At 37.1% G+C, this 115,343-nt stretch carries 98 protein-coding genes, 1 tRNA gene, 2 rRNA genes and 1 riboswitch (2 of these 102 running past the window's edge); of the genes, 17 read left to right on the top strand and 84 right to left on the bottom strand.

The features are described from left to right. Positions 1 to 337, top strand: a protein-coding gene (locus ACA100_RS05995; protein WP_481076906.1) for an IS3 family transposase; it begins 1,024 nt to the left of the window's first position. Within the gene, positions 1 to 337 belong to an annotated coding region that runs on past the window's edge; the region does not span the whole gene. 74 nt (positions 338 to 411) lie between these two features. On the opposite strand, the gene ACA100_RS05990 is transcribed toward ACA100_RS05995, so the two are convergent. Continuing rightward, entirely contained in the window at positions 412 to 1,209 is a 798-nt protein-coding gene (locus ACA100_RS05990; protein ID WP_481079058.1) for an endonuclease, read from the bottom strand. A 125-nt stretch (positions 1,210 to 1,334) separates the two neighbouring features. Between ACA100_RS05990 and rnz the strand changes: the two genes are divergently transcribed. Continuing rightward, entirely contained in the window at positions 1,335 to 2,309 is a 975-nt protein-coding gene (gene rnz, locus ACA100_RS05985; protein ID WP_481079057.1) for a ribonuclease Z, read from the top strand. Here the strand turns inward: rnz and trmD are convergent, their stop codons facing one another. The 15 genes from trmD to ACA100_RS05910 all read right to left on the bottom strand — a co-directional run bounded on the left by trmD (position 2,310) and on the right by ACA100_RS05910 (position 16,108). Beyond that, positions 2,310 to 3,005 carry a tRNA (guanosine(37)-N1)-methyltransferase TrmD gene (trmD, locus tag ACA100_RS05980; RefSeq protein ID WP_481079056.1) on the bottom strand — a complete coding sequence of 232 codons (696 nt, stop codon included), beginning with the start codon at positions 3,003 to 3,005 and terminating at the stop codon, positions 2,310 to 2,312. After that, positions 2,989 to 3,501, bottom strand: a complete 513-nt coding sequence (rimM, locus tag ACA100_RS05975; protein ID WP_481079055.1) for a ribosome maturation factor RimM — start codon at positions 3,499 to 3,501, stop codon at positions 2,989 to 2,991. The genes trmD and rimM overlap by 17 nt, the downstream gene beginning before the upstream one ends. A gap of 66 nt (positions 3,502 to 3,567) precedes the next feature. Continuing rightward, entirely contained in the window at positions 3,568 to 3,819 is a 252-nt protein-coding gene (gene rpsP, locus ACA100_RS05970; RefSeq protein WP_481079054.1) for a 30S ribosomal protein S16, read from the bottom strand. Between the two features lie 128 nt (positions 3,820 to 3,947). Beyond that, positions 3,948 to 4,874, bottom strand: coding sequence for a UDP-3-O-acyl-N-acetylglucosamine deacetylase (gene lpxC / locus ACA100_RS05965; protein ID WP_481079053.1), 927 nt, complete (start codon positions 4,872 to 4,874; stop codon positions 3,948 to 3,950). Then, entirely contained in the window at positions 4,875 to 5,999 is a 1,125-nt protein-coding gene (gene ftsZ, locus ACA100_RS05960; protein WP_481079052.1) for a cell division protein FtsZ, read from the bottom strand. A gap of 57 nt (positions 6,000 to 6,056) precedes the next feature. Next, positions 6,057 to 7,316: a cell division protein FtsA gene (ftsA, locus tag ACA100_RS05955; protein WP_481079051.1), complete on the bottom strand. Its 1,260-nt coding sequence runs from the start codon at positions 7,314 to 7,316 to the stop codon at positions 6,057 to 6,059. Between the two features lie 7 nt (positions 7,317 to 7,323). Then, positions 7,324 to 8,166, bottom strand: a complete 843-nt coding sequence (locus tag ACA100_RS05950; protein ID WP_481079050.1) for a cell division protein FtsQ/DivIB — start codon at positions 8,164 to 8,166, stop codon at positions 7,324 to 7,326. A gap of 7 nt (positions 8,167 to 8,173) precedes the next feature. After that, positions 8,174 to 9,100 (bottom strand): D-alanine--D-alanine ligase, encoded by a 927-nt coding sequence (locus tag ACA100_RS05945; RefSeq protein WP_481079049.1) that lies wholly within the window; start codon positions 9,098 to 9,100, stop codon positions 8,174 to 8,176. Continuing rightward, positions 9,100 to 10,515, bottom strand: a complete 1,416-nt coding sequence (gene murC, locus ACA100_RS05940; protein ID WP_481079108.1) for a UDP-N-acetylmuramate--L-alanine ligase — start codon at positions 10,513 to 10,515, stop codon at positions 9,100 to 9,102. Before murC ends, ACA100_RS05945 begins: the two co-directional genes overlap by 1 nt. 36 nt (positions 10,516 to 10,551) lie before the next feature. Then, positions 10,552 to 11,628: an undecaprenyldiphospho-muramoylpentapeptide beta-N-acetylglucosaminyltransferase gene (gene murG / locus ACA100_RS05935; RefSeq protein ID WP_481079048.1), complete on the bottom strand. Its 1,077-nt coding sequence runs from the start codon at positions 11,626 to 11,628 to the stop codon at positions 10,552 to 10,554. Further along, positions 11,603 to 12,787, bottom strand: a complete 1,185-nt coding sequence (gene ftsW / locus ACA100_RS05930) for a putative lipid II flippase FtsW (protein ID WP_481079047.1) — start codon at positions 12,785 to 12,787, stop codon at positions 11,603 to 11,605. Before ftsW ends, murG begins: the two co-directional genes overlap by 26 nt. Beyond that, positions 12,780 to 14,165 carry a UDP-N-acetylmuramoyl-L-alanine--D-glutamate ligase gene (gene murD, locus ACA100_RS05925; RefSeq protein ID WP_481079046.1) on the bottom strand — a complete coding sequence of 462 codons (1,386 nt, stop codon included), beginning with the start codon at positions 14,163 to 14,165 and terminating at the stop codon, positions 12,780 to 12,782. The genes ftsW and murD overlap by 8 nt, the downstream gene beginning before the upstream one ends. Next, positions 14,152 to 14,643 (bottom strand): hypothetical protein, encoded by a 492-nt coding sequence (locus ACA100_RS05920; RefSeq protein ID WP_481079045.1) that lies wholly within the window; start codon positions 14,641 to 14,643, stop codon positions 14,152 to 14,154. The genes murD and ACA100_RS05920 overlap by 14 nt, the downstream gene beginning before the upstream one ends. A 65-nt stretch (positions 14,644 to 14,708) precedes the next feature. Continuing rightward, positions 14,709 to 15,047: a ribosome hibernation-promoting factor, HPF/YfiA family gene (gene hpf / locus ACA100_RS05915; RefSeq protein ID WP_481079044.1), complete on the bottom strand. Its 339-nt coding sequence runs from the start codon at positions 15,045 to 15,047 to the stop codon at positions 14,709 to 14,711. Between the two features lie 149 nt (positions 15,048 to 15,196). After that, complete coding sequence (locus ACA100_RS05910; protein ID WP_481079043.1) at positions 15,197 to 16,108, bottom strand: Dyp-type peroxidase; 912 nt, start codon at positions 16,106 to 16,108, stop codon at positions 15,197 to 15,199. 338 nt (positions 16,109 to 16,446) lie between these two features. On the opposite strand from ACA100_RS05910, the gene ACA100_RS05905 reads away from it, so the two are divergent. Then, positions 16,447 to 17,232 carry a fatty acid desaturase gene (locus ACA100_RS05905; protein ID WP_481079042.1) on the top strand — a complete coding sequence of 262 codons (786 nt, stop codon included), beginning with the start codon at positions 16,447 to 16,449 and terminating at the stop codon, positions 17,230 to 17,232. A gap of 59 nt (positions 17,233 to 17,291) precedes the next feature. Here ACA100_RS05905 and ACA100_RS05900 read toward each other — a convergent pair whose 3' ends face one another. The 4 genes from ACA100_RS05900 to ACA100_RS05885 form a co-directional block, all read right to left on the bottom strand. Further along, complete coding sequence (locus ACA100_RS05900; RefSeq protein ID WP_481079041.1) at positions 17,292 to 17,834, bottom strand: isochorismatase family protein; 543 nt, start codon at positions 17,832 to 17,834, stop codon at positions 17,292 to 17,294. Between the two features lie 48 nt (positions 17,835 to 17,882). After that, the gene (locus ACA100_RS05895; protein WP_481079040.1) at positions 17,883 to 19,043 is read right to left on the bottom strand and encodes an iron-containing alcohol dehydrogenase; all 1,161 of its coding nucleotides are present in this window, start codon (positions 19,041 to 19,043) and stop codon (positions 17,883 to 17,885) included. Positions 19,044 to 19,050: 7 nt separating this feature from the next. Then, entirely contained in the window at positions 19,051 to 20,889 is a 1,839-nt protein-coding gene (locus ACA100_RS05890; RefSeq protein ID WP_481079039.1) for an SLC13 family permease, read from the bottom strand. A gap of 73 nt (positions 20,890 to 20,962) precedes the next feature. Beyond that, on the bottom strand, positions 20,963 to 21,511 hold the full coding sequence (locus ACA100_RS05885; protein ID WP_481079038.1) for a chorismate--pyruvate lyase family protein: 549 nt from the start codon (positions 21,509 to 21,511) through the stop codon (positions 20,963 to 20,965). A 157-nt stretch (positions 21,512 to 21,668) separates the two neighbouring features. On the opposite strand from ACA100_RS05885, the gene ACA100_RS05880 reads away from it, so the two are divergent. Genes ACA100_RS05880 through gltS form a run of 3 tightly spaced genes read left to right on the top strand, consistent with a single transcriptional unit; the run spans position 21,669 to position 24,577 of the window. Further along, entirely contained in the window at positions 21,669 to 22,394 is a 726-nt protein-coding gene (locus ACA100_RS05880; protein ID WP_481079037.1) for an IclR family transcriptional regulator, read from the top strand. 30 nt (positions 22,395 to 22,424) lie between these two features. Beyond that, positions 22,425 to 23,372: a formimidoylglutamase gene (hutG, locus tag ACA100_RS05875; protein WP_481079036.1), complete on the top strand. Its 948-nt coding sequence runs from the start codon at positions 22,425 to 22,427 to the stop codon at positions 23,370 to 23,372. After that, positions 23,369 to 24,577 carry a sodium/glutamate symporter gene (gene gltS / locus ACA100_RS05870; RefSeq protein ID WP_481079035.1) on the top strand — a complete coding sequence of 403 codons (1,209 nt, stop codon included), beginning with the start codon at positions 23,369 to 23,371 and terminating at the stop codon, positions 24,575 to 24,577. The genes hutG and gltS overlap by 4 nt, the downstream gene beginning before the upstream one ends. On the opposite strand, the gene ACA100_RS05865 is transcribed toward gltS, so the two are convergent. From ACA100_RS05865 to hfq, 7 genes are all read right to left on the bottom strand, one after another. Continuing rightward, entirely contained in the window at positions 24,565 to 25,161 is a 597-nt protein-coding gene (locus ACA100_RS05865; RefSeq protein ID WP_481079034.1) for a Smr/MutS family protein, read from the bottom strand. The two genes, gltS and ACA100_RS05865, sit on opposite strands and share 13 nt — an antisense overlap. Before the next feature lie 24 nt (positions 25,162 to 25,185). Then, entirely contained in the window at positions 25,186 to 26,547 is a 1,362-nt protein-coding gene (locus ACA100_RS05860; protein ID WP_481079033.1) for a phosphohexomutase domain-containing protein, read from the bottom strand. 185 nt (positions 26,548 to 26,732) lie between these two features. Beyond that, positions 26,733 to 28,025, bottom strand: coding sequence for an adenylosuccinate synthase (locus ACA100_RS05855; RefSeq protein ID WP_481079032.1), 1,293 nt, complete (start codon positions 28,023 to 28,025; stop codon positions 26,733 to 26,735). Positions 28,026 to 28,100: 75 nt separating this feature from the next. Beyond that, positions 28,101 to 28,985, bottom strand: a complete 885-nt coding sequence (hflC, locus tag ACA100_RS05850) for a protease modulator HflC (protein ID WP_481079031.1) — start codon at positions 28,983 to 28,985, stop codon at positions 28,101 to 28,103. Positions 28,986 to 29,005: 20 nt separating this feature from the next. After that, complete coding sequence (gene hflK / locus ACA100_RS05845; RefSeq protein ID WP_481079030.1) at positions 29,006 to 30,295, bottom strand: FtsH protease activity modulator HflK; 1,290 nt, start codon at positions 30,293 to 30,295, stop codon at positions 29,006 to 29,008. A gap of 80 nt (positions 30,296 to 30,375) precedes the next feature. Continuing rightward, positions 30,376 to 31,665, bottom strand: coding sequence for a ribosome rescue GTPase HflX (gene hflX / locus ACA100_RS05840; RefSeq protein WP_481079029.1), 1,290 nt, complete (start codon positions 31,663 to 31,665; stop codon positions 30,376 to 30,378). Positions 31,666 to 31,721: 56 nt separating this feature from the next. Further along, positions 31,722 to 31,988 (bottom strand): RNA chaperone Hfq, encoded by a 267-nt coding sequence (gene hfq / locus ACA100_RS05835; protein ID WP_481079028.1) that lies wholly within the window; start codon positions 31,986 to 31,988, stop codon positions 31,722 to 31,724. Between the two features lie 602 nt (positions 31,989 to 32,590). Between hfq and radA the strand changes: the two genes are divergently transcribed. Beyond that, positions 32,591 to 33,970 (top strand): DNA repair protein RadA, encoded by a 1,380-nt coding sequence (gene radA, locus ACA100_RS05830; RefSeq protein WP_481079027.1) that lies wholly within the window; start codon positions 32,591 to 32,593, stop codon positions 33,968 to 33,970. A 63-nt stretch (positions 33,971 to 34,033) separates the two neighbouring features. Here radA and ACA100_RS05825 read toward each other — a convergent pair whose 3' ends face one another. The 10 genes from ACA100_RS05825 to leuA form a co-directional block, all read right to left on the bottom strand. After that, a complete protein-coding gene (locus ACA100_RS05825; protein WP_481079026.1) occupies positions 34,034 to 37,582 on the bottom strand; it encodes a pilus assembly protein in 3,549 nt (1,182 codons plus the stop codon). Positions 37,583 to 37,757: 175 nt separating this feature from the next. After that, a complete protein-coding gene (locus ACA100_RS05820; protein ID WP_481079025.1) occupies positions 37,758 to 41,282 on the bottom strand; it encodes a pilus assembly protein in 3,525 nt (1,174 codons plus the stop codon). Between the two features lie 327 nt (positions 41,283 to 41,609). Further along, on the bottom strand, positions 41,610 to 43,010 hold the full coding sequence (locus ACA100_RS05815) for an FAD-dependent oxidoreductase (RefSeq protein WP_481079024.1): 1,401 nt from the start codon (positions 43,008 to 43,010) through the stop codon (positions 41,610 to 41,612). 125 nt (positions 43,011 to 43,135) lie between these two features. Further along, complete coding sequence (gene mnmE / locus ACA100_RS05810; protein WP_481079107.1) at positions 43,136 to 44,464, bottom strand: tRNA uridine-5-carboxymethylaminomethyl(34) synthesis GTPase MnmE; 1,329 nt, start codon at positions 44,462 to 44,464, stop codon at positions 43,136 to 43,138. Positions 44,465 to 44,596: 132 nt separating this feature from the next. Further along, positions 44,597 to 46,315, bottom strand: a complete 1,719-nt coding sequence (gene yidC / locus ACA100_RS05805; protein WP_481079023.1) for a membrane protein insertase YidC — start codon at positions 46,313 to 46,315, stop codon at positions 44,597 to 44,599. Between the two features lie 38 nt (positions 46,316 to 46,353). Beyond that, on the bottom strand, positions 46,354 to 46,563 hold the full coding sequence (yidD, locus tag ACA100_RS05800) for a membrane protein insertion efficiency factor YidD (protein WP_481079022.1): 210 nt from the start codon (positions 46,561 to 46,563) through the stop codon (positions 46,354 to 46,356). Next, complete coding sequence (rnpA, locus tag ACA100_RS05795; RefSeq protein WP_481079021.1) at positions 46,560 to 46,910, bottom strand: ribonuclease P protein component; 351 nt, start codon at positions 46,908 to 46,910, stop codon at positions 46,560 to 46,562. Before rnpA ends, yidD begins: the two co-directional genes overlap by 4 nt. A 62-nt stretch (positions 46,911 to 46,972) precedes the next feature. After that, positions 46,973 to 47,107, bottom strand: a complete 135-nt coding sequence (rpmH, locus tag ACA100_RS05790; RefSeq protein ID WP_481079020.1) for a 50S ribosomal protein L34 — start codon at positions 47,105 to 47,107, stop codon at positions 46,973 to 46,975. Between the two features lie 73 nt (positions 47,108 to 47,180). After that, on the bottom strand, positions 47,181 to 48,383 hold the full coding sequence (gene metK / locus ACA100_RS05785; protein ID WP_481079019.1) for a methionine adenosyltransferase: 1,203 nt from the start codon (positions 48,381 to 48,383) through the stop codon (positions 47,181 to 47,183). Between the two features lie 175 nt (positions 48,384 to 48,558). Next, positions 48,559 to 50,241, bottom strand: coding sequence for a 2-isopropylmalate synthase (leuA, locus tag ACA100_RS05780; protein WP_481079018.1), 1,683 nt, complete (start codon positions 50,239 to 50,241; stop codon positions 48,559 to 48,561). Between the two features lie 493 nt (positions 50,242 to 50,734). Between leuA and allD the strand changes: the two genes are divergently transcribed. After that, positions 50,735 to 51,805, top strand: coding sequence for an ureidoglycolate dehydrogenase (gene allD, locus ACA100_RS05775; RefSeq protein ID WP_481079017.1), 1,071 nt, complete (start codon positions 50,735 to 50,737; stop codon positions 51,803 to 51,805). A 60-nt stretch (positions 51,806 to 51,865) separates the two neighbouring features. Here allD and ACA100_RS05770 read toward each other — a convergent pair whose 3' ends face one another. From ACA100_RS05770 to ACA100_RS05670, 21 genes are all read right to left on the bottom strand, one after another. Beyond that, positions 51,866 to 52,447 (bottom strand): DJ-1/PfpI family protein, encoded by a 582-nt coding sequence (locus tag ACA100_RS05770; protein WP_481079016.1) that lies wholly within the window; start codon positions 52,445 to 52,447, stop codon positions 51,866 to 51,868. A 71-nt stretch (positions 52,448 to 52,518) separates the two neighbouring features. After that, positions 52,519 to 54,552 (bottom strand): capsular polysaccharide biosynthesis protein, encoded by a 2,034-nt coding sequence (locus tag ACA100_RS05765; RefSeq protein ID WP_481079015.1) that lies wholly within the window; start codon positions 54,550 to 54,552, stop codon positions 52,519 to 52,521. Further along, entirely contained in the window at positions 54,552 to 55,538 is a 987-nt protein-coding gene (locus ACA100_RS05760; protein ID WP_481079014.1) for a CgeB family protein, read from the bottom strand. The genes ACA100_RS05765 and ACA100_RS05760 overlap by 1 nt, the downstream gene beginning before the upstream one ends. A gap of 11 nt (positions 55,539 to 55,549) precedes the next feature. After that, complete coding sequence (locus tag ACA100_RS05755) at positions 55,550 to 56,740, bottom strand: glycosyltransferase (protein ID WP_481079013.1); 1,191 nt, start codon at positions 56,738 to 56,740, stop codon at positions 55,550 to 55,552. Then, a complete protein-coding gene (locus tag ACA100_RS05750; RefSeq protein ID WP_481079012.1) occupies positions 56,733 to 58,886 on the bottom strand; it encodes a glycosyltransferase family protein in 2,154 nt (717 codons plus the stop codon). Before ACA100_RS05750 ends, ACA100_RS05755 begins: the two co-directional genes overlap by 8 nt. Beyond that, positions 58,879 to 61,752 carry a CgeB family protein gene (locus ACA100_RS05745; RefSeq protein WP_481079011.1) on the bottom strand — a complete coding sequence of 958 codons (2,874 nt, stop codon included), beginning with the start codon at positions 61,750 to 61,752 and terminating at the stop codon, positions 58,879 to 58,881. Before ACA100_RS05745 ends, ACA100_RS05750 begins: the two co-directional genes overlap by 8 nt. Positions 61,753 to 61,847: 95 nt before the next feature. Then, on the bottom strand, positions 61,848 to 63,104 hold the full coding sequence (gene wecC / locus ACA100_RS05740) for a UDP-N-acetyl-D-mannosamine dehydrogenase (RefSeq protein ID WP_481079010.1): 1,257 nt from the start codon (positions 63,102 to 63,104) through the stop codon (positions 61,848 to 61,850). Then, complete coding sequence (gene wecB / locus ACA100_RS05735) at positions 63,104 to 64,243, bottom strand: non-hydrolyzing UDP-N-acetylglucosamine 2-epimerase (RefSeq protein WP_481079009.1); 1,140 nt, start codon at positions 64,241 to 64,243, stop codon at positions 63,104 to 63,106. The genes wecC and wecB overlap by 1 nt, the downstream gene beginning before the upstream one ends. 41 nt (positions 64,244 to 64,284) lie before the next feature. Then, complete coding sequence (locus ACA100_RS05730; protein ID WP_481079008.1) at positions 64,285 to 64,944, bottom strand: ABC transporter ATP-binding protein; 660 nt, start codon at positions 64,942 to 64,944, stop codon at positions 64,285 to 64,287. Then, the gene (locus tag ACA100_RS05725; RefSeq protein WP_481079007.1) at positions 64,941 to 65,729 is read right to left on the bottom strand and encodes an ABC transporter permease; all 789 of its coding nucleotides are present in this window, start codon (positions 65,727 to 65,729) and stop codon (positions 64,941 to 64,943) included. Before ACA100_RS05725 ends, ACA100_RS05730 begins: the two co-directional genes overlap by 4 nt. A 1-nt stretch (position 65,730) precedes the next feature. Continuing rightward, positions 65,731 to 66,828, bottom strand: coding sequence for a polysaccharide biosynthesis/export family protein (locus tag ACA100_RS05720; RefSeq protein WP_481079006.1), 1,098 nt, complete (start codon positions 66,826 to 66,828; stop codon positions 65,731 to 65,733). After that, a complete protein-coding gene (locus ACA100_RS05715; RefSeq protein WP_481079005.1) occupies positions 66,821 to 67,951 on the bottom strand; it encodes a KpsE/RkpR family capsule polysaccharide export protein in 1,131 nt (376 codons plus the stop codon). Before ACA100_RS05715 ends, ACA100_RS05720 begins: the two co-directional genes overlap by 8 nt. A gap of 7 nt (positions 67,952 to 67,958) precedes the next feature. Next, positions 67,959 to 69,221 (bottom strand): capsule biosynthesis protein, encoded by a 1,263-nt coding sequence (locus ACA100_RS05710; protein WP_481079004.1) that lies wholly within the window; start codon positions 69,219 to 69,221, stop codon positions 67,959 to 67,961. 114 nt (positions 69,222 to 69,335) lie between these two features. After that, positions 69,336 to 70,235 carry a methylenetetrahydrofolate reductase gene (gene metF / locus ACA100_RS05705; protein ID WP_481079003.1) on the bottom strand — a complete coding sequence of 300 codons (900 nt, stop codon included), beginning with the start codon at positions 70,233 to 70,235 and terminating at the stop codon, positions 69,336 to 69,338. Between the two features lie 59 nt (positions 70,236 to 70,294). Continuing rightward, positions 70,295 to 70,392, bottom strand: a riboswitch (SAM riboswitch). Positions 70,393 to 70,517: 125 nt separating this feature from the next. Then, on the bottom strand, positions 70,518 to 71,819 hold the full coding sequence (tig, locus tag ACA100_RS05700) for a trigger factor (protein WP_481079002.1): 1,302 nt from the start codon (positions 71,817 to 71,819) through the stop codon (positions 70,518 to 70,520). 65 nt (positions 71,820 to 71,884) lie between these two features. After that, positions 71,885 to 71,967: transfer RNA gene (locus tag ACA100_RS05695), tRNA-Leu, on the bottom strand. A 69-nt stretch (positions 71,968 to 72,036) separates the two neighbouring features. Then, the gene (gene folD / locus ACA100_RS05690; RefSeq protein WP_481079001.1) at positions 72,037 to 72,915 is read right to left on the bottom strand and encodes a bifunctional methylenetetrahydrofolate dehydrogenase/methenyltetrahydrofolate cyclohydrolase FolD; all 879 of its coding nucleotides are present in this window, start codon (positions 72,913 to 72,915) and stop codon (positions 72,037 to 72,039) included. Then, positions 72,912 to 73,799 carry an RNase adapter RapZ gene (gene rapZ / locus ACA100_RS05685; protein WP_481079000.1) on the bottom strand — a complete coding sequence of 296 codons (888 nt, stop codon included), beginning with the start codon at positions 73,797 to 73,799 and terminating at the stop codon, positions 72,912 to 72,914. Before rapZ ends, folD begins: the two co-directional genes overlap by 4 nt. 38 nt (positions 73,800 to 73,837) lie before the next feature. Beyond that, positions 73,838 to 74,353, bottom strand: a complete 516-nt coding sequence (locus ACA100_RS05680; RefSeq protein ID WP_481078999.1) for a hypothetical protein — start codon at positions 74,351 to 74,353, stop codon at positions 73,838 to 73,840. A 3-nt stretch (positions 74,354 to 74,356) separates the two neighbouring features. Continuing rightward, the gene (gene tilS / locus ACA100_RS05675; protein WP_481078998.1) at positions 74,357 to 75,670 is read right to left on the bottom strand and encodes a tRNA lysidine(34) synthetase TilS; all 1,314 of its coding nucleotides are present in this window, start codon (positions 75,668 to 75,670) and stop codon (positions 74,357 to 74,359) included. Next, positions 75,667 to 77,409: an autotransporter assembly complex protein TamA gene (locus ACA100_RS05670; RefSeq protein ID WP_481078997.1), complete on the bottom strand. Its 1,743-nt coding sequence runs from the start codon at positions 77,407 to 77,409 to the stop codon at positions 75,667 to 75,669. Before ACA100_RS05670 ends, tilS begins: the two co-directional genes overlap by 4 nt. Positions 77,410 to 77,512: 103 nt before the next feature. Between ACA100_RS05670 and ACA100_RS05665 the strand changes: the two genes are divergently transcribed. The 3 genes from ACA100_RS05665 (at position 77,513) to dnaA (ending at position 80,245) form a co-directional block, all read left to right on the top strand. Then, positions 77,513 to 78,289 (top strand): ABC transporter ATP-binding protein, encoded by a 777-nt coding sequence (locus ACA100_RS05665; protein ID WP_481078996.1) that lies wholly within the window; start codon positions 77,513 to 77,515, stop codon positions 78,287 to 78,289. Between the two features lie 35 nt (positions 78,290 to 78,324). After that, positions 78,325 to 78,798 (top strand): type IV pilin protein, encoded by a 474-nt coding sequence (locus ACA100_RS05660; protein WP_481078995.1) that lies wholly within the window; start codon positions 78,325 to 78,327, stop codon positions 78,796 to 78,798. Between the two features lie 82 nt (positions 78,799 to 78,880). Continuing rightward, the gene (dnaA, locus tag ACA100_RS05655) at positions 78,881 to 80,245 is read left to right on the top strand and encodes a chromosomal replication initiator protein DnaA (RefSeq protein WP_481078994.1); all 1,365 of its coding nucleotides are present in this window, start codon (positions 78,881 to 78,883) and stop codon (positions 80,243 to 80,245) included. 36 nt (positions 80,246 to 80,281) lie between these two features. Here the strand turns inward: dnaA and ACA100_RS05650 are convergent, their stop codons facing one another. After that, positions 80,282 to 82,252 (bottom strand): UvrD-helicase domain-containing protein, encoded by a 1,971-nt coding sequence (locus ACA100_RS05650; protein ID WP_481078993.1) that lies wholly within the window; start codon positions 82,250 to 82,252, stop codon positions 80,282 to 80,284. Between the two features lie 2 nt (positions 82,253 to 82,254). Beyond that, positions 82,255 to 83,229, bottom strand: a complete 975-nt coding sequence (locus ACA100_RS05645) for a KpsF/GutQ family sugar-phosphate isomerase (RefSeq protein ID WP_481078992.1) — start codon at positions 83,227 to 83,229, stop codon at positions 82,255 to 82,257. A 171-nt stretch (positions 83,230 to 83,400) separates the two neighbouring features. Between ACA100_RS05645 and ACA100_RS05640 the strand changes: the two genes are divergently transcribed. After that, entirely contained in the window at positions 83,401 to 83,847 is a 447-nt protein-coding gene (locus ACA100_RS05640) for a PAS domain-containing protein (RefSeq protein WP_481078991.1), read from the top strand. Between the two features lie 81 nt (positions 83,848 to 83,928). On the opposite strand, the gene ACA100_RS05635 is transcribed toward ACA100_RS05640, so the two are convergent. From ACA100_RS05635 to ACA100_RS05555, 17 genes are all read right to left on the bottom strand, one after another. After that, entirely contained in the window at positions 83,929 to 85,461 is a 1,533-nt protein-coding gene (locus tag ACA100_RS05635; protein ID WP_481078990.1) for a succinate CoA transferase, read from the bottom strand. A gap of 83 nt (positions 85,462 to 85,544) precedes the next feature. After that, positions 85,545 to 87,470 carry an ATP-binding cassette domain-containing protein gene (locus tag ACA100_RS05630; protein WP_481078989.1) on the bottom strand — a complete coding sequence of 642 codons (1,926 nt, stop codon included), beginning with the start codon at positions 87,468 to 87,470 and terminating at the stop codon, positions 85,545 to 85,547. Positions 87,471 to 87,472: 2 nt separating this feature from the next. After that, positions 87,473 to 88,090, bottom strand: a complete 618-nt coding sequence (locus ACA100_RS05625) for a TetR/AcrR family transcriptional regulator (RefSeq protein WP_481078988.1) — start codon at positions 88,088 to 88,090, stop codon at positions 87,473 to 87,475. A 1-nt stretch (position 88,091) separates the two neighbouring features. Beyond that, positions 88,092 to 89,366, bottom strand: coding sequence for a hypothetical protein (locus ACA100_RS05620; RefSeq protein ID WP_481078987.1), 1,275 nt, complete (start codon positions 89,364 to 89,366; stop codon positions 88,092 to 88,094). 5 nt (positions 89,367 to 89,371) lie between these two features. Then, positions 89,372 to 90,457, bottom strand: a complete 1,086-nt coding sequence (gene aroB / locus ACA100_RS05615) for a 3-dehydroquinate synthase (RefSeq protein ID WP_481078986.1) — start codon at positions 90,455 to 90,457, stop codon at positions 89,372 to 89,374. Between the two features lie 3 nt (positions 90,458 to 90,460). Then, positions 90,461 to 91,012, bottom strand: coding sequence for a shikimate kinase (locus tag ACA100_RS05610; protein WP_481078985.1), 552 nt, complete (start codon positions 91,010 to 91,012; stop codon positions 90,461 to 90,463). A gap of 45 nt (positions 91,013 to 91,057) precedes the next feature. Continuing rightward, entirely contained in the window at positions 91,058 to 93,127 is a 2,070-nt protein-coding gene (locus tag ACA100_RS05605) for a type IV pilus secretin PilQ (RefSeq protein ID WP_481078984.1), read from the bottom strand. Between the two features lie 13 nt (positions 93,128 to 93,140). Continuing rightward, entirely contained in the window at positions 93,141 to 93,737 is a 597-nt protein-coding gene (locus ACA100_RS05600) for a pilus assembly protein PilP (protein ID WP_481078983.1), read from the bottom strand. An 11-nt stretch (positions 93,738 to 93,748) separates the two neighbouring features. Further along, positions 93,749 to 94,414 carry a type IV pilus inner membrane component PilO gene (locus ACA100_RS05595; protein ID WP_481078982.1) on the bottom strand — a complete coding sequence of 222 codons (666 nt, stop codon included), beginning with the start codon at positions 94,412 to 94,414 and terminating at the stop codon, positions 93,749 to 93,751. Next, a complete protein-coding gene (locus tag ACA100_RS05590) occupies positions 94,414 to 94,968 on the bottom strand; it encodes a PilN domain-containing protein (protein ID WP_481078981.1) in 555 nt (184 codons plus the stop codon). Before ACA100_RS05590 ends, ACA100_RS05595 begins: the two co-directional genes overlap by 1 nt. Next, positions 94,968 to 96,005 (bottom strand): type IV pilus assembly protein PilM, encoded by a 1,038-nt coding sequence (gene pilM / locus ACA100_RS05585; protein WP_481078980.1) that lies wholly within the window; start codon positions 96,003 to 96,005, stop codon positions 94,968 to 94,970. Before pilM ends, ACA100_RS05590 begins: the two co-directional genes overlap by 1 nt. Positions 96,006 to 96,084: 79 nt before the next feature. Next, a complete protein-coding gene (gene parE / locus ACA100_RS05580) occupies positions 96,085 to 97,983 on the bottom strand; it encodes a DNA topoisomerase IV subunit B (protein WP_481078979.1) in 1,899 nt (632 codons plus the stop codon). A 21-nt stretch (positions 97,984 to 98,004) separates the two neighbouring features. After that, the gene (locus ACA100_RS05575; RefSeq protein ID WP_481078978.1) at positions 98,005 to 98,889 is read right to left on the bottom strand and encodes a recombination-associated protein RdgC; all 885 of its coding nucleotides are present in this window, start codon (positions 98,887 to 98,889) and stop codon (positions 98,005 to 98,007) included. A 1-nt stretch (position 98,890) separates the two neighbouring features. Next, on the bottom strand, positions 98,891 to 99,562 hold the full coding sequence (locus ACA100_RS05570) for a phosphoglycolate phosphatase (protein ID WP_481078977.1): 672 nt from the start codon (positions 99,560 to 99,562) through the stop codon (positions 98,891 to 98,893). A gap of 2 nt (positions 99,563 to 99,564) precedes the next feature. Further along, positions 99,565 to 100,902, bottom strand: coding sequence for a 23S rRNA (uracil(1939)-C(5))-methyltransferase RlmD (gene rlmD, locus ACA100_RS05565; protein WP_481078976.1), 1,338 nt, complete (start codon positions 100,900 to 100,902; stop codon positions 99,565 to 99,567). 56 nt (positions 100,903 to 100,958) lie between these two features. Further along, positions 100,959 to 101,465, bottom strand: coding sequence for a Cys-tRNA(Pro) deacylase (ybaK, locus tag ACA100_RS05560; RefSeq protein WP_481078975.1), 507 nt, complete (start codon positions 101,463 to 101,465; stop codon positions 100,959 to 100,961). 76 nt (positions 101,466 to 101,541) lie between these two features. After that, complete coding sequence (locus ACA100_RS05555; protein ID WP_481078973.1) at positions 101,542 to 102,927, bottom strand: DegQ family serine endoprotease; 1,386 nt, start codon at positions 102,925 to 102,927, stop codon at positions 101,542 to 101,544. Positions 102,928 to 103,161: 234 nt separating this feature from the next. Here ACA100_RS05555 and rpsU point away from each other — a divergent pair, with 234 nt between their 5' ends. Together rpsU and typA are read left to right on the top strand one after the other, a co-directional pair. Beyond that, complete coding sequence (gene rpsU / locus ACA100_RS05550) at positions 103,162 to 103,377, top strand: 30S ribosomal protein S21 (RefSeq protein ID WP_481078972.1); 216 nt, start codon at positions 103,162 to 103,164, stop codon at positions 103,375 to 103,377. 323 nt (positions 103,378 to 103,700) lie between these two features. Beyond that, positions 103,701 to 105,524 carry a translational GTPase TypA gene (typA, locus tag ACA100_RS05545; RefSeq protein WP_481078971.1) on the top strand — a complete coding sequence of 608 codons (1,824 nt, stop codon included), beginning with the start codon at positions 103,701 to 103,703 and terminating at the stop codon, positions 105,522 to 105,524. 114 nt (positions 105,525 to 105,638) lie between these two features. Here typA and ACA100_RS05540 read toward each other — a convergent pair whose 3' ends face one another. From ACA100_RS05540 to ACA100_RS05520, 5 genes are all read right to left on the bottom strand, one after another. Next, complete coding sequence (locus tag ACA100_RS05540; RefSeq protein ID WP_481078970.1) at positions 105,639 to 106,769, bottom strand: sodium-potassium/proton antiporter ChaA; 1,131 nt, start codon at positions 106,767 to 106,769, stop codon at positions 105,639 to 105,641. Between the two features lie 179 nt (positions 106,770 to 106,948). After that, a complete protein-coding gene (gene ssb, locus ACA100_RS05535) occupies positions 106,949 to 107,491 on the bottom strand; it encodes a single-stranded DNA-binding protein (protein WP_481078969.1) in 543 nt (180 codons plus the stop codon). Positions 107,492 to 107,559: 68 nt separating this feature from the next. Beyond that, complete coding sequence (locus tag ACA100_RS05530; protein WP_481078968.1) at positions 107,560 to 108,285, bottom strand: SPOR domain-containing protein; 726 nt, start codon at positions 108,283 to 108,285, stop codon at positions 107,560 to 107,562. A 12-nt stretch (positions 108,286 to 108,297) separates the two neighbouring features. Then, positions 108,298 to 110,004, bottom strand: coding sequence for an arginine--tRNA ligase (gene argS / locus ACA100_RS05525; protein ID WP_481078967.1), 1,707 nt, complete (start codon positions 110,002 to 110,004; stop codon positions 108,298 to 108,300). 12 nt (positions 110,005 to 110,016) lie between these two features. After that, positions 110,017 to 110,676: a ProQ/FINO family protein gene (locus ACA100_RS05520; protein ID WP_481078966.1), complete on the bottom strand. Its 660-nt coding sequence runs from the start codon at positions 110,674 to 110,676 to the stop codon at positions 110,017 to 110,019. A 170-nt stretch (positions 110,677 to 110,846) separates the two neighbouring features. Here ACA100_RS05520 and ACA100_RS05515 point away from each other — a divergent pair, with 170 nt between their 5' ends. From ACA100_RS05515 to ACA100_RS05505, 3 genes are read left to right on the top strand one after another with little or no spacing between them, the layout of a single operon-like run. Next, positions 110,847 to 111,824: a peptidylprolyl isomerase gene (locus ACA100_RS05515; protein WP_481078965.1), complete on the top strand. Its 978-nt coding sequence runs from the start codon at positions 110,847 to 110,849 to the stop codon at positions 111,822 to 111,824. 5 nt (positions 111,825 to 111,829) lie between these two features. Then, positions 111,830 to 112,633, top strand: a complete 804-nt coding sequence (gene rsmA / locus ACA100_RS05510) for a 16S rRNA (adenine(1518)-N(6)/adenine(1519)-N(6))-dimethyltransferase RsmA (RefSeq protein ID WP_481079106.1) — start codon at positions 111,830 to 111,832, stop codon at positions 112,631 to 112,633. Between the two features lie 13 nt (positions 112,634 to 112,646). Beyond that, the gene (locus ACA100_RS05505) at positions 112,647 to 114,116 is read left to right on the top strand and encodes a Ppx/GppA phosphatase family protein (RefSeq protein ID WP_481078964.1); all 1,470 of its coding nucleotides are present in this window, start codon (positions 112,647 to 112,649) and stop codon (positions 114,114 to 114,116) included. A 271-nt stretch (positions 114,117 to 114,387) separates the two neighbouring features. On the opposite strand, the gene rrf is transcribed toward ACA100_RS05505, so the two are convergent. Then, positions 114,388 to 114,503 (bottom strand): 5S ribosomal RNA (gene rrf, locus ACA100_RS05500). Positions 114,504 to 114,620: 117 nt separating this feature from the next. Further along, a 23S ribosomal RNA gene (locus tag ACA100_RS05495) occupies positions 114,621 to 115,343 on the bottom strand (it continues 2,186 nt past the right edge of the window).

Genomic DNA, 115,343 nt, shown 5'->3' with positions numbered 1-115,343 from the left:
GAAGCATTTAAAGTTACATAAGAAAGGACGCAAGAAACTGATTTTACATTCTGATCAAGGTTGGCAATATCAAATGAAACAGTACCAACAATCTTTAAAAGATCACAAAGTTAGACAAAGCATGTCACGCAAAGGCAATTGCTATGATAATGCTGTGATTGAGAACTTCTTTGGTGTTTTGAAATCAGAGCTATTTCATGTGAAAAAATTTGAATCTATCGATCAATTAGAGAAAGAGATTCATGAGTACATCGATTATTACAATAATGATCGAATTAAGCTCAAACTAAAAGGACTGAGTCCGATAGAATATCGAAATCAGTCCTTGTCTTTATAATTTATAAACTGTCCAAGTTTATGGGGTCAGTTCAATTCATCTATGACTTTAATTCTAATCATATTTTTAAAAAATTATGATCGAATGCATTGCGATGTAATGAATGGATTATCATTGCCTTGTTTTTTAGCAATGATCTGATTTCTTTCACACTCCCAACGTTTTGGTGGATAAACTCGATTCCATTCTTGCATTAGATTTTTCTCTTGAGACGCTAATGCAATCCCATATCTCTGCTCCATATAAAGATATGTTCGCGCAATCATACCTTTAACTTCTTTACGTGGCTGAACTTGACGTTTTTTGAAATCTACTGCAAATTCACAACGACCATATTGGTTAAATTTCTTCGTAAATTCACTGAAACGGAAATTGGAACGATCTGCATTCACTTCACCAATCGCGGGTTGCAAATTATGCATATCGCCTTCCATGATGTCGAATTGAGCAATACCGCCACAATTCTTACGACCACCTTCTTTCCAGCAACGCAACTGCTTACCAAAATTATGAGCTGGCATAACATGCTCCCACTCAATACGATTAGCGCGCACATCATCCCGACGAATTTGGTACCCACAACTTGCAAGATTTAACTCACTTTTACGATCGTTATAAGTAAAATCACAACCACAATAAAATTCTTTTTGTCGTGGATTGTTTTGATAAATTTTAATCAACTCTGTTTTTGCTTTTGCAAATGTTTGTACATCTCGAGAACTGCCTTTATCACTCTGTTCAATAATGGTTTTGCCACCAAAAAAAGAGCCAATCAATGTAATCAAAACAATGACAGCTGTTTGTAATGGCTTACGTTTAAACTGTTTGATCAGACGATTAATATCTTGAGGAGAAATTTGCTTCTTAGCCATGTTTTTATGTCTTCGTTTACCGATGAAAACGCTACACTATATAGATAAAATCGTGCTTCCTCAATCTGCAGGTCAAATTTAAATCTGCTATACTTCATGAATAAATTTCTTGGGGAAAATAATCAATGAATATCACGTTCTTAGGCACAGGCGCAGGCAAACCTTCACTACAACGTAATGTGACAAGCAATGTCCTCGACTTAACTAAAGAACGACAAGAAATGTGGCTTTTTGATTGCGGTGAAGCAACCAGCCATCAAATTCAACGATTACAACGTAAAGAATCTAAAGAACAATGCGAGTTACCCAACATCACATTACAAAAAATCTCCAAAATCTTTATCACTCATCTTCATGGCGACCATATTTTTGGCTTATTCGGCTTATTAACGAGCCGATCCATGAGTGGATGTAAAAAACCTCTGACATTATATGGCCCTAAAGGCATTGAAAAGATTCTCACAACCGTCATTGAAATCACGGAATCTTTCATGATGTTTCCTCTTGAAATTATCGAACTAGAAGCCAACAGCGATCCAAGTATTCCATTTTTAGTTTTTGAAGATGAAACCTTTAAAGTCACAGCAATAGAATTGCAACATCGCGTACAATCCTTCGCTTATCGTATAGAAGAAAAAGAGAGTATTGGCAAATTAGATGTGCAAGCACTACTTCAAATCGGTGTACAAGATCATACAATTTATCAACAATTAAAAGATCAACAAACTGTCACATTAGAGAATGGACAAATTCTAAAACCACAAGATTATTTAAAAGCGCCACAAAAAGGAAAAACCGTCGTGATATTTGGCGACACTTATCCATGCACAAATGCTGTGACAATCGCACAAAATGCGGACTTCATATTGCATGAAGCCACATATTCTCAAGAGTTTGAAGTATTAGCCTTAGAACGAGCTCATTCAACAACAGCACAAACAGCAACCACGGCTAAAAATGCTAATGCTAAAAAACTCTACTTCACACACATCAGTGCGCGCTATCACCACCCTGAAGATCAGAAACAATTGGTTAACGAATGTCGCGCTATTTTTCCTGAAAGCTATATTACTCAAGATTTGCTGCGCGTTGAAATTTAATTAAAATTCCAATTTTTTCAATAAATCTGGGCGGCGCTCTAATGTATCCGCCATGGATTTTTCCTTGCGCCACTCCGCAATTTTCTTATGATTACCTGATAATAAAACATCAGGCACTCGCATGCCATTGATCTCTTCGGGGCGAGTATAATGCGGACAATCCAATAAACCATCACTGAAAGAATCTTGCTCAAATGACTCATGATTAGATAATACATCTGGTAATAAACGTGATACAGAATCAATCACAATATTGGCAGCCAACTCGCCACCTGATAAAACATAATCACCCACGGAAAGCTCTAAATCTATCTCGCTCTCAATAATTCGCTCATCTACACCTTCATAGCGACCACATAATAAAACAATGTGAGATTGCTCCTTCAACTCTTGAACCAATGCTTGATCCAATAGCTTGCCGCGCGGTGATAAATAGATGCGATAACCTCTATTTTCACGCACTTTAGAAATTTCATCCAAAGCATCTTTGAGTGGCTGATATTTCATAACCATTCCTGGGCCGCCACCATAAGGTCGATCATCCACAGTATGATGGATATCTGTTGTATATTTCCTAGGATTCCAGCATTGAGTTTCAATACTTCCCTTTTGATGAGCTCGGCCAACCACGCCAAGCTCACAATAATTCTCAATCAATTCAGGGAAAAGTGTTATGACATCAAATATCATCTTCATCCCAATCCACTAAAATTTCTTTAGCTTCTAAATCTACTTTAATCACTGTATGACCAACTGTGAAAGGAATTAAACATTCTTGACCATTTTTTTTAGCAACCAATACATCATTTGCACCTGTTTCTAAAAACTCAGTCACTTCGCCAAAAATAAAACCAGCTTCATTTTTAACTGTTAAGCCCATTAAATCCGCCAAATAAAACTCACCTTCTTCCAATGCTTCTAATTGTGAGTTTTCAATGAACAATTCTAAACCATAATATGGCTCTATCGCAGTGCGATCAATGAATCCTTTAAACTTGATCACTAAACTTTTGCCTGCATAAGCTGTATCTTCGACTTCTAATTTCTGCCATGCATTGTTTTTAAATACAAATAAATGATCATAACCAAAGATTGCATCTCTTGGTCGCGTTTCAGAGAAAATTTTCACATAGCCTTTGAGACCTTGAAAACCATTGATTTTACCTACAGCGATTTTGCCAGTATTGTCCATATACAAATTACCTTCAAAAAAAAACCTCACTCGACAGAATGAGGTATTTTTATATTAAAAACTAAATTATTGAGCTTTCTTGTTCAACTCATTAATAATTTGTTTAACACGGTCAGTAGGTTGTGCACCAACGCCTACCCAGTAGTTAAAACGATCCATATCAAGACGCACGCGCTCTTCTTGACCTGAAGCGATAGGGTTAAAGAAACCCAAACGTTCAATGTAACGACCTGTTGCTACGTTTCTGCTATCTGCAGCTACTACTTGATAGAAAGGGCGCTTCTTAGATCCACCACGTGCTAAACGAATTGTAACCATAAAATAAAAATCCTAAAAATATAAATAATTAAATAACACAGCACTTCTTTTACAATATAGAGACACGATACATTAGAAGCACAAAAATAACATCTTATTCTACTATAAAAGTTAGAAAAAGAAAATATTTAAGCGTGTACAAAAGTTGGCAAAGTAAATTGAGTGAAAATTGAGAACTCTTCTTCTTCACAAGTTACCCACTCATAAGCATCAGGAGAATTCATTAATTCACGAATTAACAAGTTATTCAATCTATGCCCTGCTTTATAACCAACAAACTTACCTAAAATTGGAAAACCTAATTGGTATAAGTCACCAACAGCATCCAAGAGCTTATGACGAACAAATTCATCAGAATAGCGCAATCCACCCTCATTTAAAATACGATAGTCATCAACAACAATCGCATTATCTAGGCTTCCGCCTAAACCAAGGTTTAATTCACGCATTTTTTCAAAATCACGCATAAAACCAAATGTTCTTGCGCGAGAAAACTCTTCAATAAAAACTTTTGCAGAGAAATCACAATCAACATGATCACCTGTACGATTTAGCACAGGATGGTCAAACTTAATTGTAAAGTCGAGCGCAAATCCATTATAAGGCTCTAGCGTAGCAACCTTATCATCTTCCTTAACAGTGACAGCTTTTTTGATCTTGATAAAGCGCTTAGGCGCATCTTGATCCACAACACCTGCTGACTGTAACAAATAAACGAAAGGCGCTGAGCTACCATCCATAATCGGCACTTCTGCGGCACTAACTTCAATCAATACATTATCCACACCAAAAGCCGCTAATGCTGCCATTAAGTGCTCAACAGTAGAAACAGTTTCTTTAGATTCTGGGCTACTTGCAATCTTTGTTGCAAGCATCGTATCAATGACGCCTTCAGCTGATACCGCAAACGCTGTACTATTTTGAATATCACTACGTTTAAATTGAATACCAAAATCTACAGGCATCGGCGACAAAGTCAGAGAAACTTTTTTCCCTGAATGCAACCCGATACCTACTGTTGATATCTTTTTCTTTAAAGTTCTTTGTTTAATCATTTAGTCCGATTGCTTTCTTAAAAATGCTGGAATATCTAAGATTTCACCAAATAATTTATCTTGCTGAGAACCACGACGCTCTGATTTACGACCATTTTCATACTCATCTTCTTCGTGCTGAACACGACGGCGAGAAGTCGGAGCTGTTGCAGTATCTCTTGGTGCATCTAACCCTGTTGCGATAATTGTTACACGCAACTCATCACCCAATTCCTCTTCAATTGCAGTACCAATAATCACAGTAGCATCTTCTGATGCATACTCACTGATCATATGACCCACTTCATGGTATTCACCAATTGATAAGCCTGCGCCACCTGTAATATTTACAAGAATACCTTTAGCACCTGCTAAATTAATATTATCCAATAATGGAGAAGCAATCGCCTCTTGCGTTGCTTCTCGCGCTCTATTGTCACCAGAAGCAGAACCCACACCCATCATTGCCATACCTTGTTGACTCATGACAGTTTTAACGTCATTAAAATCCAAGTTAATTAAACCTGGTTTAATGATGCTTTCTGAAATACCTTGTACCGCATTATACAATACATTATTTGCTGCTGCGAAAGCCTCAACTAAACTTGCGGTTTTGCCTAATACAGTCAATAAACGCTCATTAGGAATTGTAATCAATGAATCAACATGCTCAGCCAATACTTTCAAACCAGAATTTGCTGCATTTTCACGTTTTTTACCTTCAAAACTGAAAGGCCTAGACACAACGGCAACGGTTAAAATCCCCATTTCTCTTGCTGTTTCAGCAATCACAGGCGCAGCACCAGTACCTGTACCACCGCCCATACCTGCAGCAACAAACACCATATTTGCACCATCAAGCGCTTCTTTAATACGTTCTTTATCTTCTAACGCAGCTTGACGGCCAATTTCAGGATTTGCACCTGCACCCAATCCTTTAGTTAAGGATGATCCTAATTGAATCATCACTTCTGCTTTCGTCTTTTTTAATGCTTGAGAGTCTGTGTTTGCAGATAAAAAGCTGACACCTTTTAAACCAGAATCCACCATATGAGTTACAGCATTGCCACCAGCGCCACCAACGCCAATAATTTTTATAATTGGTTTTTGGTCTTCAAAGTCTTGGTGTAATTCAAAAACTGGCATCTATAAAACCCCATAAAAAATAAAATTCACGACATTATAGCAAAATATTCTCATTTTTTAAAAATATTGCTTTAACCCTTTTTTAAACTTCTGGAAAAAACTTTCCTTTGGCTCTTCGCCATCTCTTCTTTGACTGTGTAGATAATATTCTTGTTGTGTCTTTAGTAATCCTATCACAGTAGCATATCTAGGGTCTCTAATGTCAATATGCTGACTTGCTAATTCTTTACAAACCTCAACATTTTTGACAAAACCCACCCTAACTGGCAAATCAAAATAATCCTCTGCGGCATCTTCAATGTGTTCCACCAGTGATCCACCACCAGTAAAAACAAAACCCGCACCTAACATATGATCATAATAATTACGTTTCAATTCTTGACGAATCAAACCAAAGAAATCTTCATAACGTGCTTCAATGATGCTAGATAACTCTACGCGAGAAATACTTTTCACAGAATGATGCATCGGCAATTCAGCCATTGCACCATGAGGAATCATATCTGAACGACAAGAGCCAAACTTCACTTTAAAACTTTCTGCAACATCGGTACTCATATGCATAATCGCAGCGATATCTAAAGTGACGCGATCACCAGCAAATGGAATACTGAAAACATCTTTCAATGCGCCATTAATATAAATAGCCAAATCAACCGTTCCACTGCCAATATCCACCAAACAAACACCTAAACGCTTTTCATCTTCGGTCAATACAGCAATTGCAGATGCAATGCCTTGAAATACAAAATTATCTACACCAAAATCACATTTCTCAATACATTTGCGAGTATTGTTCAATGCATTAGAAGATGCTGTCACAACTAAAGCTTTAACATCCAGTCGAATCCCTGTCATCCCGATAGGATTGGTAATGCCTTTTTGCTTATCAATTTCATATTCCTGAGGAATAACATGGATCACTTCTGTTCCTTGTGGAATAGCCATATCTCGTGCATTTTTAAGCACTTCTTCTTTATCTTTATAGGTTACTTCCTTGCGATTAATCGGTACCATTCCTGCTGATTCATCACAATCAATGTGCTCACCAGTAACAGAAGCAGATAACGAAAACACCTCACACTGACCTTGTTTTTCTAAAGATTTAATTGCATCTTTAATGGCAATAGACACTTGCTCAATGTCAGAGATCGTTCCTGCAGATACACCATAAGTTTTCTGAGAGCTCAAACCTCTAACAACGACTTTATCATCGTGAACTTCAGCAACAACCGCAAGAATTTTACTCGTGCCAATATCTAGCCCTACAACTAAACCTGGTTCTTTTTCTTCTGTTATACGATTATTATTCACCATAATCTATCTACCGTTTCCACTTTAAAGCATATCCATGATCATATCTAAAATCTATCGCAATGATATTATCTATCTTTGAACGAATAGATGAAGGATAGTGCATCACAAATCTTCTGAGCCTTTCTTCAAAAAATTTTGCACCTAGATACAATTCTACATCATTTTCGAGCACAATTGTCCAAGCACCACGATAATCCAAGATTATTTTTTCAACCCTCAACCCTAAAGATCCAATCTCTTTTTCGATGATCCCCATTCCATCCAATAGCTTATCTTTTTGTTCAACATTACCTTGTAAATTAATCATTGGCTGTGATGGCATTAATTTAGGTTCAAAAATTGTACCATCAGCTTCGATCAGATATAGATCATTCCAAATCGCAACTGGCCTTCTCTCTTCGATCACCAAAGTCACTTCATCAGGTAATTTACGCCTAACTTCCACCGATTTAATCCAGGGATGCTTGGATAAATGATCACGATGCGCATCCAAATCGTAACTAATAATATTTTGCCCTAATAATTCATTCAATAAGGCTTGTTTATGCTCACCCACCAAATATTGCTCATCAGAGTGAACCACAACTTTTTGAATAGGAAAAACATTGTTCATCGACAAGTACTGCCATCCCATATATGGAATAAAAAACAGAGAGAAAAGCCCTAAAATTCTCAATGTAAATCGACTATAGCGCCATATACTTGCAAAAAACTCCCGCCAATTAAAAGGTTTTTTATGCCGCACACCACGCTTACGACGACGCGACCAACTGGTCGCGCCGATAACTTGCTCATTATGTTGTTCGGTTATTTTTTTCTTTTTAACCGCTTTAGATCTAGCCTGCTTCATTCAGTCATCATAAAGAAGTTTTTAAAATTTCAAGACATAATGAATCATAGTCCAATCCTGTTGCCTTTGCTGCCATAGGCACTAATGAATGTCCTGTCATACCTGGAGACATATTGACCTCCAACAACCATGGCAAACCATTTTGATCCAACACTAAATCCACTCTTCCCCAACCTTCACCAGATACAGCATGAAATGCATCTTCACAGATTTTTTGAATCTTTACCTCAATCTCTGCATCTAAACCACATGGGCAAAAATAGCGTGTGTCATCTCGTAAATATTTAGCATCAAAGTCATAGAATGCTAAATCTGTTTCCATACGAATCAACGGCAATGCTTGACCATTTAAAATCGCACAAGTGTATTCTCCTTGACCAACAATCCATGGTTCTGCAAATATCGTACCACTTTTGCCTTGCGCATTTTGCCAAGCATTCAATAAATCCTCTTTACGCTCAACCTTGCTTACGCCAACGCTTGATCCATCTGCGCTTGGCTTGACTGCCAATGGAAAGATTCCCATATCAGCAACACGTGCAACATCCTCTTCAGTTTTTAACTCAAAAGTTTGTAATACAGGCAAACCTTTTGCCTGCCAAATGGCTTTAGTATGTAGTTTGTCCATACCAATTGCACAACCTAGCATGCCACTACCTGTATATGGAATATTAAGATACGTCAACAATGCTTGAATCGTACCATCTTCACCATAGCCACCGTGCAAATTATTCATCACACGATCAAATTTTTGCTCAATTAAATACGTCGCTAAGTTCACTTCCTGTGTATCAATCCCATGGGCATCCACACCTTTACGCAATAAAGCTTCCAACACAGCCTCACCAGACCATAAGGAAACCTGACGCTCAGATGATGTACCACCTAATAATACAGCCACTTTGCCAAATATTTTCGGATCAATTGCAGTCATTATAATGGCCCTCCTTTATAGAAATTAGCAGCAACACTACCAACGCTGCCCGCACCCATCATAACAACTAAATCATTATCTTCTGCAAATTGCTGATAGCATTCTCTAATTTCAGGCAATGTTTTTGCGTAACAGACAGAATGCCCCGATTTCTCTTCAATTGCCTTAATCAAAGTCTCAGTATTAATACCATCGATTGGCTTTTCACCAGCAGGATAAACATCTGTCAAAATCATATGAGGATATTCTTTCAATACATCTACAAATTCCGCAAACAACTCTTCTGTACGGGAATAACGATGTGGTTGAAAGACCAATACAATACGTTTTTTAGGATATGCTTCTGTCAATGCGCTCATCACACTTTGAATTTCAGTTGGATGATGACCGTAATCCTCCATCACTGAAACTTTACCGCCCACTTTCAATGGCACATCAGGATGTAACTGGAATCGACGACCAACGCCTTTAAACTTCATCAATCCACGACGAATGGCTGGCGCAGAAACACCTAAATCTGTCGCAATCGCCATCGCAGCAATACTGTTCAGTGCGCTATGTTTACCTGGCAGTGCCACCGTAAACTCACTCACACCAAATGGTGTTTTCACCATAAACTCAGTGCTTAATTTATTTGAATGATATTTTAACAATTGGAAGTCTGCATCTTCTGATTCACCATATGTTAAAAATGGGCGCTGCAACATTGGAATGATTTGACGTATACCTGGATTATCAATACACAAAACAACCAATCCATAAAATGGTAAATGATGCAAGAAATCCACAAAAGTCTTCTTCAAGGTTTCAAAATCACCCGCATAAGTAGACATATGATCTTTATCTATGTTTGTCACAATCGCTGCCATCGGGCGCAAATGTAAAAATGAAGCATCGGATTCATCAGCTTCCGCTACAAAATATTCACCCAAACCCAACTGAGAACTGGATACATTATTCGCCTTATTCACACGGCCGCCTACAACAAATGTAGGATCTAAGCCTGCCTCTTCTAAAATGGATGCTAATAAACTTGTCGTTGTGGTTTTTCCGTGCGTACCCGCAACAGCAATACCATAATGAAAACGCATCAACTCACCCAACATTTGAGCGCGTGCAATGATAGGAATCCCTGCTGATTTTGCAGCCACAACCTCTGGATTATCACTCTGAACTGCTGTTGAAACAACAATCACATCCGCACCATCAACATAAGATGCATCATGGCCAATTTTCACCAAAGCACCCAATGCGATCAAATGCTCCACTGTGGAGGATAAACTAATATCCGATCCAGTCACTTCATAACCTAAATTTAAACAAACTTCGGCAATACCACACATGCCTGAGCCACCAATTCCGATGAAATGAATTCGATTAATTCGACGCATATTACCTGCGCGTTTGTAGTGCATTGTTTGTGTCAAGATAACATCCTTTCTAATATAAATTTAGCGTCTAAAAGTTGATTCAATTGTCTGAACAATTTCTGTCACTGTATTAGGTTTTGCATTGTTACGGGCATTTTCCGCCATTTCTAAGCATCGTTCAAGTGTTAAGTCGTCCAATATCTTCACAATCTCTTTTTGATCAAACTGTTTTTCATCAATACAGTATGCAGCATGACTTTTAACAAGAAACTCAGCATTTTTGCGTTGATGATCATCCACTGCTGTTGGTAATGGAATTAAGATACTCCCGAGCCCTACCGCTGTTAGTTCTGCCAAAGTTAAAGCACCTGCTCGACAAATAATAATATCAGCCCATTCATAAGCTTCTGACATATTATCAATGAAAGGTGCTAAACGATAAGGCTGAATATTCACATTCGACCAACTTGCTTCTGCTTCAGAAAACAACTTTTCACCTGTTTGATGCCACACTTGAATTGCTCGTGAAGAACCCATCACTATTTTCGGTACAATCGTATTCACAAAACGTGAACCTTGCGAACCGCCTACGACTAAGATTCTCAATTCATCTCTTCTTTCGGCAAAACGCACCTTAGGTTCAGGTAATTGAAACAGAGCATCGCGCACAGGATTACCCACATATTGGCTATTAGCCCATTCTGATAATGGAAAGCCTGTTAACACCTGCGTGCTCACTTTTGCTAACCAACGATTGGTTAAACCCGGTACTGCATTTTGTTCATGAATGATCAAAGGAATGTTTAACATTTTTGCTGCAATACCACCTGGCCCTGATGCAAAGCCACCAAAACCAATCACACATTTAGGCTGTAATTTTTTCAAAATAGCTTTAGCTTCAAAGACAGCATTCAATAACTTTTTCGGTAAAGTTAACCAACCTTTAATACCGTTGCCACGCAATCCTTTGATGGATAATGAATAGAGATCAATCTCATGATTAGGCACTAACTTTGTTTCTAAGCCATGTGCACCTAACCATGCAACGGACAAACCCTGTTCACGCAAACGGTTAGCAACTGCAAGACCAGGAAAAATATGACCACCTGTGCCGCCAGCCATAATCACAACATCAACTGTCTGTAGGTTCTGATTCATTCAATTTAACCTTTTCATTTATTTTTTGTAACTCATGTTTAGAGTCAATATCAATTCTGAATAAAATACCAAGCGCGATCAAGACTGTAATCATACTGGATCCACCATAGCTCAAAAGTGGCAATGTTAAACCTTTTGTGGGTAATCGCCCCATTGCAACACCAAGATTGATAAAAGCCTGTCCAACGATCCACAATCCAATACCATAACTCAGATAAGCACCAAACTTCATACCACAAAACTCCGCACGTTTACCTATCATAAAAGCACGAGAAATTAATACTAAAAACAGAAAAATTAAAAAACCAACGCCAAGCAACCCTGTTTCTTCGGCATAAACTGCAAAAATAAAATCCGTATGTGCTTCTGGTAAATATCCCAACTTTTGAATACTTTCACCAATACCCGTTCCCATTAATTCACCACGGCCAATTGCCATTAATGAATTAATCAACTGAAAGCCTTCACCAAACTGATATTCCCAAGGATCTAAAAAAGTTTTTAAACGCGCTACACGATAAGGTGCAGCATAAACTAATGCCAACATACCCATCATTGTCATAATGATCATAATGGAGAATCGCCATGCAGAAACACCTGCTATAAAAATCATTGCCAAACCAACGCCCATTAAAACAGCTGTTGATCCAAAATCTGGCTCTAATAATAGAAATACACCCAACAAGCCCAGCGCAGACAATGGCGTAATGAGATACAACATCTCATTTTTAATTTTGTCATTATGACGAGATAAAAACCCTGCAATATAGATAAAAGCAAATAATTTACCTAATTCAGATGGCTGAAAATTAATAACACCCAATGGAATCCAACGCATGGCACCATTAATCTCGCGCCCAATTCCTGGAATCAGAACTAAAATTAGAATAATAAAAGCAACCCAATATAATTTACCCGAAATTTCATACCAGCCTTTCATTGAAATCATATATGCACCTGTGCCACCGATAAGCCCCATTGCTATATAGATCATCTGACGAATACTATAATGGTAAATACCGACGCCATACTTTTCTGCAGTAAATGATGATGCCGATGTAACCATCAACACACCAATCATCAATAAAACTGCAATCACAGATAGCAACCATGCATCCAATTGAACTTTACCTGCAGACTGTAATGGTTCTTTAAACATTGGATGAATTCTCTAGCGCTTCAACAAATCGAATAAAATGATCACCGCGATCATTAAAGCTCTTAAATTGATCAAAGCTCGCACATGCAGGTGAAAACAATACAACCTCGCCTTTTTTTGCACGCAAATGGATAGCTTGCAATGCATTTTCTAATGTTTCCACATAATGAGATTCACAATTTATTGGAATATGTGGAGCAATCGCCGAAACATCTTTACCAATCAAATAAACCCCCAACATACTTGGATGATCCAATAATGTCATGAGCTCAGAGAAATCCTGATCTTTCGTCACGCCGCCCAAAATTAACCATTTAGGTTCTAAAAAGCCTTCAATCGCTGCAACAGTTGAAGGTAAATTCGTTGCTTTAGAATCATTATAATAACGAACGCCATTGATCGATTTCACTAATACACAACGATGTGGTAATGCCTGATAAGTCTTGATCGATTGTCTTAATGCTTGTTCACTCACCTGCAAATCATCAGCGATACAGCAACATGCCATCACATTGGCATAATTATGCAATCCACCAATGCTAATTTCATTCAATGGAATTGAAATGGATTGATTCATAATTGCTACAGGCAATCCATCTTGCCAATTCATATGCCATCCAGTCTCAACGCCTTGCTTCAATGCAAAACCTATCGTTGGCTTTTGCACGTCGCGACTTGCGATGTGATTCATCAAATATTGATCTTCATTATTCACAACCCAGCGTTTCGCCATATCCAACAACTTAAATTTTGCATTAGCATAATCATCAAAACCGTTATAGCGATCTAAATGATCTGGCGCCAAATTTAAAATTACGCCAACATCGACATTCAAGTGATCCGTTGTTTCTAACTGAAAACTTGAGAGTTCCAAAACATAAGTTGGATTTTTGATATTATTTTCCTGCACGTGCAACCATAAATTTAAAGCAGGCTCACCTAAATTACCGCCCACAAATACATGTTCACGGTCATTTGCCAGAATTTCTGCGGTTAATGTTGTGACAGTACTTTTACCGTTTGTTCCTGTAATACCAATGATTTCATCATGTTGAGTTAAACGTGCAAATAACTCAATATCACCGCCAACATGATCTTTAGGCAAACGATTTAAACAATCTTGTAATTCAGACGTTGCCAATGGAATGCCTGGGCTTAACCACAAATAATCACATTCATCTAACCATTCAAGATTAAATCCACCTTCAAAAGTTGATGTTGCAATCTTTTGGATTTCCTCGCTATTAGGCGGATTATCACGCGAATCCATCGCTAAAATATGCTCAGCACCTAAAAATTTTAATGCTTTGACGACGGATAAACCTGTGATGCCAAATCCCACCACAAGATGTTTTGCTGATAAATCAATTGGTAACATCGCATGTTCCCTGCTGTTGAAAAGTGATCCGCTCTCGCTGGATCATTGTATGGTTAATATCACAAATGGTTTGCTGCCATTCATGTGACTTAAAATATGAGCTGCTTAATGTAACATCCACATAAAATCTCGCGGATTGATTTTTACAAGATGCTGAAATTTTATACCCATCTGAATAGTTTTCAACAGCGCTGTCACAAAATTGCTGCAAAGTTTTCATATCTTTTTCAGCAGAATATAAAGCTTTCAATTCATACAAGCTAAAGCATTCTTCTTTTTCTTCCACCAACGATTCGACATCATTGCGTGTTGAATATTTTTGTATTAACCATTTAAAGGGCAATTTTTTTAATTGAGTATTTTCAATCGCCAAATTGTCCACAAGATTCATTGTGGTTTCACTACGATAATGAACATGCCATGCTACATAGATCGCCACAAAGACTAATAATAGTAAACTAATTGTAATTTTTTTCATTTCTTTCACGCATAAAAAAACCTTAAAAACAGATTACCATTTTTAAGGTTTTGAAGGTGCAATGATTATTCTGCAACTTCCTCTTCTTCTTTCTCATGTTCTTGGCGCTGACGCTGCAAAGTCATCGCCTTATCCTTCATTTTAAGATATTGTCTGCTTAATTTATCCACTGCCTCGTCAATAGATACATATAAATCATCCGTTGTTGATTCTGCATTAATATCTGGTGAATGTGGCACTATCATTGTAATATCAGCATGTTGACGCTTATTTGTCACAGACAAAACAACATCCACTTGCGTGATTTGATCACGATGACGCTCAATTTTATTCAAACGCTCTTTAACATGTTCTTGTAGTGCAGGTGTTAACTCTAATCCATCGCCAGTTATATTAATATTCATATAGCTACTCCTTATCTATCGAGTGAAACAATTTATTCTTAATTCTTTTGCTACAACTACTCTCTGTAGATTCACATTAATACAGATTTTGTGAAATGAGAAGCGAAACTTCACTGTTTCGCTTAATATTCATTCAAATATGACAAATATTATAAATCATCCAATTGATCCAATGAAGGCACATACAAATAGCTGCCTGTTACTGCGTGTGTGTAACCAAACATGCGATCAAATTGATCATCATTTTCACCACACATATTTTTTAGCATTGCATCAATCGATGTTAATTTTGCACAATAACCTACAAAATAAAGACCTTTTTCGCCTGTTGCATAACCATAAGGCAAACTTTGACGAACAATCTCCAACTCCTCGCCATCTTTTTCAATCACAACGCGCTCTGTATGTGCACCAATAGGCTTATCTTCATCAGACATTTCGATGTCATCTTGTTTTGTACGTCCAAATGTTCCTTCTTGTGTTGCAAGATCAAATGTATTGAACTTATCAATATCATGCACCCAACGCTGTGCAATTACATAGCTACCGCCTGCGTCTTTACCTTCAGGAATGATGGCAACATCTGCACGATCCTGTAAGCCTTTAGGATTTTCTGTACCATCTACAAATCCACTCAAATCGCGTGCTTCTAACCAACGAAAGCCATGAACTTCCTCTTCCACAGTGACAAGATCTTTGAACAATTTCATAAACTCTTGCGCTAAAGTGAAATTAATTTTGTGCTCGTAAGATAAAATGTGCACAAACATATCACGTTGAGTGCCTTGCACCATGCCTTTCGCCATTGTTTGTAAATCATGTAACTCTTCTGCGCTTTCTGCATCGCCCGAAAGTTTGGTCCAAGCATCACGACCAAAAGCAACAACGGCAGATAATCCCATTTGACCAAATCGTGTTTTATACGAGCGAATACGTGCATTAAAATCACCAATCGCATCTTTAATTGCATCTAAATCATCTGTTTTAAAATTTGCTTCAATAAAAATCGCATGATCTCTATCTTCTAACACTGTGCCGTCTTGATAATTCAATTCACTCATTATCCAATGCTCCCTAACTTAATATAAATTTTATCGATAATCCTAATACAGAAATGGGGATCTTTCTTCATTTTACCAGCGAATCCAATCAATAACTGTGATAGAACTGCTTTTAATCAAGATTTTTGTAAGAAACCGATTGAGTACACACTACTTAAATAAAACATTTTCTATATTTTTTCAGCATAAATCAGTCAATGATTTGATCATTTTACAGATCACAATAAAAATATTCTTTTTCCTTTTATTAAACATTATTGCTATACTTGCTAATCATAAATTTCTGTAAATACAGAAATTACGCAATATTATGAATACGACGATGCAAAAGGAAACTTATGGCACACTCAATTCAAAAAAATATTCAATGGCGAGATCTAGTACCCATGAGCAAACGAGAAAGCATACAAGAAGTACTACTCTCGCTACCTTGGCTTATCCTTTCCCTTACTCTTGCCCATTATCAATTCTACTTCTTTGCCCTTGGCGCTTCTTTTATGTTCTTCATGGTAGGATTAAGACAAGTTCATGATGCTTTTCATCAAGCATTAGGGTTAACCTTATGGGGAAATCATCTTTTACTTTACCTGCTAGGCCTTTTAATGCTTGGCTCAATGCGTGCAGTAAAAGTGAATCACCTTCGCCATCATCGTTACTGCTTAGAAGAGGATGATATTGAAGGAAAATGCGCCAAAATGAGCTGGTGGAAAGCGCTTTTTCTCTTTTCTCCCATCTACTTCTTCTATCATCACTATAAAGCACTCCAATATGGCAATAAAAATGATCGCCATTGGATTATCTTTGAACTATTGAGCAATGCGATCATCCTATTTTTTGTATTTTTTATCTTAGACTATTCGCTTCTAATTTATCATTACATTGCCATGATAATTGGCCAACTTCTTTCAGTATTTTTTGCGGTATGGACAGTTCATCATGGTGCCGAGGATCACATTTATATGGCAAGAACCATACGCCATTCCATCAAAAGCAATATCACTTATCAATTATTTTATCACGTTGAGCACCATTTATTTCCTGCTGTCCCCACTAAAAGACTTCCTATACTTGCCAAGCGCATTGATGCTTATCAACCCGACTTAGAAAAGAGAATGGTTTATTAGGCTTTAGATTTTAAAAAAGGAGGTGTTACCCTCCTTTTTAAACTCCTACAATTCATTTATTATTTAATCAAACGGCTAATATCCTTAAATTTAGGATGATCTGCTGTTTCTAATAATTCAAATAATAAAGATTCCAAGCCTGTTGTACCTGCACCATAACCAATCATTCGATCAATACCGAGATCTTTATTCTCTTTTGTACGTGATGAAACGCAATCCACAATCACATCCACATCATAATTTTCGAGTAATAGATCTCTTGCTGTTTGGAATACACAAATATGAGATTCCATACCTGCTAATAAAATATGATCCGCACCAGATTCTTTCAATTGCTCTTGGAATTCCATACTTCCCCAAGCACTGAATGTATTTTTCACAATTGGCGAATTACCACCTGCATTTAAAATTTCTTTTAATGACTCAACAGTTGTGCCCAAGCCTTTTGGATACTGCTCCAACCAAAGAACAGGAATATTGAGCAATTCTAAACCTGTTAACAATTTCTCTAAACGAGGGATCAAATCATCTTTATCATGAATCACGTTATTCAATTTCTCTTGAACATCTACAAATACCAAAATCGGGTTTGCGTATTTCATTCCTCATTCTCCTTACAATTACTCAAAATATAAATTCAGCCGTATTATCTACAATCTTAACAGCAAAATCTCTTTCACTTGATCACTCGTGATATTTTGACGCTCACCAAGCTTCCACCCTCTTGATTTAATGCGCTCAACAACGGGCAAAATAGACTCTTGATTCAATCCATAAGCCGACAAATATGTTTTGATGCCCACAGAATTAAAGAATTGTTCAATTGCTTGAAGCGTTAAATCCAACTGCTGCTCTTCATTTGCTTCATGAATATCGAATATTGTTCTGCCCAATTGGCTAATCTTTTTAGCTTTCTGCACTTTCATCACTTGTAACAAACCTGGCAATACAATTGCCAATGTTTGCGCATGATCCAAGCCATACAATGCCGTCAATTCATGGCCAATCATATGCGTCGCCCAATCTTGCTCCACGCCGCACCCAATCCAGCCATTCAGCGCCCAAGTTGCAGCCCACATGAAATTAGCGCGTGATTCGTAATCATGATCATCTTGGATTAACATTGGTGCTTCATGAACCAGAACTTTTAAAATGGATTCAGCCATGTAATCTTGCAACAAATTATTCTCTGAACCTGTTGTAAGATATTGTTCCACCACATGAACAAATGCATCCACAATGCCGTTAGAGATCTGCTTTCTTGGTAAACTGTATGTAGTTTCAGGATCTAAAACAGAAAATTTAGGAAATGTGCTTGCACTGGAAAAAGGAAGCTTTTCTTCTGTGGAAGCTCGGGTAATCACACCGCCACTATTCATTTCTGAACCTGTGGCAGGCAATGTAATCACAGCACCAAATGGCAAAGCACATTCAATATTGGCACCATTTTTTAATAAAATATCCCAAGGGTTATGTCCCATAAATTTAGTAGCTGAGGCTATAAACTTTGTTGCATCCAAAACCGAACCACCGCCCACAGCCAAGAGAAAATCAATATCATTTTTCTTGATCATCTCAACCGCTTTTAAGCAAGTTTCATAATGTGGATTAGGTTCAATGCCTGAAAACTCTAGCACTTCATGATTTTGCAATGCGCTCATCACCTGATCATAAACACCGTTGGCTTTGATACTACCACCGCCATATAGCATTAATACTTTGCTAGTTGTAGGAATTTCAGAGGCAATATTAGCAATCATGCCTTTGCCAAAAATAATCTTAGTGGGATTTGCGTAGATAAAATTTTTCATAATTCATTTACCCCATTGGAAATAAAATCGGTACAAAAATCACAGCAATGAACATCACAATAATAGCAAAAGGTAAACCAACTTTCACAAAGTCACCAAATGTATAATTACCAGGCGCAACCACCAATGTATTCACAGGCGAAGAAACTGGTGTAATGAATGCAGCAGAAGCAGCCAAGGCAACCGTCATCGCAAATGGATAAGGTGAAACACCCAAGGTTGCAGCTGTTTGAATCGCGATCGGAGCCAATAAGATCGCCGTTGCGGTATTAGAAATGAATAAACCGATGATTGCCGTCACGCCAAATAACATCATCAATAAAATCCTAGGGCTTGCATCACCACCGATTTCCAATAAAAATTTTACAGCTAAATCAACACCGCCTGTATTCTGTAATGCTAGCGCAAATGGGAACATTCCCACGATCAAAATAATGCTTGGCCAGTGAATAGATTTATAAGCACTATCCATCGTAATACAACCAAACGCGCCCATTAACAGCGCACCAAAGATCGCCACTAATACTGTCGGAAATATGCCCGCAATCATCAATGCAACCGTCACAATCAATACACCAATGGCATATGGCGCTTTATCCATTGCAGGTGCAACTTCATCAATTTCCGCAGGAATCGTTAACACAACAAAATCATCTTTCATGGTTTGTAATTGACGAACATCTTTCCACATCCCGATAACCAATAAAGTATCGCCCTGCTTTAATCGCTCATTCAACAATTCACTTTCTAAAATTTCACCTTTTCGCTTCATACCAATCACATTCAAGTTGTAATTAGATCTAAATGCATTCTCCAAAACTGTTTTATCAATCAGCTTAGAGTCAGGATGAATTGTCACTTCCACCATGCCAATTTCACGCGCATGTTCATTAAAATAACTACTCAATAATGGCAATGACATCAATTTGAATTCCAAACAAAATTCATTAATTTTTTCAGGATAGAAAAAATCGAATAATAAAATATCATTTTCCTGCAAAACACGATCCGAAACCGCATCCAAAACTACATTTTTCATACGACTTAAACGTCGCTCAACCGCGATAATGTTTGCACCATGATTTTCTCTTAAATGTAGTTCCGACAAGCGTTTTCCTGCCAAAGGCGAACCTGCACCAATGCGTGCACGGTGATTGCGACCTTTCAAATTATATTGATTCACTAAATCTTCAATATGTACTCGAGCATCTTTTGTCTTGCCGTCATTGTCAGTACTGCTTTTACCTAAAAATCTACGGGCAAATAACATATAAAAAACGCCCACAAATAAAATAATTAAACCTATCGGTGTAAAAGAGAAAAACTCAAATGATTGATGTCCTGCTTGCTGCAACTGAGCAGAAACCACTAAGTTTGGCGCAGTTGACACTAATGTCAACATACCGCTGATTAAACCTGCAAAGCTTAATGGCATCATTAATCGGCGCGTATCCGCTTTCATTTTAGTCGCAATGCTTAACACAATGGGGATAAAAATCGCCACAATACCTGTTGAGCTCATAACAGAACCCAATAAAGCCACAGAAATCATTAGCAATACAATTAATCTTGTCTCACTATTTTTAGATTGTCGAACGAGCCAATCACCCACTTTAAAGGCGACACCTGTACGCACTAGACCATCGCCAATGATAAAAAATACGGCCACAATAATGACACTGCTATCACTGAAACCCGCCAACGCTTGTTCCAAAGTAACGCTACCTGAAACTGGCAATGCCAAAAGCGCGCAGATTGCCACAACGTCCATGCGCGGTTTATTTATCATAAAAGCTGTGATCGCCACTAGAAGTAGTGCTAATACAATCATTAATTCTTGAGACATAGTTGTTTTTTCTTTTATCAGTAAGGTTTATTAAGCATTATAGTTATTTCTTTTACCCTTTCATGCTTTATTTTCATTTTGACATGAATTGGTTTAAATTTGGCAAATACCACTCTGTTAAACAGAGATCTTCATGGTGATAAGTAAAAATAGACTGCCTTGCTATCACATGTTCCGCACAAAATTTTTCTGGCAAAATGAATGGTAATTCATACATTTCAAATGCACGATATACAAAATTTGTACGCGTAATCTCATTATGACCATCAAATAATTTTCGCCCCAATGATTGAGTACCACAATTCAAATATTCACACCAAAACTGGCTATCCACATCACATAAACTTTCAGCCCAAATCACAGGCTGTTCATCCAATTTCAAAATCACTTGTCGACTAAAATAATTGGGACGCTGTTTGAGTTCAGGCAAAATATTAGGGTAATTCGGCGCAAGAATTTCAGCTAAACTCAATAATTCAACGCTGAAATTAGGATTCAGCTTTTCCAATCCCTGAGTTAAAGATTGAATTTCTAATAATGACTGATAATCATCCACCTCAAAATCATATTGATTCAATAAGCCAATTAATTGAGTCTGATCATGCCATTTTCGTCTAAACACGGGAGTTAATCCTTTCTCTCTAATTTCTCATTTTGCATTATATCCCATCTTAAAAAATTCAAAACGACTACATAAAATAAATATTTTTCTCACATTATGAGAATTTCTTTTGTCATATTAAATTTTCATTGCTATTGTTCAACCTGGAGAACACACAATGAAAAGCACTGATCGTTTACTAAACATACTGTCTTACATTGCATCTTGTGGTAAGCCTGTCTTTCCTAAAAGTATTGCAGCAGACTTAGATATTCCGATTTCATCGGTTTATAGAATTTTAAACATTCTTATAGAATGGGAATTTGTCACAGCATCATCCAAATATGGTGCATATACTTTAGGCGCACAAAGCCTAAAAGGCCAACAGCTGAATCAACAATATTCACTTTTTGGCACTGAAGTAGATAGCGCATTGATGTCACTATCAAACATTACAGGAGAATCTGCGGCCATAGTTGTGGCAGATTACAGAGAAACCATCTGCATTAAGATGATTGAAAGTGCTCAAGCACTGCGCTGCTCATTCTTGCCTGGAAGAGTCAATACTTTAACTTCTGGCGCAAGTGGAAAAACATTATTGGCATTCCAAGAGGAAGCCACAAGAGATTTGATCATTGATCATGCTTTTCCTACAAACATGGAAAAGCAAAATGCACTGAAAGCTGAGTTAACCACTATTCAACAACAAGGATATGGCAAAAGCGTCGGTGAAATTGATCCTGGCGTACTTGGTATCGCTGCACCTATTTACAGACATCAACGCTGCATTGCAGTTGTCACAATCATGGCACCTCACTTTCGGGCACAAGCCAAAGAATCTGAATGGATCAAAGCTGTACTATCCAGCGCACAATCCATCACATCCATCATTCATTGCGATTGATGACATTTTATTAGTTTTAAGGAGTAGTTTATGGCTGATCCATTCATTTGGTCAGGCAGATTTGATGGTGACGAAGCCATTCATCGCCGATTTTTCCAACTCATGAATAACGAATATACATCGTCATTTAAGTTTGGATTATTAGGATTCAAAAGCGATGAAGGTGTTCGTCGCAATAAAGGTCGATTAGGTGCTTATAATGCACCAGACATTATTCGTAGCCAAATGGCAAGCTTACCGATTCACAATGAATTCAATATTTCAGATTTTGGCAATATCGAATGCAATGATGGTGAATTAGAAACAGCACAAACGGAACTTGGCACAAAAATTGGTGAATTGTTAACGAAAAACATCACACCAATCATTTTGGGCGGCGGTCATGAAACTGCGTTTGGAAGCTTCCAAGGCATATTCAATCACATTCAACGACATCATCCGAATGAAACTGTTGGCATCATTAATTTCGATGCCCATTTTGATCTACGTAAAGCTGATCATAACACTAGCGGAACACCTTTTTTAAATGCGGCAGAGCTTGCTCAAGCCCATCAACAACCTTTTCATTACATGTGTCTTGGTATTGCCGAACATGGGAATACAAAAGCATTGTTTGAAACAGCTGATCGCTTAAATGTCACTTATTTACTCGATCGTGCTTTAACCAGTGATCAACTTTCAAATGCAATGAATGCAATCCAGCAATTTATGAGCAACATTGATCACATTTACATCACCATTGACTTGGATGTTTTCCCAAGTTATCTCGCGCCTGGCGTCAGCGCTCCTGCTGTCCGCGGGCTTAATTTGGAAGTGTTTGAAGCACTTTTCACAACCATTTTAAATAGCGATAAAGTTCGCTTGCTCGACATTGTTGAATGCAATCCTCAGTTTGACATCGACAACCGCACAAGCAAATTGGCTGCTTTTATTGTCTATCAATTTATTCACCACATTGTTTCCAAGGAGCCATCATGACTTTACAACTTGACTCTATGAGCACTCTATTACTCACAGTGATCTGTCTGTTACTAGGGATTTACCTCAAAAAACGCATCAATTGGCTACAAAAATTCTGTATTCCTGCACCTGTTGTCGGCGGCTTTTTAGTCAGCTTAATCATCTGGGCACTGCGCAGTTTTGAAATCGCCACATTCAAATTTGACACAAGCCTACAAAGCTTTTTAATGGTGGCATTCTTTACCACAGTTGGTATTGATGGCAGCTTCCGTATTTTAAAAAGTGGCGGAAAATTATTACTCATCTATTTAGGCATTTGCTGGTTCTTAGCGCTATTCCAAAACACATTTGGCTTAGGCGTTGCATTATCACTGGGCATTGATCCCATCATTGGTGTCATGGCAGGCTCTGTATCTTTAACAGGTGGACATGGTGGTGCAGCTGCATTTGGCGGCATGGCAGAAGATTTAGGGCATCAATCAGCAGCAGTTGCAGCGATTGCAGCAGCAACATTCGGTTTAATCGCAGGCAGCATGCTCGGCGGACCTGTTGCACGTTTCCTTATCAAACGTCACAATGTTAAAATTGAAGCGATTGATGATGGACAAAACTACAATGCAGAACCAAAAACTTTAGCAAATACTGTCAAAGAAATTGACGTCAATGCATTCTTAAAAATGTTAGCGGTTATCTTAGGCATTATGGTTGTGGGCCGCTGGGGTTCAGCACAGTTCACAGCAGCAACAGGTTTTTCATTACCTGGTTACGTTGGCGCAATGATCATTGCAATCATCGTTCGTAACTTCAATGATTCGGTCAAAGTATTTGAATTAAATCAAAAATCTATAGATCTAATTTCAGGTGTTTCTTTGGGGTTATTCCTAACAATGGCGATGATGTCATTGAAAATTTGGGATCTCAAAAACATTGCCTTACCGTTGTTTATCATTCTATTCTTACAAGTTGTCACGCTCTTATTATTCACTGTATTCTTCGTATTCCGTGTACTTGGCAAAAATTACGATGCAGCAGTAATGTGTTCAGGATTAATGGGACATGGTTTAGGTGCAACGCCAAATGCAATGGCAAACATGACATCTGTCTGCGATCATTACAAAACGATTTCAACACGTGCATTAATGATCGTACCATTGAGTGGTGCTGTATTGATCGATATCGTAGCAATTCCATATCACACTTGGTTGATCAACTACTTCTCATAAAACATTTTACGTTTTAACAAGAAAAGCACAGCGCCATCGTTGTGCTTTTCTTCTGTATAAGCTAAAACCTCTGAATACTCATACAACCATAAACGTACTTTATTTTTCAAAACTGGCGTTGAATTTTTAGAGCCCAATCCACTGCCATGAATGATCCGACCACAAACACCTTTGGATTGCACATAATGGCAAAACTCCGTGAGTAATTCATCGACACCATCCAATTTCACACCATGCAAATCTAAATTAGACACAACAGGAAAATTGTATTCTAGTAGCTTTTGAATATCACGATTGCCCTGCCCATTTTTAGAGTGACTTTTCGGTATTTCTTCATAAGATTCACCCACAAAAAAATAGTCATACTCTATTTCTTCTACATCAGGCTTAACACGAATCGGTTTACGATTGGGCTGTAAAATCACAGTATCACTTTCAATACGCTTTACATCTTTCATTAACTCTGCAAAATCTAGAGTTTTTGGCGCGAATTTTTTCACAGACTTCAAGGCTTTCTTTTGCTCTTCCTGCTTTCGCATTGTTTTCTTCAGTGATTTCAGTGTTTTTTGGTAATCATCCGCCATAACTATCCCATATCCCAGTCAAAATCATGCAATAACATATAGATGAATCAACTGTTTTAATAATGCCTGCGTTTCTTGTAACAGCTTAACATCACCTCGTGTTTCGATATTTAATCTCAATAATGGCTCTGTGTTCGATGCTCGCACATTAAAACGCCATTTTGGAAAAATGAGCGTTAAACCATCCAAGGTTTCCTTTAATGGCTGATCTTCCACAAAATAATTCTCCAAATAACGCAAAACTTCATCCGTATCCGAAACCTTAAAATTCAATTCTCCGCTACACGGAAAGGCGTGAATACTTTCTTCCACCAATGATTTCAGTGATCGATCAGAGCTTGATAATAACTCAGCAATCAATAACCACGGAATCATTCCTGAATCACAATATGCGAATGATTTAAAATAGTGATGCCCGCTCATCTCTGCACCATAAACAGCATCCACTTCTCGCATTGTTTGTTTAATGCAAGAATGCCCACCTTTAGACATCACAGCTTCGCCATTATGTTTTTCAGCAATATATTCCGTATTCCAAGTTAATCGAGCATCCATCACAACTTTACCTTGAGGATATTTGATCAACATCTGCCGTGCAATCAATCCCATTAAATAATAACCTTCGATGAAATGACCTTCATGATCAAAGAAGAAACAGCGATCATTATCACCATCCCAAGCTAAACCAAAATCAGCTTGATGCTCAATCACAGCTTGAGATGTACTTAAACGATTTTCTGGCAATAAAGGGTTAGGAATACCATTTGGAAAAGAGCCATCTGGCTCGTAGTTTATTTTGATCCATTCAATTGGTAAATGCGGAATTAATTGTTCCAAAGCCAAAGATGCACAGCCATTACCAGTATTGGCAACCACTTTTAGAGGCTTAATATTAGCGATATCAATATAACTGAGTAGATGCTGAATGTAAGCAGATTTATCATCATGTTCAGTAGCTTTACCATCAAATGTTAGCGGAGAAAAGTTCTGTTGCATCATTCGATCTTTTAATCGCCATAAACCTGTATCTTGCCCTAATGGCGCACTATCTTTAAGTGATAATTTCATGCCATTGTAATTCATGGGATTATGGCTCGCCGTCACCATAATGCCGCCATCTGTTTTTAAAGCAGATATTTGATAACTCACTTCTTCTGTGCCGCATAAACCTAACAAGATCACATCCACACCTGAATCTAATAAACCATTCATCAATGATAAATATAACATTAAGCTCGATTCACGAATGTCATGCCCTAAAACAACATTTTTTGGTTGAAACTCAGAAGCATAAGCTCGACCTAAATCATAAGCAAATCCTTCATTCAACTCTGTCGGTACAATACCTCTAATGTCATACGCTTTGAAACATTTCATGTCACTCATATCAATCTCACAGTTTTATTGACCATCCAATCGCCTTTAAATCCCTAAACTTTAATAACTCTATCAATATACCTATCCTTCCCGCGGGCGGAATAGGTATTTTCACAGGTAATGCTAGATATTTTTTACTAAATAAAAAAGGGTTATTAATATAACCCTTTTATAGCTTTGATTCATTTAAACCATTATGCAAATGGGTCTTTCAATACAATTGTCTCAGAACGATCTGGACCTGTTGAAATTACATCCACTGGCGCACCAATCAATTGTTCGATACGTTTAATGTATTTTTGTGCATTCACTGGCAACTCTTCAAATGAAGCAACACCCACTGTGCTTTCTGTCCAACCTGCATGAGATTCATAAATTGGCTGGCAAGCTGCAAAGCGATCAGCACCGTATGGTGGATAATCGATTTGCTTACCATCTAATTCATAACCAATACAGATTTTGATCTCTTCCATACCATCCAAAACGTCTAATTTTGTTAAGCATAAACCAGAGATACTATTCACTTCTACAGAGCGACGCAATACAGGCGCATCAAACCAACCACAGCGACGCGCACGACCAGTTACAGAACCAAATTCATGACCACGTTCTGCCAAGCCATAACCTACGTCATCCAATAATTCTGTTGGGAATGGACCTGAACCTACGCGAGTTGTATAAGCTTTTACAATTCCCATCACATAATCAAAATACAATGGACCAACACCTGTACCAACTGCCGCGCCACCTGCTGATGTATTGCTTGATGTTACAAATGGATATGTACCATGATCGATGTCTAAGAAAGTACCTTGAGCACCTTCATACATTACACTTTTACCTTCTTTACGAAGTGCGTTCAATTCCTCTGATACATCTGTCACCATCGGCAAAATACGTGGTGCCAATGCCATGATTTCATTATAGACAGCTTCAACTGATAAAGGCTCTTTACCAAAGTAGTTTTTCAATACAAAGTTATGGTAATCCATCACCAAAGTTAATTTCTCTTTGAAACGCTCTGGATAGAATAGATCTGCAACACGAATAGCACGACGCGCAACTTTATCTTCATAAGTTGGGCCAATACCGCGGCCTGTTGTACCAATTTTATTCACACCTAATTTTTCTTCACGCGCTAAATCGATCGCAATATGATAAGGCATCACTAATGGACAAGCTTCTGAAATTTTCAAACGCTTATCAACATCCACACCCTTTGATAACAATTCATCCATTTCGCTCAATAAAGCCACTGGAGACAATACAACACCATTACCGATATAACATGTGATATGAGAACGCAAAATGCCTGATGGAATCAAACGTAAAATTGTTTTTTCGCCATTGATAACTAATGTGTGTCCAGCGTTATGACCACCTTGGAAGCGTGCAACTGCTGTAGCTTTTTCCGTGAGAAGGTCAACGATTTTACCTTTACCTTCATCACCCCATTGAGTGCCAACGACAATGACATTCTTACCCATTTGTTTTATTCCCCGATTTCAAATTTTGAATAAAAAAAAAAGAAATTCAATTCAATGATGTTTTCGCACGCTTACTTACTTTGGCTGAAAATATTGAAAGAACTCAGAATCTGTATCTAAGATCAAGATGTCACCATCTTTCTTAATACCTTTCTGATAGACTTCTAAACTACGATTAAATTCATAAAATTCTGGATTTGCAGAAAATGCTTTTGCATAAATATTAGTGGCTTCAGCATCACCTTCACCGCGTAAAATTTCTGCTTTTTTATAAGCATCCGCTAAACGAATTTGACGCTCCTTATCTGCGTTGGCAACTTTTTCAATATAAGTCGCTTCACCACGTGCACGGAATTCTTTCGCTGCACGTTCACGCTCTGTATTCATACGATCATAAACACTTTGCTTAACGTCATTGGGTAATTCAACACCTTTAATTCGCATATCTACAATATCAATACCGTATTGACTACCTGTCTCACGAATATTCTCTAAAATATCTTTCTGAATTATTGCACGCACCGTTTGACCTTCTGCGCTATTCCAACCCGCAACAACTTCTTGAAGATTACGATTTGCAAATTCAGCACGATAGTTATCTTGCACTACAGGCTTTAATAAGCTATTCAAACGCATCGCATTCCCTTGAACACGCTCATAAAACACTTTAGGATCAGCAACGCGCCATTGAACAAATGTATCCACAATCAAATTTTTCTTTTCCAAAGTCAAAAATGGTTCTGGATCAGTTTCTAAGGTTTGTAAACGACGATCAAACTTTTTAATTGTATTGATAAACGGTACTTTAAAGTGCAAACCAGGACCAATGTTATTTTCCTGAACCACACCGAACTGTAAGCGAATTGCCGTTTCCCATTGCTTAACAACATAAATGGAATTAGTCAAAATAAATGCTACAGCAGCTAAAAGAATGGCGATTTGTGAAATTCTCTGATTCATGCTTTCTCTCACTTCCTAAATTAACGACCATCACGGCGACTACGAATCGAGCGCTCTTGAGTGGTTTCTTGTTGAGATAGACTATTTTGGCTTGTGGATGGTGAAACCAAACTACCTACAGCAGGCACCTTTTGTGAAGGCATTGCTGAACTAGCACCTAAAGCCGCTGCCGAATCTGCTTGAGTCTTACCTTGTAATAATTGATCCAATGGCAAGACCATTAAATTATTACTTTGCGTATTCATTAATACTTTATTTGTATCTTTAAAAATTGTTTCCATAGCATCCAAATACAATCTTTGACGCGTGATCGATGGTGCTTGTGCATAGGCTTTATTTAACAATTCAAAACGATTTGCCTCACCTTCTGCTTTCGCAATCACGCTTTGCTTATAACCTTCTGCCTTCGCCAATTCGCGCTCTACTTCACCGTTTAATCGACCCAATACATCTGTCACGTAAGTTTCTGCCTGATTGATCATACGTTGCTCATCTTCACGAGCCTTAATTGCATCCGTAAAAGCCGCTTGAACTGGCTTAGGTGCTTGTGCATCTACCAAGTTCACATTCGTAATATTCAAACCAATGTTATAGCCATTTAACACTTGCTGCGCCAAAGTTTTAACTTCAGCAACCAATTGTGCACGACCAGATGTCAAAATAGCATCCAAGCTCGTTTGACCAACGCGTTCACGCAATGCACTTTCTACAACATCACGTAAAATCTCATCAGGATTTGTTGATGCAAACCAATAACTTGCAGGATCTGCACGATTAATTTCGTACTGAACTTCTACGCGAACATCCACAATTGCCTCATCTTTTGTCAACATCATTGTCTCATTGCGTCCACCAATGGTTGCTGAGAAACGATTTTCAACATTGATAATGCGATGTTCACCCACTGGCGATGGGAAACGCCAATGCATACCTGGCCCTGTAACGGCCTGCTCTTTACCTAAAAAGAGTACAACAGCATTGTTACCAGTATCAACAATATAAATCCCTGTTAACATCCACAAGATGAATGCACCAATAGCACCCAATCCCATGAGTTTGCCACTGATACCACCTTTAAATGGCGTATTTGGCGTGCGATTATTATTACCACCATTATTGTGGTCACCGCCATTTTGTTGAGAAGATTTACCCAATACTTTATTTTTAAGATCCTTCAACAAAACATCCAAGTCAGGCATATCTTCCTGCTTAGGCTTTTGATCTTGATCGCGTGACGGCTCTTGCTGTCCACCCGAGTTATTACGGTCTTTTGGCTCATTCCAAGCCATTTCTAAAGTGCTATCTTTCATTTTTCCCTTAAATTCAAGAATTTTTTAGACAAAAGTGGGAATAAATTACCAATATTTGCCATAAATTGCATCTAAAATCTCTAATTGAGATATTTTTGGGCATCTGCATCCAATTTTTGCAAACGATCCCAATCTGACTTCGACATTAACAATTCGATAACGAACTCACCACGCTCATTGATAGATTCATTTTTTACTGCATTGAGCTCAAATAGCTTAGCACGTAATCTACCTTTGGAGGGTGGCAATATAATATTTTTTGAAATGTGCTGATCTTTAAAATAAATTGCGATTGCATCTTTTAATGATTGAATCCCTAAATCTTTCTCAGCAGAAATCCAAACTGATTGAGGTAAATCTTCATCATTATAAGTGACATGCGGTTTAACATCATCCAAACAATCAATTTTATTATTCACCTGAATTCTAGGCACTTTATCTGCACCAATTTCTTCCAAAACTTGGGCAACTTGCACGCTTTTAAATTCTCGCTCAGGATCAGATGCATCCACTACTTCTAACAATAAATCTGCATCTGCTGCACTTTGCAAAGTCGAATGGAAGGCTGTTACCAGCTCATGCGGTAATTTAGAAATAAAGCCTACAGTATCAACCAATACTGCATCACCAATATTATCCAAAAACAGCGTACGATGTTTAGGATCCAATGTAGCAAACAACTTATCTTCAACATAAGTTCCCGCATCTGTTAAACGATTAAATAAACTAGATTTGCCCGCATTCGTATAACCGACTAATGCAATCACAGGTACGCCTAAGCGATCACGCAAAGCTTGCCCCTGCTCCCGTACTTGTTGAACTTTTTCTAATTTCTTTTTAAGTTGTTTGATCCTTAGACCAATCATGCGTTTATCCATCTCTAACTGAGATTCACCTGGACCTCGCAATCCTACGCTACCACCACGCAAACTATCTAAGTGAGTCCACATTCGTACCAAACGAGAAGAAATATGGGTAAGCTGTGCTAGCTCAACTTGAAGTTTACCTTCAAAACTTTCTGCTCTTTGTGCGAATATGTCTAAAATAAGCGCCGTACGATCTATCACACGGACATTTAAAAATTTCTCTAAATTACGATTTTGACTGGGTGAAAGCTCATGGTTAACAATAACGACGTTGGCGCCCAATGCAACAACTGCTTCACGGACTTCTTCAACTTTCCCTGTCCCTAAGAAATATTTTTGATTCGGTGCTGCGAGCTTACCTTTAATCAAAGATAGCTCTACGACATCAGCAGCTTTAACTAGCTCTTGGAACTCGCTAATCTCTTCTGAATGAGAGTGCTGAGATTGAAGAGAGACCAAGATTGCTTGGTCTCCTTGATTAGATTGACTTTCGTTTTCGAACATTCTTTATATGATTCGCACAAAAGTTCAATTTTACCATAAAACTCTAAATCAAAGAATTAAATAGTAATTTCAGCTTCTGTCTCTTCTGACATTGCTTCTTCGCCATCAAAGCTAACGCGAATACTACGAGCTGGAACGATTGTAGAAATCGCATGTTTGTAGATCATTTGGCTAACATTTGAACGCAATAAAACTACGAACTGGTCAAAAGATTCAACCTGCCCTTGCAATTTGATACCGTTGATCAAGTAAATTGATACGGGAATTTTTTCCTTACGGAGCACATTCAAGAATGGATCCTGTAGAGATTGTGATTTTGCCATTGTTATATCCTTCACTAATAATTAATTTTGTTGAGAAAATTGTTACATCTTTTATTTTTACGACTGTGTTTTTTATATTGTCTCACTCAGATGATATCTAAGTAATTTCAGCATCATTCTGATTAAAATGACTAATACTGGCAAGTTAACTAGTAAAATTTCAATCAATATATCGAGCTAGGTCAATACTTTTCACAGTTTGTATCTAGATGATAAAAAAGTATAGAACATATCTGCAATAATTCAGTTATTATCTTCAACTATTTTTATCAATCTTTGTAATATTGCATACTTTGAAATATTATAAACCCTTAACATTAATTTACATATTTTAAATATTAAATTATTACAAAGCCCCTCTTCATCATAGATGTCACTAAAATCTACAAATTCAGAGATATGACATCTTAGATCCATTTTCTTATACGTCAAGTTATATTCTATTTTTTCTATATTTTTTTCAAAAATGCGCAAATATTATATAGTTTTTATACAACGAAATATCTAATTTTGAAATGAAAATATTTAAATCACATTAGAACTAACGATTCTAAAAATTGTTATGATCTATATCTCTGTTTATGGATTAAGTTAATATTGTTATGAGTAAAAATAAAAAACAGTTTGTGTGCCAGTCCTGCGGCAGTATAACACAAAAATGGTCTGGACAATGTTTAGACTGTCAAGAATGGAATAGCATTGAAGAGGTTTTGGTTGAAAAAACTTTACCTTCTTCGACAAGATTATCTGGCTATGCGGGTACCGCTGGCAATAATGCAATTCAAACACTGAATAATATCAAAAAAGAAGAGCACCAACGCTACGATACTGGTTTGACGGAGCTCAATAGAGTACTGGGTGATGGACTTGTCACAGGTTCCGTAGTCTTAATTGGTGGCGATCCTGGCATTGGAAAGTCTACAATTCTTTTACAAACCATGGTGCATTTTAGTCAAACACTTGATGTACTCTATGTAACAGGTGAAGAATCTCCTAGTCAAATCGCCCTGCGTGCCGAACGACTATCGCTTCAACAAAGCGATCTAAAAATCTTATCAGAAACTTCTGTTGAAAAAATCGTGGCAACAGCAGAAGCACTGGGCCCCAAAATTATGGTTATTGATTCTATTCAAACCATATTCACAGGGTTTCTTAATTCTGCGCCAGGCAACGTGGCACAAGTTAGGGAAAGCGCCGCGTTATTAACGCGCTATGCCAAACGTACTAATACAGCTATTTTTCTTGTGGGCCATGTCACAAAAGAAGGTGCCATCGCAGGCCCTAGAGTTTTAGAACACATGGTGGATTCCGTTTTATACTTTGAAGGTGAAGTGGGTTCACGCTTCCGCGTTATGCGCGCTTATAAAAACCGCTTTGGCCCTGTGAATGAATTGGGTATTTTCGCTATGACGGAAAAAGGCTTACGTGAAGTTAATAACCCTTCTGCAATATTTTTATCCCGTAATGAAGAGCCAAGTGCAGGCAGTGTAATCATGGTCACAAAGGAAGGCACGCGCCCACTTTTAGTGGAAATTCAAGCTTTAGTGGATCAATCTTTCGGAAATTATCCACGCCGCGTAACTCTAGGAATTGAACAAGCAAGATTAACCATGTTGTTGGCAGTATTGCATCGCCACGCTGGTATTGCGATGAATGATCAAGATGTTTATGTCAATGCTGTTGGTGGCGTTAAAGTCACTGAAACTGCATCAGATCTCGCCGTCATTGCTGCTGCTTATTCAAGCTTTAGAAATAAAATCTTACCTTCTGATTTAATCATTTTTGGCGAAGTTGGATTATCAGGTGAAATTCGCCCCATTCCAAATGGTGAAGAACGCTTAAAAGAAGCATTCAAGCATGGATTCAAGCAAGCCATTATCCCTAAAGGCAATGCGCCAAGACAGATACAAAATGGTTTTAAAGTGATTTCTGTCTCAAAATTGGCAGAAGTGATTGATGCTTTGTCAGAGATTAGCCGATAACACAGACATAAATTCAGCACATAAAAAATCCCGCATCAAGCGGGATCTTCTTATGTAAACATTTTACATCAATTTTTGAATGCTAATTCGACCTTTATATAATTGCAATTTAGGTCTTTCTTCACCAACACAATCCAATTGACCAACAATATCACCTGAACATTCGTAACCTAAATTATCTGGGTCAGTTGTATATGTACTGTCATCTTTGCCTATAATACTTGCAACTTCCTCTTCTAAGCCTCTGTCCAACTGGCTGAGATCCGTTGAACTATTACCTTCAGGATCACTCACAATATCATCACCAGTAATTCCTCCTGGCGCTGTATTAGTTGTGCCTTGATTCATAATGCCTTTTTTCCCAGAAGAACCACCTGTTTTAATATTAAATGATAATAGTTTTCCAAATGCTGCATCAGCTAAACATGGATCATAGATATTACTGACTGAATAAGATAAATCTCTTTCATAAATTCCCCAAGTTGCAAATACAACAGCATCTATTCTGGCATCATATTTAGGATTTTGTACCACTCTTTCACCCGAATTAGAACCATCTGCCAATAAACGCATGCGCCAACCATATTTTCCAGCATCTGCCCCAGAACCTGAAACCTTTGGTGTTTCTATATCTAAAATGTATTTATTTTCAGAAAGATAATCAATATTGGAACCATCCTTATAGTTCACTTTACCGACTTTCAAATGATTTTTAGATAATAACGGGGTTAAGATCTTTCCTGTCTGCAATAGATTTGTCACTGTTGCAGTTGAATCCACAGATGTTTGATTATGATCGATGATGTTGTAAACACTATGCTCGACTAATGAATTTTTCCCTCGGTCCAATTCTTGACTCGCCGCGATTCCAGTCCCAAATGAAATGTTGTATAAACCTGTCGATTTATTTTTCACAACCAAAGGTTTAACAGATATAGCAGATTGACCAGGATTATTAGGCGATGTAGAAGCTCTAAATAAAGCTGTCACCTTTACGACATCTTTATTTGTGAAATCTTGACCATTAAAATCTATTTTGTACAAAGTCCCTGAATAATCCCCAACGTAAATGCGATCTAAAATCTGGCCATTGCCTGTTGGATCATTACGAACGATAATTGAAGGCGTCGATGCACCGCCACCATTGTGACTTAAAATAATCTCTTGGAGCTTTTCACCTGTATAAGCGTCAATAAAGTACAACACCGATTTATCTACACCAAAACCATTACCAAAAATAGCAATCGCCTGTCCTCTCTGATTACTACCCTGTGCAATGAGTCGATTAAAAAACTCAAAGCCAGAATATGTATAGCCTAAATTTTCAAACCCTTTAGTTCTATATTGTTCAGGCCCTTCATTAGTGATCTCAAATAATGGCAGTACTTTATCAATGGTATTTGTCACATTAGGTGTTGGAGCGGCTGAATTATCAACAGATTTCTGAGTTGCAGCATAAACTCTATAGCCAACCAATCCTTTACCTCCGCTGCCCATCGCTGTTAAGCCGATGGTTGCATAAATATCACCAACGGTTTGCTGATACACTTTAGCATCTGTCAAATTCGTTTTACCTTCAATGACCAACGTCGCTTCTCTGTTATCTTTAGCAATTTCATCGAGTCGATGAGCTAGTAATTGTGGAAAATATGCCGTATTACGCTCACCTGCTCTTTCACCATTGGTTAATCCGCGTTGTGCATTGATAAAGCTAATAAAACCATCGTTATCAGTGACGATCAATAAATTCGCAGGTTGATGTTTTGCTTTATATTTTAAATAGTTAATTAACTCTTTACTTAAATTGCGAGACATTTTATCTTTAACAACATTAATATTTAATACATCTTTACTGACCAAAGCAATATTAGAGTTTGTAATGCTACCCATTGGCTGCAATCGTCCTCTTAACTGATTAGGATGTGTTGTTTTTTCAAAATCCACTAGCCAATCGATATAGCTTTTATCAAATTTCACACCATAGTTCGTTGCATCAAAAATATGACTAAATTGCTTATTAACACTCCCATCTGTTAAATAAGTAAATTTAGTACCATTATTCCCTTTACCTGAGTCAATAAACGTTAAATAACGTCCCTGATTAGATTTAATGGTTGTATTTGTATTCCACAATTCTAATGTTGAAACCACTGGCAATTTCTTTTTACTACCCGTGACTTCTTTATATTCACTAATGTAGGGAACGACAGCACGAATATTACCAATGCGCTGCCTAAAATTATAAGTTGTATCATAACGGATTGTCCCAACCGTTGATAAGTCAATATTTCCACCTGAAATCACAGGACGACCTTCTAAAACATCAGCATTATTTCGATCATTGGTTGCTAAAGTACTACTAGTACTTCTTATGATGGATGAAAAAATTGTATCAAAAGCCAACATTAAATCTTCTGCATTACCATCACCTTTAGCAAAACCTAGATTCATCCCCTTTGTGGGACTTGTCATATCTGTATAAATACTTGATTTCGGATCAACGAATAAACTCACACTATGAGTAAAAATTGGCATAGGAATGGATAGTACATCACTCCAACTTTTTCCAGCATCATCTTTTTCTTTTTCCACCCATCGCCCATCTTTTATGATGGGTTTATGCACTTTTCGTAAATCTACTTTTGATGTTAACTCCCCCATTTTTCTACCTGTAGTATTCGCGGTAACAGATTGATTCACATCATTAACATATAAATCTTTATTGGAAGGCCAAGACGTACTCATGCCATCATTTTTACCAATTCCCCAAACTTTATAATCATTGGGTTGTCCATCTGTCATCACTATTAAGTGATTTTGCTGGCAACGATAGCGCAAAGGTGTTGGATGTTGCACATATGGATAATAGCAAGCGGCGCCTTTACACTCTTTTTTAACAACTGGAAATTGAGTAAATCTTTCATTAACACCATATGCAGTGACTGGCTGGCCTCTAAACATCTTAATAGCCTCGTAAACAGCTGGGTACATAGGAGTATTACCTGGTGAATTTTTGATCAATTTAGATACAGGATCAATCGCTTTAGACTTAAATGCTTGATCAGATAAACCTGAATAATCATCTATAGGCAGCCTGATTAAGCCATTACCCTTAGTTTTGCTGCCATCATCATTGACCTGCCAAAGAAATGAAACGCCCAAATAAGCCTTATCCCTATATTTATACATGACTGATTTAAAAGCATAATCTAAAGCTTCTGTACGCGTTACATCTGCACATTCCATAATTCTTGGAGGTTTTTTCTTACCACCAATGAGTCCATTTTGTGCTTTGCTATCATCCCATGGAACATAACGCCCCGTTTGAAATGGATCGTATTCCCCTAACAATTTTCGATCATTATGCCATGTCCAAGTTTGTCTTTTACAGGTGGGGGAACCAAAACTATAAGCGTGCTCAGGCATGATTGTATCTTTGGCCTTCATGGATGCTGAATCATCAAAAAGCATATGAATATTTGGCTTTGCTTGAGGTGTACTGAATACAGGTGATGTTGATGGAGCAAATGAATTGGCGATAGAAACAGATGTTATGCTTATAGAAGAAACCAATACAGCAAGCACTTTTATAGATAATTTATAATTTTTCATATGACTTACACTTTATTTGAGATTTTCTGATTATTCTATGAAATACAAACCCTTTCCATACAAATGGAATATATATTTAACACTAAATAACACAATAAAACAAATAAACTACAATTATAATTTTTAATTTACAAAAAATCCCGCATAAAGCGGGACCTTTTCATAAATTCATTGATCAATAATATGCGTTAATTTTTTTGAAATCTATACGTCCTTTTTGTAGCGGTGCTTTCTTTTCAATGATTTCTGATTCAACACATTCTGGTCGACCAAAAATATCGCCTATACAATGCAAATTGGGCTGTTCATCATTAGATGTATAGCTACTATCATCTTCTCCGATAATTTCTGTCAATTCATCCTCTAAATTTGGATCTAACTCATTTAAATCGGTCATACTATTGCCTTCAGGATCTTCCAAGATACCATCTCCCGTCAAGCCGCCTTCAGCTGTTCCAGTTGACCCTTGATTATAAATCCCCCCTTTACCAGATGACTTACCTGTTTTAGCATCAAACGATAATACCTTACCAAATGCAGAATCAGATAAACATGGGTCATACAGATCACCAACAACATATCCTGTATCTCTTTCCTTAATTCCCCATGTAACAAAGACAATATTATTACCTGCTGAATCATATTTGGCATTTTGAATCGTACGTTCACCCGATTTATTGCCATCAGCCACTAAACGCATTGCCCATCCATTACGATTAGCATTTTGATTACTAGAATCAGGGGCTGTAATGACTAAATCATGTTTTTCCTCAGAGTAATAATCAATATTAGAACCATCTGCATAATTCACTTTACCAACATTCAAATCATTAATCGTCAATAAAGGCGTTAAAACTGTGGATGATTTCGTCAACAAGCTGACAGTCTCTGTTGAAGAGCCAGATGTATTATTATGATCAGTCACATTATAAATACTATGCTCCACCAAAGAGTTATCACCACGATCTAATCGATGACTTGTCGCATTCCCTGTACCAAATGCTACGCTGTATAAACCTGTCGATTTATTCTTAGTCACTAATGGCTTCACTGAGATTGCAGACTGCCCTTCATTATTTGGCTGAGTTGATGCCTTAAATAAGGCCGTTACAGTTGCCCCACCGTCATCAAAATCTTTCCCGTTGAAGTCAATCTTGTACATCGAACCAGAATAGTCACCAACATAAATACGATCAAGCGCCTGACCATCACTTGAGGCACGCACAACAATGGATGGTGTCGCGGCACCACCACCTTTATGGCTTAGAACAATCTCATGTAATTTTTCGCCAGTATACGCATCAATAAAATACAAAATAGATTTATCTACACCAAAGCCATTACCAAATACAGCAACTGCACGAGGTTTACCATTATTAATTTGATTAAACACCTCAAAATTAGAATATGTATAACCTAAATCTTTAAAACCAGAAGTTCTATATTTTTCAGGGCCTTCATTAGTAATTTCAAATAATGGTGTGATTGCTTTTAACTCATCATTACCTGACGCATTTAAGTTTTCTGTCGCACCATATATTCGGTATCCCACAACACCTTTACCACCACTGCCCATAGACGTTAAACCAATAGTTGCGTATATATTCTTCTTATCTTTTTGATGAACTTTCACATCTGATAATTTAGTTTTACCTTCTAGAACTAATGTCGCAGGACGATTTTCACCTGAAATTTCCGCTAAACGATGCGCCAATAATTGAGGAAAATAAGCAGTATTTCTTGCACCTGCTTTCTCATTTCCACTTAAACCACGTTGTGCATTTACAAAATTAACAAAACCATCATTATCAGAAACAATTAAATAGTTTGCGGGTTGATTTTTTACCTTATATTTTAAATATTCAACCAATTCCTCAGCCAAAGATCTATTCATCTTATCTTTAGAAATATTGATATTTAACACATCTTTATTTGCCAACACCAAGTCAGAATTGGTAACACTTCCCATTGGGCGTAAACGTGATCTTAAGCCATGACCACCATCGTACTGCCCACCGCTTGTCAACCATGATATATACTCATCATTAAATTTTTCACCATATCTATCTTCATCATGGATAGCTTTAAACTGTTTCTTAACATCAGGATCAGATAAATGTGTTAACTTCCCATTATTAGATGCCAAAAATGTTACATAATTACCCTGTTCAGGTTTAATAGTATCGTCAGTATTCCATAATTCCATGACATCAATCATAGGTTTTTGCTCACCATCAACCGTGACATATTCAGAAATATAAGGGACCATTGCACGAATATTACCCTTTTGTTGGTTAAAATTATAAGTCGTATCATAACGAATCGTACCAACTTTAGATAAATCCACCCCATTAGAATCCTCTGGCTTTCCTTCTAGCACCTCTGAATTCTTTCTATCGTTAGTAGACATTGTGCTACTTGTGCTTCTAATGATAGAAGAAAATATCGTATCAAAGGCTAGTAATAGATCTTCCGCATTACCTTGATCTTTAGCAAAGCCTAAATTCATTCCACCCGTTGGCTCAGTCATATCTAGATATACTCGAGATAGAGGATCCACAAACAAACTGACACTATGTGTAATGATTGGCATGGCAGATGATAATTCATCAGTCCATGATTTACCTGCATCATCTAATTCTTTTTCCACCCATTGCCCATTTTTATAAATAGGTTTATACCCATAACGCAAATCTGCCTTTGCAGTTATTTGACCGATTTGCTTTCCTGTCAAATATCTAGTTGTATCACTAACCTTGACACCATTAACCAACATGGGTGAGACATTATAGATAGGTAATATAAAAGCAGATTCTATACCATCATCAGGATCTAATCCCCATAGATTATGAGTGTTCGGCTCCCCATCTGTCATAATAACTAAATGTGTTTGCTGGCAACGATAACGCAACGGTGTTTCGAATAACTTGTATTCATAATAATCCTTACCATTACTATCCTGTTTCAGATGCTTATGTGGCTGTCCCCACAGATATCCCTCAAAATTCACACCAAATATTGTGACAGGCTGCCCCCTAAGCATTTTGATAGCTTCATAGACAGCTGGATATAAAGGAGTACTACCTGGAGATTTTTGAATTAACCTTGAAATCGGTGTAATAACCTGATCCTCAAATGCCTGACTAGGTAACTTAGAATAATCTTTTAATGGTAAACGAATCAGACTATCATCTTCATCTCCAACATTACCATTATTCACTTGCCATAATACTGAAATGCCTAAATAAGCCGCTTCCTTATATTTACGTAAAAGCGTCTGAACGGCATGATCTAAAGCAACATTACGTGCTACATATGCACAATTCATTATTCTCGGTGGTTTTTTTTGGCTATTAATCAAACCACCATTAGCCTTACTATTATCCCACGGTAGATATCTACCATCTTGAAAAGGGTCATATTCATTGTTTTGCTTGCGCTCTTCATGCCATGCTTGATCTTGCAGTCCAGGTTCACAAGCTGGTTGCCCGAATCCAAAAAAATGCTCCGGAGCCATAACATCAACCTCTTTCATAGATCCTGAATCATCCAACATCATATGAATATTTGGCCTTGCCTGAGGCGTACTGAAAATAGGCGTTGTAGATGGCTCAAATGAATTTGCATTAGCAAAAGCCATAGTGCTTATGGAAGTTGCTAGAAACAATAATTTTTTTGTCGATATTTTTTGATATTTCATAGTATTACTCACGCAATTATTAGAGATTTATTAATTAATCATACCGTATTTAAACATTTTAACTTAATAATGCTCTATACACAGAAAATTACTAGTGATGATTTTATGTGATTGTTATTTCAAGCTCTAATGAATATTTTTATTGGAACAATAATGATCTTTATTAATAACCATTTAAAAACAATTGATTATTAATTTTTTCATACAAAAATACACTGCAAGCACTATTCGTATAGATATGTTAATTTATGAAAAGCTGACAATAATCAAAAAAAAATCCCACGCGATCATGCGTAGGATTTTATACTTCAAATGATAAAAATGCTATTACACTTCTACCAAAGAACCTTCATCTGGTCTATCAATTTCTAATAAATCAACCTCACCACTTAATAACACTTCATCAAATGCTTCTTTATCAATGTTACATTTCAAGAAGTTAGCAATTAAGTACATATCTTTTTCAGCATTACCCAAGCATGATGTACCACCTGGCGATGGTGTCATGTTAAATACAATGCCTGTTCCTGGATTGATTTTCGCTTCACCCATGATCAATTTACGTTGATTTTTATCAATCACTTGTGGACGAATACCACCAAATCCATCTGCAAACTTAACATCATTGATTTCTAATGAAGGGATAATCTTTTTCATCTCTTTTAAGAAAAGACGCTCACGTACATAAGGAATTTCATACAAGAAATTTGTCAATGTATAGTTACGAATATCCTTCACTTTCATCAACTTCCAAAGTGCAGACATTGTACTAGGCGCAAAACTGAAAACTTTCCAGAAATCTGCAAATGTTTTCAAATTACGACGCTCTAATACAGGCAAAGCAATCGCTGTTGGTCCAAAACGTGTTTTACCAGGCACAGCAATATCAGGATCACCATGCACAGCTGCAAATGGTAAATTAGGGTTTTGAACTGTGTAAACCTTACCATTCAATACTTCTGGAGTGAAATAATACGAACCACCCATTGGTAAACATGCTAAATCCAAACCATAACCCATTTTATGAGCAAATAGTAATGAATGACCACATGCAGATACAACAACATATTTAGCCTCTACAACGCCCACTTTTGGATTCGCTGTATGTACTTGGAACACATCGCCAACTTTTTTAATATCAGTCACTTTCGTGGACATCATGATGTCACAATCAGCTTCACGATTATCCGCGGCTTTCTTCGCTTCTTTGACAAAAGATTCTGATAATGCACGGTAATTACATGCTACATATTCATCTAATGCACCCAATGCAAAGATCTCTTCATCTTCAGGACGACCTTCAACAATCTTTGGCTCAATCGCACGAATACCTTCACGATCTAATGCTTTTAAATTTGGGAAAAGGGATTTAAATTCTTCAAAGCGTTCTCTTAAGCCATCACACTCTTCCTTACCCACACCTAAAACCATTTTTGGGTATTTAGCCACAATGCCACTGCGATCTTCTTCTGCCAACTTAGTTACATAGTTAACAATCATGTTACCTGTACGTTTTGTCGCTTTTGCTTTTTCGTACGTGTAATTTGTTTCAATATCGCCTTTATGAATTGTTTGGCTATTATTGAAGCTCTGTGAGTTGACAGAAGCAATTGCATCATATTGTTCCATCAAACCTATCGTTTTTAGGTCCGTAAAACGTGACAATTGATATAAAAGCGACGTACCAGAAACGCCACCACCTATGATTAATACATCAAATTTTTTCATATCCCCATTCCATTCAGAGTTGACTCGACAACCTTTCATATAATACTTGAACCATATTTTTTCTCAAAAGAAATTTAATAATCATGACGAATGAAAAGTTGTCAATAAGTAGTCAATTATCTAAGCTACTTTCCAATACAGAAGCTTGAGAATATTTCACCCAATAATTCATCTGTTGTGAATCGGCCCGTAATGAGACCAATATCATCCTGCGCTAAACGGATTTCTTCCGCCACAAGATCAATGCTATGGCCTTCTTGTAACAAGTTTCTAGCTACATTTAAATGCTCTAAACTTTCTCTCAATGCGACTAAATGGCGCTCTCTTGCACTGAACATACCTTGGCTTGGTTGAAATTGTACAGCTTCTACAATCGCATCTTTCAATAACTCAATGCCATCTGCACGCTTAGCGGATAACATGATTGTATCTTCAACGCGACCAACTTCTGTACCTGTTAAATCGATCTTGTTTCGGATATGTAGTATTGGTGCATTTAATGATTCTAGAAGCAAATCCTGTTCCACGTTTTGATCTTGATCGTCATGTATCCATAAGATCAAATCTGCTTTTTTCATCGCTTCACGCGTTCTACGGATGCCTTCTTGCTCTATAATATCCTGAGTTTCACGCAAACCCGCTGTATCAATGATGTGCAATGGTAAACCATGAATGATGATGCTCTCTTTTAATGTGTCACGCGTTGTACCTGCAATATCCGTAACAATTGCGCTCTCTTCACCAGATAATGCATTCAAAATACTGGATTTACCTGCATTAGGCTTACCCGCCAACACAACGGTTAAACCATCTGTTAATAACTTACCTTGATTAGCATTTTGTAATAATTTTTGAATATCTGCCTCAACAGCATTTAAACGTGCCATCACATTGCCATCCGAGATGAAATCAATGTCCTCTTCGCTGAAATCTATAGATGCCTCTACAAATACACGCAGATGAATCAATGCTTCGCTGATAGAACTAGTTTGTGTAGAAAACTGCCCTGATAACGAGTTCATTGCGGCTTTTGCTTGTGCTTCACTTTGGCTCATGATGAGATCGTGGATCGCTTCAGCCTGCACCAAATCCAATTTACCATTTAAAAATGCACGCTCAGTAAATTCGCCTGCCTTAGCTGGTTCCACGCCCAACTCATAAACACGCTTAAGAACACGATTTAAGACAACTAAGCCACCGTGACCTTGCAATTCCACAGAATCTTCACCCGTGAAAGAATTCGGCCCTTTAAAGTAGATTGCAATCCCTTCATCCATCACTTCATCTTCGCCATTATAAAATTGCGTGAATGTTGCATGGCGTGCCGCTAAAGACTCTTTTTGACAAATTTTTAAAGCAATCTCATAGCTTTGTGGCCCAGATATACGAATTATACCAACACCACCAATAGAAATACCTGAAGCAATCGCTGCAATGGTTGTCTCTTTCATGATTCCCTCATATAAAAAATCTCCTACAACGTTCACCATTATAGGAGATTTCATGTCAAATAAACTAAAAACTATACCTTAAAACAATACTCCTTGCCGTAGGCAAGGAGTATCATAAACAAAGATTCAATATAATTATGCTTTTGCTTTCTTTTCTGCAGCTGCGATACGACGATTAATTAACCACTGCTGTAGGATTGTTAACAAGTTGTTCACGATCCAGTATAAAACGATACCTGATGCAAACCACAAGAACATGAAACCGAATACTAAAGGCATGAATTTCATGATTTTAGCTTGCATTGGATCTGGTGGCGGTGGATTAAACATTTGTTGAACAAACATTGTCGCACACATAATGATCGGTAAAACGAAGTAAGGATCCATAATCGCCAAGTCGTGAATCCATAAAATCCATGGCGCTTGACGCAATTGAACACTTTCTTGCAACATCCAGAACAATGCAATAAAGATTGGGATCTGGATCAACATTGGCCAACAACCACCCATTGGGTTCACTTTCTCTTTACGATAAAGCGCTAAAGTTTCCTGACCAATCTTTTGTCTGTCACTACCATACAACTCTTTTAAGCGCTGCATTTCTGGTGCCAAATGGCGCATTTTTGCCATTGAGCGATAACCTTTTTCTGAGAAAGGATATAAAAGTAATTTAACCGCAAATGTTAACAATACAATTGACCAACCCCAGTTACCCACGATGCCATGGAAAAATTCTAGTACCCATAACATCAGTGCAGAAATAGGACTGAACCAGCCATAATCCAAAGTTAACTCCAGCTTCGCATTACCTTTTTCTTGTTCGCCTTTTCCATTCACATAAGTATATTCACCAGCATTGACTAAATCTTGTTTAATCTTAGGACCAATGTATAACTTATTTGCAAAGCTATGTGTAGCACCAGGTTGTACTGTTACACCTTGTGTATCATTCAAAAGAACAAAAGCCGCACCATTAATGTTAGGATCTTTTGCAACTTTTACAGCTGTTGGTCGATCATTCAAAGATAACCATGCAGACGTAAAGTACTGCTGAATCATCGCACCCCAACCTTGCGTTCCATTGACAACAACACCTTCATTGCTTGTCTTATCAAATGGCACTTTTGTATAAGCTTCTTCACCCATTGAGAATACAGGGCCTGTATAACTGGAAGCACCCATCAAATGCCCACTGATCATAGGATCTTTTTGAACTAATGCAACATAACTACCACCAACCCAAGGCATCGATGAATGATTGGTAATTGTCTGTTCAAAACCAACGTCATAACGACCTTTAGTGAAAGTATACGTTTTAGTCAATACTGAGCCTGTTGTTGCATCAGTATAAGTTAATGGCACAACTAAAGATTCTTGGCCATCAACTAATTGATAACTCGCCTCAGATGCAACAAAAGGGCCAACTTCATGAGAGAAATTTGCCTGCTGATTATCTTTAGGGCCCGCTAAACCCGTTTGGCTAACAAATAAACGATTATTACTTGAAGATAACAATTCAAATGGCTGATCTTTCGCTTCCAAGCTTTCAGAATATTTCAACAATTCAACGCTGATGATATCACCACCCATTGGTGATAATTCGACAGATAGAACATCCGTCGTCACTGTAATTGTTTTAGTTGCATCAATTTGTGTTGATCCCACGCTACTTGGCATATTAGATGTACCAATTGTTGGCACAGAGCTATTTGCTGTAGTGGAAGAAGTTGCAGAAACTTGTGCAGTTTCTGTCGTCTGAGGCACTGGGGGTAAATTTGCCGTTTGCCATTTACTAAAAATCATAAAGGCAAGCAACCCAAAGACTGCCCAGAGTATTAATCGATTATTTTGCATAGTAATATCTTTAAACTCAAAAATTAACAAAAATGCTTCTACGGAACAGGATCTTCACCACCATCGCAAAAAGGATGACAACGAATTAAACGCCTGAATGTCAGCCAACAACCTTTAATGGCACCATACTTACGAATGGCCTCAATAGAATAATTTGAGCACGAAGGCGTAAAGCGGCATTGCTGCCCAACCCACGGACTCAAAAAGAGTTGATACATTTTAATTAAGCCAATTAAAATCGTCTTCACAACTTTTCTATTTTCTCCCAATGTTGTTTCAATGATTGATGTAACAGCTCACGATTATCTAAGGAAACGTTCCCTTTGACAAGCACTACTATGTCATACCCTATCAATTTTTCCTGATTTAATCTAAAAGACTCACGCACAATGCGCTTTACAAGATTTCGATCATGTGCTCTTTTTAAATTTTTCTTAGCAATGGCAAGACCGAGTCTAGCTTGCATTGGCACCATTTGCTTTTTCACCAAAATTGTAAAAAAACGATCTGACAATCGTGAGGGTTTGTCAAAAACATTACCAAAATCTTTTGACGTTAATAAACGCTGTTCTCTCGTAAAACTGTATTGCATCAAGATTATCTCTCTAAAATGTAAAAAGGCGCTTTAATAGCGCCTTTTTAGCAATAATCAAATGATTATGCAGACAATCTAGCACGACCGCGAGCGCGACGGCGGTTTAATACTTTACGGCCATTTTTAGTTGCCATACGTGCACGGAAACCGTGGTCACGTGCTCTTTTGATTACGCTTGGTTGAAATGTACGTTTCATAATGAATCCTTAAATATATTCTTTAACGCAAAAAATAAACGAAAATTTTATCTTTTTATAAGAAAAAGTCAAGTTATAGTTTTGCTTCGCTTCGTAAAACTTCAGCTTTATCCGTTTTTTCCCAACTAAATGCCGTTGCTTTTGTCTCTACATTATCAGAGTTTTGATAAGTAATTTCGTATGGATCACGACCAAAGTGACCATAAGCAGCCGTTGGCTGATAAATTGGGTGCAACATATCCAACATTGTCGTAATTGCATAAGGACGTAAGTCAAAATGCGCACGCACTAAACGCTCGATTTCTGCTTCTGGAATTTTGTTTGTGCCAAAAGTTGTGATGGAGATAGATGTTGGTTCTGCAACACCAATTGCGTAAGAAACCTGAATTTCACATTTATCCGCCAATCCTGCTGCAACGATATTTTTTGCAACATAACGACCAGCATAAGCTGCTGAACGATCAACTTTTGATGGATCTTTACCTGAGAAAGCACCGCCGCCATGACGAGCCATCCCACCGTATGTATCCACGATGATTTTACGACCAGTTAAACCACAGTCACCGACTGGACCACCGATCACGAAGTTACCTGTTGGGTTGATATGGAATTTAGTGTTTTCTGTAATCCACTCTTTAGGAATCACATGCTTAATGATCAACTCCATCACAGCTTCTTTTAAATCCTTTTGAGAAACATCAGGATTATGCTGAGTGGATAGAACGATTGCATCAATACCTTGGATTTTGCCATCATTGTCATACGCAAATGTAATTTGGCTCTTTGCATCTGGTCTTAACCATGGCAACAAGCCTGATTTACGCACTTCTGATTGACGCTCTACTAAGCGATGCGCATATGTAATCGGTGCTGGCATTAAAACATCAGTTTCATTCGATGCATAACCAAACATTAAACCTTGGTCACCTGCACCTTGATCTTCTGGCTTAGAACGATCAACACCTTGAGCAATATCTACGCTCTGTTTACCAATCATATTAATGATTGCACAAGTCGCCCCATCAAAACCCACATCTGAAGAGTTATAACCAATGCCAGTGATAACATTACGCACTAAGTCCTCTAGATCCACCCAAGCACTTGTTGTAATTTCACCTGCAATGATTGCAGCACCTGTTTTAACCAATGTTTCACACGCAACGCGCGCATGACGATCTTTCTCGATAATTGCATCCAAAACTGCATCTGAAATTTGATCGGCAATTTTATCTGGATGTCCTTCTGACACAGATTCTGATGTAAATAAATAGCTCATATTGAATTCTCTCAAAGAAATGGTGAGTCCGAGGATTTTTCATCCTAAGACAATACATATTGTACTCTTGTATTCGAAACGTGATAGCCACCGAATACAACCCATATAACAAAAAAGTCCATCCTGTAACTGATGGACTTCGCTATTTTATCAACTCTACAGTAAGAATCTAGGATTATTTTACTTCAACTAAGCCTTTTGTGATTGCACGATTCAATGCAGAGATCACAGCATCAATGGATGCTCTTGCTGTATTTGCATGAATTGCAACGCCAAATAATGTTTTTGCTTCCACTTGCATCTCCACAAATGCAACCGCTTCTGCTTTTGATCCTTGGCTTCTTGCATGCTCGTGATAGCTCACAACATCCACATTAATATTTAAAGTTGTATTCAAGGCATTCACCAATGCTGCAATGGGACCGTTGCCTTGTCCTTTGGCTGCATATTTTTGTGTTGGCGTATGAATTGCCACAGTGATCTCTGTGTGACCACTTTCATCTTCCACAATATTGATTGGCTGCTCAATAGAAACAGAGCCCTTGGTTAAGAATTCACGGTTAAATAAATCAAAGATCATCGGCGATGTTACTTCAATGCCTTTTGTATCTGCTTCATTCTGTACAACACGGCTGAATTCGATCTGTAATCGGCGCGGCATATTAATGCCATGATCTTCTTCCAACAAGTATGCTATGCCGCCTTTGCCTGATTGACTATTCACACGAATCACGGCTTCATAAGAACGACCAACATCGATTGGATCAATCGGCAAATATGGTACTTTCCACATTTGATCAGGATGATTTTTAATGTCAGATAAGCCTTTACGAATCGCATCTTGGTGCGAGCCAGAGAATGCTGTAAATACTAACTCACCTGCATAAGGATGACGAGGATGCACTTTGATCGCTGTACAATATTCCACTTCACGCACAACTTTATTGATTTGTGAGAAATTCAATTTTGGATCTAAACCTTGCGTGTACATATTCAATGCCATTGTGATTAAATCCACATTACCTGTGCGCTCACCATGACCAAATAAACAGCCTTCGACACGATCACCGCCCGCCATTAATCCCAATTCTGTTGCTGCCACAGCACAACCACGATCATTGTGCGTATGCAAGCTCACAATTACGCTATCACGACAACTGATGTTGCGGCAGAAATATTCGATTTGATCCGCATAAACATTTGGCGTTGCCACTTCTACGGTTGCAGGCAAGTTGAAAATCACTGGTTTTTCTGGCGTTGGTTTGACCACTTCCACGACCGCTTCACAGACTTCGACGGCAAATTCCATTTCAGTATCTGTAAAAATTTCTGGTGAATATTCAAATGTCCAATCTGTTTCAGGGTATTTCTTCGCCTCTTCAACCGCTAAGTTCATACCAAATACAGCCAATGCTTTCACTTCTTCTTTTGTTTTATTGAACACAACACGGCGGAATGTTGGTGATGTTGCGTTATAGATATGCACAATTGCTTGTTTACAGCCTTTCAATGCTTCAAATGTACGCACCACTAAATCTTCACGAGATTGCGTCAATACTTGGATTGTCACATCTTCAGGAATACGATTTTCTTCGATCAAGCGGCGCACAAATGTAAATTCAGTATCCGAAGCTGATGGGAAAGCCACCTCAATTTCTTTAAAGCCACATTCGATCAACAAATCAAACATTCTTAATTTTTGCTCAATATTCATTGGCTCGATCAAAGCCTGATTACCATCACGCAAATCTGATGATAACCAACGTGGCGCTTTATCAATCACTTGATCTGGCCAAGTACGATCTTTCAATTTCAATGGTGGAAATGCTTGATATTTATTTTCTGGATTCTGAATCATGATGTTTTCCTCTATTCCCTGCTGAATTAAATTTTTATGTTTCAAATATATGTTAATGCACTGATTATTTTTAAATGATCATCGCAGCAATAGCGCATAACGCCACACAAACCAGCGCTTATGATTGCGATTCAACATACATTTTTTGGAATTTTGGTGATTGTGTGCAATAAACATAAAAAATCTCTTCTCGTTTCTTATTCAAATAATTTCTGTGCCCCAAGCACAGCGAAGGCTGCAATCTTTGCGATTACAGCAGAATAAGTCGTAGTAGAGATTTGTTCATTACATTCGTTTTCATACGAATTAACATAGATAGATTTTATACATTCGTCAAGCAGAAAAAATATATTTATTATCTTTGATAAAAGATTCACATTGGATCAATTTTTCATACAACCTGTGATAAGCATAGGAATAACATATCCTAAGTACCCGATTTATGGCTATACTGAATTGAATTTTTAACAGCAATCTTTCAAAGGAAGAAATTATGTCTGAAGAAAAAATGAAGCTCGTAACATTTGAAGAATTAAAATCTCTCATGAAAAATAAATTCATGAAAGCAGGCTTACCTGAAGTTCATGCAGAAGCTGTTGCTGACCATTTAGCTTATGCAGATTCTCGTGGCGTTCATTCCCATGGCGCTGTGCGTGTAGAATATTACTCAGAGCGCATCAATAAAGGCGGTAGCAATCCTAATCCTAACATTACCTTTGATCAAAAATCTGCAAGCATTGGCATTTTAGATGGCGATAATGCGGTTGGTCATTACATTGCACAACTCGGCACAGACAAAGCCATTGAGCTTGCAAAAGCAACTGGCGTTGGCGTTGTTGGCATGAAGCGCTTAGGTCATTGTGGTACTTTATCTTATTTTGTGCGCCAAGCAACAGAACAAGGTTTGATCATGATCTCCATGTGCCAATCTGATCCAATGGTTGTGTTATATGGCGGTGCTGAACCTTACTTTGGTACAAACCCAATCGCGTTCGGTGCACCACGTAAAGATGGCGCACCCATCATTTTTGATATGGCAACAACAGTTGGCGCTTGGGGCAAAATCCTGGATTCACGCGCTAAAGGCAAAGCAATCCCCGCGGATTGGGCTGTAGATTCTAACGGCGCACCAACAACTGATCCAAACGCAGTTGCTGGCTTAGTACCAATCGCAGGCGCGAAAGGTTCAGGCTTGATGATGATGGTGGATATTTTATGTGGCGCATTACTTGGCCAACCTTCTGGCGGTTCAGTTTCTTCTATGTATGCTGATCTATCTGCTGGCCGTGAATTAGGTCAAATCCACATTGTATTGAACCCAGAATTCTTTGCTGGCTTAGAATCTTTCTATGGCACAATCGAGAAAATGGTGGGTGAAATCCATGGCATGAAACCTGCTGAAGGCTTTAGCAAAGTACAATATCCTGGTGAAAGAAGTGATGCTACATTTGAGAAATACCAAGCAGCTGGCATTCCAATCGTTGAAGAAATCTATGATTACTTAGTGAGCGATGATATCCATTTTGATCGTTACGATGGCATGGATGCATTTGCTAAAAAATAATATTATCAGAATCATTAGCCTCGCAAAGCGAGGCTATTTTTATTCATATTTATAAAATATTTATAAAGTAATTTTAGCGCCCAATAACTCCACAAATGCAGCCAACCAAGCTGGATGTGCTGGCCATGCTGGCGCTGTCACTAAATGACCGCTCACTTCAACACCATCCACAGGAATGTCACTATATTTGCCACCTGCTAAAGTCACTTCTGGACCACAAGCAGGATACGCACTGACTTTTTGATCTTTAATCACGCCCGCTGCCACCAATATTTGCGGACCATGACAAACTGCTGCGATCGGTTTTTTCTCTGCATCAAATGCACGAACAACCGCCAAAACTTGCTCATTCAAACGAAGATATTCTGGTGCTCTACCACCTGGAATGACTAAACCCACATAATTGGCAACATCCACATCATAAAAATCATAGTTCAATGTAAAATTATGCCCAGGTTTTTCACTGTATGTTTGCGCACCTTCAAAATCATGAATCGCCGTTAAGACTTGATCACCTACAGTTTTATCTGGGCAAACGGCATGAACTTCATAACCTAACATCGTCAATGCCTGAAATGGCACCATAATTTCATAATCTTCTACATAATCCCCAGCAAGCAATAAAATTCTCTTTTTTGTCATAATCATCCTAAGCCTCCTTTTATTTATAATGATTTAAGATAATATGATTCCAAAGATGATTCAACCCAAGATTATTTCACTAAAACTTTCACCAAAGCTTTAACTTGATTGGCCTTACGCTTCAAATAATTGGATTCTATCGATTGCGCACGATTTTTACGTTGTTCATCTAAAATGCGTAATGCTTCCATAGCATCCACCACTTGCTTGGTTTCAGGATCAATATATGTCGGATACAACAACATCGCACCTGCCACCAATTCTGGCAATATTAATGATCTATTGCGACGATCACAATGTAATTGATCCACTGTTAAACCCCAACCTGCATAAAATGGCAAACCATAACAGACAACTTTTTTGCCACGCAATAACGCCTCAAAGCCTGATAAAGATGTCATTGTATGCACTTCATCCACTTGCTCAATACAATCCAAAATATTGGCATGTGTGATGATTTGATCCACATATTTAAGTGCATCTTCATCTTTAGTTTTGCCAATGCGATTACCGCTCACTACATCTGGATGAGGTTTATAAATCAGATAAGCCTCAGGATTTTGCGCTCTAACGGCTTTGATTAAATCTAGATTACTTTTCAACTGCGGCGAGCCATAACGAATGGATGCGTCATCCTCCACTTGCCCTGGGATCAAGATCAATTGTGATGGCTTCGGATTCGGTAGATCCAAGCCACCATTGCCCACATTGTATTTACCAATATTTTTTTCCACCAACGCTTTCGTTAATGCTTTGGCCTGTGTGATCTCATAATCATTGAAACTATGATTTTGTAAAATAGCTTCTAATCGAGACGATGATTCAGCATCAAAATAAATCCCTAAATCATCCATCACCAAAGATAAAGGCGCAACCAAATTAGAACCCAAACCCACAGAACGAATGAAGCCATCTTCCATTCGCAATATCGGCAAGTTATGCTCTTTTGCCCATAATGGAATGGCTGGGTATTTTTGCCCCCACATCATAATCTTAACGGATTGCCCCTGATACGCTTTTTTAATGTGCGCCAAAGATTTAAAAAATCTCACATGATTATTGTGCGTGGTTAAAAATGGCGCCATGATTTTGCGCTTCCACCATGACAAACCAATGCACCAGATTTCCCCTGATAACAGTTCCGTGCGCCTTTGCATAGCCACCAAATAATGGATCACATCAAAAATATCACCACGCGCTTTCGTATAAGGATTCAGATAACGGCAATATTGCAAATAACTTGCAGCAAAGACTTCCGTTAATGTTGCTGATCTTCTTCTATTTTCAGCTTTTAACTGCACAATATCCCCATGGCGATCATCCGTTAATCCCCAACCTGCATACCAAGGCACGCCAAACACCACCACATCCTTTTTCATCATGCAAGCTTCAAAGCCCATTTGTGATGTTGCGGTGTAAACCTTATCCATTTTCTCTAATAACGTGATCGGGTTAATATTTTCTGATAATACTCGCACATTATCATCCGCGAGATATTCAGTTAAATGCCCTTGCTTTTTCCCCGTTAATACATCTGGGTGAATCTTGATCCATAATATGGCATCAGGATTTTCAGCTTTGGCAGCTTTCACCATATCCACAAATGTATCCGCCGTAACGCCGCCATATTTCAGCGCCATATCGCCAGCAGTTTGATCAATGATCAATACATTTTGACGAGTATCATCCACCATTAAATGCACAGGCCATGCTGTAGAAATATGATTATATTTAGAGAGATGATTTTGAATAATCAACTCAATCGCCCGACTTGCATCAGATAATAATGGCTGCAAGGAATCAGCATCCATAATTAAAGCTTCTAACCTTGAAGGCTTGCTGTAATCATAGTAAATGCCGAGATCATCCACCACTAATGATAATGGTGGATGTCCATCAATCCCTAAGCCAACAGAACGTAGGAAGCCATCTTCTAATAACAGATGGCAATGATCTTTTTTTCTCAACGCTCGTAAGCCACTTTTTTTATAGCCCCAGCCAATATAATAATTGGCATCCGCATTATTTGAATCATGTAAAAATGGTAGCCAACGATCCCGCTGCCACCATAATTTAAATCCTGTGTAATGCCAATGCTGTGCCATCAATCATCCAAACCAATGATGCGAGACATTTCTTTCAGTCGATGCTCCCAAGTATGATATTTGGCTACATATTCTGCACCTGCACGCGCTCTTTCTAAATCATCCTGACTTGGCCCATGCTTTAAGCGATCAAATAACTCTTTCATCTCTTCTGGGCTATGAACAACATGGCAGTAATCTGCAAACATTTCATCCACAGATAATGCGGGCGTTGTTACTGCAATGCCACCACAAGCTAAAATTTCCACTAAACGACGGGAATACATCGTCGGAGAATCTGTCACCGTATTCACATTGAGCGATACCAAATAATCCTTATAGATTTGCCCCGTTTTTGGGTATTTTACAGCTTGTAAAATATCCATATTTGGTAAAATGGGATAACGATAATTCCCTGATTTTCTTTTAGAATTACGATCAAAAGCCGTTAAGCCTAATCCTGTAGAAGAGGCTGCCTCAAATAATTGATTCTGCCATTCTCTGCGAATATCATGCACATGGTGGCTATAACTGCCCACAAAATTGGCACGGTTATGCTTAAAGTTAAATCCTGTAAAGCTATGAAATTTCGGCTGCACTGCAAACATCATTGTATGAATAGATGCATCCTGCCCCATCACTTCCTTATAACGCGGAATACAGGTGGAATCTACAGTAAATACATGATCAAACAACTTGGCGCTATCAATAAAGCGATCAAAATGCACGCCATCTTCCTTATTCCAAAAGACCGTAGGAATCCCACGATCTTTTGCTTTCTGCACTAATCTTTTGAGCTTATCATTATTGCGTTCAGGATGATCAGGATAAGAAGCTATTTTATACTTCCAACGATTCCAACGACCTTGCCAGGCTGATTCTACAAATAATATATTACATGATAAAAAAAATGCCCCGTAACAAAATATACTGCTAAAATTTAATTTACTTTCGTTTCTAATAGAATTAAATGTTAAAGAGTCCGCGACCAAAAGAATATCTTTCATATTTCAATTAATCATTTAGTGATAGTTATATTTTCAATATAACTATCACTATCTCCCCATTTAACTAAAGTAATAGCTTTTGTACTAACATCAGATGGTATAGTAACTAAAAACTCTTCTTCATTCTTATCTTTAGTTGTAGATAAATATCTATAATAACCATTCCGAGAAAGAACTAACCCGCTTTTTACTATCTCACTATCTGTTAAGTCTCGAGTAAAAGAAAATTTTATTAAAGCCTGCTTAGCTGTACTGGATTCTGATAACAAAGTGTATTTTATAATACAGTGATTTATATTTGTTATCTCATCTAAAATACAAACATCAATACCTTTCTTATTCAATAATAACGATGACTTCTCAAGTAAAGTGTTTTTTTCACTTACATATTTCGCTACTATAGGAAACACATCTGAAATATTTTCATTTACAATAGGATATTTATTTAAATCATTCATGATTTTCTTAAGATATTCTGAACTTTTAAAGTGACTAGATGTATCCTGTACAGCATGACGCAACCATACAAAATTATGCTTTGTAGAATCAATTATCGTCGGAACAGATAAGTCAGTTAACATATGACTACCTGTATTAGGGATACGAATACTTTTATCTCCATCAAACTCACATATCCTCATTTGTCCTATATTTATAAAAGGAAAACGTACTTCTCTTAATATTAATGATGTATTACTGCTTTCATAAAAAGTTGTATATCCTTTAGAAAACACTATATTCATACCTAAAAAACTTTTCTGTAAATATTTTTTCATATTTTGTAAGTAATCTATTGATAGAATATCATCATCATCTAAACTAAAATATCCAAAAATATTTTTTGGCGCAGACATCTGTTCAAACTCTTTAAGAATATGAGTGCGTATATTCAAATCACTCAAAAAATCTACTTCTACTAAACGTAAAAATCTATATTTATTTGTAATTTCAATAAGCTGCGTCTTATATTTTAAAGGTAATGAGTGAGAACATACAATAAAATGAATATAATCGATGCCTTCACAATTCATTTTTGATAAAGATGGTACTATAATTTTTGAAAACATCTCCATTCTGAGAGAAAGCCTTTCATCAGCATATAAATTTTCAACATAATCATCATAAGAACCATTAGACAATAAAAATTTACCATTATGCCTTACTAGCACACTAAAATATGTAATACCAAAAAAATTATACATCTCTACTCCCAAAACAATCAGTCCATTGTTTTATAACTGTCTCTTTAGAAACATGGTATGGAACATTCAACACTTTTTCTGTCGCATGTGAATACTTTAATATTTTACTCACTGCAGAATCTATATTATAAATAATAAATTCATCCCCCCAAATTTCTTTGGCTCCATTCCAATCCCAAATAATAGGATAACAACCTGTCAATATACCCTCACCTATCGCCATGTGAAATGACTCAGCATCTGATGGAGATAAAATATAGCCAACCAAACTTAGCCATTGATTAACATCATCACCAGCAGGATCAAAAATAACTTTATAGCGTAAATTAGGATTACTATTTATACGATGCAAAATTTCCTTGTAATACTCTATTTCCTCTGGTCGATTATGAATCCATGCATAACTTAAAGGGTTTTTTCCTTTTATACGTAAACAATAACGGCTATCCTTCTCTAATAATGCCTCTAAGAGATCAATTGCTCGATCTAATCTTTTTCCTTTTGGGGTTACACCAATCATGCCAAGAACAAATTGAGCATCTCCCATTTTTTTCAAAGGAGTAAATTTTTTATCATCCAAATAATTTGGAATGATACTTGTTTTATTCACAGGGATATTCGGAATCTTATTTAAAGCCTCGTCACGTATATGCTTGCTAACAAAAGAAATATGATCAATAGCGTCTAAATTAGAATTAGCTAAATATGGCAACTTACTTTCTTGCGCATGAAATCTAGCAATTAATTTTTGGTGATCTTTTTTATGCTTTGAATACCATTCAAGATTCCCCAAACACCATTCACAAAAAACAATATCAGCTTGAGATAATAATCTTAGGCTTTGTAATTCATCATGTTTATTGTGTCCTTGCCATTGATCAATAATAAATTTATACTTCCCTGTTTCTAATAAACGCTGTTGTAATAAATTAAAGAATTTAAGATCATGACCTGCGACTAGAATTGTTATAGGGTGATTACTATCCTTGCCATCTAATTCAATAGCCTCATCCAACCATATCGCTAATTCTTTGCTTCTTACTGAAAACGTGTGCTTCTTTGCTAATAAATATAATCTATGAGCTGCATGTTTTAGTACATTTACATCTCTCAGTGCTAGTAATAGTTTCTCTCTAAATTCTTCCTCAGAATTTGCAAATAGTGGATAATCTGCACCTAGTAAACTTTCATGTAAGCTATTTCTATTCAAAATAGCAGCACATCCAGCACCACCATATTCTAATATTTTAGTAGAATATTCTAATGTCTCATTCATAGATTCAGAACGCCACGATAGCCCAATTCTCGATTGTTTCAATAATTCTTGAACATCTTCTCGGCTTTTAGCCCCCATCCATTGTAGCTTTTCTGTATTTTGTAAAGCTTGTAGCATTAGGTCATGATATTCAGGATAATTTCTCTCTTGATGAATTTTATCTCCTATCATTAAAATTTGGCTATCCACAACTTGAGATGATATTGCATTCCAAGCATTTACCATTTCTAGAGTTTTCCAATCACTTTTAAATTTTCCGGCATAGACTACTTGTGATTTTCTTAAATTAATATCTATTAAACTATTATCAATATCAGGAATAACAGGAGAGTAAATTTTAAATTTTGTAACACTGATGCTTGGAACAAGTTCTTTCCATAGATTAATAAAACCTGTACTTTGACACAAAATAAAACGCGCATTATTAGCTAGTTCATACATAACTCTGACTAATTCAACACTATATTCACTTATATCTTGAGGAATATCTGTTAAATAGAGCCAACATTTTTTTAAAACTAAAGGATCATCTAACAACGACTGTGCAATTTCTAGGCCTCTAACAATGATCCCATCATATTTATATTCATGATATAAATCTCTCGTTAACTGAGCCATTTGTGCAGGTGACAGTCTTTTAAAACTTTTACCTTTCCAATATTTTTTATCAGAACCATCAATAATATTAATATTATTTTTATCTAGCAATGGTTGGTATAACTCAAATCTTTCTGGTGTGCTTTTCGCAATAAAATCTACTTCAACATTTTCATGACTTGCCAATGCTAAAGCAATTGTTTGAGCCCAAATAGAAGAACCATCAATATAGTTTAAATCAGGACTAGAACACACTAATACTTTTTTAATCATTACTCTTACCTACATAATTACTTTTTCTTACCAATTCATCACTATCTATAAAATATGTGTTATATGCTTGTAAGCTATGCTTTAAAAGCATACGACGTATTTGGCTCATAAATTCACTTTTATTTTTTAATAAAGTTCCATTTAAAGATTGGTAAGTATGATACTCAAATGGTGATAATGTTTTTTCTTGAGCCTCTACTGAATATGAATTAGCCAATGGTTCATAGATGTACGCATTAGTAAGATCTACTAAATAATATTTAGCATATTCATAATATGGAGAAATGACCCCATACAAATCGCTATTATGGTCAGAAATATATGCCATCAATTCATGTTGAGAAATATTTTTTGTCCCTTCAACCTCATAATCTTCATATTGATCTGATTTCACTGATATTAACTCATAATTACCATACTCCTGTGTTTTACAAAATGTATTAGCTAAAACAATATCACTTTCATTATTAATAAATACAAAAATTGAAACTTTGGGAGCAACAGAAATATTCTGATCAACACCTGTTTTTTCGAAAATATAATTTAATCTATGTGCATAAGTATGCTTCTGAAAAATCTCACGAATTCCTAATAAACTTCTTCTTCTCCACTCCTTGTCATCTGTCATTAATATTTCTATGGCTTTATAAGCTTCTTTTTTACTATCAACCAACCAAACTGCATCGCTTTCAAATAATTCTTTAATCCCTTGTGAATAGGTGCTAACAATAGGAGTTCCACAAGCCATTAATTCAAAGACTCTACGAGAAAACATAGTAGGCGAATTCGTCACAGAATTGACATTCAAGAAAACCCTATATTTTTTATACTCTTCACATAATTCTAAATAGGGTAAACTGCCAATAACATGCTGTTGATATTTATCAGGAAAAGGAGAATGCCCCAATGAATAGTTTCGATCATAAATATCTAGCCCATATTTTTTAGCTGCATCTAATAACCAAACTATTACCTCACCTCTCTCTGCATGTCGATTGCCATACCAACTTCCAGCAAAACAACTTTTATTTTTTCTATTAATTAGTGAACAGGGTTTATGCAATGATGGCTGTGCTGCAAAAGGTAAAACATATACATTTGAATTTCCAGTCTTAGATTTATAAGAGGAAATCATATTTTCATCTGTAGTAAATATATATTCAGCCAAAGATGCACTGTCCATGAAACGATCATGATGTACAGGATCTTCTTTGTTCCAAAATACTGTAGGAATAGATTCATTTTTGAAAAATGTACATAGTTGTGCGATTTCATTGCCTGGCTTATTACTATATCGACTAACTCTATATTGCCAGTTACCTGAATTTCCTTTCCAAGCACTTTCAATAAATATTAAACTTGGATTATATATCTGAGATAAAGCATACCAATTATCAGTTCTAGGCTGTATCAGATTAACATCCGCACCAAAACATCCTTGAGTAAACTCATCCATGATTCCCATCATTATAGGTTTGGATTTATCAATATTTTCACTCCAACCATTTATACTAATTTCACATTCTTGTGCACTAGGAGGAATATATTTTTCAGAATCTATATCAATATCTGTAGAGTTTAAGAGTATATCTTGGTTTCTATATTGTAATTTTAATGTTTCAATAATAACAATCTCTTCCTCTTTAAGATTAAAGCCTGTTAGCCCAATTTGAACTGACCTAGCATTTTCAGGAATATCATAATCATATACTAAAACTTCTGAATTTAATGTATCTGGTAAATATTTATAATAAGAGGAAAACTTATCAATCCATAATAAATTTTTAGGAGAGGAATTCAGCTTATTATCGAATTCATCATAAAACGTTAATAACAACAATGCTTTTTTATCACGCAGTGTTATATTTTTATATTTAATTTTCGCAATGCATTCTAACTTGCTTCCACCATTAATTGGTTTAGTATATTTCAGCTCTTTTTTATTTTTTAATAACTGTAAATCTTTTACTTCCAAAATATTACTGTGAGCTTGTGAACGGCTTGCAATCATAAAATCATTAAAGGTTACTTTTTCATTATCCTTAAGATTAAATTTTGTTTGAGCTACCTTAATAAATGAGATTCTTTGATCAACTAGGAAACTAAAAATGATTTTCTGTTTTAAATTAGTATTTGGAATATACTTAAAAAAGCTATCATACGCTTTGGAATAGCCAATATGACCTAAAAAATTTTCTTTAATTTCCTTGCCAGCATGATCATATATTTTACAAAGTAAAATACCTTTTTTATTATCAGTCAATGTATTTTCATAATTAGAAGATACTAAAATATCAATATAATCTCCCGATTGTACTTCAATTTTTTTCCATTCTAAAGTATCAGAATTACATGACTTTCCTTGAAGTAACTCTCGCTTTATATTTTTATATTGAGCAGAACCAATATTTACAAAATATAACTGGTCCAATTTTTCTTCAAAATTATGAAAAACAACATGCAAATATTTAATAAACCTAGGGATATTAAGTGTTAATTTTCCATAAAAAACTCCATTATGTGAACAAACTTCTTCAAAAAAGCTATGAATCCCATAATCCTCAGAATATTTTGTATTTAATAATCTTAATTGCTTACTTTCAACCTTTATAACTTCAGAAATATCAAAAGACACATAAAAGGTCTTTTGATCAAGTTTTTCTTTACTAGCTACTATAAGTTCATATGTCCCAGATGATATATTCTTAAAAACTATTTCAGGAATTTTAACATTCCAATCTTTCACCGAAGAAAAACTAGCCAATGGAGCTTCTAACATATCAAAACTTAAAGAGGTCTGTGCGATTTTACATAATGCTCGCTCTTGCTGCCTTACTCTAAATTTACTTATTATTTTTTTAAACATAATTCTCTAGCTACTCAATACCGATTAAGATTAATCAAAAAATACAAAAATAAATAATAATGGTCATAAAGCTATTTATGACCATTACATCAAAATTAACAAATACCTTTAGTATCAACAATTACGGCATCATTATTAAATGATAAGCCAGCTTTAAACTCATTATGGTCCACCAAAATCACAGCAACATCGGCAATATCTTTAGCTGCATCATATGAGATCAATTCAAAACTTTGCTTAGTTTCAAAATGATCATTTGCAATATTTGGCTCTACTGCCAATACTTGGTTAGGATATAAAGCTGCAAGTTTATTAGTGATCATCAATGCTGGGCTTTCACGTAAATCATCAATATTTGGTTTAAATGCTAAGCCATAACATACAACTTTTACTTCATTAGCTGCTTTACCTGTTTTCGCTACAACTTCTTGTACTGCTTCTTGTACCTTACTGATAACCCATTGTGGTTTGCCATCATTCACTTCACGTGCTGTGCGCACAATTCTTGCCAAATCTGGGGTTTTATTCACGATAAACCAAGGATCAACAGCGATACAGTGACCACCAACACCTGGTCCTGGTTGTAAAATATTCACACGAGGATGACGGTTAGATAACTCAATCAATTCCCAAACATTGATATCTAATTTATCTGAAATTAATGATAATTCATTCGCAAATGCAATGTTCACATCACGGAATGCATTTTCTGTTAATTTAGCCATTTCCGCAGTACGAGCATTCGTTGTTGGTAATTCACCTTTCACAAAAATTCGGTAAACTTCAATCGCCTTAGCAGAACATTCTGGCGTAATACCACCAATCACACGATCATTCTCTACTAACTCTCTGATCACTTGACCTGGTAATACACGCTCTGGGCAATAAGCAACATAAATATCTTGACCTGTTTCACCTTCTTTCGGGAATTTTAAATCAGGGCGAGCGGCTGATAACCAATTGATCATATCATCCGTTGTGCCCACAGGTGATGTAGATTCTAAGATGATTGTATTGCCTTTTTCTAATACTGGCGCGATTGCTTTTGCAACTGCTTCAATATAGCTAACATCTGGCTCATAATCACCTTTAAATGGTGTTGGTACTGCAATCACAAAAGCGTCCGCTTTTTCTGCCTGTGTCGTCGCACGTAAAAAACCATCCGCAACTGCCACGCGAACTAATTCTTCCAAGCCTGGCTCTACAATATGGATTTTCCCCTGATTAATCGTATTAACGGCCTTTTCATTCACATCCACGCCAATCACTTTAACTTTTTGTGACGCAAACATTGCCGCAGCTGGCAAGCCGATATAGCCTAAACCGATAACAGAGATCGTTGGTGTACTCATTACTCATTTCCTTTTGTAGATTGCATACTTAAAAATAACGACTGAACAATTTTTTGCGAGGCAGTTCCATCCCCATACGGATTTTTAGCGCTGGACATTTGCAAATAAAAATCTTTATCTTCTAATAGTTTTTGGCAGTATTTAATAATATTTTGCTTTGCGGTACCTACTAACATTACAGTTCCAGCCTTTACTGCTTCTGGGCGCTCTGTTGTATCCCTCATTACAAGTACAGGCTTACCTAAAGATGGCGCTTCTTCTTGCACACCGCCAGAATCACTCAAAATAAATTGTGATTTAGACATTAGATAAACAAATGGCAAATACTCCTGTGGCTCTATTAATTTGATGTTAGAAATATCCCACAATTCTTGAATAAAAATATTGCGCACCTTAGGATTCAAGTGCATAGGGATCACAAAATTAATCTCAGGATACATTTGTGATAACTCTTTCACCGCAGCGCTGATATTACTGATACCTTGCCCATGATTTTCACGACGATGTGCAGTAATCAACACCATCGGCTGATTATTTTGAGTGAAAGGAAACTTTGCTTCCATCTCATTTTTTAGTTCATCACCTTCCAATAAATTCACAACTTCCAATAAAGCATCAATCACTGTATTACCCGTCACAAATACTTTATTTGCATCTACACCTTCTCTCAAAAGGTTATCTTGTGCTTCATTCGTTGGGGAAAAATGTAATTGAGATAATACACCTGTTAAACAACGATTCCCTTCCTCTGGCCAAGGTGAATACAAATCATACGTTCTTAAACCAGCTTCAACGTGCCCAATGGCAATCTGCTGATAAAATGCAGCCAAACTTGCAGCAAAAGTTGTGGAAGTATCACCATGTACTAAAATATAGTCAGGCTCAAACTCTTTTAAGATAGGTGCTAAACCCAATAAAATACTGGAAGTGATGCCTTCCAAAGTCTGCCCTTGCTTCATGATATTTAAATCATAATCAGGGGTAATTTTAAACAAAGAAAGTACCTGATCCAACATTTCTCTGTGTTGCGCAGTCACGCAAACTTTTGATTCTATCCCACTAAATTTTTCTAACTCTTTAACTAATGGTGCCATTTTTATAGCTTCGGGACGGGTACCGAATATTGTTAAAACTTTCACTTCTCCACCTTAAAATAATTTTCAATCAAACTGTTTAATACTTATAAATTCTGGTAAACCTTTATACCTTCTTCCACATCTTCATATAATGTGGCTTGTCCTTTATCTAATACGATGACTAAATCACACATCGTGCGCACTTGTGTCATTCCGTGTGTAACCAATAAAATATTTGCTTGCCCCACTTTAGCTTTAAATGCATCACTGGCTTTGGTTTTAAAGTGAACATCCCCGACGGACATTGCCTCATCCACTAAGTAATAATCAAAATCAAAAGCAAGACTTAAACCAAAAGCAACACGCCCTTTCATGCCAGAGGAATATGTTTTGGTGGGTAGATCAAAGTATTCATTAATCTCTGCGAACTCTTCGACAAATTTAACTTTTTCCTGTAGCTCTTTTCCTCTAAAACCTTGCGTGCGCGCAATGAATTTTACATTCTCACGAGCAGATAGAGAGCCTTGAAAGCCACCACTTAATCCTACAGGCCAAGAGATAGACTTATCTGTAATAATTCGCCCACTATCTGGCGTATCCACTTTTGCCAATAGATTCATTAAAGTGGATTTACCTGCGCCATTTCGCCCAATAATTGCAACATTACGCCCGCTAGGAATTATGAATGATAAATCTCGAAATATATATTTGCGCCCACCTTTATGGTGTAAATATGACTTTGTGACTTTTCTGATCTCAATCATTTCATCAATAATCTCTCTTTACGCACCTTATATAACCCTAAAGCACAAAATAATATTACGATAGTTGCAATGGTTGGATACGTCATATTCACACCAGGTATATCTGGATAATGCGTAAATGCCGAATCCCTAATATTACTAACAATATGGGCATAGGGATTCAATAAAAGCCAGTTTAAATATTTTTCAGGGATAATCCACAAGGGAAATATAACACCTGATAAAAAATAAAAAGCCATAAACATAATGCCAATAAAAGATCTCAAACTAGGAACTACATGCACTAATATGCTCAATAAGATACCTAATCCAAATGAAAATAATATACCTACCAATAATGCACATAAAAAACCAATTGGATGTGCAATATTGACATCTAAAGCAAACCAATATCCTAAAATAAAAATAAAAATAATATAAATTAAACTATAAATAATTATTTCAACTAATGTGCGAGCAATATAGGTATCCAATATTTTAATATTGGGGTACACAAATAAAGCTTGATTGGCCCCGACAGAATCCATTAATTTCTGTGCTATATTTCGCATCATAAAAAAGGGAATCATTCCAGCCAATAAAAAAACAGGATAATCAATACCTTGTACAGATCTTGCTCTAATGATAGTAAAAATAAATAACATAGCCATAATATGTATCATGGGCTCAAATATCATCCAAAATGCCCCCATTCTTCGGCTACCAAAGCGTGTTTGGAACTCTCGTAGCAGAAGTGCAAATAGCACATCTGCCATGATCTGAATGGAGGTTCTTCTAGATTTCATATTAATTACTAATTGCGTTACCCAAAACTAATACTTGGATGATAGGGGAAATCATCTTCTGGAATTCATACACGCCAGCATTAGTCACATACACAGCATCTTCATTTTTTACTAAAAACTGTTTAGCTAAAAACATAGAGGTTGGATTTTGCATATCTAAATGAAAAACTTTTGGCTTATCATTTTTTGCTGTAGTCTCTGGCATACGGAAAATAAACACACCACGAACATCTGCTTTTGCTTCATCTAAACCGCCAATTTTACCCAATACTTCCAGTAAGCTTGGGTTCATCGAAGGAAAATCATGCAGCCCTGATTGTTTAACAGCACCCATCGCGACGAAACGCTTACGAGCACGCTCTAAAATCACTTCGCTGTTTGGTGCCAATTTAAAGTTTTGGCCGTTCAATAACTCTTCATAGTTAAACTTACGCACGGTTTTACCATTACGGACGATCACATTCACTAAGTAAGGTTCAAGCTTTGGCCCACCTGCTTGGTTCACTGCATCCAATACTGTCAATGGCCCTTGCAATGTAGAAAAACGTCCTGGTTTGTTTACATCACCAGATACTAAAACGGAAGCACCCAACTCACTTGTTAATGAGATATAAACTTGTGGGTCCATTGTATAGTTTTGAACGGCTTTTTTAATTGCTTCTTGAGCTTGAGTCAGTGATAAACCTGAAATTTTCAGATTATTCACATAAGGTAAGGAAATCTTACCATGGGCATCAATTCTTACTTTATCAAACGTCGTACCACCACCTGCTAACGGTGCAAATAACCCACCATTTTCCGCATTATCTGCAATCATTACCGTCAATACATCACCAGACATTAATTTAGTATCAGGAATCGTTGATTGCGTGACAGATGCTTTTAATTGAGCTTCTTCTGGCTTCATATAATTCACAATTGTTTCTGCGGATAATGGCACTAAAGTATAATTTTGTGCTTCATATTTATCCGAAGCATTAATGATCGAAGATTTAGAAGGACCTGCCGCAGAAAAAATACTACCGCATCCACTCAAGATCAAAGCACTACAGACTAATGTTATCGTTTTCGCGTGGTACTTATTCAAAACCTTATTCATAATGATCCCTTATCGATGCAATCACAAAACGTAAAATGCCATATAATAAACATAAAATAATGATTATGGTTAATAAATTATAAATTTTTTGTGGATAAATTGCTTCTTGTGGTTTGATAGGTTTCACAACCGCAATTAAGCTACGCACATTTTTAATGGCTTCGAGCTTTGCATTTTCCACAATGGCTAAGCTTGTTTTATAAAACTCTTCTGCCACGATGATATTCACTTGTAATTGGCGATACTCAGATGCAATCGCATTGAATGATCCATCGACATCGGTTGTTGCTGTAATTCTACTTTTCTCTATCTTCAACTGTTCTTTTAACGATAAAATTTTATTATTCAATGCCTTAATTTGCGGGGCATTTTTAGCCAATGTAGATTCCAAAGCCTTTAAACGTGCATTTTCTTTAGCAATTTCAGACTCTAATGAGCTAATAATTTCTAGCATGGATTGCGCTGTTGCATCTGCATCCAATAATTTATGTTGATTTTGGAACGCTTGCATCTCATCTTTGCTTTCTTGATAACGCTGAGTGGAAGCTAATAATTCTGTATTGGCAAACTCTGATTGCTCTAATGCCATATCACGAGATACTGAGTTTATGAAAAACTTACTTCTTGTTAAAATCTCTTGCACAATTTGCGCAGAAAACTCACCCGTCAACGCTTGTGCATCGATATGCAATAGCCCCGTCATATCATCATAATGCGTAGTGATCATTTTATTATAGAACTTCAGCTTTTCTTCTGTCAGCGCATCTTCTGCGATAAAGAAAAATGGATCACGATATTGGGCTGCATAATGCTCTGACCAATTGATCGATTTTTCTAAATGATTCAACATATCGTAAGAGCCGATGTACTCTTTCAAATACAAAGTATATTCACGAGATGCAGGATCAATACCGCCTGTTAATATCGCCAAGCCTGCTGCGGCCTGCGAACCACGGCTATCAATTTGTCTCACAACAACTTGCGCGCTGCTCACATAACGATCCACAGCAAAAAATGTGAAATAAATGACTGACAATAAAAAAGGAATAATAACAACGATGCTAAAAAGTCGTTGAGGCTGGGATGCAGCTTTAATTACTCGTTTCCATGAAAACAACTTCATAACTACTTTATTCCTTTTCTTTCACTATTTCGTCAATTTTTTTATCAGAAAGAGCACATTGTACAAAATCTTCATCTAAATTGCTGATATAAAAATTAGCATTCAATTGTGTTCTACATAATAAATAAGATCGATATGCATCAAATACTTTGGGATCTGGCTTTTGAGGATTACCCCAAAACCTACTTAAAGACTGCTGATCCGTTAATCCTTCAAAATCATAAGGTGCCTGTCCTGATGCTTTCACTGGCATATTATGCAATAAAGCTGATAAACCTGATGTACTATTTATCACCACCATGCCTTTTGCTTTACGTAAAAAAACAGGCATTGGGATATCAAATACATAATGCACTCGATCCTCAACACCATATTTTCGGCTTAATTTATCAATTAAAGCACCATAATGATTAAAACCACGATCCATAGGATGATGTTTAAAGATAATATGAACATCTTTATCCGCACCTTTAACAAAAGACCGCAATACAGTTCTAATAAATGCAGGGACATTTTTAACACAACCAAAGCTTTTCACTTGACTATCATTATGTACTTGTAATGGCACAATAAAAAACTCAGGAAAGCCATTATTCTCAATGCTTTTTGCTAATAACGATTCTCGTGGTTTATACGCCCATTTTCGCCAGCCTGAGATTGCCCATGCAGCCATATAATTGAGCACTCTATAATCACGATGGTGAATATAATTTTTCAATTGATTTCGACAAAAATACATTGCCATATAATAATGCATAGCCAACCAAAATCTTGTAAAAAACCCAGAGACCAATGCTCTTGGCTCTTTCATACTAGGTATATTTGGCTCATTATCCAGATAAAATTCCGCACTTCTTGGCAAAACAGATGCACTATTCACCCCCCATTTTTCAAAGGTAATATAATGCGGCCTCAAATACCCTTCTTCAAAAGACCAAAAATTCACCCCATCCAAATCTTGGCAAACTTTTTTGGCAATATCATGATAGATTCGTTTGTGACCAAAGCACACAACGGCATCAATTTTATTTTCCTGTACAAAATCAGTCAAATAGTTAGAGAAATTATCCGCACTATCATTATAAATAAGAGTCAGGTCATTAAGCGGGTAATAAAACACGTCCCCACCATTAAAATTCAGCTTATAAACTTCCTTTCCTTGCTTTTGAAGAAATTGGCTTAACTGAAAAAAATAAGGACCAATTGGCCCTTGAAGCAAAAGTATTCTGCATGACTCATCAAGAAACTCCTGCCAGTAACTTGTACACAATTTAGTTGACCTAGACGATTTAATTTTTATAAGAAGGCCGATTATACATAATAGCCATTCATAATGATATTAGAAATATCGCCCCACTTAATAATATGAAAGATTCATAAATCATTACACCTTAGTAAGACTTTCGCGAATCCCCAATGTATGACAAAGCGCATAAGTTAGCTCTGAGCGATTCAATGTATAAAAATGAAAGTCTCTAACACCTTCTTTTCTCAGTAATCTAACCATATCAATCGCAACACTAACACCCAACAATTGGCGTGTAAAAGGATCATTATCCAAGCCTTCAAAACGCTTATGCAACCAATGCGGGACTTTAATATTTTGTGGCTCTGCAAATTTCAATAATGTTTGATAATTAGTCACTGGCAAAATGCCAGGAATAATTTCTGCTTCAATCCCAATGGTTGCGCAGCGATCTCTGAATCGTAAATAAGCATCCACATCAAAGAAAAACTGTGTAATTGCTTGAGATGCACCTGCATCCACTTTACGCTTTAATGCAACCAAATCAGCTTGAGCACTTTTTGCCTCAGGATGAACCTCAGGATAAGCAGCCACAGTGATATCAAAATCATGCACAGCTCGTAAGAAAGCAACGAGATCTTCCGCATAGATCTCTGGCTTAATCTGCCCAGCTGGCACATCACCACGCAATGCTAAAATATGGCGAATCCCCATATCCCAATATTGATTAGCAATATCTAAAAGCTCTGCGCGCTCCACATCGATACATGTTAGATGGGGCATAGCAGTTAATGAAGTTTTATCCACAATTTCTTGAATAACTTTATGCGTACGATCACGAGTACTCGCATTCGCACCATAAGTCACAGAAACAAATTTAGGATTCAAACCTTTTAAACGCTCAATGGATGACCACAAAGTCTCGTACATTTTTTCGGTATTAGGTGGGAAAAACTCAAAAGATACATTCAAATCATTCGGCAAATCCGCCAAATTTTGATTCAATAGCTCAACCTGAGATGCAGCGCTTAAACTCATAAACTAAACTCCTTATCATTAGAATTTTAACGTTTAATCTTATAGAGTACTTGCGCACACACTTATCTTCCAATGATCTTTGGAGGAGTTAGCACCTTGTCAGCTGATAGGTTGCCGGGTTTCACAGGGCCATTCCCTCCACCACTCTTGATAAGTAAACGTTTTTTGACACGTTTCTCAACTATAGCGAGAGATTTATGACTTTGCAAGCCCTCTTCTGCAAAATATTCCGAGCAATAAAAAAGCCCGATTTTATCGGGCTTTCATAAACTTAACTATAAATTATGCTTGCTTAGGATTCATCATTTCTTGGAAGTTAGATGCCTCTTCTACAACTTTAGCCTTAGCAACAACGAAATCAATGATTTGATCTTCTAATGCCAAGTTACGCAATTGTTGCATTGTTTTTTCATCATTTTTGAAATGAGTTTTCACTTCTTCTGGATCTTCATAAGTTGCCGCCAAGTTATCTAAACGTGCATCAACAAATTTTTCATCCAATTCAATTTTTTGATCTTTAACCAATTCGCCCAAGATCAAACCTAAACGTGCACGCTTTTCAGCTTCTGCACCAAATGCTTGTTGAGCAATTTTCATAAATTGTTCAGCTTGCTCTTTATCTTTTGGCTGTGGGAAGTTCGATTGTTGAGCCATTGCCTGAACTTCACCCATTACCAAAGCTTCAGGTACTTCAACAGGATTAGCTTCACCCAATGCAGTCATTACGCTTGTTTTCAATTGATTATTCAAAACATTTTTCAATTCACGAACCATGTTTTTTTCTAATTCTTCACGTAACTTATCCACATTGCCATCTTCGATACCGAAAGTTTTTGCAAACTCTTCGTTCATTTCTGGTAATACAGGAGATTCTACAGAGTGAACCGTTACATCAAACTCAGCTGGCTTACCTTTTAAACCTGCTGCATGATAATCTTCTGGGAATGTTACAGAGATAGTGCGAGTTTCACCAGCTTTTACACCAACCAATGATGATTCAAAACCTGGGATCATTGTGTTTGCGCCCAATACGATCGCAACATCAGTGCCTTTACCACCTTCAAACTCTTCACCATCAACGCGACCAACAAAATCAACAGTTAATTTATCGCTGTTTTCAGCTGCACGATCTTCTTTCACCCAAGTTGCTTGCTGTTTACGCAATGTATCTAACATTGTATCAACATCAGCTGCTTCTACAGATGCAGTTTTTTTAACGATTTCCAAAGCTGTTAAATCATTCAATTTAACTTCTGGCATCACTTCAAATTCAACATTAAACTGCAAATCGCCCGCAGTTTCAGAAGGAACGATGACAGGGTAACCAGCTGGTTTTACATCTGTATCTTTGATCGCTAATCTGAAAGCTTCATTGATTTTATCATTGATAATTTCATTTTCGATTTCAGCACCGTGCATTTTTTCAACAACTTTTACAGGTACTTTACCAGGACGGAAGCCATCCAAACGAATACGTTTAGAAACTTCTTTCAAACGCTTTTCTTTTTCTAATGAAACTTCAGCTGCGTCCAATGCAATTTGTACGCGACGTTTTAAACCTTCTAATACTTCAACTGCTGACATAATTTGAGCACCCAATTTTAATTTAAAAATAAAAAAAGGTGCGTATAAAACGCACCTTTATCACCTGGTGCGAGAGGAGAGACTCGAACTCTCACGGTCGCCCGCTGGAACCTAAATCCAGTGCGTCTACCAATTTCGCCACTCTCGCAATGAGAAGCAAATTATACGCGCTTCTCCTTCCTTGTCAATATCACATTTTACAGTGATCAAAGATTGATCAATTTAACTGATTTGGATCGGCAATACCGTTTTGCATACATGTTGCAGATAATGTATTACGCAACAAACATGCGATCGTCATCGGACCAACACCACCAGGAACTGGTGTGATGAATGCAGCTTTTGGCGCAACTTCATCAAAATCAACATCGCCCACTAAACGATTTTTACCATTTTCTTCTATACGGTTGATGCCAACATCTATCACAGTTGCACCTTCTTTAACCCATTCACCTTTGATTAAACGAGGCTGACCGACAGCAGCCACAATAATATCCGCCTCACGACATACTTCAGGCAGATTTTCAGTTCTGGAATGTGCCACTGTTACAGTGCAATTTTCTCTTAATAAAAGTTGAAACATTGGCTTACCAACAATATTAGAACGACCAACAATCACAGCCTTCTTACCTGTTAAATTGCCTAATTTATCTTTCAGTAATAACAATGAACCCAACGGTGTACATGGAATCAATGAAGGCTCACCAATAGATAAACGACCAACATTTACAGGATGAAAACCATCCACATCTTTTTCTGGCAAAATTGACTGCAATACGGTTTGCTCATGAATGTGTTTTGGCAATGGTAATTGCACCAAAATACCATGCACAGATGAATCATGATTCAAATCTTGAATCAACTGTAACAACTCTTCCTGCGTTGTTTCAGCGCTTTTTTTAATCGTCACAGAGTTCATACCACACTCTTCTGCAAATTTTTGCTTATTACGCACATAAACTTGACTCGCAGGATCTTCGCCCACCAACACAACAGTCAATCCAGGCGTAATGCCATGATCTGCTTTTAATGTTGCGATCTGTTCTGTTAACTTTGCACGTAAACCTTCTGCAAATAATTTACCGTCAATATTCATTGTTCCTCCGAATGTTTTTGAAAAGAGTGCGTGATGTGTAATTCACGATGCTTCACAATTAGCGGATAGCGCTGGGCGATCACTTTTGCTAACTGCTCCACCAAATAAACCGAACGATGCTGCCCACCTGTACAGCCAATCGCGATTGTTAGATATGCACGAGTGCCTTGCTCAAATCTTGGCAACCACGTATAAAAAAAATCTTCCAAATCTTTTAAATAAGTTTGTACATCTTCATGGCCTGCCAAATAATCAGACACCTCAATGTCCCGCCCTGTTTTTGGACGAAGCATTGGCTCCCAGTGTGGATTAGTCAAACAACGAGCATCAAATATAAAATCTGCATTCAACGGCGTTCCATGTTTAAAACCAAAAGACTCAACCTGAATGGATAACTGATGCTGATCATGCTTATTTAAGAGCTGCTTCTTAATAAAAGCACGCAGATCATGAACGCTTAAGCACGATGTATCAATATGTAAATCCATATAGGCTTTCAATGGCTGCAAAAGAGATCTTTCGTGCTCTATTGTGTCCAATAAACTCAAATGCGCTTGATAAAAAGGATGTCGACGACGCGTATCACGATAACGCTGCACAATCGCCTCACTTGTGGCATCTAAAAAAACAAAATCGATATACTCAGGCAACTCATTTAACGAAGCAAAAATCTCTTTTGCCTCACTTAAATCATCTGGAAATCCTCGAGCATCCACTACAATTGCTAAACGCTTATGGGATGATTCTTCCGAAAATTTTTCGATGAATGACAACACAAAACTTAGTGGTAAATTGTCAACACAGAAAAAGCCTTCATCCTCAAATGTTTCAAGCGCAATGGATTTACCCGCACCTGATAAACCACTAATCAATACGATTTGCATATAACCTTCTCCTTTTTCGATTATATCCATGCCATTCATCATTCTGAAAAATCCAATTGCTGCTGTTTATCATTTTTCTTTTTGGGCGCTCTTTTCTTTTTCACCGCTGTACTTTTAACCTTCTCATCCACAACCTTAGTAGCTTTCCGAGTTTTTTTAGGTTTTGACTCAACATTTTCTTTATTGTCTTTAACGACTGTTTTTTTCTTGGTATTTTTTGCCTGAGCCGACTTTACAGGTTTCGATCTAGCACGCAACTTATCCGCATCTCTTTTTCGTATTTTTTCAGCTTTAATATAACTTAGCGCCGCTGTTATGACAGTTAATATAGAAATTGCACTCGCAATTTGCATGCGATAATTGGATAAAAATTCACTGATTGCCTGATTTTGGAATGGCAAAATAGGCAAAATCCACCAACTGATTGGCCAAGCCAATAATGCAACACACAAATGCACCCACCAAGGAAACCACAACCAACCACCGGATAAACCATCATAATCATAATGTGCTTGAGGCTGTTTTGACTGTGATAAATCTGGCTGGCGGAACATTGACTAAACTCCTAATAATTTGTGTTTTTCAATGATGACGGGCATATGTCCATTGGGCTGACATATATCCTTATATAAATGATGCAATCCCAAATGTTGCACCCAAATGATTTGCCCAGAATCTTTATCGCGCAAAATTTTCACTTTGGATCGCAACCATGATTCTAATTCTATTTCTTGTAATAATTTTTTCAAGGTTTGTGATCTATCTCGCCATACTGGATGAAAAACTAAACCATCCTCACGATCAACCAACTCTAGATTAAATGATTCCCAAAAATCTAACGATGGCGCATTTTCAGTTACCATCCATTCATAATCATCATCAACTATATCTACATCTGCTGTTTTTGGCATAAAATACAATCGATTCTTAAAAGCACGAATCTCCCAATCATCCATCATAAAACAGCTTTGCGAAGTTGCTTTTTTCGCAATAAACATTGATAAAAACTCATCAAACTGGCGCTTTTCTAAGATCACATCATGTAATTTCAACCAATAACGCAATACATTTCGCTGACGTAATTCAGACAATGCTTGAAGTGGCGATAAATCCAAATATTCTGCTGAGTCTTTATATAAACTTGCATAATCCTCTTGTGCGATCTCTGATAACAACAAATCGCTTTCTTGAATCAGCTGTGCACTTCGGGCAAATGTTTGCTCATAATGGGGGAAATATTGCGCGACAACTGGAAAAATAGCATTCCGAATCTGGTTACGTGCCTCTTCTGTACCATGATTTGTATAATCCTCCATCCAAGGCACATTCATGGATTTGCCCGCTTGATATAACTCTGACTTTGAAATGGATAAGAATGGACGGCACACAGATAATGCATGTTCGCCAAATTTCAACTGCGTAAATGCCCGCATCCCACCCAAGCCTAATGTGCCAGAGCCACGAAGCAAGCGATACATTAAAGTTTCTGCTTGATCAGAACGATGATGGGCAACCACCAATAAACCATTTTTAACCATTGTTTCAGCAAATTTTATATAGCGAGCCTCTCGGCCACAAGCTTCTGCACCTTTTTGATCAATATCAATCACAACATCATAATTAATAAAATCAATGCCATAACGCTGCGCACTATTTTTTGCAAAATCTGCCCAAATAAAAGAATCTTCACCATGCCATTGGTGATTCACATGAATCGCTGTAATTGGTGGCAAACTTTCACGATAAGTATGCAACCAATGCAAGAGCATATTGGAATCAATTCCCGCACTTAACCCAATGTACAAGTGATCATATTGATTCAATAAATCACGATGCTGATTAAAAACAACTGGATACCAAGCAGGAATCATATTTCCTTACCAATATTCAAGTGGAAACGCACATTATCCCCATAATCTTTATCAAAACCATGAGCAATATCGAATTTCACCACACCAATTTGCGAGAACCAACGAACGCCCAAACCTGCACCAAACTTTAGATTAGGTTTATTACCATTGAATGCATCACCCGCATCGACAAATGCAACACCTGCAAATTCTTTTGTGAATTTATGCTCCCATTCAAAGCTTCCCACAATGAGCTTTTTCCCGCCATAAATTTCATCGTCTTGATAACCTCGCTGCCCTATTCCGTTATAACGATAACCACGCACAGAATTATCACCGCCTGTTTGGAATAATAATGCAGGACTCAAATGGTACAAATCTTTAGACGCAATGAATGTATGCCCAATCTGCCCTCTTAAAATCACACGATCATTTTTCGCAATTGGAATCGCCGCTGTACCTTCTGCTTTGACTTGAACAAAGTTAATATCCGAACCAATATTTTTAGATGCACCGCGCACCATCACTGAACCTTTTAACACCCATTCTTCAAAAATAGGATTGACAATATTATCCCAAGTAAAAGTTGCAGATGGCACAAGTAACTTAGTATGCATTCTAACACCGTAAGGCGTTCTGAATTTATCATTACGATAATCCAATGCATATACTTGTTTGAAACCTTCTTTTTTATGTGTGCTCGAAGCACCAATTAAAAATGTAGTGTAATCACGATATTTTGTATCTTCATAATTATATCTAAAATAGATATCATAAAAACTTGTTGCAGGTCTCTTACCAGGAATTCGATAATTAAAAATGGCGCGTCTTTGCTTTTGAGCGAGCAATAGATCAACATTAAACTTATGGCCCATTTTATTCAAATAGCGCCAAGTGCCCAAACCTGACAATCTCATACCAATGTCTGTGCTATAACCAATACCTGCACTGAATACGCGCTTCTTCTTAGGTGAAACTGTAATATCTAAAGGGACAGTTTTCGTTTGATGATCCACCGTTGGCGCAATAATAACTTCTTCAAAATAATCTGCGGCATCCAGATCTTGTTGCAACTCAAGCGTTCGCGTATCAGAAAACTCAGTCTCTTCATTAATATTCAAATAACGGCGTAATAATTCCTCTGAAAAATATTCACTGTGAAATGTCACTTCACCAAATTTATAACGATCCCCTGTATCCATTGCCAAATGAACAAGACTTTTATAAGTATCTAAATTCACAATAATTTCATGCATTGGAAACGTCACATCAAAATATCCCAATGCCATCGCTTGGTTATACAGCGAACCCTTCATTTTTTCATAGCTTACCTGATTCAGTGGCGCTTCTAATCTAAGCTCACTCTCTTTAATGATATTTTTAAAAATTCTTTTTCGATAACCTTCACCTTCGATCTCAAATATCAAATCATTAATCTTAATGGGATCTTTAGGATTAATAGTATAGGTTGCAATCCAAGTATCCCCATCTTTTGTTAAGTTTGTTTTAATGGTGGGGCGATAAAAACCATAAGGCTCCAAAGCCATTGCGATCTCTTCTGGTGCTTGGTCATTTAACCATTCCACACGCAACGGTGGTGGCGCTTCTCTATTTTGGTATTCATAAATACTCAGCGCATTTTGCACATTCGTCAACGCAGTTTTATGCTCTGTTAACCCTTCAATTTTCACGGTTAATTTATCAGCATAGGCAAAGCTCGATGTCAGCAAAAATGTCAAACAGGAAAGGTAAAATTTCATCCTATCGATATCGTTATAGTAAAAGAGATGCAATTATAACAAAGTCATGAATTTTATTTGTTATAATCACACATTAATTTTTCATTTAAAGATTTTAGGTATCATGAGTCAAGAGAACAATACACTTGTATTAGACGTACAAGATTTACATAAGTCATTTGGTGATTTGAAAATTCTAAAAGGTATTTCATTGTCGTTGTATAAAGGTGAAGTGATCTCTTTATTAGGCTCTTCAGGCTCAGGTAAAAGTACATTTTTACGTTGTTTAAACTTATTGGAAACGCCTGACTCTGGTCGATTAATTTTAGATGGCGAAGAGCTAGAACTCAAAGAAGGCCCAAAAGGCTTAATGGCTAAAAATCAAAAGCAATTGCAGAACTATCGCAGCAAAGTGGGCATGGTTTTCCAGAGTTTCAACTTATGGGCACATATGACAGTTTTAGAAAATGTCATTGAAGCGCCTATTCATGTTTTGGGTATTTCAAAAAAAGAAGCCATTGAAACAGCAGAAAAACTATTAGATAAAGTAGGATTATTAAACAAGAAAGATTCGTTCCCAAATAGTCTCTCTGGCGGACAACAACAGCGTGTTGCGATCGCTAGAACATTAGCGATGAATCCTGATGTCATTCTATTTGATGAACCAACATCTGCGTTAGATCCTGAGCTTGTTCAAGAGGTTCTTAAAGTCATTCAGGAATTAGCTAAAGAAGGCATGACTATGATCATAGTTACGCACGAAATGGATTTCGCGCGCAATGTTTCTGATAAAATATTATTCTTCCATCAAGGTGTGATTGAAGAAAGTGGCACGCCCGACGAAATTTTCAATAATCCTAAGTCGGAACGTTTTAGACAATTCATAAATCATATAGAATAACCTTGATCCATAACAACTTATAAGGAATGATCATAATGAAACACAACAAAGGTTTTACCCTTATAGAATTAATGATAGTCGTCGCAATCATTGGTATTATTGCGATGTTTGCTGTGCCTAGCTATCAAAATGCACAGAGAAAGGCCCGCATTGCAGAAGGTGAAGCGGCATTAACTGAGATGCAATCACAAATTGAAAAAGCTCGATTAACTGAACGGGTACCATACAATCTTATTCACTTAGTAGATGACTCTACAAAAGTAGGAATACAAAAAGACGCTGATGAAAAAGTAATTGCCTTCAATATTTTGCATGATAAAAAAATTAGATATAACAATAAAGTTATTTATATAGTTGAATATAATGCAAATAATCAAGGTGCAAAAAAATATACATTAAAAGCTGAAGCTACAGGCTCTTGGATTAAAGAAAGTGATGAAAGCTGCTCATTAACACTAACCTCTATGGGAAATATCACTAAAGCGGATTGTCTCCCGCCCATAAAATAATTCCGTGAATCTATCAGCATAATTTTATGATTATAGATTTCTTTGCTACAATATCGCCCCGTCATTGGTCTAGAATATTAAAATGGATGTAATTGTTGAAGAATGTCTCGAGGAATTGGCCAACCAAATTCCTGAGGACGACTTTTCTATGTGGGTCGCCCCACTAAAATTTTTGATTAAAGAAGATAAGGTTATTATTTTAGCCGCATCGGACATGATCATTCGTTGGGTGAAAAAGAATTACGAAGATACTATTCGTGAAACTTTTTCAGATAAACTCGATTCTAATATTACACTTCAATATGGTGTTGGCACAGAAGATGAATATTCAGCGCCTGTTGCTGTCGAAAAGAAAAATAAGAAAAACACAGCTCGTGGTGGTAAATCTCGTGATGTTATTAAAGACTTCATCAAAGAATCAGCCATTGAAACTAGTAATCTGAATCATGACTTCACTTTCTCAAACTTCGTAGAAGGTAAATCAAATCAGTTTGCTTTAGCGGCATGCGCGCAAGTTGCTCAGCACCCAGGAACATCTCACAATCCATTATTCATTTATGGCAATACAGGTTTAGGTAAAACTCACCTAATGCATGCTGTAGGTAACTCTATTCGTGAAAAATATCCAGATGCACGTTTGATTTATCAACATTGCGATAGCTTTATTGAAGACATCGTGCGCAGCTTCAGAAACAATACACATTCTGATCTTCGCCATTTTTATAAAACTTTAGATGCTTTATTGATCGATGACATTCAATTATTAGCAGGTAAAGACACAACTCAAGAAGTTTTCTTCCATACATTCAATACATTACTCGATGGCGGGCATCAAGTAATTCTGACATGTGATCGCTATCCTAAAGAATTAGAGATGATGGAAGACCGCTTAAAATCACGTTTTGCCTCTGGCTTAATTGTTAACATTGAACCACCAGAACTAGAACATAGAATGGCGATTTTGTTGCAGAAAGCTGAAAATTGGGGATTAGATTTACCACAAGAAACTGCATTTTTTATCGCTCAAACAGTCAAAGCTAGCGTAAGAGAGCTAGAAGGCGCCTTAAAGCAAGTGAATGCTATGGCAAACTTCAAAGGTTTGCCATTAAGCGTTGCTGTTGCACAAAGTGCGCTCGGCAGCTTAGTAGAGATTCAAAGTCGTCAGATTACGTTACCGAATATTCAAAAAGTTGTGACAACCTATTACAGCTTAAAAGCTAATGATCTAACTGGTAAATCACGTGCTGCCAATATTGCCAAACCAAGACAATTGGCTATGTTTATTTCACGTACATTAACCAAACATAGCCTACCTGAAATTGGCCGTGCTTTTGAGCGTGACCACTCAACAGTAATGCATGCTTGCAGAAAGATAGAAGATGATTTGAAAACTGATTACGTTTTACAACGTGATTATGAAACCATCAAAGCAACATTGACACATTAAAACTAGAAACCTCCACTATGGAGGTTTTTTATTGAACTAGCCTTTCAACAATGCTTGTAAATCACTGAACATTGAAGACATCTGCTCTTTTTGCTCTTTAGATGATATTTCACCTGCTCTTCGCCATATAATATTCTCTTCTGGGAGCTCATCTAAAAATCGGCTTGGCGTACAAGATTCCCATTCACCATAGCGCTTACGTTGTCGACAATATGTCAATGAAAGCTTCTGTCTTGCTCTGGTAATTCCCACATAGAATAATCGTCGTTCTTCTTCGATTGTGTCATTATCAATACTGTTTCTGTGCGGCAAAATATCCTCTTCCATACTGACTAAAAATACATAGGGAAACTCCAAACCTTTTGCACTATGCAAAGTCATAAGCGTCACAGCATTATGATCTTTTTGTTCACTATCATTTTCTAAAATGGAAATCAGTGTTAAGTGCGCTAAAATCTCCTCAAATGGCATATCATATTGATCCAACCAATTAATGAGATACTCAATATTCTTTTGTTTTCTTTCTAAAGATTTCGGTGAGGAAGATTGCTCACGTAAATAATCCTCATAGCCAATTTGATCTAGCAATTTTTCAATGGCAACTTTCGTCTCACCTTTCGTCAATAAGTCTCTGGTGATTTCCAAAATCCGATGAAATTCAGCACATTTTGCACCCAAAGATTTTCCCAAAACTGCACCTAATTGTGGATGCTTCAAAGTATCATACAAGGAAACATGATTGACTTTGGAAAACTCCACAAGTTTCTTCAATGAAACTACGCCAATTTCACGTTTAGGCACATTAATAATTCTCAGCAATGACGCAATATCTTCTGGATTCACGATCACTTTCAAATACGAAATAATATCTTTCACTTCTGGCTGCTGAAAGAAACTGGTCCCTCCAACAACACGCACAGGAATATTACGCATATTCAGCGCAATTTCATAAACTTTTGCCTGATGATTACCACGATACAAAATAGCAAATTGACTATAATCATTTCCTACCAGCGCAGCATTTTCTTCAATAGACAATGCGACAAAATCAATCTCATCTTGAGCACTTTTGAATTCATCCACGGTGATTTCATCGCCCATTCCTAAGCTAGACCACAAAGATTTTTCATACAAATGCGGATTAACGCGAATCACTTGATTGGCCGCATTCAAAATATGCCCTGTTGAACGATAATTTTGCTCTAATTTAATCATTTTCAAATTAGGAAAATCATCATGCAATTTATGCAGGTTTTCAGGTCTTGCACCGCGCCATGCATAAATCGATTGATCATCATCACCCACAACAGTCAAACCAGTTTTATGCGCCATCAATAGCTTTACTAACTCATATTGACACAAGTTAGTATCTTGATATTCATCCACCAATAAATAACGAATTTCTCGTTGCCAATACTTTAAAACCTCTTCATTCGTTGACAACAACTGAAGTGGCATAAAAATAAGATCATCAAAATCCAATGCATTGTATGTCAGCAATTGATCCTTATAATCCATATATGCTTGCAATGCTGTTTGCATAAACTCATCTTCGATAGAACCCTGCAAACTTTCCACCGATTGGTGATCATTTTTCCAATTGGAAATTTGCATTTGAACTAATTTGGCTTCATCACTATCGCCCAATAAATCCGTTAACAAAGACAAGCTATCACGCTGATCATAAATGGAAAAACCTTTACGCAAACCACATAAATGGCCATGATTTTTAAGAATCTGCAAACCCAAGCGATGAAAAGTTGTGACCTTTAGACCTTTAGCTTCTTCACGAGTTAAAGTACCTTTAACTCTCTCTTGCATCTCTTTGGCTGCTTTATTAGTAAATGTTACAGCATAAACATTTTTAGAAGGATAAGAGCATTCCCGCACAAGATAGCGAATCTTCTCTGTAATCACTCGTGTTTTGCCAGAGCCAGCCCCCGCCAAAACCAAAAGAGGCTGACTAATTGAATGAACAGCCTCTAACTGCTGCTGATTGAGCTGCATTATTACATAACTCTCGCTTGCAATAAGTGATGCATTGTCACAACGCCCGCAACTTTGTTATTTGCATCCAATACTGGTAATGCGCTGATGCGCTTCTCTTCCATTAAATTGGCCGCATCCACAGCTAATGCTGTCGGATGAATAAATTTAGGTGTTGCTGTCATGCATTCTTTCATGGTTAATGCATGAATATCTGTACGGTTGGTTAATGTGCGACGTAAATCACCTTCACTGAATACACCTTTCAATGTTCGATCAGCATCAGTCACAATAATAATGCCTAAAGGATGCTTGGTCATTTCTAATAATGCGTCGGTTAAATGGTGTGTTTCAGAAACTTCAGCAATCTCTTCATATGGCGCCATAATATCTTGCACACGCAATAATAAGCGGCGCCCTAGTTTCCCACCTGGATGAGATCGTGCAAAATCTTCAGAAGTAAAACCGCGCATTTCCATTAATGTTACGGCAATCGCATCGCCCAATGCCAAAACAGATGTTGTTGATGATGTCGGTGCCAAATTTAAAGGACAAGCTTCCTCTTTTACCTTTGCCAATAGATGATGCGTAGAGTTTTTTGCCAATGTAGATTGATCATTACCTGTGATAGACACAACTGGCGTGCCTTGACGAATCAATATGGGAATAATGGCAATTAGCTCATCTGTTTCACCAGAATTAGATAACGCCAATACAACATCATCAGCTGTAATCATACCCAAATCACCATGACTTGCTTCAGCTGGATGCATGAAAAATGATGGAGTACCTGTACTGGCTAGTGTTGCTGCAATTTTATGCCCGATGTGACCCGATTTCCCCATGCCAGTCACAACCACACGACCATTACATTTTTTTAATAATTCACATATAACATAAAAATTCTCATCAATAATTAACTTTAATGATGTTACTGCTTCAGCTTCAATGTCTAATACTTTTTTAGCCTGTGCGATTGCACGCTCTCTTACATTCATATCTATTCCACTTAACTTCTGAATGATTAATTATACCTAAAACATCTGCATTTCTCAGTTTATGTTTGCGCACTTTGACGTATAATGGAATGATGATTGAATAGCAATATCAAACATATTTAACAAACTTATAAACAATTTTAGTTTTTGCAAAACTAGGAGACAGCATAAATGACTAGTTCTCGCGAAGTCGAATTACATTTATATGATGGTTCAACACGCACTGTTACTGTAACAGACCAAGAAACAGAATATCCTATTGGCCGTTTAATTGTATCCTACACTGATGTTAATGGCATTTTATTACATGCAAATCAAGCTTTTGTGGATATTTCTGGTTACACAAAAGAAGAGTTAATCGGACAACCACAAAATATTTTACGTCATCCTGACATGCCAAAAGCCGCTTTCCAGGGAATGTGGGAAACAATCCAAGCAGGCAAAACTTGGTATGGCTATGTAAAAAATCTATGTAAAAATGGTAACTATTATTGGGTTTATGCAACAGTGGTGCCATCATTTGATCACGATGGTAAGATTATTGCGTACACATCCATTCGCAGAATGCCAAGCCCTGAGAAAGTGAAAGAAGCAGAAGAGCTCTATAAAACACTATAAATATGATTTTTAAAATCACTCAAAAATAAACCCTGCCATGATCATGACAGGGTTTATTTTTAGATTCGAAACATATCTAAATTATTTCTTTTTCTCACTCAAAACCATTGTGCCATGTTTTGCATAGTGATCATGCCATGAGAATGCTTCTGACAGGATATGTGGTGTTTGCCCACCTTTTTCATTTGCGCGCTTAACGTAATCTCTTGCTTGCTCTTTAAACTTCGGATGTACACAGTTATCGATTACGATCTGAGCGATTTCTCTTGGTGATTTACCACGAATGTCTGCATAACCTTGTTCTGTAATGATCACATCCACATCGTGATTTGCATGATCAACGTGTGTTACAAATGGAACGATTGCAGAGATGTCTCCACCTTTTGCTGTAGATGTTGTCACGAAAATTGTGATACGAGCATTACGTGCAAAGTCACCAGAACCACCAATACCATTCATCATGTGCGTACCATTAACATGCGTCGAGTTAATGTTACCGTAAATATCTGCTTCCAAAGCAGTATTGAAAGAAATTACGCCAACACGACGAATCACTTCAGGATGGTTTGTAATTTCTTGTGGTCTGAAAATTACTTTGCCTTTGTAGCGTTCTAAATCTTCTGCCAATGTCGCAACACGTTTAGCTGACAATGAGAATGCAGTTGCCGCAGCAAATTTAACAACACCAGCATCGATCAAATCAAAAATACCATCTTGCAATACTTCTGATGCAACAGTGATGTCTTTAAATTTAGATTTAGCCATGCCGCTTAATACAGCATTCGCAACAGAACCAACACCTGATTGTAATGGTGCCAATGATTCAGTTAAACGACCTTCATCCACTTCTTTTTCTAAGAATGCTAACAAGTTATCAGCGATTTGTTGAGTTTCAGCATTCGCTTCAAATAATGGCGATGGAGTATCAGGACGATCTGATAAAACGATACCACGAACTTTAGCAGGATCGACTTTGATACCTACAGAACCAATGCGTTGACTGATGTCAAATACAGGAATCGCTTCACGTAAGTTTTCACCTTGATCTTTTGGAATATAAACGTCATGGATACCTTCATAAGCTGCTGGTGCACTGACATTTAGTTCAATGATGACATGCTTTGCTTTTTCAACAAAAATTGGTGAGTTACCGACTGAGCCTGTTGGAATAATTTGACCATCTTCAGTAATTGCAGCAGCTTCAATGATTGCATAATCAATGTTACCCAAAACACCTTGGCGTAACTGTTCAGCTGTATGAGATAAATGCTGATCGATATACTTAGCTTCGCCTGCATTAATTTCTTTACGCAATGTAGGATTACCTTGATATGGTAAACGCAAATTGATTGCTTTATGTTCAGCTAAAACACCATCAGCATCAGGGCCCATTGATGCACCAGTATAAACATTCACTTTGATGTTATTTGCACTTGCGTGTTTTGCTAAAGCGCTTGGGAATACTTTTGGTTCACCAAATAATGTGAAACCACTCATCCCTAAAGTCATACCATTTTCAATCCAAGATGCCGCTTCATCTGCAGATACAATTTTATCCTGGAAATCTTTGAAACGAATTTTACTAACTGCTTGTTCTTTTAAATCACTGCTCATTTCATCCTCCTGTCACAATTCGCAACTTGTATGTTATCTGTAGCTCAAGATACTATACATAAATGATCCCAAAAGCAATACGATTACATCTGTGATCGTTTCTGCTCTAGCTCTTCCCATCGCATAAATGCTTCTTCTAATGCTTCATTCTTTTGTGCCAGTTCATCTAGAATCTTGGCTTGCTCTAAATGATCTTGCTGGTAAAAATCATTACTCTGCGTCTTTTGAGAAAGCACCGCAATCTCTTGATCTAAAGTCTCCAATAATTGAGGCAATATTTCCAATTCTCTTGTCTCTTTATAAGACAATTTAACTTTTTGTACTTTCACTTCATTAGTGCTAGATTTTTTTTCAACGGGTGCAACTTTTTTCTCTACTTTAGATTGCTGACTTGATTCCGTATTGGCAAAATACTTACGACTTTCGCTACTTTCCAACCAATCTGTATAGCCGCCAACATATTGACTAATTTGCCCATTACCTTCAAAGACTAAAGTAGATGTCACAGTTTTATCAATGAATGCACGATCATGCGAAACAATTAACAAAGTTCCTTCGAAACTTAATAGCAATTCTTCTAGAACTTCCAAAGTTTCAATATCTAAGTCATTCGTCGGTTCATCGAGCACAATAACATTCGCAGGTTTAGCGAATAATTTTGCCAGTAATAAACGATTGCATTCACCGCCTGATAATGCTTTCACTGGGCTTCTAGCTTTTTCTGGTGTAAACATAAAGTCCTGTAACCAGCCGATGATGTGCTGTTTTTTGCCATTGATCTCTATAAAATCACTGCCTTCTGCCACATTATCAATCACACTTTTTTCTAGATCTAATACTGAACGTAATTGATCAAAATATGCAATTTCTAATTTTGTCCCAACTTCAACTTTGCCTGATTGTGGTTCAATTTGTTGAAACAACAGCTTCAACAAAGTGGATTTACCTGCACCATTCGCACCAATTAAACCAATACGATCGCCACGCATTAAAGTAGTGCTGAAATTATTAATAATCTCTTTATCACCGATGCTATAAGAGATATTCTCAGCACTAATCACACGTTTACCTGATTCTTTACCTTCTTCAAAATTCAGTTTAGCAACGCCCTGCTTTGAAATACGTTCTTTATATTGTTCGCGCATGGCCTTTAAAGCACGTACTCGCCCTTCATTGCGCGTTCTTCTCGCCTTAATGCCTTGACGAATCCAAACTTCTTCCTCTGCTAAACGCTTATCAAACAAAGCTCGCTCTTGTGATTCAGCATGTGCCATTTCTTCTTTACGGCGCTGATAATTCTGATAATCACCTGGAAATTCAGACAATACACCACGATCCAACTCAATAATTTTATTGGCAATTTTCTCTAAGAATTGACGATCATGCGTGATGAACAATAATGCACCTGAATAATTTTTCAAAAGCATTTCTTCTAACCACAAAATTGCATCAATATCCAAATGGTTTGTTGGTTCATCCAATAACAATAAATCAGGTTCAGAAACGAGAGCTTTACCCAATAATACTCGGCGAATCCAACCACCAGATAAATTGGCAATGATTTCATCTTTAGGCAGTGCTAATTGCGTGATGATTGTCATCACCTTTTGATCCAACGACCAACCATCAAGCGCTTCAATTTCCTGTTGTAATCGACTTAGTTTATCTAAATCCATTTCAGCTTCTGGTTGCAGCAATAATTGATGATATTGAACCAGCTTCTGCCCAACCTCAGGAATACCTTCTGCCACAACATCGTAAACTGTTTGTGTTAAATCACGAGGAATTTCCTGTGATAAAGAAGCAATCCGATAGCCTCTATCTATAATAATTTCACCATCATCAGGAATCACATCACCTAAAATCACCTTCAATAGTGAGCTTTTACCTTCACCATTACGGCCAATTAATGCAACACGATCACCTTTATCTAAAGTGAAATCAAGATCTTTTAAAAGGGGACGATCCCCAAATGCTAATGAAACATTGTGTAACGTTAAAATTGCCATACTTATGATCTATTCTGAATTCCATAAAGCGCATTACTCACTACGCCTTCCACTACGCGCTTTGTATCATATTCCATCGGTGAACCGATGCTAAATTTCTGATCCAAACTTAAAATGGTTACGCCATGTACAGCTCCCCATAAACCTCGTGTTAATAACTCTAATTCTTCTTTATTCAATTTAGGTGCCAATAGAGATAATTGGTGACCAATGACTCTGAATAAATTACGAATATGATTAAAATACTCTTCTGTGAGCAATTCAGAATCTGTCACACGATGCATGAATATCGCCTGCCATTTCTCTTTATGTTCAAATGCAAAATCAACATAACTCACAGCAATTTGCATCAATGCATCATAAGGCTTTAAGTTAGCTCCCTTTGCTAAATCCACTTCTATCTTTTCTAAAAGTAGTTGCAAAGTGCGAGCATTCAATAACAGCATCAGATCATCAACATTTTTAATCACCATATACAAAGAGCCGACAGTATATCCTATCTCCTTTGCAATTCTTCGAGTGGTGAGTTTGCCATAGCCTTCTTCTACCAAGATTTTTTCAGCGGCAACAATCACCATTTCCTTCAATTCATCACGCGAATGATCGTTACGTCTACCCATGTTAAAATTCCTTGTTAACTTTCAAAGGTAAGCTCTGCAAACTTGCAGGCAGTTTAATCTTTCCTTGTGTTGCTTGAGCTTCACTACCATACGGGCCAATGTAAGCCACCCAAATTTTAGATCCACTCATTTCAATTTGTTTAAATTGAGCTTTACCTGGAATGGATCGCCCTTTCAACATATTTTCCAATTGAACCTTAGAGCGATGTCTTCCCAATTCTATCACATAATTAGACACAGTTTTTTTATCAATAGCCTCAACCTTAGCCGTATTCTCTGGCTTTACCTTTAACACTTCTATTTCAGATGTTACTTTAGGTTCAACAACTGATACTGGGCCAATGAATGGATTCTTATCATCCAATAATAAAGGACCAATCATTTCTGAAGAATCAATAGAAATATCTTTAACTGGCAAAATCGTTTTAACTTGTACAACTTCTTTTTTGACTAAAGTAGGTGGTGCTTTTTCCACCATCGCCACGGTTGTAACCTTTACAGGGACATCAGACTCCTGATGTGGAAAGAATATCCATACACTAAAGAGAACCAACAGAGTTGATAATCCTATTGCTAACCATAGCTTTTTATGCGATCTATCTTTAATGTTAGGCTCTAAATATTGCTCTAATAATTTAATTAATCGCCCTGCATAGCCATAAGACAAACCATGCAGATGGTTGACATCGGACATTGTCAAAGATTTTTGCTGATGCGTATGATGATAGACTTTATCGATGAATTGTTTTGCTTCAGAAACCGACATTCCCTTGAGCGTAATCATCTCAGCCCCACGGAATAATCGACGAGTTTCCAAATGAATCGGTGCAACTCCCATGAAAACCACCAAAGTTACTTGAGCCTTAAACCTTGGATTTTCTGAAATAATCAGAATGATGCCTTGCAACAAATCATAAGATAAAAATTCGACATCATCGATTAGTATATAAAAATGCTGTTTATCTTTGAGAATAGATTCCAGAGTTAATGTAAAATTGTGTAGGAACTGTCCATCTTTCACATTCAACAAATTAGAAGATAGCTCAACATTATGGTAAAAAACTTCATTCTCGTTACCACTCAATGCAATCAAACTTGCTGTTGCATCAAAAGATAAGGTTGACAATAATTCTGTCAAAATTCGACTTTTTCCTGATCCATTCGGACCTTGCACACAGATCAGGCTCACATCACGTTGCTGACATGAGCTGATAAGATTTGTCAAAATTTGATCATAGGGCGCAACATCTATCCATGGTAATCGATCTAATTTCAAAGTTATTATTCACCCTTTATCATTGTCGTTTCAAAAGCTTCCTGAATATACTCTTTTGGCACATCTCCAGTCACTACACCACGGCCGATATCTGATAATAAAATATAGCGAATATCTGTTGAAGTATTTTTCTTATCCAACAACATCGCTTCCCACATCTCTTCAAATGTAAATTGTTGCTTCATTGTAATGGGCAATAAGAATGCTTTTAAAGTTTCTTCAACTTCAATTTGCTGCTCTAATCTCATCAAACCCATTTTTGTCGAAACAATTGCTGCCATGCGCATACCAACAGCTACGGCTTCGCCATGTAAAATGCCTTTATAACCCATATTTTTTTCAATGGCATGACCAAAAGTATGACCTAAGTTCAATAAAGCACGATTGCCTTGCTCAAATTCATCTTCCATCACAATTTCTTTTTTATTTTGACAAGAACGTGCAACCAACTCTTTTATGGCATTTTTATCGCGCATTAAAATCGTATCTTTATTCTCTTTCAACCAATAAAAGAAAGCTTGATCACGAATCAAACCATATTTAATCACTTCAGCCAAACCACTGATAAATTCTCGTCTTGGCAATGTATCTAATACATCTACATTAATAAAAACAGCCTTGGGCTGGTAAAATGTACCAATCATATTTTTGCCCAATGGATGATTAATTGCTGTTTTTCCACCCACAGAACTATCCACTTGTGCTAATAAACTTGTTGGGAATTGAATGAAATCGATGCCGCGCTGATAAATACTTGCCGCAAAACCTGTCAAGTCACCAATCACACCGCCGCCTAATGCTATCAAAGTTGCTGATCGTGTATATTTTAAGGTTAATAGTTTAGTGATAATTTTTTGTAAAGAATCAATATTTTTAAAAATTTCTCCATCATCTAAAACCAAAGTTTCAACCTGCTTATTCGGCAAAAGCCCAGCAACATATTCCATATACAATGGTGCAATGGTTGAGTTGGAAACGATTAAAACATTATCGCCTCGTACTTTTTCTTCTAAACGATCCACAAATTGGTTTGTAGATGAAATATAAATGGGATAAGAGCGATCTTCTAATTCAATATCTATAACTTTCATATTCTATTTCTTTAAAGGTTGACACCAATCGGATGAAAAATGTTCTGCATCATTATACAGACACACTAAAAGATCAGAAATCTCCTCAGGAGTTCTATCTTCGATGAATAAATGGTAATGAGCTGAGTCTAAATATAATGATTTTCTAACACTATAAATGGCTTGCATTGTGGCTAAAGGATTATCAGTTTGCAAAAGTGGACGATTTTTATCCCCTTGAATGCGCTCAAAAATCTTTTCAGGCGATAAGTCCAAAAAAACAACAGTGCCTCGCTCTTTTAATCTTTGACGATTAACATCTCGCAAAATAGCGCCACCGCCCGTGGATAATACAACGTGACGCTGCATAGTTAATCCGTCGATTGCTTCAGACTCTATATCTCTAAAGACATTCTCGCCTAAAGAATCAAATATTGATGGAATTGATTGATTCATGCTTTGCTCAATCCAAACATCGCTGTCAATGAATGCATATTGCAATTTTTCAGCCAATAATCGCCCAATCGTTGTTTTACCAACGCCCATCGGCCCCACTAAAAAAAAACTATTGATCATATTCATGATCAATAGTTTCTATCGTTTTACTGCAAGAAGCAATAGTTATTTAACAATATTTGGTGTTAGGAAAATCACCAATTCTGCTTTATCATTTCGATTTTTATTATTTTTAAACAAATTACCTACAAAAGGTAAATCACCTAAAAATGGTACTTTAGATACTTCAGTAGAAGTTTCTACCGTATAGATACCACCCAATACAACAGTTTCACCATCTTTTACAATTGCCTGAGTTTTTATTTCACGCTTTTTAATAGGTAATTCACTACCTTGTAATGCTTTAGGATCAACATCATCCTTTTTAATATGAATATCCATAATGATATTATCATCAGGTGTAATACTTGGTGTTACTTTAAGCTCCATTAATACATCTTTAAACTCTGTATTCGTTCCATTATCACTCACAGTTGTATAAGCGACTTGAGAACCTTCATTAATATAAGCTTCTTGTCTATCTGTAGTCATTAAAGTAGGACTTGCAAGAACCTCACCTTTACCATCTGTTTGCATTGCTTGTAACTCTAAAACAGCAGCAAAGTTTTTACGCAAAATACTCAATCCCATAACACTAGTACCAGCAATACTTAAATCAGCTTGACCACCACCCCACATATTACTACCAGAACTTGGACGAGGTCCTCCTGTTGGTAAAGTACCAGGAACAATTCCTCCTAATCCTCCATCCTGCTGCCATGCACCACCATTAGAACCATTCAACCCCCACTTCACACCTAATTCACGAGTAAAATTATCCGTTGTAGCAACAATTTGCGCCTTGATAACAACTTGACGAAGTGGTTTATCTAAACGAGTGATTAATTCACGAATAATCTTCATTTGCTCTGGAGTATCACGAACAATTAATAAGTTTTGATTAGGATCGACTGTCAACATACCATGCTGAGAAATACCTGTGGATTGATTACGACGATTATCATCATTCCCCGCTTTAGTTGAAGACAATACCTCTGCAATCTCAGGAGCTTTAGCATTGTTAATTTGAATGATTTCTGTGATCAAATCAGGATCCAATGTTCTTGCTTCGCTTGCAGGCATGATATAAACAACATTACCGCTTTGTTGCTTAACTAAACCTTTTGAACGCAATACCACATCTAGAGCTTGATCCCAAGGTACATTTTGTAAGCGAATCGTAATGCGACTATTCACACTATCACTTACAACAATATTCAAGCCTGTAAAGTCAGCAATAATCTGTAAAATTGCACGAACATCAATATCTTGGAAGTTAATACTGATTAAATCACCCGTAAAAACATCTTTATCACCCAAAGCACTCTTCGCCGTTTGTACCACTTGTTTTTTAGGCTTAATGATTAATTGATACTTCGAACCGATTTGCTGGCTGCTATATTCATAGTTTGCTTGTGTACGAATCTTCACACTCGCAGTACCATTATTATTGATCACTTCTAATGCTGAAACAGGTGTTGCGAAATCCGTCACTTCAATGCGACGAACCTGCGCAGGATTCCATGCGGAACCAGGAACGGATAACGTTAATCCACGTGTTTGCTCATCCACTAATTGTACTTGTGCTTTATCGTTAGGCAAAAATACCTCAACAACACCTGCACCTTGAGAGTTACGATAAAACCCCACATCTTTAGATGTTGGCTGCTGAACCTCTACATTTGCAACATTAGATTGCACCGAGTTATCCCATGCTGGCTGACTCACCGCATAAGGATTCTTTGATGACAATGTCACAACAACTTCTTTACCTTTATTCGTCAAAGAATATGCTGTATTCGATTTCAACTGAACTGTAGAGCGTACTTTATTATTAGCATAAAGATTACTAATATCTTTCACAACATTATTATTAATACTTCTACTTTTCAATACCTGATTTAAGCCAGTTGAAGGAAAGTCTACAACTAAAAGATCTTTCTCATCTAAATAAAATGATTTTGGAGCAGAAATATTTTTATCAAAATGATAACGTAACTCTACATCACCATTTGCTAGTGTTACAGATTCTAAAGCGGTTAAACGCTGTGCATTTGCTGCTGTCAACATTAAGCAAGACATCGCTAAAGAGATAACGCCTAGCTGATAGCCTTTGATGTGCTGTATTGATCTCATAAATATTCTCCAATTATTTTATTTTCAAATCTATTTTGTTAGGGACAACAACCCAAGCATCAGGATCATCTTTATTCACCGAACCAAATTTTTCATCGATGATCACCGACTTTTCCGTAATCTCTGTCACGATACCGAAATCACGACCAATATAGTCGCCTTTTTTCAACATCATAATCTTATTTTGACCAACATCAATCAAAGCAGCAGTTTCACCGTTTGCCAATGACATTACGCCAATCATAGAAACGCCACCCAATTCATATCGCTCGAAAGGCCCTGGCTTATAACCTTTTGGCCTAGAAGGATCAGCTTTTAAACGGACAATTGAATTTGTAGGACCTTTAAAATCACCATAATTAAAAATGCCTTCAAAAAAGCCTGTAGCTACAAATGGATCTCTACCCTGTTGTAGATAGAATAAAGTCGTATCACCTAAGCTAATTTGGTTCGCAACACTCTCAATCTTGATTGAACGCACGCGTTGCGACACTGATTGTTTAGTCTCCATGATTCGTTCTTCAACAGGTACAGATCTTTCAAATTGATCAATACACCCTTGCAACAACACAGAAGAAACAACAATGCTCATCATTATTTTCTTATTCATTCTAATTTCTCCTATGAATTATATTTGTATGTAGCAATCATAGCAGAGAAAGCCTGTCGGCCAGATGCACCACAATCAAAGGTTGGAATTGTTACATTGTTCACACTTTTAATTGTTTGTAATCCTGTTGGTAACTGACTAGTTGGCACATAACTATTTAAACCAAAATTATCCAATGTAATGATTCGTTCAATTTCTGATAAATTAGCAACAAATTGACCGATTTGATCATAAGTTGCACACCCATCAATTCTTACAGGAATTTTAGTATAAAAGCCTTCCGTCACTGGTGGCAACGGAATAGATTTTTTCACATCAATACCCGCTCTGACTGCATTTAAGTTCAATTGCTCAATAAAATTAGCCGCGTTCAAATCGCGTGGTAATTTTTTTCTAACCTCAGCCAATAACTGGTTAACTTGTTCAATCTCTGCCAAATAACGATCTGCTAATGCTTTAAACTCCAATTTTGAAGCCAACTCTTTCAGCTTTTTATCTTCATTATCTTTTTGCGCTTGAAACTGAGCTGAATAATCGAAATATTTAAATGCTGCAAAAAATACAATCAAAAATGTTGCAATTGCACTACCTACAAAAACAATAGCACGCAACCACGCTGGTTGTTTTGCCAAATATTCGATTGTAAATAATTCATTAAAATCAAAATTAATATTCATTATTTAGCATCCTTTTTTGATTTACTCGGATCAACTTCAACGCTATAAGATACAACGCGATTGCCATCCATCAATACTTCCAAGTGAGGAGGGATAGGAGCGGGTCCAATATAATTATCCAAACTATCCAAATGGACAGCCAAAACATCTCTATCTTTTGCCAAGGCATTAAAGCTGATCTGATTCATACTGAATGCTAAAGAAATAATGAAAGCATCTTGTGGTGTAACCGATGAAAACTTCTCCATCAAACTCACAACTTCTGAACGCTGGGCCGATAGTTTCTGCAAGATATCTAATTGCTGTTTAAGGCGCTCTGTTTGAGCTTTACGCTCGTTCATTTGAGCTTCAACATTACCTAACTGCGTAAATTCCGCATTGATAATATTCATTCTAACTTGACGAGAATTGAGTTCCTCTTGCACTAAAAAGAGCAAAGCTCCTGCTAACAAGGCACCAAATAAGCAGCTCAAAGCCAAGATTCTTTTAACTTTATTTTCTTCTTGAATCTTCAGCTCTTCACGCCAAGGCAATAAGTTTATTTTTACTATCATTATAATAATCCTCTCACAGCTAAACCTGTTGCAGTCGTTAAACTATTAATGCTCGCCTCATTTAATTTTGAATAGACTTTATCATCCACATCTAACAATGTATCAGGTGACAATGTAATCACATCCAAATCATTCAACTGTGTTTTAAAAGCTTGTTCAATTTCTGAGTAACATGCCGTTGCACCGACAACATACATTGCATGTAACGTAATTTGAGGATTATTAGAAATATAAACATCAATTGCTGACTGTAATTGTATATTCATTTCTGAGACAAATTGCTCAATACTTTCTGCAATATCAGGTGCTCCACTTAATTTCAGCTTTTCCGCATCCGCCAAAGTGATACCTTTCTTTTCAGCAATAATTTGCGTTAGTCGTTCGCCACCAATTGGAACATCACGTACATAAACGGATTGATCACCTGTAATAACATTCAAGCTTGATTGATACAAACCAATATCAAACATCATCACTGCATCATAATCAGATAAGCCATTGAAAGCATCTTGCATATGCAACAAATCTAAAAGCCCATATACATTAATATCGATGGCAGAAACTTTAACACCTGCAATATCCGCGCAGATTTCACGTTGATTGACGAACTCTTTTTGTGCTGCAACAATAAGAATATCTGTATGACCTTCTAAGGTTGTAGATGGTTTAATTGGGATAAAATCTATAAAAACTTCTTCAGCAGAAAAAGGAAAATACTGAGAAACGTTCGCCTCAATGGTTTTCCATAACTCATCGGATTTCAACTTGGATTCCATAGGCACAGAGCGCACCATTGCAACAGATGTCGGAATAGCCATTGTCGCCTCTTTTAATCCACCAAATGCAGCAACTGCCTTATTTAAACTGATACCTGCGACATCCACTTCTGTTGGTAGGCCATCTTTCCAATCGCCCTCACAATTGAAAACTAGTCCACGCGTTAGAATATAGTCTCTACCTTTCTTCTGAACTTCAGCAATTTTTATAGAATAAGATCCAATATCTATTCCGATACTCACGCTGGGCTTTTTAGCCATAATTATTATCCTCAATTAATTTTTATAGAATTAATCTCGCAAGTTTACTAGCTGCGATTTATAAAATCAATTTATAAATTTACACAACCAACTCATTAAACTCTTGAATTTCAATCCATTCTTTACGCTTAGTGCTCATTTTTTTATTCAACAAACGATCAAACACTTGATTTATATCAGAGTCATCAATAGTTAACTGAACTAATCGTCTTGTATCTTGTGACATTGTTGTTTCACGAAGCTGAATCGGATTCATTTCACCAAGCCCTTTAAAACGCGTAACAGAAATTTGTTTTCGACTATTGCTATATTTTTTTATTATCTCGTTTTTTTCATACTCGTCTAAAGCATAATATATTTCTTTCCCAATATCCACACGATAAAGGGGTGGAACTGCGACAAAAATATGTCCACCTTCAACTAAAGGCCTAAAATGTCTTAAAAATAAAGCACATAACAATGTTGCAATATGTAAGCCATCAGAGTCAGCATCGGCTAATATACACACTTTACCATAACGTAAACCATCTAAGTTTTCATTACCTGGATCAACACCGATCGCAATAGAGATGTCATTGATCTCCTGTGAAGATAAAATTTGGCTCGAATCAACTTCCCATGTATTTAAAATTTTTCCTCGGAGCGCCATAATTGCCTGCACTTCTTTGTCTCGTGCCTGCTTTGCAGAACCACCTGCAGAATCACCTTCCACTAAAAACAACTCTGTTAAATTGACATCATTGCTAATGCAATCCGCCAACTTCCCTGGCAATTTAGGGCCTTGAGATATTTTCTTACGCACAACAGCTTTGGATGATTTCACACGAGCATTGGCATTTTCAATGATCAACGTCACAATTTCCAGACCATCTTCCACATGCTTATTCAACCACAAAGTGAAAAAGTCTTTCATAGCTGCTGCGACAATATTAGCGATATGACGAGAACTCAAACGCTCTTTTGTTTGACTTGCAAACTGAGGCTCCACCATTTTTAAAGACAATAGAAAATTTAAATTATGCATCACATCTTCGGGTGTAATTTTTAAATTTCTTGGCAATAAGTTACGCTGTTCACAAAACTCTCGAATAGATTCTGTTAAACCATTTTTTAAACCATTAACGTGCGTACCACCTTGAGTTGTAGGAATCAAGTTTGTATAGCTTTCCATCATTAATGGTGAACCTTCCTTATTCCAAGCCAATCCCCATGTAAATTCTTCCGTTTCACCTGTAAATTCACCAATAATCGGTGCAACAGGGACAATCTCTTCATTACTTAATTGATCTTCCACATATTCAGTAATACCACCTTGAAAGAACCATTCTAAACATGCATCTTCTGATCCTTCTGGCAAAGTTTCATCAATCAACGAAATTTTTAATCCTGCTGCCAATAACGCTTTAGCCTTTAGAAGTGGGATCAACTTACTTTTCGCCACTTTATCATAATCAAAATACGAAGCATTGGGCCAAAATCTAACTTCTGTGCCTTGATCTTTTTTATTACGATATGGTTCTTTTGTTAAAGTTTCGACACAATCACCATTTGCAAAGATAATCTTATACTGAAAACCTTGCTGAATCACTGTGACTTCTAAGCGCTCTGATAATGCATTTACAACAGAAACACCAACGCCATGTAAACCACCAGAATAGTGATAGACATCTTGATTGAATTTACCACCTGCATGCAATTTCGTTAAAATTAATTCAACACCACTAACACCATGCTCAGGATGAATATCCACTGGCATACCACGGCCATTATCGCGCACACCATAAGAACCATCTTTATATAAAGTGATAACGATATGATCCGCAAACCCAGCCAATGCCTCATCCACAGAGTTATCAATCACCTCTTGCAGCAAATGATTTGGCCTTGTTGTATCTGTATACATGCCTGGTCGTTTTTTAACAGGATCTAAGCCCGTTAAAACTTCAATGGAACTTGCGGTATATTTTTTTTCAGACATTGTTAACCTATTAATTGAATACTATTTTGCGCTATTTGTAAGATCATAAACATTTTGAATCACACGACGATATAGATCTATCGCGAGATATAATTCAGCCTGTATTTGCAATATTGGATCATCTTCAGTTTCTAAGCTCTCTTCAAAACGCTCCAAGAACTTTAAACGCTTAAAAATAAAATCGCCTGACATTGAAAACGACATTTGTTCATCATACTCTAGCATCACTTTTGTCACTTGCCATCCATCCTTCAATGGATCTTGAACCTCTTTGGAATCCATGGCAACACCTTTAAACTTAGCATTACCGCCTTCATCCTTGAGCTCTTTTAACTCAATCTCATCTAATAAAGATAAAACATCAGATTGAATGCCATGCAATGCCCAATGCGTCAATGCCGCATTCACGGAATTTTCAGGCACAAATGGCACAATCGGCAAACTTCCTAAAGTTTTACGCAAATGGCTCGTTAAAACAGAGGCTTTTTTAGTGGAACTCGCATCCACAACTAGCCAATTTTTCTCGAGATCAATATATGCCATGATAGAGTTGCGATTCACCAAAGCATTGGGCAATAATTCATTCGTTACGATTTCATGCAACTCTTTCATCTCTGAACGACTCACATGCTTTAACTCTTTCTCTTCAATTTTCTTTTCGACCGCCGTTTTGACAGCAGAGTTCGGTAGAATTTTCTGCTCAATGCCTAAACGAAAAAATAACGCATTATTAATTTTTTCCACATATTGCTTACCTTCTTTAAATACAGGCAACCAACCAATACTTTCCAATTCTTGTGTTAAACATGCTGTTAACGGTTTTTCTGATAATTTTTCTTCAACCGTTTCTAAGCTCTCTTTAATTGGCTCTTCAAATCGATAAACTAATAAATTTTTAAAACTCATATTAATCCTTTAATTGATCAATTATAGATAATATTTCAGAAAAATTATTAATCACATAATCAGGTGATTCATTTTCAATCGGCTCACCATAATTGTAACCATAGGTTAATGCAATAGACTTAACGCCTGCATTTTTGGCAGCCAAAATATCATTGCGGGAATCACCCACAAAAACAAATTCTGACTGCGTAACACCCAATTCACCTAACACTTTAAAAATCGGGGTTGGATGCGGCTTAATCTTCACTGAATCATCCGCGCCTAACATCATTGTAAATAAATGACTAATGCCAATATAATTCATTAAATCAGGGACAAATCGGGAAGGCTTATTAGTGATTAAGACCAATTGAAGATCTTCTGAGTGCAATTTTTCTAGAGTTTCTTTGACTTCAGGAAACAACGGGCTGCCTGATAACAACTCATTTTGATAACATTCCACCAAAATTGCTCTCGCCTTTTCTCGATATTCTGGTGTTACAGTAACATTTGCCCAAGCTAAAGCACGGTCCAATAGTACCTCCATGCCATTACCAACCCACGTTGTAACTATTGCTTTGCCTGGTTGCGCCAAACCTAATCGCTCGCACATTGTATCAATTGTATCCGCCAAACCTTGCCCGCTATCAACGAGCGTACCATCCAAATCAAAGCCAATTGCCTGAATCGTCATTTTTAATCCTTTTTAACCAATAAAGCCATAGATTCAACATGCGCAGTATGCGGGAACATATCCATCACACCAGCATCTGTTACTTCGTAACCATACTGAACCAATTCAGCCAAATCGCGCGCCAAAGTCGCAGGATGGCATGAAACATACAAAATACGTTTCGGGGCTAACTTACCTAAATAAGCCATCATTTCTAATGCACCTGATCTTGGTGGATCCACCAAAATCGCATCATATTTCAACTGCATCCAATCAGCATCATCTTGATTCTGTGTTAAATCTGTGCAATAGAATTCAACATTATTCAAACCATTACGCGCTGCATTTTTAGCCGCCCATTCTGTTAAACTCTTGTCACCTTCAACACCAATCACAGAACCTGCTTCCAATGCCAATGGCAAAGTGAAATTACCCAAACCACAGAATAAATCCAAAACTTTTTCATCTTTTTGAATATTCAATAATTTCAATGCTTGTGCAATCATCTGTTCGTTGATCACAGGATTTACTTGCGTAAAGTGATAGGGCTTAAATGCCATCGTTAAACGATCCATTAAACGATAATTCAATAAATCTTCAGTATCTTCCACTTCGCTCAATAAATATGTGGACGCTTCATTTTTAGGCTGAAGATAAATTAGAATATTGTGCTCAACACCAAAAGCTTTTAATTTTGCCAAATCATCTTCTGTTGGTTCTTCTAAAACACGGAAACTCAAAGCCACTTGATCTGAACCAATCGCCAATTCAATTTGTGGAATTTTATCCAGCAAAGTTAAATTACCAATTAATTCTGATAACTGTGGTAATAAATCGCCCACACGCGCTTCTAAAACAGGACAACGATCCATATCTACAATGAAAGGCGCAAATTTTTCACGAAAACCTACTAAAACTTTCTCTTTTTTCGCAACATATTTAACACCTAAACGTCCTTTAAAACGATAATGCTCGCTCGGTGAACGTAATGCAGGAATTTGAGCATCCACATCGAAATCTAATTTGGCTTGTTTTCTTAAGTTAGATGCCAATTGTTTCGCTTTAAAATAGATCTGTTTTTCAGGATTCAAATGTTGGAGTGAACAACCTCCGCAAGTACCAAATGATTCGCAAATTGGCTCAACGCGATCTTCCGAAGCTTTAATCACATTAACAGTCTTAGCTTCATCATAATCTTTGCGTGATTTTACATATTGAGCCATCACAACTTCATCTGGCAGAGCACCATGCACAAACACAACTTTTCCATCCACATGTGCAACACCGCGTCCATCATGTGTGATGTCAGTAATTGCCACTTCAAATGGTTCTTGTGAAAATTTTTGTCTACGCTTTGCCATAGTTGCTCAAAATCCTAAAAAATAAATAAAATAAAAAGAAGCGATCATACCATAAATCACTCTAAAACTGCTTCTAGATCTGAGATATCTGCAAATTGGTAACGAACTGCTTTCTGTAGATTTTCTGGAGAAATCTTGATTTGAGCACCACGTTTTCCTGCTGAAATAATGATATATGGCAAATCTCTAGCTTTATCGGAAATAAATGTTGGAAAAGTTTTTTTCATTTTAATGGGCGAACAACCACCACGAATATAACCAGTCAGAGATTCAATTTTTGCAACAGGAATCATCTCTATTTTCTTATGACCACTGACTTTCGCAAGTTTTTTCAAAGACAAATGCTCATCACTTGGAATCACTGCCACAACATAATCTTTATTATCGCTATGAGTTACCAAAGTTTTAAAAACCACAGAGGCCGATTCATCGATTAACTCTGCAACTTCAACACCACCTAAAACCTCATCACCTGAACAAGGATAACTCAAAGCTTCATAGTCTAATTTTAATTGATCCAACAAACGCATCGCATTGGTTTTGTCAATTTTTGCTTTAGCCATAATCATACCTCAAATAGGTTAAATGGATTATTATAAACAACAAAAAAGCCCCTTGCGGGGCTATTTCAAACCAATATTATTTTTGATGATCTTTAATTGGCACAGCTACAAAGTAAGAATTGGCACCACGCTGAACCAGTAAACGTACAACATCCCCTGATTTCAATCTTGTGACAAATTTATTAAAATCAGCTAAAGAAGTTATATCTTCACCGTTGATTTGCGCGATAATGTCCCCCCTACGAATGCCCACCTCACCCGCAGGACCATCTACCACCAAGCTCACAACAACACCTTTTTGAAGGCTATCTTTTGGCATTTCTTCAACAACTAAGCCTAAACGATTATTTGTTGCATCCTGTGATTGACTAACTAATTGCTCTCCATCAATCGCTTTAATCTCAACTTGAATGGTTTGTTTCTTACCATTGCGTAAAATTTCTAAATCAGCCTTTTCATTCACTTTTGCTCGGCTAACCAAAACGGGTAATTCACTAGATGTTTTGATCGCTTTACCATTAAATGACAAAATTAAATCTCCCACTTTCAAGTCAGATTTTGATGCTGGACCATTTGGCACAATACTTGCGACCAATGCACCCTGCGGTTTATCTAGCTTAAAAGTTTTAGCTAAATCAGCATTCACATCCTGAATTTGCACGCCCAACCAACCACGCACAACTTTACCATTAGCTTTCAATTGATCCACGACATCCATTGCTAAATCAATAGGAATCGCAAAGCTCACACCTGCATAACTACCTGTACTTGTGTAGATTTGCGAATTAATGCCAATGACTTCACCTTTCGTATTAAACAATGGACCACCTGAGTTCCCAGGATTCACAGCAGCATCAGTTTGAATGAAAGGCGTATAATTATCATTGGGCAAATTACGACCTAATGAGCTGATAATACCTTGCGTTGCGGTGTAATCCAATCCAAATGGTGAACCTACAGCCATTACCCATTGCCCAACTTTTAGATCGTTGACATTAGCAATTTTTACCGCAGGTAGATTTTGAGCATCAATTTGTAATACAGCAACGTCCGAACGATCATCTTTACCAATCAACTTCGCTGGTAATTCTCGGCGATCTGCTAATTGCACTAAAATTTCATCAGCCTTCCCCACAACATGGGCATTCGTGACAATGATACCTTCCTTATCAACAATAAATCCCGAACCACCACCTTGAATCACTCGCTCACGCGGTTTTTGCTGTGGGCGCTGACGAGGCTCACCAAAAAAGAACTGGAATGGATCATTTTCATCAAAAAAAGGAAAGCCTTGCATATTTCGTACTTCCTCTTTGCCCTTCACTGTGATACTGACAACAGACGATTTATTTTTTTCAAATAGATCACTCCAATCGGGTAATGTTTGTGCAACAACAACATGGACCATCAATAATGATGCAGTCACACCTATTTGCATACTTTTCATCCAACCATTTTTCATAAAATAGACTCCCTAATTATTTTAAATATTGAATTGATATAATCGTGATTATTGTAGGTTTTTCAACGCAAAAGAATTCAAGAAAACGTAAATTCCGAGTAAATAGATGTCATAATTAATAAGACTTTTTACTTTACAAGAAATTAGTGTATAATTTTTGACTTGGTGTTTTTTGTAAATTTAATTACAAAAAATGTTTTTATATCTTACTTTATTAAATTGGGGTGATGTTTAATGCCTTCCGTCAAGATTCGTGATAATGAACCTTTTGACGTTGCTCTGCGTCGTTTTAAGCGTGCTTGTGAAAAAGCTGGCGTAATTGCAGACGTTCGTGCACGTGAATTCTATGAAAAACCAACGCAAGAGCGTAAGCGCAAGGCTGCTGCTGCTCAGAAACGCCATTATAAGCGTATCATGCGTGATTCAATCAATCGTAAACGCTTATACTAATACAATATTTATATTGAATTAAATCGTTTCTAAAGCCTCATAATTTCTTATGAGGCTTTTTTAATTTCAATAAAACCATTTTTTGCATTCACGCTCTACTCTTCATCCATGATTAACTCCTTTGTTGGGAATTCTATTATCAACAAGTAAAAAACGTCATCGAGCACCATAAGGATAGCATGCTTTAAATTGGCTTTATAGCAAATACACAGAGATTTATTCTTCTTTACATATCGTTGAAAAATTGACAGATTGATCAGAAAATATGCTAAAATGTGCGGTCTCTTTTTTTCTAACTATTCACTGAATAAGGACTTACTCAAGTGATCGAAAAATTACGCAATATTGCGATTATTGCCCATGTTGACCATGGCAAAACTACACTCGTAAACCAACTTCTTAAACAATCTGGAACATTTGATCCAAGAGCACAAGTTGCTGATCGTGTTATGGATTCTGGTGCTATCGAAAAAGAACGCGGCATTACAATCTTAGCTAAAAATACTGCTATCAACTGGAATGATTACCGCATCAACATCGTGGATACACCTGGACATGCTGACTTCGGCGGCGAGGTTGAACGTGTATTGTCAATGGTTGATTCAGTATTGTTATTAGTAGATGCTGTTGAAGGCCCAATGCCTCAAACACGCTTCGTAACACAAAAAGCTTTTGCTATGGGCTTTAAGCCAATCGTTGTGATCAATAAAATCGATCGCCCTGGCGCTCGCCCTGATTGGGTTCTAGATCAAACTTTCGATTTGTTTGACAAATTAGGTGCAACAGAAGAACAATTAGACTTCCCTGTAATCTATGCCTCAGGTTTAAGCGGCTTTGCTGGTAATACACCAGATGTTCGCGAAGGTGATATGACAGCATTATTTGAAGCAATCGTTAAACATGTAGATGCTCCAAACGTCGAAATTGATGCCCCCTTCCAATTACAAGTTTCATCATTAGATTACAACTCTTATGTTGGCTTAATCGGCGTGGGTCGTATTCAACGCGGTCAAATCAAAACCAATTCACAAGTAACGATTATTGACCGTGAAGGCAAAAAACGTAATGGTAAAATTCAAAAAATCTTAGGCTTCCATGGCTTAGATCGTATTGAATTTGAATCAGCACAAGCTGGTGACATTATTTGTTTTACAGGTATTGATCCATTATTTATCTCGGATACTCTATGTGATCCTGCCACACCAGAAGCATTGCCACCTTTGACAGTCGATGAGCCAACAGTATCCATGTCTGTACAAGTTAATACTTCTCCATTTGCAGGCAAAGAAGGTAAATTCGTTACTTCTCGCCAAATCAAAGAGCGCTTGGAAAAAGAATTATTACACAACGTAGCATTGCGTGTTGAAGATACAGAAGATCCAGATCGTTTCAAGATTTCTGGTCGCGGAGAACTTCATCTATCCATTTTAATCGAAACAATGCGCCGTGAAGGCTTTGAAATGGCAGTTGGCCGCCCTGAAGTAATCTTCAGAGAGGAAAACGGCGTAAAATTAGAACCTTATGAAACTTTGACATTTGATATCGAAGAAGATCACCAAGGTAAAATCATGGAACAGATGGGGATTCGCTTTGGTGAATTAACCAATATGGTTCCAGATGGTAAAGGCCGTATTCGTATTGAATACATTATTCCATCACGTGGTTTAATCGGCTTCCAAACTGAATTTATGACATTAACAAGCGGTACTGGCTTAATGTTCCACAACTATGATCATTATGGTCCTTTCAAAAAAGGCGAAGTTGGTCAGCGTTTGAATGGTGTATTGATCTCAATTGGCACTGGCAAAGCATCTGCTTACTCATTGTTCAATTTACAAGATCGTGGCCGTTTATTCATTGGTCATGCTGAAGAAGTATATGAAGGCCAATTAATCGGTATTCACTCACGTGACAATGACTTAACTGTCAACCCATTGAAGGCTAAACAGTTAACAAACATGCGTGCATCTGGTACAGATGAAGCTTTGACATTAACGCCGCCAATTCGTATGACATTGGAACAAGCTATTGAATTCATTGATGATGATGAATTAGTAGAAGTAACACCAAAATCTATCCGTTTGCGTAAAAAATACTTAACGGAAAATGACCGTAAGCGCTTTGCTCGCGCTTCCAAAGATGCTTAATCATTGTGTTTCAATGATCATCTAAAGACAAAAAAAGCGATCTAAATTAGATCGCTTTTTTATTAGCCATTCATTATATAAAAATTATTGAACAGATATTTCATAAATCATTTATCAAGTTAATACCATCATAATATATGCACCGAAAATCACTAGATGAGCAACCCCATCCACTTGATTCGTGCGACCACTTGCAAACGTTGCCTGACATAAGATAAAAATCCCCACCAACAACATCATATCAACTTTTTCTAAACCCAATATAATTGGCGTATTAGTCAATACTGCAATAATAACTACCGCAGGTACAGTTAATGAAATTGTCGCCAAAACTGAGCCAAAATACATATTAATCGCGCGCTGAAGATCATTATTCAAAACCGCACGAATAGCACCCAAACCTTCTGGGGCAAAAATCAAAATCGCCACAATCAATCCCGTCAATGCGTGAGGAGCATTTAAGTTACCTAATAATGTCTCCAACGGCATAGAATCAACTTTTGTGATCGCAACAACTGAAACTAAATGCACAATCAACCATACGCCGTGCCATAAATTAGATCTCGGTGAAGGCACACCTTCATGATCCTCATCCTGATCCTCATGCTCATAGATGAATAAATTCTGATGAGTTTTCGTTTGGATAATCAAAAACACCGCATATAATGCTGCGGACAAAAATGCAACTGTAAATAACTGCCCTGTAGAATATGTACCAGAGGGCAACATACTTGGTAAAATCAACACAACAAAAACCAAAGGAATTATCCCTGTTAAATATTGTGTTACACCTGCTAAATTAACATGCTGTGTTCTAAATTTACGACCACCTAATAATAACGAAACACCAACAAACCCACTCGTTACCAACATAATCAGCGAATATAATGTATCTCTCATTAACGTTGCATAAGGACTCACACCGCCATTTTCCGCAGCAGTTCCACCTGACGTCATCACCGCAGTAATTAAACTCACTTCTAGAATCACAACTGATAGGCTCAAAATCAATGAACCGTAAGGCTCACCCAATCTATGAGCAAAAACATCCGCATGCCTTACGACACTGAATGCACTGTACAAAATAGCACCCAAAGAAATAAAGTTAATTAAAAATAAAAATGGCGTCGAAGTTGTTCGTCGAAAAATTAGATCAAATACAATAACGACAACCGCAAGAATAACCGCATATTCCTTGTGGCGAGTACCATGATGTTCAACTATCGTTTCTTCTTTTTTAATCATGTGCATTCTCCTAATTTTTCCAGTGCGCAATTATATAACAGCACCTACAATCTATAAACCAATAATTCCAAAGATGTAGATTTTTTTGCTTTTTATCTACAGATTATAAAAATTATCTATTTTTTCATAAAAAAACCCTCATTTAGAGGGCTTTTATTTTTCACACAAACACTCTAAATTTAGAATGGAATATCGTCATCAAAATCATCAAATGTTGGCGCAGCTTGTTGCGCAGGCTGTTGAGCATTATTCTTTGATTGCTGATAATTTTGAGAGCCTTGATTATTATAAGACTGTTGCATCTGAGGTTGCTGCTGTTGACCTTGATATCCATAATCTTGAGAACCACCAAAATCACCACTATTGTCATTAGCGCCTTTACGGTCCAACATTTGCATTGTACCTTGCATATTGACAACAATTTCTGTTGTGTAACGATCTTGACCAGACTGATCTGTCCATTTACGAGTTTGTAATTGACCTTCAATATAAACTAGCGAACCTTTTTTTAAGTATTGACCAGCAATTTCGGCCAATTTACCAAAAATTACAACACGATGCCATTCGGTTCTATCTTGTTGCTGTCCTGTATTTTTATCTCTCCAACTTTCTGATGTTGCAATTGTAATATTTGCAACAGCATTTCCGTTAGGCATATATTTGACTTCAGGATCTCTACCCAAATGACCTAATAAAATAACCTTATTAATTCCACGTGCCATAACTTATTCCTTACTTAAAAACTGACAGTTACTATACTAGATTTCCACTAAAATCTCATCCTAGGCTTTTATTTTACTTCAAAATAACTAATGCCCAATGTATCCAATCGCTTTTTAACAGCACCTATTTCTTGTTGTGAAAATCCACCGATGCGAACTCGGTAAATATCTTTTTGAGCATTATTTTTACTGTGTAGAATTTTTGCTGAAAAACCATATTTTGCTAATAACGCTTGATGTCTTTGAGCATCTTGATTAGAACCAAAACTACCCACTTGCAGAATACGACTACTCGAAGCGGCCTTTTTCATTGAAGTAGCCTGCTGACCACTTTCTAAAACCAATGGAGGCATGACAATATTGTCTTGCTTAACAACTGTTTTCACTGGTGATTCTTGTGATTTTTGAGATAAACTCTCTAAATTTAATTTAGGCGGCTCATTCACATTTTCTAATGCGATTCCACCAAACTTCTCTTCACCATCTAAAACCAGCAACCGTTCTTCTAATTGAGTATAAAAATTGTACTCTTTTGCACCTTTAAACTCATCATCTGCAATTGGCTTTACTACTCTTTTAGGATGAGACTCCTTAACTTTGACATCTTTTTTTTCTGGTTTAATCTCAGGTAGCTTTTCATCAAATCCACCAACAAAACCAACAAACCACAAACCTCCAATCAAAACAACAACCCCCACAAGAGCAAACGTCGCTAAACGATTCTTCTTAGAATGGGGGTGCTTCTTCGCAAGAGGATTCTTTTGCTTTTTTGCTTGGAAATATTTTTTTGCCATAGAGCCTATAAATTACATTTTATTAGGCGCAGATAATCCTAATAATGATAAACCATTTGCAATGACTTGCTTTGCAGATGATAACAAATACAATTTAGCATCTTGCAACGCTTGATCATCTGTCAAAATACGAATTGCCTTACCATTTTCATCTTTAGCATTGTAATAACTATGCACTGATCCTGCTAATTCTTGTAAATATGCCGCAATTAAATGTGGTGCATTATTATTATTTGCTGAAACCACCATCTCTGGAAAACGAGAAATTACACGCATAACGTCATAATCCAAACTACTATCTAAGCGTTTAATATTTGCTTGCGCCGTTTCAACATCAAATTCAGCCATTTTACTACGCTCATCCAACAATGAACAAATTCTCGCATGCGCATACTGAATGTAGTAAACAGGATTTTCTGATGATTGGCTACGCGCTAAATCGATATCAAACTGTAATTGCGAATCTGGCTTACGTGCAACTAAGAAATAACGTGTTGCATCTTTACCTACTTCATCAATCAAATCACGTAAAGTTACATAGCTACCAGCACGTTTAGAGATTTTAACTTCTTGCCCATCACGCATCACCAAAACCATCTGGTGCAATACATAATCTGGCCAACCTTTTGGAATGCCTACATTTAAAGCTTGAAGCCCAGCTCTTACGCGCGCAATTGTTCCATGATGATCCGCACCTTGCTCATTGACAACGCGCTTAAAACCACGCTCCCATTTATTACGGTGATAGGCTAAATCTGGCACAAAGTAAGTATAACCACCTTCTTTTTTGCGCATGACACGATCTTTATCATCACCAAAATCAGTGGTTCTCAACCAAAGCGCACCTTCTTCTTCATAAGTGAAGCCATTCTTTGTTAATGTTTCAACCACATTATCCACAGAACCATCTTTATATACAGAAGATTCTAAGAAGAAGTTATCAAACTTAACATCAAATGCTTGAAGATCTAAATCTTGCTCATGACGCAAATATGCAACTGCAAACTCACGAATATTTTCTAGATCATTCACATCACCAGAAGCCACAATACTACGATCATCTGCAATCACTGTTTTTTTAGCTAGAAAATCATTCGCAATCTCAATGATATAATCACCACGATAACCATCTGCTGGCCATGAAGCATCATCTGGCATCACACCATCAATGCGAGATTTCACAGACATGGTTAAGTTGTCAATCTGAGCACCTGCATCATTGTAATAAAACTCTTTAGTGACATCATAACCATTTGCAGCCATAATTCTTGCTAAAGAATCTCCAACAGCAGCACCACGACCATGACCAACATGCAAAGGCCCTGTTGGATTTGCCGAAACGAACTCAACCTGTACTTTCATACCATTAGCTGAATTGTTATGGCCATATTGGGCTTGTTGTGAGATCACTTCATTCAACTCATTATAGTAAGCGTCCTTACTTAAAGTGAAGTTCATAAAACCAGCACCAGCAATCTCAACTTTCTCAATCAACGGATTAGCTGGTAATGCCGCAATGAGTTTTTCAGCAATTTGTCTCGGTGCACTTTTTAATTCTCGCGCCAACATCATTGCTAAATTACTTGCAAAATCACCATGCGCAACATCGCGCGTTCGCTCGATGCTTGATGCAACCTTGTCAGTTGGAATATTTAAATTATCACTACTATTCAATTGTTGAACAGCACTGTTTAAAGCTGATTCTATGATATTTTTCATTGATTTTAAAACTTAATACTGATTGAACTTAGATAAAAGACCTTGCATTTTTTCATCTAAATTTTTAGGTGAAGATTCTGTCTTTTGATCATTACGATTTTGTGGTGCTTTTGCTTCTTTCTTAACGAAAGGCTTATCACCTTGAGGTTTTCTTGATTTTGGTTTAGCTGCTCTTGCTTGTTGTTTCTTTTCTGCAAACTGAGCTTTCTTTTCAGATAAACGCTGAGCTTTTTCAGGTTTATTTTTTGCCAACCACGCTTCAATTTTTGCAATCTCTTCTTTTGCAGCATCTTTCTGCTCTTGAGAAATCTCTTCAGCCTGAGTGCCATCAAGATTCAATCGATGCGTTGCATATAGCAAAGCATTTTGATAACGCAATTGGCGAGTATAATTAAACATTGCCGCACGCAATGTCATCGAATTAAATCCCCATTCAGCTACAATCGGCTGCAACACTTTGTGCATACCAATTGCTAAAGGCACAGCGCGCCCTTGGCCTGCTTTAGGAAATACATTGGGATACTCAACTGACAAACGATTCAATAATTCATTAGCAGCTTGCTGCTTCTGTTTCATCTTTTCACGTTTAGATTGAGCTTGATTATCAACTATCTCAGTAGTTGGCTCGATTGTTTCAGTTGTATCCAATAAGTTTTGTTTTTCTTCTGTCATGACATTAAGCAATTGTAAAATATAATAAAAAATAGATTAAAAAAGGCGTCGTCACGCCTAAAGGTAGTCATTTTATAGCATATAAAAAATAATTGCATTACTATTCCTTAATTCCTAGTATAATTATCACCATTTATTTTATTAATATTCTTATAAAAGAAGGATTTTGTATGGCACGTAAAAAGCTTTCGGTCTTATTGCCTCTATCATTACTATGCTTCTCTTCCCTTGCAATGATCGGAAATGCACAAACGGCTCGTTACACAGATCAAGTAGCCTTAGTTGTTGATTCACATGCAATCACTCGTCAAGAATTCAATTCAGCATTGGCACAAGCGCGTGCTGAATTTCGTGGTTCTGGATTAAGTGATCAAGCAATTCAAGATGAAACCGTCAAAATGTTAGCCATCAGCAAAATCATGGAAAATTTTGCGCAAAATATGGGCATTAATATTCCTGATGCAGCAGTAGATGAAGCTATTCGTGACATTGCCTCGAGAAATCGTGCAACTGTTGCTGATTTAAAAGAGTACTTGCGCTACCAAGGTATTCCATTCAACCAATTCAAAGAAAACATCCGCAAGCAGATGATGTCCGCAGAATTACGCAACCAATTGATGCGCACAGTTCGCGTGACTGATGATGAAGTTGAAATCTACATGCGCTCAGATGAGTTCCAAAAACTTAAAAAAGAACTTTCCAAAAGTAAAACACCTAATGTAAAAGTACGCCATATTTTAGTGCGCGTAGATAACGATGTGACAGAAAAAGAAGCAAAACTTAGAATTGATCGCTTGCATGAGCGTTTAGCAGTGGGTGAAAGCTTTGAAGATATCGCAAAAGCACAATCACAAGATCCCGTATCGGCCGCTAATGGTGGTGAAATTGGTTGGGTTGCACCAGGACAATTAGTGCCTGAGTTTGAAAAAGTAATGCTCAGTCTTAAAATTGGAGAAACCAGTAAACCTGTGAAAACACCATTTGGTTATCACATCATCCGCGTAGAAGATAAAAAAGTCGGTTTACCTGATGATTCACAAATCAAAAACATTGCACGTGACTATTACTATCGTAAGAAAGCTGCACAACAATACAGCATTTGGCAAGATAAAATGCTAGCAGACGTATACATCGAGAGACGCCAATAACAGTGATGAATGAATATTTACAACTCGTGCGCCTACATCAGGCGCGCAAACGTTTTGGTCAAAATTTTCTAGTTGACTATCCTTTAATTATCAAATTATTCCAAAGCATCCATGCTCAACCCAATGATCGTATGATCGAGATTGGTCCTGGTTTGGGTGCTCTGACCCGCCCTATTTTAGCCAATATTAAAGAATTGACTGTCATTGAGCTCGATCGTGATTTAATCCCAATTCTTTCAACACTAGACAATTTAACGATTGTTCATCAAGATGTTTTAACAGTTGATTTTCATTCATTAAAAATTGACGATCGTAAGTTAAGAATCGTAGGCAACTTACCTTATAACATCTCTACGCCAATTATTTTTCATTTGTTAGCCGTTGCAGATATCATCAAAGATATGCATTTTATGCTGCAAAAAGAAGTCATTGATCGTATGGCCGCAACTCCTGATGATAGTGAATATGGTCGATTATCCGTAATGGTTCAGCGTTATTGTCAAGTCATTCCATTACTCACAATTCCGCCAACTGCTTTCAACCCTGCACCCAAAGTCATGAGTCAATTTGTTCGCTTGGTACCTTATGAAAAAGATCCTTACGGCATTGAATCAGATGAAACTTTCTTCGAGGTAGTGAAATGTGCTTTCTCAATGAAGCGTAAGACGTTACGCAATACTTTAAAGCCTTTATTCACTCAAGATGAATTAGAAGCATGTGGCATAGATTCTTCTTTACGTGCAGAAAAATTATCAATTGCAGAGTTTGCAACTTTAGCTAACCATCTCTTTACAAAACGACAATCATAAAGGATAAAGCTATATGGATGAAAAAATATTAGGTGTTGTCGATTTAGGCTCTAATAGTTTTCATTTAGCCATAGTTCAAGAAGATAATGGTCGATTAGTCGTAATCGACCGTATGAAAAGCATGGTACAGCTTGCTTATGGTTTAACAGAAGATAAGCAACTGTTACCTGAAGTTCGTGAAAAAGCATTGAATTGCTTAGCACAATTTGGTGAGCGCTTAGCTGAAATCGATCGCCATAATATTCGTGTCGTTGGCACCAATACATTAAGGCAATTAAAAGATAAATCCTTTATTCGTGATGCGGAAACTGCTTTAGGTGTTCCCATAGAAATTATCTCTGGTAAAGAAGAAGCACGCTTAATTTATTTAGGTGTGATTCAATTTGTTGACTTACATGATCAGCAAGCTCTTGTCATTGATATTGGTGGTGGCAGTACAGAATTGGTATTGGGTGAAAGAGATAAAATTTTACGCTCAAATAGCCTTGAAATTGGTTGCGTCCGTTTATCTAAACAATTTTTTTCAGATGAAAAAATATCTAAAAAACAAGTGAATGCTGCATCACTTTATCTAGATAATGAGCTACTCCCTTTAAATCATAACCTCATTGACAAACCATGCCAAAACTTTGGTGCCTCAGGAACTATCAAAACGCTTAAAGAAATGATTCAACAAGAAAACTTAGGCGATGATAATATTACAACCGACGCACTTAAAAAGCTTTTAAAAACACTTTTATCATTGGGTAGTGTTCGAGCGATTGAAAGACGCTTTGATCTATCCACCGAGCGTGCAAAAGTCATATGTGGTGGATTATTAATCCTCAAATCCGTTATGGAAAAACTACATCTTGATGTAGTACAACCTGTTGATACTGCTTTGCGCGAAGGCATCATTTTAGATTTACTCGGCCGAATTCATAAAGAAGATATGCGTGATTTAACAATTGAAAGCTTAGTTCATCGCTTTGGTGCCAATATTGAACAAGCTAAACGAGTCGAAGCAACTTCTCTTTATATGGCTGAGAAAATTAATTTAAACTCAGAATTATTAACAAACCCAAAACGCTATTTAAGTTGGGCATCTCTATTACATGAAATTGGCCTTGCGATATCATATCATCGTCATTATAAGCACAGTGCTTATTTAGTTGAACATGCAGATCTCGATGGTTTTAGCCGTACAGATCAAAAAATTATTGCTGTTATTTTATACAATCATAAGCGACGCTTTAATTTAGATGACTTTGATTATTTACCCGATTTCGCTATATCTTTGACATTAATTCTACGATTATCCGTTCTTTTACATCGAAGTAGAGAATCTCAACCTCTACCAGATTTTGATTTTTCATATGAAAAAAGAATAATCACACTCACCTTCCCTAAAAATTGGCTAGAAGAACATCCATTAATTCAACAAGATTTAGAATTAGAGCGTGGATGGTTAGAAGAATTTAAACTCAATATTAATTGGCAATAATATTAATTACAATCAATGTGCATATTCTAATGAATTACGCTTACCATATTATGCACATTGAAATAAATATCCTGCAAATGAACAACTTTAGAAATGTCATTTAACATTTCAATAGAATAGGTTTACCCTCTTCAAAGCAATGAACTCATAGGAATCGATAATTATAATTATAATTATAATTATAATTATAATTATAATTATCTTTTCTATTTTCTTTCTTTCTTTTACACAAAGAAAAAGCCCACTCAATGAGTGGGCGATTCATATTAGACCCTGGAGATGACCTACTTTCACATGGGGAGGCCCCACACTATCATCGGCGCAGCTACGTTTCACTTCTGAGTTCGGAATGGATTCAGGTGGTACCATAGCGCTATTGTCTCCAGGAAAACTGGTGGTTGGATGTTATTATCAACACCGCAACAGCATTCTTTGGTTTAGTTGGTTAGCTTTCGCTTGCGTCGTATATCGACATTATTGTGTTACAATTCTGAGACCTATTATATGGTCAAGCCTCACGGGTCATTAGTATTGGTTAGCTCAATGCATTACTGCACTTACACACCCAACCTATCAACGTCGTAGTCTCCGACGGACCTTTAGAGAGGTTAAACCTCTAGGGAAATCTAATCTTAGGGTGGGCTTCCCGCTTAGATGCTTTCAGCGGTTATCCCGTCCGTATTTAGCTACCCGGCAATGCCATTGGCATGACAACCGGAACACCAGAGATACGTCCACTTCGGTCCTCTCGTACTAGAAGAAGCTCCCTTCAAATTTCCAACGCCCACGGCAGATAGGGACCGAACTGTCTCACGACGTTCTGAACCCAACTCGCGTACCACTTTAAATGGCGAACAGCCATACCCTTGGGACCGACTACAGCCCCAGGATGTGATGAGTCGACATCGAGGTGCCAAACTCCGCCGTCGATATGGACTCTTGGGCGGAATCAGCCTGTTATCCCCGGAGTACCTTTTATCCGTTGAGCGATGGCCTTTCCATACAGAACCACCGGATCACTAAAACCTACTTTCGTACCTGCTCGACTTGTCTGTCTCGCAGTCAAGCACCCTTATGCTTTTGCACTCAAAAGCGCGATTTCCGACCGCGCTGAGGGTACCTTCGCACTCCTCCGTTACTCTTTCGGAGGAGACCGCCCCAGTCAAACTACCCACCATGCAATGTCCCCGATCCAGATAATGGACCTAGGTTAGAATTTCAAATATT

This window comes from Wohlfahrtiimonas sp. XWW7, from assembly GCF_056716055.1.
This window is presented reverse-complemented; position numbering and strand designations above follow the sequence as displayed.

What these genes read in the sequence shown, in the direction of transcription:
- ACA100_RS05990 (WP_481079058.1), bottom strand. Translation starts at nt 1,209, where the DNA reads ATGGCTAAGAAGCAAATTTCTCCTCAAGATATTAATCGTCTGATCAAA.
- rnz (WP_481079057.1), top strand. Translation starts at nt 1,335, where the DNA reads ATGAATATCACGTTCTTAGGCACAGGCGCAGGCAAACCTTCACTACAA.
- trmD (WP_481079056.1), bottom strand. Translation starts at nt 3,005, where the DNA reads ATGAAGATGATATTTGATGTCATAACACTTTTCCCTGAATTGATTGAG.
- rimM (WP_481079055.1), bottom strand. Translation starts at nt 3,501, where the DNA reads ATGGACAATACTGGCAAAATCGCTGTAGGTAAAATCAATGGTTTTCAA.
- rpsP (WP_481079054.1), bottom strand. Translation starts at nt 3,819, where the DNA reads ATGGTTACAATTCGTTTAGCACGTGGTGGATCTAAGAAGCGCCCTTTC.
- lpxC (WP_481079053.1), bottom strand. Translation starts at nt 4,874, where the DNA reads ATGATTAAACAAAGAACTTTAAAGAAAAAGATATCAACAGTAGGTATC.
- ftsZ (WP_481079052.1), bottom strand. Translation starts at nt 5,999, where the DNA reads ATGCCAGTTTTTGAATTACACCAAGACTTTGAAGACCAAAAACCAATT.
- ftsA (WP_481079051.1), bottom strand. Translation starts at nt 7,316, where the DNA reads ATGGTGAATAATAATCGTATAACAGAAGAAAAAGAACCAGGTTTAGTT.
- ACA100_RS05950 (WP_481079050.1), bottom strand. Translation starts at nt 8,166, where the DNA reads ATGAAGCAGGCTAGATCTAAAGCGGTTAAAAAGAAAAAAATAACCGAA.
- ACA100_RS05945 (WP_481079049.1), bottom strand. Translation starts at nt 9,100, where the DNA reads ATGACTGCAATTGATCCGAAAATATTTGGCAAAGTGGCTGTATTATTA.
- murC (WP_481079108.1), bottom strand. Translation starts at nt 10,515, where the DNA reads ATGCACTACAAACGCGCAGGTAATATGCGTCGAATTAATCGAATTCAT.
- murG (WP_481079048.1), bottom strand. Translation starts at nt 11,628, where the DNA reads ATGAATCAGAACCTACAGACAGTTGATGTTGTGATTATGGCTGGCGGC.
- ftsW (WP_481079047.1), bottom strand. Translation starts at nt 12,787, where the DNA reads ATGTTTAAAGAACCATTACAGTCTGCAGGTAAAGTTCAATTGGATGCA.
- murD (WP_481079046.1), bottom strand. Translation starts at nt 14,165, where the DNA reads ATGTTACCAATTGATTTATCAGCAAAACATCTTGTGGTGGGATTTGGC.
- ACA100_RS05920 (WP_481079045.1), bottom strand. Translation starts at nt 14,643, where the DNA reads ATGAAAAAAATTACAATTAGTTTACTATTATTAGTCTTTGTGGCGATC.
- hpf (WP_481079044.1), bottom strand. Translation starts at nt 15,047, where the DNA reads ATGAATATTAATATAACTGGCGATGGATTAGAGTTAACACCTGCACTA.
- ACA100_RS05910 (WP_481079043.1), bottom strand. Translation starts at nt 16,108, where the DNA reads ATGAGTGAATTGAATTATCAAGACGGCACAGTGTTAGAAGATAGAGAT.
- ACA100_RS05905 (WP_481079042.1), top strand. Translation starts at nt 16,447, where the DNA reads ATGGCACACTCAATTCAAAAAAATATTCAATGGCGAGATCTAGTACCC.
- ACA100_RS05900 (WP_481079041.1), bottom strand. Translation starts at nt 17,834, where the DNA reads ATGAAATACGCAAACCCGATTTTGGTATTTGTAGATGTTCAAGAGAAA.
- ACA100_RS05895 (WP_481079040.1), bottom strand. Translation starts at nt 19,043, where the DNA reads ATGAAAAATTTTATCTACGCAAATCCCACTAAGATTATTTTTGGCAAA.
- ACA100_RS05890 (WP_481079039.1), bottom strand. Translation starts at nt 20,889, where the DNA reads ATGTCTCAAGAATTAATGATTGTATTAGCACTACTTCTAGTGGCGATC.
- ACA100_RS05880 (WP_481079037.1), top strand. Translation starts at nt 21,669, where the DNA reads ATGAAAAGCACTGATCGTTTACTAAACATACTGTCTTACATTGCATCT.
- hutG (WP_481079036.1), top strand. Translation starts at nt 22,425, where the DNA reads ATGGCTGATCCATTCATTTGGTCAGGCAGATTTGATGGTGACGAAGCC.
- gltS (WP_481079035.1), top strand. Translation starts at nt 23,369, where the DNA reads ATGACTTTACAACTTGACTCTATGAGCACTCTATTACTCACAGTGATC.
- ACA100_RS05865 (WP_481079034.1), bottom strand. Translation starts at nt 25,161, where the DNA reads ATGGCGGATGATTACCAAAAAACACTGAAATCACTGAAGAAAACAATG.
- ACA100_RS05860 (WP_481079033.1), bottom strand. Translation starts at nt 26,547, where the DNA reads ATGAGTGACATGAAATGTTTCAAAGCGTATGACATTAGAGGTATTGTA.
- ACA100_RS05855 (WP_481079032.1), bottom strand. Translation starts at nt 28,025, where the DNA reads ATGGGTAAGAATGTCATTGTCGTTGGCACTCAATGGGGTGATGAAGGT.
- hflC (WP_481079031.1), bottom strand. Translation starts at nt 28,985, where the DNA reads ATGAATCAGAGAATTTCACAAATCGCCATTCTTTTAGCTGCTGTAGCA.
- hflK (WP_481079030.1), bottom strand. Translation starts at nt 30,295, where the DNA reads ATGAAAGATAGCACTTTAGAAATGGCTTGGAATGAGCCAAAAGACCGT.
- hflX (WP_481079029.1), bottom strand. Translation starts at nt 31,665, where the DNA reads ATGTTCGAAAACGAAAGTCAATCTAATCAAGGAGACCAAGCAATCTTG.
- hfq (WP_481079028.1), bottom strand. Translation starts at nt 31,988, where the DNA reads ATGGCAAAATCACAATCTCTACAGGATCCATTCTTGAATGTGCTCCGT.
- radA (WP_481079027.1), top strand. Translation starts at nt 32,591, where the DNA reads ATGAGTAAAAATAAAAAACAGTTTGTGTGCCAGTCCTGCGGCAGTATA.
- ACA100_RS05825 (WP_481079026.1), bottom strand. Translation starts at nt 37,582, where the DNA reads ATGAAAAATTATAAATTATCTATAAAAGTGCTTGCTGTATTGGTTTCT.
- ACA100_RS05820 (WP_481079025.1), bottom strand. Translation starts at nt 41,282, where the DNA reads ATGAAATATCAAAAAATATCGACAAAAAAATTATTGTTTCTAGCAACT.
- ACA100_RS05815 (WP_481079024.1), bottom strand. Translation starts at nt 43,010, where the DNA reads ATGAAAAAATTTGATGTATTAATCATAGGTGGTGGCGTTTCTGGTACG.
- yidC (WP_481079023.1), bottom strand. Translation starts at nt 46,315, where the DNA reads ATGCAAAATAATCGATTAATACTCTGGGCAGTCTTTGGGTTGCTTGCC.
- rpmH (WP_481079020.1), bottom strand. Translation starts at nt 47,107, where the DNA reads ATGAAACGTACATTTCAACCAAGCGTAATCAAAAGAGCACGTGACCAC.
- metK (WP_481079019.1), bottom strand. Translation starts at nt 48,383, where the DNA reads ATGAGCTATTTATTTACATCAGAATCTGTGTCAGAAGGACATCCAGAT.
- leuA (WP_481079018.1), bottom strand. Translation starts at nt 50,241, where the DNA reads ATGATTCAGAATCCAGAAAATAAATATCAAGCATTTCCACCATTGAAA.
- allD (WP_481079017.1), top strand. Translation starts at nt 50,735, where the DNA reads ATGTCTGAAGAAAAAATGAAGCTCGTAACATTTGAAGAATTAAAATCT.
- ACA100_RS05770 (WP_481079016.1), bottom strand. Translation starts at nt 52,447, where the DNA reads ATGACAAAAAAGAGAATTTTATTGCTTGCTGGGGATTATGTAGAAGAT.
- ACA100_RS05765 (WP_481079015.1), bottom strand. Translation starts at nt 54,552, where the DNA reads ATGGCACAGCATTGGCATTACACAGGATTTAAATTATGGTGGCAGCGG.
- ACA100_RS05760 (WP_481079014.1), bottom strand. Translation starts at nt 55,538, where the DNA reads ATGAAAGATATTCTTTTGGTCGCGGACTCTTTAACATTTAATTCTATT.
- ACA100_RS05755 (WP_481079013.1), bottom strand. Translation starts at nt 56,740, where the DNA reads ATGTATAATTTTTTTGGTATTACATATTTTAGTGTGCTAGTAAGGCAT.
- ACA100_RS05750 (WP_481079012.1), bottom strand. Translation starts at nt 58,886, where the DNA reads ATGATTAAAAAAGTATTAGTGTGTTCTAGTCCTGATTTAAACTATATT.
- ACA100_RS05745 (WP_481079011.1), bottom strand. Translation starts at nt 61,752, where the DNA reads ATGTTTAAAAAAATAATAAGTAAATTTAGAGTAAGGCAGCAAGAGCGA.
- wecC (WP_481079010.1), bottom strand. Translation starts at nt 63,104, where the DNA reads ATGAGTACACCAACGATCTCTGTTATCGGTTTAGGCTATATCGGCTTG.
- ACA100_RS05730 (WP_481079008.1), bottom strand. Translation starts at nt 64,944, where the DNA reads ATGATTGAGATCAGAAAAGTCACAAAGTCATATTTACACCATAAAGGT.
- ACA100_RS05725 (WP_481079007.1), bottom strand. Translation starts at nt 65,729, where the DNA reads ATGAAATCTAGAAGAACCTCCATTCAGATCATGGCAGATGTGCTATTT.
- ACA100_RS05720 (WP_481079006.1), bottom strand. Translation starts at nt 66,828, where the DNA reads ATGAATAAGGTTTTGAATAAGTACCACGCGAAAACGATAACATTAGTC.
- ACA100_RS05715 (WP_481079005.1), bottom strand. Translation starts at nt 67,951, where the DNA reads ATGAAGTTGTTTTCATGGAAACGAGTAATTAAAGCTGCATCCCAGCCT.
- metF (WP_481079003.1), bottom strand. Translation starts at nt 70,235, where the DNA reads ATGAGTTTAAGCGCTGCATCTCAGGTTGAGCTATTGAATCAAAATTTG.
- tig (WP_481079002.1), bottom strand. Translation starts at nt 71,819, where the DNA reads ATGTCAGCAGTTGAAGTATTAGAAGGTTTAAAACGTCGCGTACAAATT.
- folD (WP_481079001.1), bottom strand. Translation starts at nt 72,915, where the DNA reads ATGAATATTGACGGTAAATTATTTGCAGAAGGTTTACGTGCAAAGTTA.
- rapZ (WP_481079000.1), bottom strand. Translation starts at nt 73,799, where the DNA reads ATGCAAATCGTATTGATTAGTGGTTTATCAGGTGCGGGTAAATCCATT.
- ACA100_RS05680 (WP_481078999.1), bottom strand. Translation starts at nt 74,353, where the DNA reads ATGTTCCGCCAGCCAGATTTATCACAGTCAAAACAGCCTCAAGCACAT.
- tilS (WP_481078998.1), bottom strand. Translation starts at nt 75,670, where the DNA reads ATGATTCCTGCTTGGTATCCAGTTGTTTTTAATCAGCATCGTGATTTA.
- ACA100_RS05670 (WP_481078997.1), bottom strand. Translation starts at nt 77,409, where the DNA reads ATGAAATTTTACCTTTCCTGTTTGACATTTTTGCTGACATCGAGCTTT.
- ACA100_RS05665 (WP_481078996.1), top strand. Translation starts at nt 77,513, where the DNA reads ATGAGTCAAGAGAACAATACACTTGTATTAGACGTACAAGATTTACAT.
- ACA100_RS05660 (WP_481078995.1), top strand. Translation starts at nt 78,325, where the DNA reads ATGAAACACAACAAAGGTTTTACCCTTATAGAATTAATGATAGTCGTC.
- dnaA (WP_481078994.1), top strand. Translation starts at nt 78,881, where the DNA reads ATGGATGTAATTGTTGAAGAATGTCTCGAGGAATTGGCCAACCAAATT.
- ACA100_RS05650 (WP_481078993.1), bottom strand. Translation starts at nt 82,252, where the DNA reads ATGCAGCTCAATCAGCAGCAGTTAGAGGCTGTTCATTCAATTAGTCAG.
- ACA100_RS05645 (WP_481078992.1), bottom strand. Translation starts at nt 83,229, where the DNA reads ATGAATGTAAGAGAGCGTGCAATCGCACAGGCTAAAAAAGTATTAGAC.
- ACA100_RS05640 (WP_481078991.1), top strand. Translation starts at nt 83,401, where the DNA reads ATGACTAGTTCTCGCGAAGTCGAATTACATTTATATGATGGTTCAACA.
- ACA100_RS05635 (WP_481078990.1), bottom strand. Translation starts at nt 85,461, where the DNA reads ATGAGCAGTGATTTAAAAGAACAAGCAGTTAGTAAAATTCGTTTCAAA.
- ACA100_RS05630 (WP_481078989.1), bottom strand. Translation starts at nt 87,470, where the DNA reads ATGGCAATTTTAACGTTACACAATGTTTCATTAGCATTTGGGGATCGT.
- ACA100_RS05625 (WP_481078988.1), bottom strand. Translation starts at nt 88,090, where the DNA reads ATGGGTAGACGTAACGATCATTCGCGTGATGAATTGAAGGAAATGGTG.
- aroB (WP_481078986.1), bottom strand. Translation starts at nt 90,457, where the DNA reads ATGAAAGTTATAGATATTGAATTAGAAGATCGCTCTTATCCCATTTAT.
- ACA100_RS05610 (WP_481078985.1), bottom strand. Translation starts at nt 91,012, where the DNA reads ATGATCAATAGTTTTTTTTTAGTGGGGCCGATGGGCGTTGGTAAAACA.
- ACA100_RS05605 (WP_481078984.1), bottom strand. Translation starts at nt 93,127, where the DNA reads ATGAGATCAATACAGCACATCAAAGGCTATCAGCTAGGCGTTATCTCT.
- ACA100_RS05600 (WP_481078983.1), bottom strand. Translation starts at nt 93,737, where the DNA reads ATGAATAAGAAAATAATGATGAGCATTGTTGTTTCTTCTGTGTTGTTG.
- ACA100_RS05595 (WP_481078982.1), bottom strand. Translation starts at nt 94,414, where the DNA reads ATGAATATTAATTTTGATTTTAATGAATTATTTACAATCGAATATTTG.
- ACA100_RS05590 (WP_481078981.1), bottom strand. Translation starts at nt 94,968, where the DNA reads ATGATAGTAAAAATAAACTTATTGCCTTGGCGTGAAGAGCTGAAGATT.
- pilM (WP_481078980.1), bottom strand. Translation starts at nt 96,005, where the DNA reads ATGGCTAAAAAGCCCAGCGTGAGTATCGGAATAGATATTGGATCTTAT.
- parE (WP_481078979.1), bottom strand. Translation starts at nt 97,983, where the DNA reads ATGTCTGAAAAAAAATATACCGCAAGTTCCATTGAAGTTTTAACGGGC.
- ACA100_RS05575 (WP_481078978.1), bottom strand. Translation starts at nt 98,889, where the DNA reads ATGAGTTTTAAAAATTTATTAGTTTATCGATTTGAAGAGCCAATTAAA.
- ACA100_RS05570 (WP_481078977.1), bottom strand. Translation starts at nt 99,562, where the DNA reads ATGACGATTCAGGCAATTGGCTTTGATTTGGATGGTACGCTCGTTGAT.
- rlmD (WP_481078976.1), bottom strand. Translation starts at nt 100,902, where the DNA reads ATGGCAAAGCGTAGACAAAAATTTTCACAAGAACCATTTGAAGTGGCA.
- ybaK (WP_481078975.1), bottom strand. Translation starts at nt 101,465, where the DNA reads ATGGCTAAAGCAAAAATTGACAAAACCAATGCGATGCGTTTGTTGGAT.
- ACA100_RS05555 (WP_481078973.1), bottom strand. Translation starts at nt 102,927, where the DNA reads ATGAAAAATGGTTGGATGAAAAGTATGCAAATAGGTGTGACTGCATCA.
- rpsU (WP_481078972.1), top strand. Translation starts at nt 103,162, where the DNA reads ATGCCTTCCGTCAAGATTCGTGATAATGAACCTTTTGACGTTGCTCTG.
- ACA100_RS05540 (WP_481078970.1), bottom strand. Translation starts at nt 106,769, where the DNA reads ATGATTAAAAAAGAAGAAACGATAGTTGAACATCATGGTACTCGCCAC.
- ssb (WP_481078969.1), bottom strand. Translation starts at nt 107,491, where the DNA reads ATGGCACGTGGAATTAATAAGGTTATTTTATTAGGTCATTTGGGTAGA.
- ACA100_RS05530 (WP_481078968.1), bottom strand. Translation starts at nt 108,285, where the DNA reads ATGGCAAAAAAATATTTCCAAGCAAAAAAGCAAAAGAATCCTCTTGCG.
- argS (WP_481078967.1), bottom strand. Translation starts at nt 110,004, where the DNA reads ATGAAAAATATCATAGAATCAGCTTTAAACAGTGCTGTTCAACAATTG.
- ACA100_RS05520 (WP_481078966.1), bottom strand. Translation starts at nt 110,676, where the DNA reads ATGACAGAAGAAAAACAAAACTTATTGGATACAACTGAAACAATCGAG.
- ACA100_RS05515 (WP_481078965.1), top strand. Translation starts at nt 110,847, where the DNA reads ATGGCACGTAAAAAGCTTTCGGTCTTATTGCCTCTATCATTACTATGC.
- rsmA (WP_481079106.1), top strand. Translation starts at nt 111,830, where the DNA reads ATGAATGAATATTTACAACTCGTGCGCCTACATCAGGCGCGCAAACGT.
- ACA100_RS05505 (WP_481078964.1), top strand. Translation starts at nt 112,647, where the DNA reads ATGGATGAAAAAATATTAGGTGTTGTCGATTTAGGCTCTAATAGTTTT.